The organism is Microtetraspora fusca (genome assembly GCF_001570365.1).
In the GTDB taxonomy this organism is placed as follows: domain Bacteria; phylum Actinomycetota; class Actinomycetes; order Streptosporangiales; family Streptosporangiaceae; genus Microtetraspora; species Microtetraspora fusca.
In genome coordinates, this window is sequence record NZ_BBYK01000042.1 from 297066 (window position 1) to 411585 (window position 114520).

Genomic DNA, 114520 nt, shown 5'->3' on the forward strand with positions numbered 1-114520 from the left:
TGCTGATCGGCGTGCCGCTGATGGCCGTCGCCGTCGGCCCACTGCTGCGGCCGCTGCACCGCCGCCAGCACCTGCAGCGCGATCTTCAGGGTGAGCTGGCCACGAGGGCCTCCGACATCGTCGCGGGCCTGCGGGTGCTCCGCGGCATCGGCGGCGAGCAGGTGTTCGCGGCCCGATACCGCGAGGAGTCGCAGCGGGTGCGGCAGGCCGGCGTCCGGGTGGCCTCGGTCGACTCGATGCTCGAAGGCGCCCAGATCCTGCTGCCGGGACTGCTCATCGCCTGCGTGACCTGGATCGGCGCGCGGTTCGCCCTGTCCGGCGAGATCAGCCCGGGTCGGCTGCTCGCCTTCTACGGCTACGCGGTCTTCCTGATCGCGCCGCTCCGGACGCTCACCGAGGCGGCAGACAAGATCACAAAGGGGCATGTCGCGGCGGGCAGGGTCTGCCGGATCCTGTCGCTGACCCCGGAACGGACCGGAGGCGACGCGCCCATGCCGGTCGGCGGCGACCTGCACGACGAGGAGTCCGGGCTGACCCTCCGGCGGGGTCGGCTCACCGCGCTGGCGGCCACGACGCCCGAGGACGCGATCGCCGTGGCGGATCGGCTCGGCGGGTACGCGCCGGGGAACGTGACGCTGGACGGCAGCCCGCTCGACGAGCTGCCGCTGGAACGGGTCCGGCGGCACATCCTCGTCGCGGACAACGCGGCCAAGCTCTTCACCGGCCGGTTGCGCGACGAACTGGACGTCACCGGGACCGCCTCCGACGAGTCGGTACGGCGCGCCCTGGCGGCCGCATGCGCGGAGGACATCGTGGAGGCGCTCCCCGACGGCCTGGACGCCCACGTGGCCGAGTCCGGCCGGGAGTTCTCCGGTGGGCAGCAGCAGCGGCTCCGGCTGGTCAGGGCGCTGGTCGCCGACCCCGAGATCCTGATCCTCATCGAGCCGACCAGCGCGGTGGACGCGCACACCGAGGCGCGGGTGGCCGGGCGGCTGGGCCCGGCCCGAGCCGGTCGCACGACCCTGGTCTGCACCACCAGCCCGCTCGTCCTCGACCACGCCGACACCGTCCTCTTCCTGGAGGACGGCAAGGTGCGGGCCGAGGGCTCCCACCGGGAACTGCTCGCCACCGAACCCGCATACCGGTCCACTGTCACCCGAGGGGAGGACTAGGCGATGGCACGTGAGATCCTGCCGGTCGCCGATGAGGCGCAGGTACGCGCCTACGCGCGGCGGCTCACGCTGAAGTACCCGCGCGAGCTCGGGCTCGCCCTGGGGTTGCACGCGCTGGCCGCGGCGTCGGGCCTGGCCGCTCCACGGCTGCTCGGCGAGCTGGTCCAGGCCGTCGCCGACCGCGACTCCGGTATCAACGTGGACACGCTGGCCCTGGCCATCGCCGGGTTCGTGGTCGTGCAGGCCGTCCTGGTCAGGTTCGCCGTCTACACCTCGTCCCGGCTGGGTGAGAAGGTGCTCGCCGAGCTGCGGGAGGAGTTCGTCGACAAGATCCTCGCCCTGCCGCTGTCCACTGTCGAGCGAGCCGGCTCCGGCGACCTCCTCACCCGTACCTCCCGGGACGTGGACGCCCTTTCGCGCAGCGTGCGGCACGCGGTGCCCGAGACGCTGATCGCGATCGTCACCGGCTTCTTCGTGGTGGGCGCGGTCCTCGTGCTCGACCCCATCCTGGCGGTGCCCTCGCTGCTGGCCGTTCCGGTGCTGTGGATCGCCACCCGGTGGTACCTCAAGCGCGCCAGAGACGGCTACCTCCGGGAGAACGCCGCGTACGCGGAGATGACCGAAGGTCTCGCCGAGACCGTGGACGGAGCGCGGACGGTGGAGGCCCTGGGCCTGCGCGAGCGCCGCCACCGCAGGACCGACGGCGACATCGCCCGGTCCTGGAAGGCCGAGCGCTACACCCTCGGCCTGCGCATGGTGTGGTTCCCGGCGGTCGAGTTCGGCTACGTCATCCCGGTCGTGGCCACCCTGCTCATCGGCGGGCTGTTCGCCACCAAGGGGTGGGTCTCGCTGGCCCACGTCACCGCGGCGACCCTCTACGTCCAGCAGCTCATCGACCCGCTGGACCGGCTGCTGTCCTGGGTGGACGAGCTCCAGGTCGGCGGCGCGTCGCTGGCGCGGCTGCTCGGCGTGGCGGCCGTCAAGGAGGATCGCGTGGTCGGCTCCGCGCGTCCTCAGGGAGAGGAGCTCCGGGCGTCCGACGTGCGCTACTCCTACCGCGACGGTCGCGACGTGCTGCACGGCATCGACCTGGAAGTCCGGCCTGGCGAACGGCTCGCCATGGTCGGTCCCTCCGGCGCGGGCAAGTCCACCCTGGGCCGGTTGCTCGCGGGCATTCACGGCCCGCGCACCGGTTCCGTCGCCGTGGGTGGCGTGCCGCTGGTGGAGCTTCCGCTGGACGACCTGCGCGGTCACGTGGCCCTGGTCACCCAGGAGCATCACGTCTTCCGAGGCACGCTGCGCGACAACGTGCTCATCGCGCGTCCCGACGCCTCGGACGACGACGTCCGGCGCGCCCTCGCGGCGGTGGACGCCTGGGAGTGGGTCGAGCAGCTCGACCAGGGGCTGGACACCGCGGTCGGCTCCGGTCGCACCGCGATCTCCCCGGCGCAGGCGCAGCAGCTCGCGCTCGCCCGTCTCGTGCTGGCCGATCCGCACACGCTGGTGCTCGACGAGGCCACCTCGCTGATCGACCCGCGCGCCGCCCGCGACCTGGAGCGCTCGCTCGCGGCCGTCCTGGAGGGGCGGACCGTGATCGCGATCGCGCACCGGCTCTACACGGCGCACGACGCCGACCGGGTGGCCGTCGTCGAGGATGGCCGGATCAGCGAGCTGGGTTCGCACGACGAGCTGGTCGCGGCGGGCGGTGCCTACGCCGCGCTGTGGCGGAGCTGGCACGGCGGTCCCGGGCACGCGGACGCGGAAAGGTCGGGCGACGGCGGCCTGACTGAGGAGACGCTGGAGCTTCTCGACCCGGAGGACCCGGATCCGGAGAGTCCCGACGCACAGGGCGTCCCGCTTGGGGCGTGACCGTCAGGCGGCCGTCGTCGGCACCCTTAGGTGAGCGTCTCGCTTGGGACGTGAGGCGTCGTGTGGCGGCCGCACCGGGCGTGCCTTGGCAGTTCGACTTCGGCTGTGACCGTCAGGTGGCCGTTACGCGGGTCACCCCTTTGGAGCTGGGTTGTCGTGCGGCTGCGGTGTAGGGGGCGCCAGGGCGTGAGGGGGCCGGGCGGCTGTCGGGCGGGGCAGCCGGTTGCTGGCGCACGTGCAGGGCGGCCCTCCGCACAGAGCTGTGGGCGTACCGCTTCCGTCACGGCCGCCGAGAGGACCCGGTGCCCCTACAGACGCGCGGCAGCGGGTCGCGTGAACGTCGGCGACCGGCCGGGGTTCACGAGCCGGCGGGCGACGCGGGGGATCATTCGGCGGAGCAGATCCCGTTCTCCCAGGCCCAGGCGGCGACCTCCACACGGTTGCGTACCGCGAGCTTGCGCTGCACGTTCGCCAGGTGGGTCTTGATCGTGGCCACCGTGACGTACAGCTCCGCGGCTAGCTCCTCGTTCGTGCGGCCGCGGGCCACAAGGCGGACGACGTCGAGTTCGCGCTGGGTGAGCGGATCGATGAGCCCGCCTGGGGTACCGCCGGAGCGACCACTGGTGCGGGTCGGCTGGAGGGCCATGTGCGCGAGCAGGCGAACGGTCACCGAGGGGGAGATCAGCGAGTTTCCCGCCGCCGCGGCGCGTACCGCCTCGACCAGCAGGGCGGGTGATCCATCCTTGAGGAGGAAGCCGCAGGCACCGTTGCGCAGCGCGGTGTAGACGTACTCGTCGAGATCGAAGGTGGTCGCGATGAGGACGTTCAACGGGTCGGAGATGTCGGGCCCGGCGAGCAGCCGGGTGGCTTCCAAACCGTCCAGTTCGGGCATCCGGATGTCGAGGACGCAGACGTCGGGACGGAGCGCGCGGGCCGCTTCGACGGCGGCGGCACCGTCGGCCGCCTCGGCGACGACCCGCATGTCCGGCTGCGAGTCGAGGATCATCCGGAAAGCCGATCGCACCATCTGCTGATCGTCTGCGAGGAGCAGCCGGATCGTCATGCCGTCATGATTCCAGGCCCGCCCTCCGGCCGTTCTCGGAGGGGTGGCCGGTCAGGGGAAGCTCGGCCAGCACCAGCCAGCCGATGCCCTCCTGCGGGCCCGCCGTGATCCGTCCGCCGGCCTTCTCGACCCGTTCGGCCAGCCCCACCAGGCCGAACCCTCCACCGGTCGCCCTGTCAGAGGAGGCGGATCGCCGGCCGGGCTCTGTGAGCCACGCCCTGGTTCCGGGCCATCGCGTACGGGACCGTCGGCCGGGCCAGGTGAAACGGTCATGAAGTCGCGCGTCGCGACACTCAGGGCCGCGCTCCTCAAGGTCCGGGCCGTCAAGGTCGCGTTTCACCGGGCACGGGTCGGGTGGGCCCACGTCAGGGTCCATGCGCCCGGTCCCGTCGCCAGAGCCGTCCGTACGGCAGGCCGGCCCGGCGGGGGCCGCGCCGTCGTCGCTTACCGACACCTCCAGCCAGCCGGGGACGCCGGGGAGCGGGCGGGCATGGATGGTGACGCGGGTCGCCGTCGGGGCGTGCTTGCGGACGTTCGTCAGGGACTCCTGGACGACGCGGTGCGCCAGATCGACGATCACCGGCGGGACGTACCGGACGGACAGGGCCGGGTCCACGGTGGTGGTGGCGGGCGGTCCCGCGGTTGAGAAGGCGGCGGCGGTCTCGGAGAGCATCGCCGGAAGGCTCCGAGCCGGGCGGACGGGGGCGGGTGTGCCGTCGCGCAGGACTGAGACGACGCCGCGCATCGAGTCGAGGGCCTGCTCACCCGCGGACTCGATGCCCGCCAGCATCCGGTCCAGCTTCTCCGGATCCCCGATCAGATCGGCGCCGACGAACCGCACGGCCTTGGTCTGGGTGACGATCGCGGAGACGTGATGGGCGACGAAATCGTGCAGGTCCCGGGCGTACTCCAGACGCTGCTCCTGGCGGATCGCCGCGTGCTCCCTCGCGCGCAGCAGGTCACGCAGCCGCAGGAGCAGACCGAGCATGATCATCAGCGGCAGGCAGCAGAGGAGCACGGACTCGATCAGCGTCAGGTGAATGTATTCCGAGGGTCGGATCCGTAGGGGAAGCGCCATGACAGCGAGGGACGACCCGGCCGTCAGGGCCGCGGCCTGGAGTGGGGGTGACCGCCGGGCAGCGCGTGCGACGAGCAGCAACAGCGCGAAAAGCTCCGTCATGCCCGGCGTGTGTTCCGGCCGTCGCGTCGCCCACGTACTCGCCAGCGAAAACAGGAAGGACGCGGTGACGGCGACGGCGGTGAGGGAGGGGGACCGGGTCGGAGGCGCGGCCAACGCGGCTACGCACAGCGCCCCGCAGATGACCACGCCCGCCGTCGTCGGTGCGAAACCCGTGTCGAGCCCCTCGGCGAGCAACAGCGCGGCCACCCCGGCGGTGAGCACCGCACCGAGTGCCTGCACCGCGCGAGAACGGGCTCGAAAAACGCGAATCACAGCAGGTCACGCTATATCAGGGGAAAACGCGGCCACCTCCGCCATTCGGCTGAGTGGGCGTCGCCGACGACTCGGTCATCCGGTGGATCCGCCGCCCGGCCTCGGCGTCAGATGATCGACCCACCCCCGGAAAGTCGCGCCCCCTGACAGGCACGCCCATAACACGTCCGGCCCCTGATGTACGTCCGTTCACAGATCCGTCTGACAGATGCCACGACGCGCGCCGCGCAGCCGCGCATCGTCAAGGCGGACGCGCGGTGAACTCGCACCGGTCCGCGCTGTGCACCCCGTGCCGGCCGGGCCGGCCGTCTGCGGTTCGTGCTGTGTGCGGCCCGGCCTGCCGTCGTCCCGACGCCGACGTGCCGGGCCTGCGAGCCGGCTGACGGGTGGGGGAGCCGTGTGACCGGAACGATGAGAGTGAGCCCTCCGATGCCCCAGACGCACCACAGAACGAACGCCGCGCCGCCCTGTTCGGTCGTCGCCATGGCCGAGGACCTGACCAAGGTCTACGGAGAGGGCGAGAGCCGCGTCGTCGCGTTGGCGGGGGTGTCCGCCCGCTTCCTTGAGGGGGAGTTCACCGCGATCATGGGGCCGTCGGGCTCGGGGAAGTCCACATTCATGCACTGCCTGGCCGGACTGGACACCCCGACCTCCGGCACGGCGCGTATCGCTGACACGGACCTCGGCCCGCTCGACGACGCCCGACTGACCCGGCTGCGGCGCGAGCGCGTGGGGTTCGTCTTCCAAGCCTTCAACCTGCTGCCCACGCTCACGGCTTTGGAGAACATCACCCTGCCGTCCGCGCTCGCGGGACGATCCCCCGACCCCGAATGGCTGCGGCACCTGGTCGAGACGATGGGGATCGCGGATCGCCTCGACCACCGTCCCGCCCAGTTGTCGGGAGGCCAGCAGCAGCGGGTCGCGTGCGCCCGGGCCCTGGCCTCCCGCCCTGCGGTCGTCTTCGCCGACGAGCCCACCGGCAACCTCGACTCGCGTTCGGGGGCGGAGGTCCTGTCCCTGCTGCGGTCCTCCGCCCGAGACCTCGGCCAGACGATCGTTATGGTCACCCACGACCCGGTCGCCGCGGCATACGCCGACCGCGCCCTGTTCCTGGCCGACGGCCGCATCGTCCATGAGATGCCGGAGCCGACGGCGGCGGGCGTGCTCGACCTGATGAAGCGGTTCGACGGCCGGACACCGACGCCCTGACGAGCCTCCGACCGCCGCCGCGCTGTCGGCCCTCGCCTGCTCGCCGACAGGTCACCCGGTCGTCAGCGTTCCCGGCCGTCTTCGCGCCCCGAGCCCGCCGCGGTCCGCCGTACCGGCTGTCCTCGCCTCCCAAGCTCGGCGTCCTGCGCGTCCGCGTCCTCGATCGGCGGCCCGGCAAGGATCCCGTGCCGCCGTCCGCATTCTCCGTCACCGCCCCCCCGCGGACCGCCCATGTCCGCCCCGGCTCCGTACTGAAAGACGCCGATGTTTCGCACCGCTGTCCGTACGCTGCGCTCGCATGCGCTCCATTTCGCGATGTCCGGCCTCGCCGTCCTGCTCGGCGTGGCGTTCGTCGTCGGCTCGCTGATCTACACCCAGTCGCTCGAAGCGGCCATGGCCGAGGCGCGGGCCGCGTCCCGGCCGGACCTTTCCGTGGAGGTCCGGCACGACTTCTCCCCGTCGTCGGACTCAGCCCGCCTCGACGAGGCCCTCCTGCGGCGGCTCGCCGCGCTGCCCGAGGTCGCGGCGGCGCGGGGCGCGGCGGAGGGCCGGTCCTTCCTCGTCGGCTCGGACGGCACGCTGGTCGGCTCCCTCGTAGACGCCGCCGGCGTCAACTACGTCCCGGGCAAGGGAGGCACGGACCCGCGCTACCCGCTCACGGCCGGACGCCGACCTCGCGGCGACGGCGAGATCGCGGTCGACGCGCACTCCGCGGAACGCGCCGGATACCGGGTCGGAGAGCGGGTGCGGATCGTCGTCAACGGCACCGCCCGCGCCGTCCGGCTGGTCGGCGTCTTCGACGCGCGCGACGAGCGACTGGCCGCCGACGGCACCCTCACCGCGTTCGACACCGCCACCGCGCAGCGGCAGTTCGCGAACGCCCCGGGCACGTACACGTCGATCAGCCTGACCGCGGCTCCCGGAACCTCGGAGACCCGCCTCGCCCAGCGGGCCCAGGCGCTGCTGCCGCCCGGCCTGGAGGCCGTCACCCGGGCGCGCCTGGACGCCGAGGCCGTTCCCGGTGAAAAGAAGCTGACGATGCTGCTGCTGAGCTTCGCCGGGGTCGCGCTCTTCGTGTCCACCTTCCTGATCGCGAACACCTTCACCATGCTGAGCGCGGCCCGCGCCCGCGAGCACGCCATCCTGCGCGCGATCGGCGCCACCAGGTCGTACGTCACGCGCCTCGTCCTGGCCGAGGCGGTGCTCGTGGGGGTGCTCGCGTCGGCCGCCGGCTACGCGCTGGGCGTCGGCGTCGCCGCCGTCTTGAACGCCCTGTTCGGCGCGACCGGAGACGTCCCCACGCCGCTGCGTCCCTTCACGGCCGGCCCGCCGCTCGCCGCGCTCGCCGTCGGCGTGGGCGTGACCGCGCTGTCGGCCTACATCCCGGCCAGGCGGGGGGCGGCCGTACCGCCTGTGGCGGCCCTGCGCGCGGAGCGGCCCGCCGCCGTCCACGCGTCCCACCGGCGCACGGTCGCCGGTCTGGTCGTCACCGGGCTCGGGGCGGCGCTGACCCTCGTCGCCATGGACGCCGAGGACCTCTTCTTCGCCGCCGTTCCGGTCCTCCTGGTCGGTCTCATCATGGTGACCTCCTGGCTGGCCGAGAGGACCGCCAGGCTGCTGCGTTCGCCCCTGACGCGGCTGGCCGGCGTCCGCGGCACGCTCGCCGTCGAGAACGCCCGCCGCAACCCGAGGCGTACTGCGGCGACCGCCACCGCGCTCATGATCGGCCTGGCGCTGGTCTGCGTCGTGACCGTGATCGCCTCCTCGCTGAGCAGGACGGCCGAGCGGGACGCCGAAAGCTCGATGCTGACCGATCTGCGCGTCGTCCCGGTCGACTTCGCCGAGATCGGCGACGACGCCGCCGGGCGCGTCGCGGCGCTCCCCGGGGCGGCGGCGGTGACCCCGCTCGTCGACACCTCCATCCGGCTTACCGACGACGGCTTCGTCTCGGCGGTCGCGGTCGATCCGGGCGCGATGGCGCGCCTCGCCCTTCTCGACGTACGGCAGGGCTCCCTGGACGGACTGGCCCATGGGATCGCGGTCAGCGAGCAGGCGGCCGCCGCTCACGGCTGGAGCGTCGGCTCGCGCGTCACGGGCACGTTCGTCCAGGCGGACAGGAAGGTGGACCTGCCGGTCGTCGCGGTCTACTCCGGCCCGGAGGCGCTCACCCCTGCCCTGATCTCCACGGCCTCCCTTCCCGAAGCCAGTGGGGCCGTAGGTCGTCCGTCCGTCGGCTCGATCCTGATCAAGGCCGAGCCCGGCCGTACGGCACGGCTCCAGCAGGACATCCGGCGCACACTGGCCAATCCAGCGCTCCTCGTCCAGAACCGGGACGACGTGGTGAAGGAGGCGGTCCGCCCGTTTGCCCCGTTTCTGGCCATCATGTACGCCCTGCTCAGCGTCACGGTCCTGATCGGCGCCCTGGGCGTGATCAACACGATGAGCATGGCCGTCTTCGAGCGGGTCAGGGAGATCGGCGTCCTGCGCGCCGTCGGCCTGGACCGGCGGGGAGTCAGGGCCGTCCTGCGGTGGGAAGCGGCGGTGATCTCGCTGCTGGGTGCCGTGCTCGGCCTCGTCGCCGGCACCCTCGTCGGAGCGGCCGTGGTCGCCGGGCACGACGGCGCGCTGCTCGTCATGCCGTGGGACCGGCTGGCCCTGCTCTTCGCCGCGACCCTCGCGATCGGCGTGCTCGCCTCGACGCCGCCAGGGCGCAGGGCCGCCCGGATCCCGGTGCTGCGCGCACTCCGGTCGGACATCGAGTGATATGTCCCGGGGTGCCTCCCGGTGAAATCGGGGAGGCACCCCGGGATGCGTCTTAACCCAGAGCCCGCTTGAGGAAGTCGAGCTGGAGGAGCAGCAGGTTCTCCGCGACGACCTCCTGCGGTGTCATGTGCGTCACCCCGGACAGCGGCAGCACCATGTGCGGGCGTCCGGCGGCGAGCAGCGCCGAGGACAGCCGCAGTGTGTGCGCGGCCACGACGTTGTCGTCCGCGAGGCCGTGGACGAGCAGCAGCGGCCGCTCCAGCTTCTCCGCGTCGGCGAGCAGCGACGACCCGTCGTAGTGCCCCTCGTCCGGGTGGCCGAGGTACCGCTCGGTGTAGCACGTGTCGTACAGCCGCCACTCCGTCACCGGAGCGCCCGCGACCGCCGCGTGGAACACGTCAGGACGCCGGAGCACGGCCAGCGCGGCGAGATAGCCGCCGAACGACCAGCCGCGGATGCCCACCCGTGACAGGTCGAGGTCGTACTGCTGCGCCGCGCCGTGCAGCGCCTCGACCTGGTCGTCGAGCGTGATGGTGAAGTCGTGCAGCAGCTCGCGCTCGAAGGCCGGGCCGCGGCCGGGAGTGCCCCTGCCGTCGGCGACGATCACCGCGAAGCCCTGCTCGGCCCACCACTGGGACTCCAGGAACATCCGGCCGGAGGCGAGTACCCGCTGCGCGCCGGGCCCGCCGTACGGGTCCATGAGGACGGGCAGCTTGCCGCCGCCCGGCTCGTACCAGGAGGGGAGCAGCACGGCCGTGGCCAGGTTGCGCTTGCCGGTCGGGACGAACGTGACGCGCAGGTCGAGTCCGGGCCGGGCGGCGTGGGAGTCGATGTGGCCGCGCAGCCGTCCCTCACGGAAGACCCGGGTGACGGAGGTCTGGCCCTCCAGGGTGGAGCCGATGACCAGCGTCGTCCCGCCGGCCGCCGTGCCGCTGTAGACGCCCGGCTCCTCGGGGCTCACGTGCGCGAGGACGCCGCCGGTGCAGGTCCAGACCTGCACCTCGGTGGGGTCGGCGCTCGCCTGGAACAGGATGGTGTCGCCGTCCACGGCCAGCACCGAGCGCACCTGCAGGGTCGGGGGCGTGACCGGCCGGTCGCCGACGATGAGGCGCCGCCCGCCCTCGGAGTCGGCCACCCACACCAGGGTGCCGTCGGAGAGCCGGGCCGGGACGCCGGCGACGACCTCCACCCAGGCCGGGTCCATGTCCTCGCGCACCAGCGCGGGCGCGGACGCCGGGTCCTCCGTCGTGAAGAGCCGCATGGCCTTCTGGTCGCGCGGCATCGTGACGATCGCCAGGCCGTGGTCGTCCCACACCGCCGTGACCAGGTACTCGTCCTCGTACGGCACCGGGGTGCGTGAGCCGTCCAAGCCGAAGACGTACAGCTCCGTGCCGGCGTTGGGCGTGCCCGCCGCCGGATAGGCCACGGTCACCGGATCGGACGCCGGGTTCGCCGGGTCGGCGATGTGCCAGCGCATGACCGGGGACTCGTCCACCCGCTCGACCAGCAGCGCGTCGCCCGACGGCGACCACCAGTAGCCGCGCATCCGGTCCATCTCCTCGGACGCGATGAACTCGGCCAGGCCGTACGTGACGCCCTCCTCGGCGGCGACCGCGACGTCCTCGTCCGTCTCCAGGTCGCGCACCCGCAGCACGCCCCCGGTCACGTACGCGACACGGGTGCCCTGCGGGTTCAGCCGCGGGTCGATGATCGGCCCCGGCGTCTCCAGACGGCGTACGTCGCCGGAGGCGAGATCGACGAGGTGAAGCGCGCCGGAGAGGGCGAAGACGGCCTTCTCGACCGCGGAGTCGGTGGCATAGGCCACCACGCCGCCCGCCGCCTCCCGGGCCCGCTCGCGGCGGGCGCGCTCCTCCGGCGGCAGGTCCTCGTCGGCGGCGCCGAGGCCCATGGGGTCCACGACGAGCCGCTCCGCGCCGGACGCGACGTCGAACTCCCACAGACACGTCACCGGATCGGTGCCGGACCTCGACCGGAGGAAGATCACCCGGCCGCCGTCGGGAGAGATCGTGAAGCCGCGCGGGACACCCAGGGTGAAGCGCCTGGTCCGGGCAAACAGCCGGGGAAAGCTCTCAGTCATAGCTCCCCATCCTGCCAGCTAGGCTCGAAGCATGACTGATCGGCGATTGCTGCTCGTACACGCTCATCCCGACGACGAGTCGATCGGCACGGGGGCCACCATGGCGAAGTACGCGGCCGAGGGCGCCCATGTCACGCTGGTGACCTGCACGCTGGGCGAGGAGGGCGAGGTCATCCCGCCGGATCTCGCGCACCTGGCCGCCGATCGGTCCGACACCCTCGGACAGCACCGCATCGGCGAGTTGGAGTCGGCCTGCCGGGCGCTCGGCGTCGCCGATCATCGCTTCCTCGGCGGCCCCGGCCGCTGGCGCGACTCGGGCATGATGGGCGCCCCCACCAACGAGCGCCCCGACTGCTTCTGGCGGGCCGATCTCGACGAGGCGGCGGGTGAGCTGGTCGCCGTGATCCGCGAGGTCAGGCCACAGGTGCTCGTCACCTACGATGAGAACGGCTTCTACGGCCACCCCGACCACATCCAGGCGCACCGCGTGGCCATGCGTGCGGTCGAGCTTGCCGCCGATCCGGGTCATCCGGGCGGCGAGCCGTGGCGGGTCGCCAAGTTCTACTACACCGCCATGCCCAGGTCGGTCATGAAGCGCGCCGCCGACGCGCTGCGCGAGGCCGACGTGACGTTCTTCGAGGAGGACGTGGACGCCCTGCCCTTCGGCTGCACGGACGAGGAGGTGACCACGGAGATCGACGCCCGCGCCCATGTCACCGCCAAGCTCGACGCGATGCGCGCGCACGCGACGCAGATCGCGGTCGACGCCCCGTGGTTCGCGCTGTCCAACAACATCGGCCAGGCGGCGCTCGGCGTCGAGCACTTCATCCTCCACTCCGGCACTCCTGGCCGGCCCGGCGTCGGCGCGCCGTACGAGGCCGGGGGCATCGGCGAGCCGTACAACCGCGAGGACGATCTCTTTGCAGGCATCGACTAGTCACCCGGAGACCGGCAGGGAGCCGGTCGAGTCCCCGGTCGTCACCGGCGCGGCCTACGGCATGCTCTTCGTGCTCGGGGTCGTCCTCGGCGTGGTCGGCGGCTTCGAGCACGCCTGGTACGTCGGAGACGTGCCGGTCGCGGCGATCGCGTGGCTGGCCGTCCTGTTCGCCGTCCCGTTCGCGATGGGGCGGCTTCTCGGCGGCAAGCTGGGGGCCGTGCTGCCCGCGGCCGGCTGGATGCTCGTCTCCTTCTTCCTGGCGGAGAAGCAGGCCGCGGGAGACCTGGTCATCGCGGGGAACTCCGCCGGATACTGGTATCTCTACGGCGGCGTGGCGGCCTTCGTGGTCGCGATCCTGATCGCGCCGTCACGGGGGTCGTGGCTCCTCAGGCGCTGACCAGCTCGTACGGATGGCGGTGAGCGGGACGGCATGAGATGGCACCGGGTCCGGCAGGTCGTCAACGTCGTCAACCTCTCCACCCCGGCCGGCCTGCTGATCGCGCGGATCGGCGGCGCCACCCCGCGTAAGGGGGAGAACGGCCTGATCTTCGCGCACGGCTACCGCATCCCGTTCCCTGTCGCCGGGGCGTTCACGGTCGGCAACGTGATCCTCACCAAGAACGCGGACGGCTACCTCGTCGGCGAGCTGCTCGACCACGAGTCCCGGCACGCCACGCAGTACGTGCTCTGCGCCGGGCTGCCGATGCTGCCGCTCTATCTGCTCGCGGCCGCGGTGTCGCTGCTGATCTGCGGCGACCCCGCCTCGTACAACGTGTTCGAACGGCTGGCGGTCCTGGAGGACGGCGGCTACGCCCGGCGGCGCCCCTGGTGGCGCCGAGCCCGTGACACCTAGATCAGAGCCCGCTCCAGCGCGTCGAAGGAGCGATTGAGCAGGACGATGTGGTCGTCGCGGATCTTCTCCGGACGATCGCCGTCGAGCAGCCGCCGGAAGCTGATCGCGTACGTCGAGCGGACGGCGGCGACGACGAGCGCCGCGGACACCCGTGACCAGGGGCCCTTGGCCTCGACCTCCTCGAACAGCTTCGCGAGCAGGTCCTCGACCTCGTCGCCGAACTCCCTGACCCGTGCCCGCAGGGCGGGAGAGTCCACCACGACGCGCAAGAAATGCTCGTATCCCTCGCCGATCCCTCCCAAGGGGTGGCCCTCGCGCACGAGGCGCACGGCGGTTCGGCGCAGTGCGGTCAGCGGCTCCATGCCCGCCGGACGCTCCCGGACCGTCCGGGCGATCAGGTCGGTGGCCTGCGGGATCCGATCGAGGAAGAGGTCCTCCTTCCGCGGAAAGTAGTTGAAGACCGTCTTCGTGGACACCCCGGCGGCCTCGGCGACCTCGGCGACGGTGACCGCGTCGAACCCGCGCTGCATGAAGAGCCAGGACGCCGTGTCCGAGATGTGCTGCCGCGTCTCCTGCTTTTTCCGCTCCCGCAAACCGCTCATGCGCAAAAGTATAGTTGAAGAAAACTTTTAGCGAGAGTATGTTTCTAGCGACGGCAACGATCGAGGAGGAGCACATGCGGTACGACGCGGACGTCGTGGTGGCCGGGGGCGGGCCGGTGGGGCTGATGCTGGCATGTGAGCTGCGGCTCGCTGGAGCGTCGGTCACCGTGCTCGAACGGCTGACCGCGATCGACCCCACCATCAAGGCCGGATCGCTCACGGTCCCCACTGTGGCGGCGCTCCACCGGCGGGGTCTGCTGTCGCAGTTGGAGGAGGCACAGCGGCACAACCTGCAGGGGTTCGCGCCGCGTGCGAAGGCGGGGCCGAAGTTCATCGGGCACTTCGGCGGAATCATGCTCACCTCCGAGCATCTCGACCCGTCGCGTGACGCCGGGGAGCACGGCCCGGCGGCCGGCATCACCGTCGTCGCCCAGCAGCAGGTGGAGGCGATCCTCGCCGAACGGGCCGCGGAGATCGGGGTGGACGTACGCCGCGGTGTCGAGGTGACCGGCATCGCCCCCGACGACGACGGCGTCACGGTGACCACCGATCAGGGGCCGGTCCGCGGCCGGTGGCTGGTCGGCTGCGACGGGGGGAGAAGCACCGTAAGGAAGCTCGCCGGGTTCGACTTCCCGGGCACCGAGCCGGAGATCACGGCCTACCAGGCCATGGCCGAGATGGAAGGCACCGAGGCCCTGGCGATGGGCTGGCACGCCACCTCGACCGGCGTTTACGCGTACGGCCCGCACCCGCGCCGCATCCTCGTCGCGGAGTTCGGCGGCACGCCCGCCGACCGCGACGCACCCGTGACCGCCGCGGAGCTGGAAGCGTCGATCAGGCGCGTCACCGGAGTGGACGTCGTGGTCACCGCGGTCGACAGCGTGACCCGGTTCACCGACAACACACGCCAGGCGAGCACGTACCGGCGCGGGCGGGTGCTGCTGGCCGGGGACGCCGCCCACGTCCACCCGCCCTTCGGCGGGCAGGGGCTCAACCTGGGCATGGGGGACGCGGTCAACCTGGGGTGGAAGCTCGCCGCGGTGATCCGGGGCCATGCTCCGGACGGCCTGCTGGACACCTACACCACCGAGCGGCACCGCGTCGGCGCCTGGGTGCTCGACTGGACCCGCGCCCAGATCGCCATCATGCGGCCCGACCCGCACGCCAGGGCGCTCCGGCAGGTCATGACCGATCTGGCCGGTACGACCGACGGCACGACGTACCTCGCCGGCAGGCTTTCCGGAGTCTGGCAGCGCCTCGACATCCCGGGTGACCATCCGCTGGTGGGCACGAACGCGCCCGACCTCGAACTGGCCGACGGCTCCCGGCTTGCCGACCACATGCACGACGGCCGGGCCCTGCTGCTCGACCCGTCCGGCGAGTTGAGCGTCGCCGCCCATGGATACGACGACCGGCTGAAGGTGGTCGACGGGCCGCTCGGCCTGCTCGTCCGGCCCGACGGGATCGTCGCCTGGGCGGGCGACGCCGGTGCCGAGCCGTACGGGCTGGACAAGGCCCTGTCGACCTGGCTCGGCGCCCCCCGCTCATCGGCTGCCGCGTAGGCCCGCCCGGCCGGAGCCGTACGGCGGGTCAGACCTTCCCGATGTCCGAGGACAGGTCGAGCCCCAGGACGTGGTCGAGATGCAGGAACGTCTCGAAGCGCGCCCCCGGAGCCACCGAGTCGTCGGTCTCCAGCTCGCGCACCAGCCGCAGCGCGCGCGGCGTGTCGAGGTCGTCGTCGAGCGCCTCACGGACCGCGGCGGCCCGGTCGGCGGCGATCGGCGCGCTCGGCGACTCCGCCCAGCGGGCGACCCGCCCCCGCCAGCGCCGCACCGTCCGGTCGGCCGAGCGCAGCAGCTCCCAGGTCAGGTTCACCGGTTCGCGGTAGTGGTGCTCCAGGAGCGCGAGTCGTACGGCCAGCGGGTCGAGCCCGGACGCCTCCACCTCGGCGAGCAGCGAGCCCGCCGCCTCGCCTCCCTCGAACAGCAGCGGCCCGCCCACCACCCGGTGCCGGCCGTCCGGGCCGCCGTCGCCGAACACCAGATCCACCGGCTCCCCGGCGTACGGCAGCGGTGAGAACGGATGGACGTTGAGCGCGAGCGGCGCGGCGAGCTCGCGCGCGGCGCCGAGGGCGAGCACCCGCAGGCCCTGCCGCTCGGCCAGCCGCCGCACCAGGTCGGGCAGCAGGTACGCCAAGGGGTCCGGTGACGCGGGGACGTGTATCCGCAGCGCCCGCGCCCCGGCCGGGACGACCTGTTCGACGCTGTTCCGCAGGGTGTCGTGGAGCCGCAACATGCTCCGAGCCTAGGCCGTGTCCGGCACGCCGTGCCCTGCCGCGCGGCCCGGATGGCGTCGCCCACCCGCGATCAGCGGGGGCGAACATGATCGGTCGCTCGCCGCGATCGTGCTCGATGCTCCGGGGCCTCAGGAGTCGAGAAAACCGAGGATGTCCCGGTCGCCACGCTCCCGCAGCCGGGCCATGACCTCGTCGCGGGCCGCGCCTTCCGGCAGGCCGATGCGCGCCCCGATGAGCCGCAGGCCCTCGGCCTCGGAGGCCACCGGAGCGGTGTAGCCGATCAGGTGCAGCGCCCGGTTGAGCGGGGCCAGGCCGGGTGCGACGGCCGGAAGGAAGCGGGTCAGCAACTCGCCGCCGTCGGAGACCGTCAGGAAGACGTGGTCGCCCTCCGACGCGTTGTATCCCGCGAGCACCGGCCGGATGGACCCCATCGTCGGCTGGTTGTGCCAGCTGATCACCACGTCCCCGGACGGGGTGGATGCGGTGAGCTGGCCGCCGGGGGCCATCCCGAGGTGCGCGGCGAACCCGGTCGGCAGCGGCGACCCCGAGCCGCGCAGGTGCTCGGGGTTGACGTCCACCCGGTGCCACCAGCGGCCGTCCCTGCTGCGGAAGCAGCGGCGGGTCATCGACACGTCCCGGCGCGGCTGGTACGGCTCGGCCTGCTCCTGGCCCGCCACCCGGATCCAGCCCCGCTGCGTGCGCTCGAACCCCGGTCCTCCCGCGTACGCGCGGACGGAGCTCTCGCTCACCTCGTACCGGGAGGTGAGGTTGTTGACGATTGTGCTGACCGACGCCTCGCCACCCGCCCGCTCGATCTCGCGGGTGATCATCTCGCGGATGCCGAGGTACTCCTCGCCGCCCCAGCGGCGCAGGCCGTACTTGTTGCGGTCGAGGCGCAGGAACCGGTCGTCCGCGGTGAGCTGGTTGCGGATGCCGACCAGGCTGTAGTCCTCGCCGATCCGAGCCTGGATCTCCTCCGGCGACAGCGCGGTGCCGGCGACGGCCAGCACGGCCTCGGCCTTGTCGTTGACGCTGCGCGGCCACGGGACCACGTGCCCCTCCAGCACGCGCAGGTGCGGCACGGCGGCGAGCCAGCGCTCGGCGACGTCCTCGCGTACGCCGAGCTGGGCGGTGAGGGACACCGCCTCGGCGACCGGGCGCGGGCCGTCGGCGAAGAGCTGCCGCGTCTTCTCCCGTAGCTCGTCGGCGCCTCCGGCGACCAGCCAGCCGTCCACCTGGTCGTAGCCGCTGAGCAGCGTGCGCAGGAACCGCCAGGCGGGGATCCCCAGCGTGGCCAGTTCGGCGCGGTGCCACGGCACCGCCGCCGCCAGATCGTCGGCCGGTACGGCGGAGCCGAGACGGCCGCGGAGCCAGTTCAGGTGCGCGGTCAACGGGGCGGCGTCGGGCGAGGCGAGCCACGACTCGACGTGGTCGCGCAGGTCGCGCTCTATCTGCCGGATGCGCTCGCGGGTCACCGAGAACCGCTGGGCCAGCTCGTCCAGCGTCACCCGCTGCTCGGCGTAGAGCCGGTCCCTTGCGATCGCGCGCTGCCGGTCGTCGAGCTTGGCGAAGACCTCGTCGATGATCTCGGGAATGGGGCGCTCGGGCAGCGCGGGCGCGACCGGGGCGCCGGGCTCCTCCTCGATCGGCTCGGTCTCCAGGAGCTTGCCGATGACGTCGGCGAAAAGGTTCTGTACCGCGTCGCGCGGGCCGGGTGTCTGCAGGCTCTCCTGCGGGTTGGTGAACCTCAGCAGCGGCAGGATGTCCCCGAGCGCCAGGTGCCCCCAGCACGCCGTGGTGAGATCGACCAGCCGGGAGACGACCCGTTCGATCCCCACCGCCGCACACGCCCGATCGAGGGGAATCGCCTGCCACCACGCGTCTGGGAGACCGGGGTCGCTCGCGATCGGCTCGACCTGACTGGGGGCGGTCCAGCGCAGAGGAGGCACGATGTCGCTCAGGCTAAGGTTCATGCAGGTCCAACCGGCAAGGGGAATATATCCGCAGTTCAGACTAGGGGATCAGGCGGGTAGGAAGGGACTTGCACGTCCGGTGTGGGACACATAGAGCATCTCGCTGGCCCGTGTGCACGCCACGTAGAGGAGCCCCCGTTCGCGTTGCAGATCGTGAGCCCGAGCCGTCGGATCCTCGCCGGCCGGGGTCAGTGCCTCGGGTGCCGGCACGATTCCGTCAGCCACGCCTATCACGGCCACCCGACGGAATTCCAGCCCCTTCATGCCGTGCAGCATCGTCACCTTGACGCTGATCCCGGCCTGCTGCAGCGCCGCGCGCGCGGCCCTGACCAGGTCGGTGCTCCGGGCCGCCACGGCGATCTCGCTCTCGGGCACGCCGTCCGCCAGCCACGACGAAAGGTGGGACACCAACCCGGCGAGCTCCGCCTCCTGGGAGACGTATCCGAGGACCGTCGGGCGCGGCCCGTGCTGCAGCGCGCGATAACCGTGCAGCTCCGCGATGCCCTCGACGAGGCCGTCCGCGGGACCGCCGCCGCGCAGCCGGATGCCGAACGAAAGGATCTCGTGCGGCAGCCGGTAGGAGATCTTGAGGTGGAACCTCCGGACCGGGATGCCGAGCCCGGCCAGCGCCACGCGGGTGTCGAACATCCGCTGGTGCGGGTCCCCGACGATGAACATGTCGTTCGGGGCGAGCGGCACCGCCGCCCGCAGCAACCGCCACTGCGCCGGGTGCAGGTCCTGCGCCTCGTCCACCACGATGTGCCGGTACGGCTCCCGCCCCGGAGCCTCGTCACCCAGCATGTCGCCGGTGGACCGGCCCAGCAGCTCCGCCGCCTCGGAGGCGAGCTGGAGCAGCGTGCGGCGGCCCGACTCCCGCAGCCGCTCCTCGACGTGCTGCACGGCCCGCCAGACGGTGGTGCGGATCTCCGGGGACAGCTCGACCGTGCGGCCGGAGCGCGGGGCGGCGAGGTACTCGTCGAGGGTGCGCAGGTTCTGCGAGAGGATCACCTGTTCCCACTCGCGCAGCAGGAACGCGGCGCCGAACCGGCTGCCCGCCGCCTCCTTCCACAGGGCGGCCAGGTCGCCGGTGCCGACGAGGGTCGGCGGACGGCCCTCCGCCTCGGACACGATCCGGTGCGCGAGGCGGTCCACGTTGCGTACCTCGATGCGCTCGCGCACCGCCTCGTCGTCGATGATCAGGTCGAGCCGCGCGGCCAGCTCCGATGCCAGCGCCTGGGAGAAGGAGACCAGCAGGACGGGTCCGCCCCCGGCCCTGGCGAGATAGGCGGCCCGGTGCAGGGCGATGACGGTCTTTCCGGTGCCCGCGCCTCCGGTCACCAGCGTGGGCTGGTCGTAGCGCTCCCAGTTGGCGTAGGTGTGCTGCGGCGGATAGAGGAACGTGGCCCAGTGAGGGGCGTTGAGTATCCGCTCCAGCTCCTGCTGGCTGGTGGCGAAGGCCGCCTGCCCCGGGCTGCGCCGCAACGCCGCCACCAGGTCGTCGGGGTCGATCTCGCCGGGCTCCATACAGCGGCAGCCGTCCAGCTCCGACCAGGCGGCGGCCAGCGAGCCGCCCTTGGCCAGCGCCATCAGCGGCGCGAGCTGGCTCTCCGGCAGGAACGGCTCGATCCCGGTGAGGTGCGCCTCCGACGCCATCAGCCGCAGCAGCGGGAGCAGGGTCGGGTCGATGCCGATGTCGAGCAGGTCGTTGTCGCAGAACGTCTCGAACAGGCGGTCCTCGCTACGTTGCGAGGCCCGGTGCAGCGCGGCCTCCGACTCGTCGATCGCCACGGCGTCCCACACCTCGACGACGCCGATGGCCGAGTTGACGCCGACGCGGTGCCGCTGCGCGTACGACCACGCCTCGTCGTCCGGCAGCACGGTCAGCAGCCAGTAGGTGTCCTCCTGCCGTACGACGACGCCGCGGTGGCCCGCGGACAGGCGCAGGGTGGCCACGCGGGGGTCCCGGCCGTTGCGCACCCGCTCCGGATGCGGCGCGGCGAGGGAGTTGTGCAGGAACCGGCGCAGCGCGACGGCGGCGTCCCGCCGGGTCTGGTCGTCCAGCGCGGCGAGCTTCCTGACGAAGTCCGGTGAGAAGGCGAGGCTCGGCATCTCCGGCTAACCCAACAGGGAGAGGATGTCGCGGTCCCCTCGCTCTCGAAGGCGGGTGAGGAGTTCGGTCTCGCCGGCGGGACCGGGCAGGCCGATCCTGGTGGCGATGACCCGGCACGCCTGCTCGCGGGTGCCCCCGGGCGCCGTGTAGCCCACCAACCGGAGCGCCCGCGCGGTCGCGTCCCCGCCGCTCGCCGCCGGCAGGTGCCGTACCCGCAGCATCCCCTCGTCCGAGAGCGTCAGGAAGATGTGGCTTCCCTCCTTGGCCGCCATCTCCGTGAGGATCGGCTGGAGCGATCCGAGGGCCGGATGGGCCTGCCACGAGAGCGTGACGTCCCCGGCGGCGCTTCGCACGGTACGGCTGCCGCCGGGCGAGAGCCCGAGATAGGCGGCGAACCCGCTGGGCAAGGAGATCTCCGCTCCTTCCAGATGCTGCGCGGTCACGTCGACCCGCAGCCACCAGCGCCCGTCGGGCTGGCGGAAGCAGCGCCGGGTGAGCGCGACGTCCTTCAACTGGCCTTGCTGCATCGCCGGCGCCGCCGGCGGGACACCGGGCGCGGCGCCCGGCGCGAAGCCCGGATCGAGCCCCGGAGCCGGCCCGGGCGCGCCCTGCGGCGCTCCCAGAGACATGTGCGGGGCCGGCGCTCCCGGCGGCGGGCCGGGGACCGGAGCGGGAGCGGGCACCGGTGGCTGCGCGGGTGCGGGCGCGGGAGCCGGACGGGACGCGTTGCCGCTCTGCATACGGAGCTGCGGCACGTGCTCCAGCCACTCCTTGGCGACCTCGGGGTGGATGCCCAGCGAGGCGACCAGCTCCAGCGCGCGGGCGACGGTCGGCGGCCGCTCGGCGCCCAGGATGAGGGCGCGCGTCTTCTCGTGCAGCTCGCCCAGTTCACCGATCACGAGCCAGTTTACCGAGACGCGGTGCTCCGGCAGCGTGGTCAGGACGAACTGCCACGCGGGCACGTCGAGCGAGGGCAGGTCGGCGCGATGCCAGGGGGCGGCGTCGATCAGCCGGGACTTCGGCGCGGCCACGCCCAGCGTCTCCGCGACCCGCTTCACGTGCTCGCCGTACGGCACCGCCTCGGGCCCGGCGAGCCACTCCGCCAGCCGCGCGCGCAGCGACTCCTCGATCTCGCCGATGGCCGCGACGGGGATGGCGAGCAGCTTGGCCAGCGCCTCGGCCGCCGTGGGGACCTCGGCGAAGACCCGGTTCTGCGCGACCATCCATGACTGGTCGTCCAGGCCGGCGAACACGGAGTCGAGCAGGGCGGGGAAGTCGGGTTCCTCGACGGGGCCGCTCTCGGACGCGGCGGCCGCGCCTCCGTCCGTCTCCGCGCCGCCGTCGGGGGCGCTTTCAGCGGAGCTCTCGGAGACCGCGGCCGGGTCGTCCCCGCCGTCCGGGACTTCCTCGCTCTCCGGAGCGGATCCTGCGCCGTCGGATCCTGCGCCGTCGGATCCTGTGGTGCTGTCGGGCGCCTCCGGGCCATCCGGGGCCGCCGTCGCGTCGGCGGCGCCGTCAACGCCGTCAACGCCGTCAACGTCGCCTTCGGCGGCGTCGAACGCCTCGGCGCCTTCCGCGTCTTCCGCGCCATCGGTCCCGGCATCGGACTCGGCATCGGACTCGGCCTCGGTGGGGCGCCCCGGTGCGACGGGCGGGCCAGCACCAGGAACAGGCCGGGCTGGGGCGTTCTCGGGGGCGGCCTCGCGAGCGTCCGCGGAGTCGTCCGGCGCCTCGCTCTCGACGGCGTCGGGGGTGGCGTCGACCGCGGCCGGGTTCTCCTCCGGCGGGTCGGCGGGACCCTCCGGCGAAGCCGCAATGTCCTCGGCCGAAGCGGCGACGTCCTCGCCGTCCTCGGCTTCCTTGACGTCCTCGGCGTCCTCGGCGTCCTCGGTGGCGTCGGACTCGCCGGGAGCGGGTACGGCGTCGGCGGACGCGGGCTCCTCCGCCGGGGCGCCCTCCAGGTGAACGGATCCCTCGGACGCCTCGTCGCCGGGACCGGCTACGAGGGCGGGCGCGGCGGGGCCGCTGGGAAGGGCGTCCAGGTGCTCCGGCAGAACCGGCGCGGCGTCCGAGACGCTCTCCGCGAGAGCCGGAGCCATCTCTGAGAGAGCCGGCGCGGAGTCCGGGAGAGCCGGAGCGGCCTCTGCGTGAGCCAAAGCCGAGTCCGGGAGAGCCGGAACGACCTCCGACAGACCCGCCGACGCTTCGGGCAGGCCATCCGAAGCCTCCGGGAGACTCTCCATGAGAGCCGGAGTGATCAGAGCCTCCGAAGCCGTGGACGGACTCTCCGGAGCCGCCTCCGCCGGAGCCGGCAGGGCATCCGGGACGTTCTCCGAAGCCTCCGGGAGGGCCGGCGGGGCATCCGGGACGCTCTTCGAAGCCTCCGCCGGAGCCAGCGCGGAGTCCGGGATGTTCTCCGAAGCCTCCGGGAGGGCCGACGCGGCCTGGGCCGGGCTCTGGGCCGCGGCGGGGAGGCCCTGCTCGGCGGCGCCTACGACAGCGGCGTCTACGACAGCGCCGCCTACGGCAGGCGACCGCCGCGTCCCGGCGAGGCGGGCGAAGACGGCGGTGAACAGCGCGGTCAGGACGGGGCGGGCCTTGATGAACGCCTGGTCGGACAGTTCGCGGGCGGACAGCGAGAGCAGGCCCGGCCAGGACCCGGCGCGATCCAGGGCGATGGCGACCTGCGGGTCGTCCGCGTCGTCCGGGTCGAGCACGTGCAGGGCGGGCAGCACGTCGCCGACGGCCGCCGCGGGCCACTGCTCCAGGGCGAGCTCGGTGACCAGTCCGCCCAGAGCCTCGGGGCCGAGTACGGCGAGCACGCGGGAGACGGGCAGGCTACGCCACCACGCCTCCGGCAACGCCCCCTCGGCGGCGCTCGGCCGGGCGTCCGGCGGGAGGTCGTCCACCGGACGGGAGAGCGCGGTCAGCGTTCCGATGCGGGCGGCGTCACTCCAGCGCAGCGGTGGCACAAGGTCACTCAGGCAGAAGTTCATCGCTTTCCCATCAGTCTGTACAGCCAGACCATAGTCTGACAAATCCCCTAGAACATCGGGAGTTTCGTCAGCGACGAACGGCGGCGAAACGGAGTCGTACGTAGTCGGCCACCCACCCGGACTCCCGCCTCAGCGCCGGGGCCGCGAGCTCGTTCACCCTGCGTAGGAGAGGCTCGACGAGCGCGGGCGGCACCCCGTCGAGGAGCGATCCGGCGAACATCCGCACCCAGTCGGCCGCGCCGCCGGGACACTCGTCCAGCGGGGTCGGGCGGTCGACGTATTCCAGGATCCGTACCGTGAAGCCGCCGTTCTCCAGCCGGACGGCGTACTCGGCCGGGGTGGGGAAGTACCACGGCAGCTCCGGCTCGCGCAGCCCGTGCTCGCGCCAGGCGGTCCGCATCGCGGAGGTCAGCGTGGCGCAGTTGCCCGCGCCGCCCAGTTCGGCGACGAACCTGCCGCCCGGCCGCAGGGCCATCCGCACACACGAGATCACGGCATCGGGGTCGCGGCTCATCCAGTGCAGCGCCGCGTTCGAGAACACCGCGTCGTACGGCTGGGCCACGGTGAAGTCGTCACCGTATCCGACGGTGAAGTCGAGGCCCGGGTACTGGGCGATCGCGGTCTCGATCATGGCGGCGGAGCCGTCGATGCCCAGGACGCTCGCGCCTCGCTTGGCGATCTCCGCGGTGAGCACGCCGGTGCCGCAGCCAAGATCGAGGACACGCTCACCCGGCTGCGGGTCGAGGAGCTCCACCAGTGGTACTCCATGGGCCGACACGTAGCCGAAGGAGGTGTCGTAGGCGCGAGCGTTCCACCGCGTGAGACTGGGGGTTTCGTATCGCAAGATCGGCTCGCATTCTCGTGTGTGCAACACTTTACGGCTTCGCCGAACTCGCGACCGCTATCAGCCGATTTGCCGGGACCAGTACTTCTGCAGGTAGGACTTCGCCTCGTCCTGCTGCGGAATCGTGAGGATCACCGGCGTCCCGACGGCCTTGGGCAGCTTGGCCGCCGTGGCCCGGTCGATCGTTCCGCGCATCTCCATCGCCTCCATCCGGACCGGGCGGGCGTACCCGTTGAGGAAGAGGTTCTGGCCGTCGTCGGACAGCAGGAACTCCTCCCAGAGGCGGGCGGCGGCCGGATGCCGCGCGTTCTTGTTGATCGCCTGCACGTAGTAAGAGGCGAGCACCTCGTCGCGGGGGATCGTCACCAGCCAGGTCGGCTTGCCGTTCTGCGTCGTGGCGGCGGAGCGCGCCATGTTGAGGTAGTCCCAGTCGACCACCGCCGCGGCCTGCTCGGGAGCGGCGAGCGCGCCCGCCTTCTTGAGCCCGGAGAAGAAGGCGAGCCCGCGGGCCGCGTCCACCTTCCCTCTCTTGAGCGAGGTCGCCATGACGCCGCTGAACGCGGAGGCGGTGCGCAGGGGGTCGCCTGGCAATGCCACCGTGACGCCCTTCCTGTTCAGCGCCGCGTACGACGGTGGCACGGGCATCTTGCGCGGGTCGTAGCCGATGGACATGTAACCGCCGTAGGTGGCGGACCAGAGCCCCTTGCCGTCCTTGAGCTCGTCGGGGACGTCCTGCCAGCCGCTCACCTTGTACGGCGAGAACTTCTCGGCGTTGGCCACCGCCACGTCGAGGTTGAGGTCGAAGACATCGGGCGGGTTCTTCCCCGCCGCCGCGTCGATCTGCTGCTGGCTGCTCGCGTCGGGGCGCAGCTCGGTCACCTTGATGCCGTACTCCTCGGAGAACCGCTCGATGAGGTGGCCGTAGTTGACCCAGGTGTGCGGCAGGCCGATGACGGTGAGCTCGCCCTCCTTGCGGGCCGCGGCGACCAGGCCGTCCATGCCGCCGAAGCCGCTCAGGCCATCGGCGTGCACGTTCGCGGGCGGGAGCTGCTTGGGATTCTCTCCTGCCTGGGCCGAGCAGGCGGCGACGGCCGAAAGGAGGAGGATCGCGGCGACGCTGGCACGTTTGGTCACCCACCGAATACTCTACGTGGCGCTTCCGGTGGTCGAGGAGGCACGCGCGGGATTTACCGAGCGATCACGGGCATTTACCTGGCCGGCACCACGCGCGCCGCGACCAGGCTCTCCTCCGCGATCTCCACGAGCGTTCCGTCCCGCTTGCGTACGGCCAGCACGCCGTCACGCCACGACTCCAACACGCCGACGGCGTCGCGGAATCCGCCGGGCACCACACGCCGCGTGGTCACCCGTTTCCCCGCGTCGGCGGGGGTAATCGCGACGACGAGACGAGCTCCTTGGCGAGGGGTCACGCCGATTGTCCCCCTCCCGTTTCAGCTTGTGGGTGGGCACCGCAATACTAGGTCTGAACAACCCGCGGTCGAATCGTGCCAACTCAGAAGGAGCCCGAAGGTGACGTACGTCATCGCGCAGCCTTGCGTGGACGTCCTGGACAAGGCGTGCATCGAGGAGTGCCCCGTCGATTGCATCTACGAGGGCAACCGGATGCTCTACATCCACCCCGACGAGTGCGTGGACTGCGGAGCCTGTGAGCCGGTCTGCCCCGTCGAGGCGATCTTCTACGAGGACGACCTTCCCGAGCAGTGGAAGGACTTCTACAAGGCCAACGTGGAGTTCTTCGAGGAGCTCGGCTCCCCGGGCGGCGCCTCCAAGGTCGGCAAGATCGAGAGGGACCACCCGATCGTCGCCGCGCTCCCGCCGCAGGGCGAGGACCACTGACCAGCGGGAACTCCGCCCATTGAGCATCCAGGCTCGATGGGCGGGTTCATGATGACTAGGGGGGCATCTTGATCTCGTTGCCGGACTTCCCGTGGGATCGGCTCACGACCTACAAGGAGAGGGCGGAGGCGCACCCTGACGGGATCGCCGACCTCTCGGTCGGCACTCCGGTCGATCCGGTGCCCCTGGTCGCGCAGAAGGCGCTCGCCGAGGCCGCCGACAGCCCCGGTTACCCGCTGACGTACGGCACCCCCCGGCTGCGCGAGGCGGCCGCGGGATGGTTGGCACGCAGGCACGGCGTCCGTGTCGACGCGGCGGACATCCTGCCCACGATCGGGACCAAGGAACTGGTGGCCTGGCTGCCCACCCTCCTCGGCGTACGGCCCGGCGAGCGCGTGCTCTTCCCCGAGCTGGCCTACCCCACGTACGACGTCGGGGCGCGGCTGGCCGGGGCCACGCCGTACGCCACGGACGGCCTGCTGGCGGTGGGGCCGGAACGCGTCCCGCTCGTCTGGGTGAACTCCCCGTCGAACCCCACCGGCCGGGTGCTCCCGGCGGAGCACCTGCGCAAGGTCGTGTCCTGGGCGCGCGAGCGCGGGGCCGTGGTCGCCTCCGACGAGTGCTACCTGGAGCTCGGCTGGGAGGAACAGCCGATCTCGATCCTCCATCCCGACGTCTGCGGCGGCTCGCACGAGGGCCTGCTCGCGGTCCACTCGCTGTCGAAGCGCTCCAACCTGGCCGGTTACCGAGCCGGTTTCGTGGCCGGCGACCCGGCGCTGGTGCGGCGGCTGCTGGAGGTGCGCAAGCACGCCGGCATGATCATGCCCGCTCCCGTGCAGGCCGCCATGGCGGCCGTGCTCGACGACGACGCGCACGCCGACGAGCAGCGGGAGAGGTACGCCCGCCGCCGCGCCGTGCTCCGCCCCGCGCTCGAACGCGCCGGATGGCGGGTCGAGCACTCCACGGCCGGGCTCTACCTCTGGGCCACCAACGACACCGGCTGCTGGGAGCAGGTCGAGGCCCTGGCAGCGCGCGGCATCCTGGTCGCGCCCGGCGACTTCTACGGCGAGGCGGGCGCACGCCATGTCCGTATCGCCGTGACCGCCACCGATGAGCGGGTAAATGCGGCTGTGCTCCGCCTCCAGTAGGATCGCCCGGCATGACGGCAGCGGTGGTGCTCGCCTTGAGCGTCGCGACGCTCGTCGTCGTGCTGGGCGCCGTGCTCGCCGCGGTGCGCTCCGGCCGCTCCCGGACGCCGTCCACGGAAGCCGTGAAGCAGGGCGCCGCGAAGCCGGATGCCGGGCCCGAATACTTCGACCCCCGCACGATCAAGGTGGGCGACACGGTCCACTGCGCGGGCGTCCGTTTCCACGCCGTCGGCGTGCTCCATCTGTCCCGCCAGGGCGAGCGGCGCACCGAGTACCTCCTCGAGGACGGCAACCGGCGCTACCAGTGGCTGTCGGTCGAGGAACTGAGGGATCAGGGCGCCGGCGAAGCCGGCCATCTGGAGGTGCTGCTGTGGACCACCGTCCCGACCGAGGGCATGGTCCCGGCCAAGAGCACCCTCACGATGGACGGTGCCGAGTTCTCGCCCGTCAGGCGCGGCACGGTCGCGTTCCGCGCCGAGGGCGCCACCGGCATGCCCGACCGCGGGCTGCTGGACTTCGTCCTCTATCACGGGAACGACGGGCGGCTGCTCGCCTTCCGGCGTCCGCAGGGCGGCGGCTGGGCGGCCTCCTACGCGCATCCTCTGCCGCCGGGCTCGATCCGCGTGGAGCGGCGTTCGTGAGGTTCGCCACGTGACCGGACGTGTCTCACGTACGGCGCTGGCCATCGTGGCCATCGTTGTCGTCATCGGGGCGGGGATCTTCTTCGGGGCGTACTACCTGCTGGAACGCGCCAAGCCGTTCGCGCTGGGCGAGCACTGCAAGATCAAGACGTCCGAGGGCAGCCTCGAGCTGGACATCGAGCAGTCGGAGATCGCGGCCACGATCGCCGCCGTCGCGACGCGCCGCGGGCTGCCCGAGCGCGCCCTGCAGATCGCGTACGTGACCGCGATCCAGGAGTCGAAGCTCACGAACCTGCCCTACGGCGACCGCGACTCGGTGGGCGTCTTCCAGCAGCGGCCCTCGCAGGGCTGGGGCACCTCCGCGCAGCTCCAGGACCCCGTGTACGCGACCAGGAAGTTCTTCGTCGCGCTGGAGAAGGTCAGGGGCTACCTCAAGATGCCGCTGCACGAGGCGGCGCAGGAGGTGCAGCGGTCCGCGGACGGCTCGGCGTACGCGCAGCACGAGATGCAGGCGAGAATCCTGGCCGGCGCGTTCTCCGGTCGCGTCCCGAAGGCCGTCCACTGCTGGTACCCGCCGCCGGACGAGCCGGTCGCGTTCCGCCCGCAGGTGGCGCGCAAGCAGTTGCTCCGCGAGCTGGGCGACGACTCGGCGGCCAAGCGGTCCTGGCAGATCGCCGCGTGGTACGTCACCCACGCGCAGCGGTACGGCCTGCGCGAGGTCCGCTACGACGACGTGATCTGGACGGCGGCGGCCGGCCACGACGGCTGGGTCGCCTCGGAGGAGGCGCCCGTCACCGGAAAGGTGCGCGTGCTCTGAGAGATAGGCTCGCGACCATGCGGTGGGACCTGGACCTGAGCACAGATGTGGGCGCGCTGACGGCGAGACTCGTGGACATCGAGTCGGTCAGCGGCGATGAGAAGGCGATCGTGGACGCGATCGAGGAGGTGCTGCGCCCCCTGCGGCACCTGTCCGTGGACCGGGACGGTGAGGCCCTCGTCGTGCGTACGGCGCTCGGGCGCGCCGAGCGGGTGGTGATCGCCGGGCACGTGGACACGGTGCCGGTGGCGGACAATGTGCCCGCCCGCGTGGAGGGCGACCTGATCTACGGCTGCGGCACCTCGGACATGAAGAGCGCGATCGCGGTCATGCTCAAGCTGTGCCTCATCGAGGCGCCCAACCGCGACCTGACGTTCGTGTTCTACGACTGCGAGGAGATCGAGGCCGAGCGCAGCGGCCTGCTCCGGCTGACCCGCAACCACCCCGACTGGCTGACCGGCGACTTCGCCGTGCTCATGGAGCCCACGCACGGGCTGATCGAGGGCGGCTGCCAGGGCACCCTCCGGGCCGAGATCGTGACCCGCGGCGTGCGCTCGCACAGCGCCCGGTCCTGGCAGGGGGTCAACGCCGTCCACGCCGCCGCGCCGATCCTCGACAGGCTCAACGCGTACGAGCCGAGGCGGCCGGTCGTGGAGGGGCTGGAGTACCGCGAGGGCCTCAACGCGGTCGGCATCCACGGCGGCGTGGCGGGCAACGTGATCCCCGACGAGTGCGTGGTGACGGTCAACTACCGGTTCGCGCCCGACCTCTCGGTCGAGCAGGCGCAGGACCACGTCCGCGAGGTGTTCGACGGCTTCGAGGTGCGGTTCACCGACGCGGCGCCCGCGGCCCGGCCGGGGCTGACCCATCCGGTGGCCGCCCGCTTCGCCGAGGCCGTCGGGGGCGTCCCCAGGGCCAAGTACGGCTGGACCGACGTCGCCCGCTTCTCCGCGCTCGGCATCCCGGCCGTCAACTACGGCCCGGGCGACCCGGAGCTGGCGCACCGGCGGGACGAGTACGCCGAGCTGTCCAAGATCTTCGAATGCGAACGGCGGATGACCGCCTGGCTGACCTGAATCCTGGGCCGAGGGATGATTTCCGCAGGCCCGGGAGGTGGTTCCCGATCTGCTCAGAAATGAAGAAAGTGGCTTTCCTCGCCGGCCATTTGGCGGGGAAAGCCACTTTCATCCCGAGCAGCACCCTCGCCTGTTAGACGTGGGGCGGATGAATCCCGGTTCCGCGATTTTTCAAGATTGTTTTGACGACTGCACTAGCGTGATCGGCATGACTACCATCCGCAGGGAACGCCGTCAGGGCCCCTCAGTCCTCCGCGGCAGCATGGTTCCCGAGTCCACTCATGACCAGCGGCTTCTCGATCGCAGAGGCCCGACCGACTGGCTGCACATGGATCCCTGGAGGGTGCTGCGCATCCAGTCGGAGTTCGTCGAGGGATTCGGCGCGCTCGCCGAGCTGCCGCCCGCCGTGACCGTCTTCGGCTCCTCCCGCACCGACCCTGATTCCAAGGAGTACGAACTGGGCGTGCGGCTCGGGCGGTCGCTCGCCGAAGCCGGTTTCGCCGTCATCACCGGGGGCGGTCCCGGTGTGATGGAGGCGGCCAACAAGGGCGCGCTGGAAAGCGGCGGCGTGTCGGTCGGCCTCGGCATCGAGCTGCCCCACGAGCAGCACATGAACGAGTACGTCGATCTCGGCGTGGAGTTCCGGTACTTCTTCGTCCGCAAGACGATGTTCGTCAAGTACTCCTCGGGCTTCGTCACGCTGCCCGGCGGGTTCGGCACCCTCGACGAGCTCTTCGAGGCGCTGACTCTGGTCCAGACCCGCAAGGTCACCTCGTTCCCCGTGATCCTCATGGGCATCGAGTTCTGGACGCCGCTGATCGACTGGATCCGCACCTCGCTCGTCTCGTCCGGCAAGGTCTCCCCCGAGGACGTGGACCTGATCCAGCTCACCGACGATCCCGACGAGGCCGTGGAGATCATCGCTGGGGCTGACCGGCCACAGGCGGGTACGGCACGCAGAGAGGAGGCCGCCCGCCGCCACACGGTCGCGGACGCCCAGTAACCGAGCTTCTAAGGTTGAGGGATGTTCATCTGCGTGTTCTGTTCCTCCAGCCTGAAGATCGATCCCAAATACGTCGACCTCGCGACCGAGGTCGGCACCGAGATCGGCAAGCGCGGCCACGGCCTGGTCAGCGGGGGAGCGGTCGTCTCCTGCATGGGCGCCGTGGCGCGCGCGACGCGCCGCGCCGGCGGGCACACCGTCGGCGTGATCCCCCAGGTGCTCGTGGACATCGAGATCGCCGACGAGGACTCGGACGAGCTGATCGTCACCGACGACATGCGCCAGCGCAAGGGCCTGATGGACGCCAGGTCGGACGCCTTCCTGGTCCTTCCCGGCGGCATCGGCACGCTGGAGGAGCTCTTCGAGATCTGGACCTCCCGCGTGCTCGGCATGCACGAGAAGCCGCTGGTCATCCTCGACCCCTGGGGCCTCTACGACCCGCTGCGCGACCTGGTGGCGGGCATGTACGACCAGGGGTTCACCCGGCCGGGGGTCTTCGACGCCATCTCCTGGACAGGCGACATCGAGGAGGCGTTCGACCTCCTGGAGAAGCCGGGGCGCGAGCTGCGTCCCAGCCCGGAGGAGCTAGGCGAGGCCACGCCGAGTTAGGGCGGGGGGCCGCCGGCCGGCCAGGGACTCGGTCATCTCCACCGCGAGCCGTACGTCCCGGGCCGTCTCCGGGGCCGCGCGGAACACCCGCGCCCCGGCCCAGGCGAACACGGCGGCCGCGGCGACCGCCTCCGTGGGGTCCTCCGGGAGCGTCACGACGACCGTACGGCCGGCCCGGACGAGGTCGGACACCTCCGCCATGGAGCCGGCCATGGCCCATCTCGGGTCGATCGCGTCATCGGGGCCGAGTACCACCGTCATGCATTGATGCTCCCATGGATGGGAGCTTGTGGCACGATTCGTGTGTGCTGGTCGTACTCGCCCTCGCCGCGATCGCTGTCGTGGCCGTCACAGTGAAGGTCTCCCAGGGGCATGGCGGCGAGATGGCCGTGTTCCCGCCGGACGTGCCGCCGCTCGCTATCCCCCAAGGACGCCTGGAGGCGGCGGACCTGGCCCGGCTGCAGCTCCCGATCGGCCTCGTGGGCTATCAGACGGACGCCGTGGACGCGACGCTGGAGCGGGTCGCGGCCTCGCTCGGCGAGCGGGACCTCCACATCGCCGCCTTGGAGCAGCGCCTGGCCGAACTGGTGACGGCCCGCCTGTACGGCCGCCCGATGGACGACGCGGTGGCGACCCAGGACGAGCCCGCCGCGGACGACGCCTCCGGTGACGGCGCGAGCCCCGACGAGGACCGGAACGCCGACGACGCCACCCCGCCGTCGGTCAGCGAGAGCGCTGACGACGGCCCCCAGACCGAGCAGCCGGAAGAGCAGGAACAGCCGGAGCAGGCCGATCGCCTGGAGGAGCCAGAGCAGGCAGAGCGCCTGGAGGAGCCAGCCGAGCACGAGCAGGCGGAGAGCCGGGATCCGATGGAGGAGCAGCCGGAGGACGGCGCCGAGCCCCGCCGGCAGGCCGTCACAGCCACCCTCACGAGCACGGGTACGCGGGAGGAGAGCGCGTGATGATCAGGTGCGCGTGGGCCACCTCCGCCCCCGACTACATCGCCTACCACGACGAGGAGTGGGGACGGCCGGTCCACGGCGACGACCGCGTCTTCGAACGCGTCACGCTGGAGGCGTTCCAGTCCGGCCTGTCCTGGCTGACCATCCTGCGCAAGCGGGAGAACTTCCGGGCCGCCTTCGCCGGGTTCTCCATCGAGAAGGTCGCCGCGTTCGACGAGTCGGACGTGGAGCGGCTGATGGGCGACACCGGCATCGTCCGCAACCGCGCCAAGATCGAGGCGGCCCTCGCCAACGCGAGGGCCGCGCTGGAGCTTCCCGGCGGCCTGTCGGACCTGGTGTGGAAATATGCCGACCTGTCCGCGTCGGCGCCGCCCACCCCCGCCGACATCCCGGCGCAGACCCCGGCTTCCAAGGCGCTGGCCAAGGAGCTCAAGCGGAGCGGCTTCCGGTTCGTCGGCCCGACCACGGCCTACGCCCTGATGCAGGCCATCGGCCTGGTCAACGACCACGTGGCCGACTGCTGGGTGCGCGAGGAGATCAACGGCCCTCGAACCGCGGCCGCTCCTTGTTGAGGAACGCCTTGGTCGCGGCCGCGTGGTCGGCCGTGGCCGCGCACTCGTCCTGCAGCTCCGCCTCCAGGTCGAGCGCGTCCGACAGCGAGTGCGTGGCGGCGTAGTCCAGCGCCCGCCTGGTCGCGGCGTACGCGCGGGTCGGGCCCTGCGCCAGCCGTACGGCCAGCTCGCGGGCGACGGTGAGCACCTCGTCGGCGGGGACGACCCGGGTCACCAGGCCCAGCTCCAGTGCCCGCCCGGCGTCCACGGCGTCGCCGAGCAGGAGCAGCTCGCGGGCCCGGGCCGGGCCCACCAGGCGCTGCAGCGTCCACGACGCTCCCGAGTCGGGGGCGAGGCCGATGCCGGTGAACGCCATGGCGAACTTCGCCTTGTCGGACGCCACCCGGAAGTCACAGGCGAAGGCGAGCGCCGCGCCCGCGCCCGCCGCCACGCCGTTCACCGCGGCGACGACCGGCTTGTCCATCGTCGTGAGCGTCCGCACGATCGGGTTGTAGTGCCGCCGGACCGTGTCGTCGAGGCCGCGGCCGCTCTCCAGATGCTCGGCGTGCTCGCGCAGGTCCTGACCGGCGCAGAAGCCCCGGCCCCGGCCGGTCAGCAGCACGGCGCGGACGGACGCGTCGTCCCGGGCTCGCTCCACCGCAGCCAGCAGCGCGGACTTCATGGAGGTGGTCAGCGAGTTCATCGCGTCCGGACGGTTCAGGGTGATCGTGGCGACACCGTCGCCGATCTCGTAGTGGACCTCGTCGGCGACGTCGTTGGCGGTCATCGGATCTCCTCAGCGGTGGCCCCACGGGCGCCTGCACCGGGGGAAACGAGGGGGAAACACGGCACGGCACAGCGGGCTCGCCGGCCACCTTCGGCACCGATCGGGACAGGACCCACGGCGGAGCCCAGGGGCGGGACCCGCGCGGGTCGTGATCGTCCCGGCTCAGCCGTACAGAGAGTCGTCAAACGTTCCATCCATGTTCCGATCGACGAACGCGACGGCGGCCGGCAGCAGCCGGGCGGCCTCCTGCTCAAAGTAGAGGCGGGCCTTCTCTCCCGGCCAGCCGGGGGGCAGCAGCTCGGCGGGCAGCCCCGGGTCGCGGAACAGGAAGTTGCGCCACCCGTGCAGCAGCCTGCTGCGCACCGCGAAGACCTGGTCGTCGTCGGCGTCGTCGGGCAGCGAGCCGACGAGGACCTCGGCGTCGGCCAGCCACTGCTCGTACGCCCGCGCGATGGCGCACAGATCCCAGGCCCGGGCCACCAGCTCGCTCGGGTCCCCGGCGAGGGTCGCGTCGAACACGTACGCGTTGATCCGCAGCGCGTCGAGCTCGGGGGAGGGGCGCGGGCCGATCCAGGTCGTCTCGGAGAGCGGCGCGTAGCCGAGGAACGCGAGGTCCGCCCGGAGCCGCTCCCGGCGCTGCCGGTCACGGACAGGTTCGAGGACGAGCATGTGCCAGCGGCCCGACCAGTTCACCGGGCCCACCCGGTAAATGCGCGCCCCCGCCTCATCCAGGCGGTTCACACATTTCGGCGTCACCATATAGCCGGGGCCCTGCGGCAGCCGTACGGGGGCGAGCCAGCCCTGGCGGACCATCCGCGAGATCGCGGTGCGCACGGCCGGAGCGGCGATGCCGAGCGGTGCCAGCAGTCGGACGAGAGCGGCCACGGACGCGCGCCCGCCACGGCTACGGAGATGGTCTCCGTACAGATCGAAAAGCGCGGCGCGGGCGTTCACCCCACCCAGTGTGCTGTGCCGATGCGCCGCCGACAATGCATATCCGACGCCCTTTGATCGACTGTGCGGGGCATGGTCGTTACCTTTTTAAGCTCAGAGGCGGGATAATAGGCCATCACATCAAGACGTGAATATGTCGGCCACCCCCCGGGGCAGCCGGCGACGTGGGAAGGGATGCACGCATGGCGGCGATGAAGCCGCGGACTGGCGACGGTCCGCTGGAAGTCACCAAGGAAGGCCGGGGCATTGTCATGCGGGTCCCCCTCGAGGGTGGCGGCCGGCTCGTCGTCGAGCTCTCGGCTGATGAGGCCGGCGCCCTTGGAGACGCACTGAAGAAGGTGGTCGGCTGACTCCCAGCCGACCTGTTCGCTTTTCGGCCCTGGCGGCGGGGGTGATCCCGGTGCCGGGGCCGCCTTGTTGGAGGTGCCTGTGCCGATAGAGACCACGCCGACCTTCGTCACCGAGCCCGCCGCCGACGCGCAGTTCGTCGCCGTGCCGTTCGGACGCGATCTCGCTCCACCCGCGGATCTGCCGTTGCCGGTCGACGCGCTGCTGGCCCATTACGAGGCCAAGGGGGAACCCGGAGAGGTCGTCGAGGTCCCGGTCGCGCTCGGCTCGGGCATCCGCCGTGTTCTCCTGTACGGCGTCGGCGGGGGTTCGGCGGCCGACCTGCGGAAGGCGGGCGCCTCCGTGGCCAGGAAGGTCAAGGGCGGCGCGCGGGTCTGGATCCGGGTGCCGGAGACCGTCGATGCCGCCGCGCTGGCCGAGGGCGCGCTGCTCGCGTCGTACACCTTCAGGATCGGCGCCGTACGCACGCCTCCCGACATCGTCTTCGTCGGCGGGGACGAGGAGGCGCTGCGGCGCGGCGAGACGGTCGCCCGCGCGACGGCGCTGGCCCGCGACCTCGTCAACACCCCGTCGTCGATCAAGTCCCCGGCCTGGCTGGCGGACCAGGCGCGGCAGGTCGCCGCGAGCGTCGGTCTGGGCTTCCGCGAGGACACCGCGCTCGACGGGTTCGGCGGCATCCGGGCGGTCGGGCAGGGCTCGGCCTACCCGCCCAGGCTCGTCGAGCTCACCTACGCGCCCGAGGGGGCCACCCGGCACGTCGTCCTCGTCGGCAAGGGCATCACGTTCGACACCGGTGGCCTGTCGCTCAAGCCCGAAGAGGGCATGAAGACGATGAAGACCGACATGGCGGGCGGCGCGGCCGTCATCGCCGTGATGGGCGCGCTGGCGACCGCCGGCGTCCCGGTGCGGGTGACCGGGCTCGTGGCCTGCGCGGAGAACGCGTTCTCCGGGTCCGCGCAGCGGCCCGGCGACGTCATCACCCAGTACGGCGGGCGCACCGTCGAGGTCCTGAACACCGACGCCGAGGGCCGGCTGGTGCTGGCGGACGCCCTCGCCTACGCCGACGCCGAGCTCGCTCCTGACGTCCTGATCGACATCGCCACGCTCACCGGCGCGGCCAAGATCGCGCTCGGGCTGCGGCTCGGCGCGCTCTACGCGACCGACGAGCCGCTGGCGGCGGCGTTGCTGGCGGCGGGGGAGGCGACCGGCGACCGGCTGTGGCGGATGCCGCTGATCGACGACTACCGCGCCGACCTCGACTCCGACATCGCCGACCTGGCCAACGTGGACCGGAGGATGTCCGGCTCGGCCGGCTCGGTGGCCGCGGCGCTCTTCCTCAGGGAGTTCACCGGCGGACGGCCGTGGGCGCATCTCGACGTCGCGGGCCCGGCGCGGTCGACCGCGGACGACGGCGAGATCACCAAGGGTGGCACCGGGTTCGGCGTCCGGCTGCTCCTCGGCTACCTCGCGTCACTGAGCTAGTTTGACCGCGGCGAGGAGGCCGTCGCCGAGGGGCAGCATCAGCGGACGGAGCCGGTCGTCGGCGCGGACAAGCTTGCCCAGTTCCCGTACGGCGACGGTGTCCGGGTCGCGCTGTGTGGGATCGGCCACACGGTCGTCGCAGAGGGCGTCGCCGAACGCGACGATCCCGCCGACGCGCAGCAGCCGTACCGACTCGGCCAGGTAGTCGCCGTACTCCTGTTTGGCGGCGTCGCAGAAGACGAGGTCGTACCCCCCGTCGGCCAGGCGGGGGAGCACGTCGAGGGCGCGGCCGCCGATCAGGCGGATCCTGCTGCCGGAGAAGCCGGCCTCCGCGAACGTCTTACGGGCCAGCCGCTGGTGCTCCGGCTCGGCGTCGACGCTGGTCAGCGTGCCGTCGGAACGCATGCCGCGCAGGAGCCAGAGCCCCGACACGCCGCAACCCGTGCCGACCTCGACCACCGACCTGGCGTTGATCGCCGTGGCGAGGAAGCAGAGCGCCGCCCCGCACCCGGGCAGGATCGGGGGCGCTCCCACCTCGATGCTCCGCCGGCGCGCGGATCGCAGGATCTCGTCCTCGGGGACGAACTCCTCCGCGTAGGCCAGGCTGGCCGGGGTCGTCGCCATCGGCCTCTCCTTCCCTCCTGCATTCTGTCGCAGCCTAGGGGAGTCGGGGTCGAACGGGAACTCACGCCACAACGGGGACGTTGCACGCTTTGAACGGTCTTTGTACAGACCGCTCGAACGCGGTGCGCAGGAAGGGGCGAAACCAGGCACTATGGCTGTAGCGACGATCCTGCAGAGAGGACTCCCGGTGGACCATCACGACCACCAGGCGGACGCCCCCGTGTCCGACTGGACGCCTCCCACCTGGGAGGAGGTCGTCAGAACGCATTCCGCCCGGGTCTACCGGCTCGCGTACCGCCTCACCGGCAACGTGCACGACGCCGAGGACCTGACGCAGGAGGTCTTCGTCCGGGTCTTCCGCTCACTGTCCAGTTACACGCCCGGCACCTTCGAGGGCTGGCTGCACCGCATCACCACGAACCTCTTCCTCGACATGGCGCGCCGCAGGCAGCGCATCAGGTTCGAGGGCCTGGCCGACGACGCCGCCGAGCGGCTGCACGGCCGGGAGCCGTCCCCGGCGCAGGCGTACGACGACGCCCACCTGGAGCACGACATCCAGGCGGCGCTCGACGCGCTGGCGCCCGAGTTCCGGGCGGCCGTGGTGCTGTGCGACATCGAGGGGCTGTCCTACGAGGAGATCGCGGCGACGCTCGGCGTGAAGCTGGGCACCGTGCGCAGCAGGATCCACCGCGGGCGTGCCCAGTTGCGTGAGGCGCTGGACCACCGCGCCCCGGGGGCGAACAGGAACGGTGACCAATTCCCCCCTTCGTTCAGCAAGGAGGGTGCATGAGTCATCTTGGCGAGCGCGTTTCCGCGCTCATCGACGGCGAACTCGGTCACAGGGATCGTGAGCGGGCGCTCGCGCACCTGACCTTCTGTGCGGACTGCCGTGCCGAGGTCGACGCCATGCGCGCGCTGAAGAGCCGGCTGCGCTCCATCGAGCCGCCCACCATGCCGGCCGACCTCACCATGTCGCTGCTGCGCATGTCGGAGCCGGGAGGGCCGATCCCGCCGCGCATACGGCCGTTCCCCGACCATCCGGCCTTCGCCGCCACCCGGCTGCCGTCGATGGGCATCGCCCCGGCGGACAACCGGCCCCGGCTGGCGGGCGGCCGTTCCGGGCCGGGACGGTCGAGCCGTACCCGCCGGGCGGGATATGTGGCGGTGGGGTTCGCGTCCGCGGCCGTGGCTCTCGGTACGATGTTCATCGTCGGCGGCACCGGGGGTCAGCAGACGCCCAACCCTCCGGTGCAGTTCGTCAATCCGCAGCAGAGAATCGCTCCACCGCAGACGAGCCCGACGCCCAGCCCGTCGCCGAGCTTGCGCACCCACCTCGCTCGATGACGTTCGAACGCAGGAGGGACCGCGCGCATGACCGACGACACGGGCGGGTTCGATTCCGGCGCGTTCGGCAGGCAGGGGTGGCCTGACTTCCTCCCCGCCCCCGAGCGGGCGGCCGGGCTGGGGCCCGGATGGGGCCCTCCGCCGCCGCTCCCGCCCGCTCCCGTCCGTACGGCTCCGCCGACGCGGTTCTACCTCGCCCTCGCCGTGGTCATCGCGCTCGTCGCGGGCGCCGCGGGGAGCGTCGGCACCTACCTGCTGACGCGGCCGCCGTCCGGCACCGACCCGTCGTATCGGCTCAGTGCGGTGCCCTCCGGCTCCACCACGCGACCGCCCGACTCCGTCGCGGGGGTCGCGGCCCGGGTGCTGCCCAGCGTGGTCTCGCTGGAGGTCAAGGGCAACCAGGAGGCCGGGACGGGCTCCGGTTTCGTCATCAAGGGCGGCTACATCGTGACGAACAACCACGTCGTCGCGGTGGCCGCGCAGAGCGGAGAGATTCGGATCCGGTTCAACGACCGCAGGTCGACCACCGCGAAGATCGTCGGCCGCGACCCGAACTCCGACATCGCCGTGGTCAAGCCGGAGGACACCTTCGGGGCGCCGGAGATCACCCTCGGCAACTCCGACGGCGTGGTCGTGGGCGACCCCGTGATCGCCGTCGGCTCGCCGCTCGGCCTCAGGGGCACCGTCACCACCGGCATCGTCAGCTCGCTCAACCGCCCTGTGGAGGCGGGCGGGGAGACCGGCTCCGACTACGCGCTGATCAACGCGATCCAGACCGACGCCGCGATCAACCCCGGCAACTCCGGCGGCCCGCTCGTCAATGCGTCCGGGCAGGTGATCGGGGTGAACTCGGCCATCGCCACGCTGGGCAGCGGTGCGGCGCTCGGCCAGCAGACCGGCAGCATCGGCCTGGGCTTCGCGATCCCGATCAACCACGTCAGGCGGGTCGCGCAGGAGCTCATCACGACGGGCAGCGCCCGCACCTCGCGGATCGGCATCACCGTCGACACGCAGTACCAGGGCCCGGGCGTACGGATCGCCTCCGGGACGAGCGGCGGCGAGCCCGCGGTCACGCCCGGCGGGCCGGCGGACAAGGCGGGCCTCAAGCCCGGCGACATCATCCTGGAGATCGACGGGCAGCCGGTCGACGACAGCCGCGAGCTCATCGTGACGATCCGCAACAAAGCCCCCGGCGACCAGGTGAAGCTCAAGTTCCGGCACGACGGCGACGAGAAGACGGTGAGCGTCACCGTCACCGCCGCACCAGCACCCACGGCGCACCCGTCGTAATAGCAGTCAGGTGCTATTAGTCTGAAACCAGCTGTTCCTGGAAGAGGAGATCACCTGTGTTCGGACTGGGTTGGCCGGAGATCCTGGCACTCGTGGTGATCGCACTGCTGGTGTTCGGCCCGGAGAAGCTGCCGCAAGCGGCCCAGCAGGCCGGTCGTACGCTCCGGCAACTCCGCCAGATGGCCAACAACGCCAAGGCGGATCTGGAGTCCAACCTCGGCCCGGAGTTCAAGAACTTCGATCCCGCGGACCTCAATCCCAAGACGTTCGTCCGCAAGCACCTGCTGGACGACGTCGAGAACGACTGGAACGCGTCGTCCGCCGCGGGGCCGGTCCCGGCGATGGCCGCGGCCCCGCCGCCCGGCGGCGAGCTCGGCTTCGGCGAGATCCCGCCGTACGACACCGAAGCGACCTAGGTCATCTCTGACAAATCAAGCCCTGCTGCGCGGGCCGGATACGCGTGAGCCCGCTCACGGTGTGAGCGGGCTCAGGAGCGGAGAGGTCAGCGACCGCTGGGCGAGATGTCCAGCTTGAGCCCCTTGAGGCTGGTGGACTTCTTGCTCAGCCCTGCCGCGATCCGGCGCAGCTCGGCGGCGGCCGGAGCGTCCGGGTCGGTCAGCACCAGCGGCTTGCCCTCGTCGCCGCCCTCGCGCAGCCGCATGTCGAGCGGGACCTGGCCGAGCAGCGGCACCCGCGCGCCCAGGGTCCGGGTCAGCGCGTCGGCCACGGTCTGGCCGCCGCCCTCGCCGAACACCGGGATGCGCTCGTCGCAGTGCGGGCAGGGCAGCCACGCCATGTTCTCGATGACACCGGCGATCTGCTGGTGGGTCTGCGCGGCGATGGAACCGGCGCGCTCGGCCACCTCGGCCGCGGCCTGCTGCGGGGTCGTCACGACGAGGATCTCGGCGGACGGCATCCGCTGCGCCACGGAGATGGCGATGTCGCCGGTGCCCGGGGGCAGGTCCAGGAGCAGGACGTCGAGGTCGCCCCAGAAGACGTCGGCGAGGAACTGGTGCAGCGCCCGGTCGAGCATGGGGCCCCGCCACACGACCGGGGTGTTGCCCTCGGGCTTGAACATGCCGACCGAGATGACCTTGATGTCATGCGCCACCGGCGGCATGATCATGTCTTCGACCTTGGTGGGCCGCTGGTCCACGCCGAGCATGCGCGGTACGGAGTGGCCGTAGATGTCGGCGTCCACGACGCCGACCTTGAGCCCGGAGTCGGCCATGGCGGCGGCGAGGTTCACGGTCACGGACGACTTGCCCACGCCGCCCTTGCCGCTCGCGACGGCGAACACGCGCGTCAGCGACCCCGGCTTGGCGAACGGGATCTCCTTCTCCGGGGCCCGGTCGCCGCGCAGCTTGGTCTGCAGGGCCTTGCGCTGCTCGGTGCTCATGACGTCCATGTCCACGTGGACGCGCGTCACGCCGTCGATCTTGGAGACGGCGTTGGTGACGTCACGGGTGATGGTGTCCTTCAGGGGGCAGCCGGCGACGGTGAGGAACACGCCGACGCGCACCACCCCGTCAGGGGAGATATCGATGCTCTTGACCATGTCGAGCTCGGTGATCGGCCGGCGGATCTCCGGGTCGTTGACCGTCGCCAGCGCCGCCGTCACCAATTCTGGGGTCGGTGCCATGGATCCATGCTATGGAGTCGGTCCCTGTCCTCCGAACACAGGGACCGCTCATTGGGCGTGCCGCCGTGCCGTACGTGCCGGGAGGGGGCGGCGGTGTCCCTGCGGCTAGTGGTCGCCGCCGCCCAGCTCCTCCTGGAGGTGCTGGAGCTCCGAGCGGATGTAGTCCCTGGTCGCCATCTCGCCGATGGCGATCCGCAGGCCGGCGATCTCCCGCGTGAGGTACTCGATCTCGGCCTGGGTGCGGTCGGCCGCCACCCGGTCCTGCTCGTACTGCACGCGGTCGCGGTCGCTCTGCCGGTTCTGTGCGAGCAGGATCAGCGGGGCCGCGTACGACGCCTGGAGCGAGAGCATGAGCGTCAGGAAGATGTACGGATAGGGGTCGAACTTGAACGGCGCCAGGACGTTCCACGACACCCAGACGCTCACGAACACCGTCATGTAGACGATGAAGCGGGCGGTGCCGAGAAAGCGGGCGATCTGCTCGGAGAGCCGCCCGAACGCCTCCGGATCGTAGTGGGGGCGCAGCCGCATGGTCACGTCCCGCGGCTGGTCGAGCCGCTCAGTCATTTCTCTCCCGCCAGTCGTGCGGCAGCATGTGGTCCAGGACGTCGTCCACCGTCACCGCTCCGAGCAACCGCCCGTGCTCGTCCACCACGGGGGTCGCGACGAGGTTGTACGTCGCCAGATAGGACGCGACCCCCGGAAGGGGGAGGTCGGGCCTGATCGGATCGACGGTGTTGTCTATCACGCCGCCGAGCATGGTGGACGGAGGCTCTCGCAGGAGCCGCTGGAAATGGGCCACGCCGAGGAACCGGCCGGTCGGCGTCTCGGTCGGCGGGCGGGCGACGTAGACCTGGGCGGCGACCGCCGGGGTCTGCTCCTGCTGCCGGATGTGCGCGAGCGCCTCGGCCACCGTGGCGTTGGGCGGGAGGATCACCGCCTCGGTCGTCATCATGCCGCCGGCGGTGTCCTCGTCGTACGTCAGCAGCCGCCGTACGGGCGCGGCCTCCTCGGGGATCATCAGGCGCAGCAGGGCCTCGGCCTCGCCCGCGGGCAGTTCCTGGAGCAGGTCGGCCGCGTCGTCCGGGCTCATCGCCTCCAGCACGTCGGCGGCGCGCTCGGCGTTGAGCTGGCTCAGCACGGCGACCTGGTCCCGTTCGGGCAGCTCTTCGAGGACATCGGCGAGGCGGTCGTCGTCGAGGGCGGCGGCGACCTGGGCCATCCGCTTGCGCGGCAGCTCGTGGAGCACGTTGGCGAGGTCGGCCGAGCGCATCGCGTCGAAGGCGGCGAGCAGATAGGCCGCGCCCTGGTCCTTCTGGACCACGTCGAAGCCGGTGACCTCGTCCCAGTCCACGATCAGGGTCTCGCCCCTGCGCTTGGTGCCGCGCCGTACGGCGACCTTGCTGAGCACCCACTCGGTCGGGCGGGCCCGCTCCATCGCGAGGTCGAGCACGGTGGCCTGCTCGCTCTGGTGGCGCACCTTCAGGTCGAGCATCTCGCCGATGGCCAGCGTCTCGGACTCGCGCTGCTCGAACCTGCGCATGTTGATCTTGCCGGTGAAGACGACGGCGCGCGGCTCGACGCTGGTGACGCGGGTGATCGGCAGGAAGACCCGGCGGCGCGGCTGGATCTCGACGACGAAGCCGTGGACGCGCGGCGGGAGCGGGCCGCGCATCGCGACCACGACGTCCCGGATCCGGCCGATCTGGTCGCCGGCCGGGTCGAACACCGCGAGCCCGGCCAGCCGGGCCACGAAGATGCGGTCCACCTGGTCAGATTACGCCGGGATGCGCGGGACGGCCTGGTATGACAGGATCAAAAGGGGCTAATGGTAGTTACATGAGGTGGTGGCCATGAGGGCGGCGAGCCTGGCGATCGCGGTGGCGTCCGCGTGCTGTTTCGGATTCTCCGGGCCCATGGCGCGGTACCTGGGAGCCGCCGGGTTGTCCCCGCTCGAAGCGGTCTGGGTACGCATGGGCGGGGCGGGGCTGCTGCTGATCGTCGCTCTCGCGATCGTACGGCCGAGGGCCCTGCGCGTCCCGCGTGACCGGCTGCTGTTCGTCGGCGCGTACGCGCTGGTCGCGGTGGCCGCCGTCCAGGGGTTGTACTTCTTCATGATCACCCGGCTGCCGGTCGGGATCGCGCTGCTCCTGGAGTACCTCTCGCCGGTGCTGGTCGTGGTCTGGGCGCGGTTCGTCCGCCGGCTGCGGCTCGCCCGATCGGCCTACGTGGGCGCCGTGATCGCGGTGGCCGGGCTGGCCGTGGTCGTGGAGGTGTGGGACGGTATCCGGCTCGACACGCTCGGGCTGGCGGTGGGGCTCGTGGCCGCCGCCTGCTCCGCCGGATATTTCCTGATGAATGATGCTTTCTCGGATGACGACCTGGACCCGCTCGGGTTGATCGCCTGGGGTATGGCCGGGGCGGCCGTGGTGCTCCTGCCGCTCGCCCGCCCCTGGAACATCGACTGGACCGCGTTCGGCCGTACCGCCACCGTGGGCGGCCACACCCTGCCCGTGCTGGGCGCCGCCCTCTGGCTGGTGCTGGTGGCCACGATCACCGCGTACGTGACGGGCGTGATCGCGGTGCGCCGCCTCTCGGCCGTGGTCGGCGCCACCGTGGCCACCCTGGAGGTCATCGCGGGTGCCGTCGTCGCCTGGTTCCTCCTCGGCGAGCGGCTCGGCGGAGCCCAGATCATCGGTGGCGTCGTCGTCCTCGCGGGCGCTCTGCTCGCCCAGTCGGCCGCCGCCCGCCCCGGGACCGGCCCCGCCGTACAGCTCACGCCCGAGGCGTCAGTCGCAGGATGACCGACCCGGCGGCCCACCGGGCCGGGAGCGTGGCCGCGTCGGGAGCGTTCAGCCGCTCCTTGGCGAGCGTGGCCACCACGTCGGGGGAGGCCGCCTGGTCCACCGCCTCGACCGAGGCAGTGAACCGGACCAGCTCGGCGCCGTTGTCCTTGCTGCGGAGGGTCACCTCCACCTCGGACGCCTCCGCCAGGCCGGGCAGCTCCTGCTCGCCGCCGCCGGTCACGACGTAGATCGCCCCGGAGTGCCACACGTGCCAGGCCAGGCGCGGTCCGGCGGGCAGGGTCACCCACAGCACGCCGGATTTCTTCGCGCCCTCCTCGATCAGAGGAGCACTCATCGGCCGGAACGCCGGGTGAGACGCCAGGCGGCGGGCAGCAGACCGGCCGCGACGGCGATCTTCAGGGCGTCGCCGACCAGGAACGGCACCACGCCGGCGGCGAGGGCCGCGCCCACGCCCATGCCGGTGACCGCCATCAGCACCGGCACTCCGAAGGCGTAGATCACCAGGTTGCCGACGACCATCGTGCCCGCCGTACGCGCCGGGGTGCGGTCGCCGCCGCGCTCGGCCAGCCTGCCGACGAGGGCCGCGGCGACCATGAACCCGATCAGGTAGCCGAAGGTCGCCCCACCCGGGCCGTGGGCGCCGCCGGCGAACCACGGCACGCCCGCGATGCCCGCCAGGACGTACACGAGCATGCTGAGCGCGGCCCGGTTGAAGCCGAGCGCGGCGCCGACGAGCACGACCGCGAGGGTCTGGCCGGTGACCGGGACGGGAGAGCCCGGGATCGGGACCGCGACCTGGGCGGCCAGGCCGGTCAGCGCCGCGCCGCCGAGGACGAGGGCGGCGTCGCGGACCCGGGCACCGGGGATGAGATCGGACAGGACGGCGGGGCGCACCCCGGGGGCGATTTCGGACATCACGTACTCCCTCAACGCTCGTAGATGCCGCCATTCTTCGCGAAAGACACGCCCATGGCCGTACGACGCCCGCGCCAAGAACGCGGCACCTCCTTTGTAGCGATCGGACAGGGCCCCGCTAGCGTTTGGGCATGCGTGCTCGACGTTCGTGCCTGGCCGTGCCCGGCAGCAACCCCCGTTTCATCGAGAAGGCCCAGGGGCTGGCCGCCGACGAGGTCTTCCTCGACCTGGAGGACGCGGTGGCACCGGCGGCCAAGGAACAGGCGCGCGAAAACGTCGTCGCCGCGCTCCGCGACGGCGACTGGTCCGGGAAGACGATCGTCGTCCGGATCAACGACGTGACCACGCAGTGGGCCTACCGCGACGTGGTCGACGTCGTCGAGGGCGCGGGCGACCACCTCGACTGCCTCCTGCTGCCCAAGGTCGAGGACGCCTCGCACGTCGTGTGGCTCGACATGCTGCTCACCCAGATCGAGAAGGCGCTCGGGCTGACCCGGAGGATCGGTATCGAGGCGCAGATCGAGAGCGCGCGCGGCCTCGTCAACGTGGACGCCATCGCCGCCTCGTCCGACCGCCTGGAGACCCTGGTGTTCGGGCCCGCCGACTTCATGGCGTCCATCGGCATGAAGACGCTGGTCGTCGGCGAGCAGCCGCCCGGGTACGGCGAGGGCGACGCCTACCACTACATCCTGATGCGGATCCTGATGGCGGCCAGGGCCAACGACCTGCAGGCCATCGACGGGCCGTACCTGGCGATCAAGGACGTGGACGGCTTCCGCCGCGTGGCCCGCCGGGCGGCGGCGCTCGGCTTCGACGGCAAGTGGGTGCTGCATCCCTCGCAGGTGGAGGCGGGCAACGAGGTGTTCTCGCCGTCCCAGGAGGACTACGAGCACGCCGAGCTGATCCTCGACGCGTACGAGTACTACACGACGGTGGAGCGGCGCGGCGCGGCCATGCTGGGCGACGAGATGATCGACGAGGCGTCGCGCAAGATGGCGCTCGTGGTGGCCGCCAAGGGCCGCGCGGCGGGGCTGACGAGGGAACGGAGCTTCGAGCGGCCGACAATGGGTTGATGACCGAGCCGCAGTGGAACCCGGCCGCAGGGGGCGACCCGCCCGGAGGCCCGCACGGGACACCGCCCCCGCACGGGACACCGCCCCCGCCCTGGAACCCGGCCGAGGGAGAGAACCCGCCTGGAGGGCAGGGCGGGGAGGGGTACCCGCCGCACGGGAACCCGCCTGGAGGGGAGGGGTACCCGCCGCAGGACACCCCGCCTCAGCCGCACCAGCCCGGGCCCCCTCCTGAGGGCCGGCAGTGGCCCCCTCCGGGGGGACCGGGGTGGCCGCCTCCCGGCGGCCCGTACCAGTGGCAGCCTCCGCCTCCCCCGCGACCGTGGACCGTGCCGCCGCCTTCGGGCACCCGGTACGACCGGCTGGCCCGTACGGCCCTGCACAGATGGTGGCGCCCGATCGTCGGCACGCTCGCCATCGTCGCCGCGTATCTCGTCGTGTCGTTCGCGGTCGGGCTCGCCGCGGTGCTGATCTCGCTTCTCTCCGGCGTGCCGATGGTGATGAGCGGCACCCAGATCTTCGCCGACCCCCTGATGACGCTCGGGCTCAACCTCGTGCTGCTCGCCCTGGCGATCCCGCTGGTGCTCGGGGCGGCCTGGGTGGTGCAGCGGCGGCGGCCGGGCACGGTCTCCTCGGTCGCCGGACGGCTGCGCTGGGGATGGCTGCTCCTGTGCGTGCCGATCGCGCTGGTCGCGGTGATCCTCGGCGAGGTCGCGCAGCAGCTCACGTTCCTGGCGACGGGCGTGTCCAGCGGGTTCACCTGGGTGGGCTGGGACCGCTTCCTCGCCCCGCTGATCGTCATCGTGGTGCTCGTGCCGTTCCAGGCGGCGGCCGAGGAGTACGTGTTCCGCGGGTGGATCCTCCAGGCGTTCGGGGCGTACCTGCGCAATCCGGTGCCGGGCATCGTCGTCGGCGCGGCCGCCTTCGCGTCGCTGCACGGCTACACCGACTGGGGCATCGCGTACGTCTTCGGGTTCGGCCTGCTCATGGGATGGGTCGCCATCCGCACCGGCGGCCTGGAGGCGCCGATCGCGCTGCACGCGGTCAACAACGTGTTCGCGTTCGGGATGACCGCGGCCGCGGGCGGGCTGCGGAACGCGCTGGAACAGGGCTCCGTGCCCTGGCAGACCATCGTCGGGACGATCGTCCAGTTCGCCGTATTCACCGTCTCAGTGCTGATAATCGCCCGAAAGCGGGCAATTCAGACGCTCTCTCGATAAATCTCACTAGAGAGGTATTTTCAGCACGGCGTCGGCGTGTTGGTCTGTAGAGGTGATCGCCAGCCGGAGACCGGGTATCAACATGCTCGCGTCCGCTTCGCCGTTCTAGTGGAGGCACGGAGCGTGGACTCGGACCCCCCTTCACGCGATGAGGAATACCCGGCGCCGCCCCCGGCGATCCCGTCCGCCCGAGAAGATCCGGCAGGCGATCCCTCCCGGGGATCGTCGCCGTGGCAGCTTCCCCCCTTCGCCGCCCCGGTACCCGACGAGCCGCCGCCTCAGCGCCGCGCCGGCCGTCGCCCGTACGCCGACGAGCCCGCGGCTCCGGGCCCTCGGCGGCTGGTCAACCGCCCGGACAAGCTCGTCGCCTCCGGCCGCCCCCAGCCGGCGGAGCCGGTACGCGACCAGGCTGCCCCGCCAGCACAGCCCGACCAACCGGAGCACCCTGAGTTCGCACCTTCGGGTCCCCGGCGGCTGGTCAACCGCCCCGACAAGCTCGTCGCCTCCGGCCACCCCGCCCACCCCCAGCCGGTACGCGACCAGCCGGTACAGCCCGCGCAACCGGAGCAGACGGATCAACCGGAGCAGACGGATCAACCGGAGCAGACGGATCAACCGGAGCAGACGGATCAACCGGAGCACCCTGACCAGGCTGAGCAGCCCGGGATCGAGGAGCCGGAGCCGCTGCGCCGGATCGGCGCCCCACCGGGAGGGCACCCGGCCCGCCCCGACGCGCTCGTGGCGTCCGGCCCGCGCGGCGGCCGCCATCACCATCACCGGAGGCGGAGCGAGCCCAAACGCCCCTTCCGCGTCCGCAGATACCTCGCCCCGGTGCTGGCGCTCGCCGTGCTGCTCGCGGCCGCGTTCGGGGTCGCCCGCTGGGTGTCGGACGATTCCACGTCCGGGCTGCTCCTCGCGTCGGGGGACGGCCGGTCGGGCGACGACGCGTTCCCCGCGCCCGGGCTGCCGGGCAACGGCTCCAGCCAGGTGCTCAACGCGGTCACGTCGGCGGGCTCGACGGTGGTGGCCGTGGGCAGCGACATCAGCGGTCCCGTGCCGAGGCCGCTCTTCCTCGTCTCCACGGACGGCGGGGAGAAGTGGCAGCTGGGCCGGGTCGCCGGGCCGTCCGGCTACGGCACCGTCGGCGGAGCCGTGGGGCGAGTCGTGGGCGGCGGCGGGCGCTGGCTCGCCGCGGGCACCGACGCGCCCGGGGCCGCCGGTCCGGGGGCGCGCGGCATGTGGGTCTCCTCCGACGGTGTGACCTGGACGGCGGTGGACCCCATCCGGCTGACCGCCTTCTGGAGCCAGGACAGGATCACCGACCTGGCCAGGACCGCGAGCGGATTCGTGGCCGTGGGCACCGCCACCCTCCCGGACGGCACCGCCGGACCGGTCGTCTGGGTGTCGCCCGACGGGCAGGGGTGGACCCGGGTGGACAGCGGCCAGATCGGCACCCCCGACAAGGTGCGGGGCATGCGCGCCGTGGCCGCGCGGGGCGACCAGGTCGTCGCCCTGGCCGATCCGGGCGAGGGCTCCGCGTCGGTCGTCCTGCGCTCGGCCGACGGCGGCAGGTCCTGGCTCCGTACGGCCGTCGCCCTGGCGGACGTACGGCCGGAGCCGGGCGCACTGGCCGCGACGGACAAGGGGTTCGTGCTGGTCCCGACGCGGCAGCGCTCCGCGGCCGGCGAGGTGCCGGTCTTCTGCTCCCCGGACGGCGCGAAATGGGATCGGTGCGGCACCATCGGGAAGCTCGGCCCCGAGGGAGCGGGCGTACGTGGCCTCGCCTCCTCCGCGGCGGGGATCGCGGCGGTGACCGAGCAGGCCTGGGAGCGGTACGCCCTCTACACGAGCGCGGACGGGCACGAGTGGACCAAGAGCGCCGATCTCGGCGAGATCCCGGGAACGCTGCGCGGGCTCGCCATCACCGACGCGGGCGTGCTCGTCGCGGGCGGCGACAAGCGCGGCCCCGGCGACGTGGAGAACCTGCCCGTGCTGATGACGGCGCGCGAGGGCAAGAAGGCGAAGGCCGTTCCCCCTGAACAGATCGCCGGGCTGACCAGGCAGGCCAGGGAGACGACGGGCCTGGCAGCGGCGGGCGGCCTGTTCGTCGCCGTGGGCTCCGGGGGCGGCGACGCCGGCATCTGGACCAGCGGCGACGGCGGCGCGGGCTGGAAGAGTATCGGCGACGCCGGCGTGCTCGGCGGCCCGGGGCGCCAGGCGTTGAGCGCGGTCGCGCACGGCCGGAAGGGATGGCTGGCGGTCGGCACCACGACCTCCGACCCGGCGGTCACCCGGCCCCTCCTGGTCACCTCGGCGGACGGCAGGACGTGGAAGCCCGGCCCGGACGTCGAGGTGCCCTCCGGGCACTTCCTCCTGGCCCCGAACGCGGTCGCCGCCGGGCCGAAGGGCTACGTGGTCGCGGGAGAGGACCGGGGCGCGACAGGCGTGCTGCCCGCGCTGTGGTTCAGTCCCGACCTCAAGCGGTTCACCCGCGCGCCGCAGGGCGCGATGCCGACCGGGGGCGCGGGGGTGCGCATCGCCGACGTCACCGCCACACCGTCCGGGTTCATGGCCGTGGGCGGCTCGGGGACCGCGGACAGGGAGACCGGCGTCGTGTGGGTGTCATCGGACGGGATCAACTGGACCGCCAAGGGCCGGGTGCTTCCCGGCGACAGCCACTCCGCGGGCCTGCGCCACGTGGTGGCGCGCGGCGACGAGGTGATCGCGGTCGGTCTCGCGGACGGCGGCCGCCCCTTCGCCGCGGTGTCGTCCGACGACGGCTCCCACTGGGAGTACGCGTGGCTGCCGGCGGAGGAGCCGGCCGCGGTGCTCGACCTCGCCGCGGCGAAGCAGGGCGTGGTCGCGGTCGGCGCGCACGGCCGGGCGGGCGAGGAGGACAGCACGGTCTGGACCTCCGGCGACGGCCTCGACTGGAGCCGCCACACGCTCACCGCGGACGGCCTCGGCGGCGACGGCGCGCAGTGGCTCGGCTCGGTCGCGGTCTCCGGGGACGACGTCGTGGCCGCCGGCCGTTCGGTCACCTACTCGCAGGACCACCTCACGGTCTGGCGAAGCAGGCTCACCTCGGCGGATCGATGACCTTCCACGAGACGAGGGCGTCCACCAGGCCGTCGGTCAGCGGCAGCCGTACCAGCTCCGCCGGGGAGCACCACCGGGCGTCGGCGGCGTCGTCACCCGGGGCGAGGCGGCCGTCGACGGCCGTGACCAGGTAGTCGTGGATCTCGTACGTCACGCCCGCCGGTCCCGCGCGCAGCACGGTCCCGGCCAGGGAGCCCACCGCGCCGTCCAGGCCGGTCTCCTCGCGGAGCTCGCGCCGTACCGCCTCGGCATCGCTCTCGCCGGGCTCGACCCGGCCGCCGGGAAGCGACCACAGTCCCTCGCCGGGCGGATGTCCACGCCGGACCAGCAACAGACGTCCGACCGGATCACGGACGATGGCACCCACGCATCTCACCACATACAGAACATTACGACCGGATAACCGGGAGGTTCTTGACGCCCGTGGTTTGCCGGAAGCAGCGTGGATAATTGTGAGAACCGCGCCTTCCTGTCCGCGGTGTTTCGGGCCGCTGCACCCGCCGAGCGTCTGGAACAGCTCCTGGCGCTGCGACGCGCACGGGGATGTCCTCCCCTACCAACCACCGCACCGCCCCTCCCAGGCGGTCCTCGACGCCCTGAGGCAGGCGGCCGTGGTCCCCATCTGGCTGCCGTGGCCGCTGCCCGCCGGCTGGCTGGTGACCGGCTTCGCCGAGGTGGGCGACGAGCGCACCGGAGCCCGAGCCACCGTCGTCGCCGTCTCCGGACCGTCGCTCACGTACGGTCCGGCCGACCTGCTGATCGTCGCCGAGGAGCCCGGTGTCGGCCTCGGCGCCGCGTACGCCGGTCTGGACGGCCCCGACCCGGGATCGGAGTTCGACACCGGCCCCGCGAACGCCAAGATCGAGATACGCGGGCATCCGGGCGCGCTCTGGTGCCTCAAGGGCATCCCGCCGGATCGCGCCGTGTACGTGGGAGAGGCGCTCGGCAACTGGCTGTGGTTGATCGCCTGGCCGGCAGAGGCCGGCTGCCTGATCCCGCTCGCCCAGCTTTCCCTGCGCGACCTCCGGGACACCGACCAGGAGCTCGACCTCCCGTTCGGCGCGTTCTCCCCACGCCTCGACGACGAGCCACGCGAGGTCTGAACTAGTAGGGTCTGAGATGTGACAGCGCGTATCGAACGAGTGGTGACCTCCGGCGTGGTCGAGATCGACGACGTCGAGCACAAGGTTGAGAACAACACGTGGATCGTGGGTGACGACGAGGAGGTCATCGTCGTCGACCCGGCTCGCGACGCCGACAAGATCCTGGAGAAGGTGGGCGACCGCGAGGTGCTCGCCGTCATCTGCACCCACGGGCTGCCCGACCACGTGGGCGGCGCCATCGAGGTGGCCGCCAGGGACGAGGCCGTCGTCGCCCTGCACCCCAAGGACAAGCGCCTGTGGCGCCAGACCTGGGAGGAGACCTGGCCCGACATCGACATGGAGGACGAGGGGCTGTTCTCCGTCGCGGGCGTCGAGCTGGAGGTCCTCGCCACACCCGGCATCACCCAGGGCGGCGTCTCGCTGTACTGCGAGTCGCTCGGTGCGGTGTTCACCGGCAAGTCGCTCCAAGCCGACGGCCCGGGCCGGCTCGGCGGGGAGTACCCCGCGCTGGCCGACCAGCTCACCGCCATCGGCGAGCGGCTGTTCACGCTCCCGCACGCGACCCGCGTGCTGCCTGCCCACGGTGAGGAGTCCCGGATCGGCGACCTGGAGCCGCAGTTCGACGGCTGGCTGTCCGGCTCCCTGACCGGAGGCGACGAGAAGCACGAGTCGCCCCTCGTGGACGGCACCGGCGCCGCGGGCATCAGGCTGACGCTCGACGACGAGTAGGTCGCCTCCGCATGGAGCAGCTCGGATTCGAGGGCATGCCGCGCCGGCTGTACGCGTGCACGCCCTCACGGCTGAACTCGTGGCTCGACTGCCGCCGCCGCTATCGCTTCACCTACCTCGACCGGCCGGCGCCGCAGAAGGGGCCGCCCTGGGCGCACAACAGCGTCGGGGCCTCGGTCCACAACGCGCTGGCCGGGTGGTGGCGGCAGCCGTACGAGCGGCGGACGCCGATGACGGCGGCCACCCTCCTCACCAGCGGCTGGATCGGCGAGGGGTTCCGCGACCAGGAGCAGTCCCTGGCCTGGCGTGACCGGGCCCGTGAGATGGTGTTCGGATATGTCGCGACACTCGATCCGGCGGACGAGCCGGTCGGCGTCGAGCGCACCGTGGCCACCCGGACCTCCGTGATCGCGGTCTCCGGGCGCATCGACCGGCTCGACCGGCGCGGCGACGAGCTCGTGGTCGTCGACTACAAGACGGGCCGCCGGGCGCCGGAAACCGACGACGCGCGTTCCTCGCTGGCCCTGGCCGTGTACGCCGTCGCCGCGTCGCGCGTGATGCACCGCACCTGCCGCAAGGTGGAGCTGCACCACCTGCCCACCGGATCGGTGGCCGAGTGGGAGCACGACGACGAGTCCCTCCGGCGGCATATGGGCCGGGCCGAGGAGATCGCGCTGGAGGCGTCCGAGGCCGACGAGGCCTACCGCGCCTGGGCCGCGTCCCGGCCGGGTGGGTCACGGCCCGCCGCTTCGCGAGCGGGTGGGCGGTCTGTCGCACCGGGACCGGGGACCTCCGGGCCGGACGCGGGCGGCGCACTCTCCGTGCCTCCGGAGATCGACGCGCTGTTCCCGCCCAATCCCGGGCCGATCTGCTCGTGGTGTGACTTCCGCCGGCACTGTCCACAGGGGCAGCGGATCGCACCGGACCGGAACTCGTGGGACGGCCTGGCCTCGACGCACTGAACCCGCCGTGGGAAATCACGTCGGTGGCCGAGTCGGCGAGGGAGAACATTGGCCGCAGGTTGTGTTGCTCCCGCGCGCTCTCGACGGGGACGAGGCGTCGGCCGCCGGAAGCGCCTCCCGCCGCTCGAGGTCCCTCGACGGCGAGCGGCCCGCTCAGGCGCCCTGTCCTGGACGGTTCCTTCCCAGGACAGGGGTTCGGCGCGTCGGCCGGCTCAGGAGTGGTGCAGGATCTGGCTCTCCGCCGCGTTCCAGAAGCGGGTGAGCGCCGCCGCCGTGGTCTCCGGGGCTTCGACGGCGGGGGAGTGGGCGGCGCCGGGCACGACCACGCACTCCGCGTCGAGCCGATCGGCCATCTCCGCCTGCAGCGACGGCGGCCATCCGTCGTCGTGCTCGCCGTACAGGACGAGGATGGCGAGGCCGGACTGGGCGAGCTCGTCCACGCGGTCGGGGGCGTTCAGGACCTCCCGAGCCATGGCCATCAGCCCGGCGGGTGAGTGCGCGAGCAGGCGCTTGCGCAGGAAGGCCACGATCTCGTCGGGGACGCCGGCCTTGATCGCGTCGGGCTCCATCCGGTTGGTCCAGAGATATTCGACGCCGTATTCGGGCAGCTCGGCCAGCATGATCCGGCCGACCCTCTCACGCGGCCCGATGATGCCCGCGGGTCCCGAACTCATCAGCGTGTACGACGCGAGCTTGGCCGTGCCGTCCAGCGTGGTCTCGCGGGTGATCAGGCCGCCGAAGGAGTGACCGAGCAGGTGGACCGGCTCACCCTGCCCGACGGCGTGGGCGACGAGGTCGATGTCGGCGCCCAGGGCCGCGCACGTGTACGCGGCCGGGTCCTCGGGGCCCGGCGTCTCGTACTGGCCGCGGACGTCCACGGCGACGACCCTGCGCCCCGCCTGGGCGAGGGTCTGGAGGACGGAGATGAAGTCCTCCTTGCTGCCGGTGAACCCCGGGACGAGGAGGGCGGGCCAGCGCTCGGGGACGCCGCTGACGGGCTCCGCCGAGAGGACCGTGAACGTGCCCGCCGGCGTCTCGATCTGCTCGGTGGTGACACCCGGGGGCAGCGTCAGGAATCGCGGCGTACTCACGTGGCACCACGATACCCAGCGAGGCTGTCGGCGACACCGCCAACAACGCTTTGCCGGTTGTGACCCATAACTTCATGCCTCCTACAGAGGGTCTACCCACTGCCGGATGGCGGTTTCCCGTCCCCGGCCGGCGGGCCGGGGACCGGTGTGTCTCCCGTGTTATCCGCCTCGTCGCGACCGCGATGGGCGGCGGCGCTGGGCCGCGCGCTCCGTCGCCGCGGAAGGCGCGGGAATGTCGTCGTCGGTCGCGAGATCCGGTGAACGGAACACCACGACGAACGGGTTCGGCGGGATGATCCGCTCCGGTTCGGGCTTGGGCCGGGGAGCCGGCGTCGGTTCGGGCGCCAGATCGTCCGCGGGAACGAACCGGGTCTCCTCGACGACCGCCGTGCTCACGGTGACCGCCTCGTCGCGCTCGCGGACCTTCTCGCTCTCCTGGACCTTCACGACCTCGGGAGTCTCCTGCGGCTCGAGGACGTCGGCGGATGCCTCTGCCTCGACGCTGCGTCCGCCGCGGGTGCGACGGCGCTCCCTCGGCGTACGCGCCGGGCGCTCGCGGCGCTCGTCCCGGCCGGAACGGTCGGAACGGTCGGAACGGTCGGACCTAGTGCGCGAGCGCACCCGCCCGGTCTCGCCGAGGTCCTCGATCGCCTCGGCGTCCAGACCCGCCCGGGAGCGGTTCGCACGCGGCAGCACGCCCTTGGTGCCCTCGGGGATGCCGAGGTCGGTGTAGACGTGCGGAGAGCTGGAGTAGGTCTCGACCGGCTCGACGAAGTCGAGGCCGAGCGCGTTGTTGATCACCTTCCAGCGGGTGAGCTCGGTCCACTCCACGAACGTCACGGCGACGCCGGTGCGCCCGGCGCGGCCGGTCCGGCCGATGCGGTGGACGTAGGTCTTCTCGTCCTGCGGGCAGTCGTAGTTGACCACGTGGGTGACGTCGTCGATGTCGATGCCGCGGGCCGCCACGTCGGTGGCGACCAGGACGTTGATCTTGCCGTTGCGGAACGCCCGCAGCGCCTGCTCGCGCTGGCCCTGGCCGAGGTCGCCATGGACGGCGGCGACGGCGAAGCCCTTGTCGTGGAGTTGCTCGGCCACCATGTCGCAGGCGCGCTTGGTCTCGCAGAAGATCATGGTGAGACCGCTCGTGCTGCTCTGCAGCAGCCGCGCCACGATCTCGATCTTGTCCATGCGGTGCGTGCGGTACACGAACTGCGTGGTCTGCGGGGTCGCCTCGGCCTCGGCGTCGTTGTGCTCGGCGCGGACGTGGATCGGGCGGTTCAGGTACCGCCGCGACAGCGCCACGATCTCGCCCGGCATCGTCGCGGAGAACAGCATGGTCTGCCGCTTCTCGGGGACCAGCTTAATGATCCGCTCGATGTCGGGGAGGAAGCCCAGGTCGAGCATCCGGTCGGCCTCGTCCATCACCAGCATGGTGATCTGGCTGAGGTCGAGGTGCTTCTGCTTGACCAGGTCGAGGAGTCGGCCGGGGGTGCCCACGATGACGTCGACGCCGCTCTTGAGGGCCTCGATCTGCGGCTCGTAGGCGCGGCCGCCGTACACGGTGAGGATTCGGGAACCGAGCTTGCCTGCGGCGAGGACCAGGTCCTCGCTGACCTGCAGGGCGAGCTCTCGGGTGGGGACGAGGACCAGGCCGCGCGGCTTCTTGCGGTTCTTCCGCGGCTTGCCCACGAGTTGCAGCATCGCGACGCCGAACGCGTAGGTCTTGCCGGTGCCGGTGCGTGCCTGGCCGATGACGTCCTGGCCGGCGATGGCCAGCGGGAGCGCCATTTCTTGGATCGGGAACGGTGAAAGGATGCCCTCTGTCTCCAGGGCATCGGCGATCTCTGGGATGACTCCCAGGTCTCGGAACGTCGTCAGCGTGACCTGCCTCAGTCGTCGGCGAAGGCGGCCCTCCGGAACCTGCGCGGCCGTAAGATCTCCCAGGCCGTGTCCTCACGGATGTGGCGCCTTCGGCGTCATCAGCGACCGCGGCATCCAGTTACTGGGGGTCTTGGGCCGGACGGCCCAGAACAAAACAGTGCGGTCGCACCTTCGCGAACCAGTCTACTCGATACCACAACACGGAACCGTTTTCTCCGTGTTCCCGAAGTTCGGTCAAGCTTTCTGGTCGATGAATCCGGTCGTGAGAGGCGGGAAGGGGCCGTAGCGGTCAGCGGCGGCAGGACAAAAGCGGCCCGCGTACGCTGCACCCATGAACGAAACTCCTCCCGGTGTCGTGGATCTGCTCGGTGTGCTGGCGTACGCGGAACTGACCGCGTTCCTGCGCCTGGCCGAGGACGCGGCGCTGCTCGCGCCCACGCTGACCGACCGGGCCGCCCTCGGCGACATCGCCGCGGCCGAGTACGGGCACTTCCGCCTGCTGCGCGACCGGCTCAGCTCGCTCGGCGTGGATCCGGAGGAGGCGATGGCTCCCTTCGTGACCGCCATCGACGCCTGGCACGAGCAGACCAAGCCGCGCGACTGGTACGAGGCTCTGGTCAAGGCGTACGTCGGCACGGGGATCGCGGGCGACTTCTACCGGGAGGCCGCGCGGCACGCCGATCCCTCCATCACCGAGCTGGTGGACGAGGTGCTGACGGACGAGGCGCGCTCGGAGTTCACGGTGGAACGGGTGCGTGCGGCGATAGAGGAGGACCCGCGGCTGAGCAGCCGGCTGGCGCTGTGGGCGCGCCGGATGGTGGGCGAGGCGCTGAGCCAGGGGCAGCGGCTGGCGGCGGTCCGCCCGGATCTGGCGGCCCTGCTGGTGGAGCCGGGCAGCGAGGACCTCGCCGAGATCGGACGCCTCTTCGCTCGGCTGACCGAGGCGCACGGGAAGCGCATGTCGGCCCTGGGCCTCACCCCGGGACCCTGACCCACCGAATGCCCTGCGCGGACGCGTGTGGAGAGAGGGACGGCGGCCGCGATCACCTCGCAGTCGCGAGCGAGACACGCGTCCGCCGCCATCCCGGATCCGCCACGCCGGTCAGAGCAGGAACACGGGCCTGGGTATGGCCCGCGTGGAGCAGCCCCGCGCGGTCCTAAAGCGTGCCGCCGAACCCGACCCTGCGCTGCTCGTCCTCGCCGACCTCGACGAAACCGAGCGAGGACACGGGGACGACCACCCGTCGGCCGCTCTTGTCCGTGAGCGAGAAGACGCCCTTGTCCGCGGCGAGGGCCTGGCGGAGCTCCTCCTCGATCTGCTCGGCCGACATGTCGGTCTCCACGACGAGCTCGCGGTGCACCGACCGAACAGCGATCTTGACTTCCATCGGGCTCCCCTTTCCGGAGGGCTGCGTCAGACAGCGCCTCAACCCCATCGTCGCCGTCCGCCGACGCGGTGAGCCCTTTGATCGCGTCAAGCGAACAGGAAATGCGGTACCGGTCAGCCGGTGCGCGGGAAGCCGCTGATGCCCCGCCAGGCGAGGCGCGCCATCAGCTGGGTGGCGGCCTCCTTGGGGATGGAACCGTGGCTGCTGAGCCAGTACCTCGCGCTCACCTCGGCCATGCCGACCAGGCCGACGCCGAGCAGGTGCGCCTCGTCGCTCGAACAGCCGGTGTCCTCCTGGATGACCTGGCTGATCGCCTCGGCGCTCTCGCGGAGGGATCGCTCCATCCGCTGGCGTACGGGCGCCACGTTGCGCAGGTCGGATTCGAAGACCAACCGGAACGCCTCGCCCTGGCTGGACACGAAGTCGAAGAACGCCCCGATCGCCGCCTGCACCCGCTGCTTGTTGTCGGTCGTGGAGGCGAGGGCCTCGTGGCACCTCGTGACCATGTCGTCGACGTGCAGGTCGAGGAGGGCGAGGTAGAGCTCGAGCTTGCCGGGGAAGTGCTGGTAGAGCACCGGCTTGCTGACGCCGGCCCGCTCCGCGATCTCGTCCATGGCCGCAGCGTGGTAGCCGTTCTCCACGAACACTTCCTGCGCCGCGCTCAGGAGCTGGCGGCGGCGGGCCATGCGGGGCAGGCGGGTGCCCCGCGGCTTGGCGTCCGGCGTAGCGGTCACGGCACTCTCGTCTCCTTGTAGCGGGAACTCGCCCATCCTACGTGTGGGTAACCAGGTCAGCGGTAGTCCTCTTCGTCGTGCTCGACCACGCGCTCCTGTTCGGTGGCGTCGGCGGGGTCGGCCTCCATCGGCACCTGATCGGGCCAGCGGGTCCGGTCGGACGGCTTCATCCGCTGGTGTTGTTCGACCGCGTCCGCCTCCGGCGTCTCGATCGAGAGCTCCTCGGCCGTCTCGCCGAGGGAGTCCATCTCAGACATGTGGCGTCCCTCCGTTTCCGGCCCTGAGCGATGCGCGACAGGACCAACACTACGACCACGGGCCGTACCGATTACGCGGTGGAGGCCCGGAACAGGTCTCCATGCTTCCGGACCCGTTCCAGCACGTCCTGTGCCGCGAAGACGAACTGCCCCGGGTCCCTCCAGGCATCCACCTCTTCCCACGAAAGGGGGGTCGACACGGTGGGAAGCTCGGCCGCCCGCAGCGAGTACGGAGCGACCGTGGTCTTGGCAGGGTTGTTCTGGCTCCAGTCGATGAACACCTTGCCGGGCCGTTCCCGCTTGGACATCACGCTGGTGATGAACGCGTGCTCGCGCTCCAGCCGCCGGGCGAGGGCCCGCGCGTACGCGGAGGTGTCCTCGTCGCCGTCCCACGGCACGTAGACCTGCATCCCCTTCTTTCCGCTGGTCTTGGGTACCCCCTCGTGCCCGTCGTCCTCAAGGGCTTCGCGGAGCAGGAGGGCCACCTCGCAGCACTCCACGATCGTGGCGGGGGCGCCGGGGTCGAGGTCGAAGACCAGGGTGTCCGGCGGCAGCGGCTCCCCGCGTTCCGAGACCCGCCACATGGGCACGTGGATCTCCAGCGCGGCGAGATTGGCGTAGTAGACGAGCGTCGCGAGGTCGTCCACCACGGCGAAGTCGATCGTCTCGCGGCCCTTGGAGCTGCCGGGCGCGGGCAGGGTGACCGTGCGGACCCAGCCGGGGGTGTGGCCGGGCACGTTCTTCTCGAAGAAGAACTGGCCGTCCACGCCGTCGGGGTAGCGCTTGACGGTCAGCGGCCGTCCGCGCAGGTGGGGGAGCAGGACCGGGGCGATGCGGGTGTAGTAGTCGATGACCTCGGCCTTGGTGAACGAGGCCTCGGGGTACATCAGCTTGTCCAGATTGGTGAGCGTCAGGTGCCTGCCCTCGACCTCGACCCGTACCTTCCTGGTCACACCGCACCTCCGAGGCGGGTGCCGATACGGCACCGCCATAGTGGGTACCTGCCCAACTGGTAAGTCCTTTGAATCCCTAGATGGTGTAGTTCGAACAAAGAGACGAGTATGTGGCTATGCGCAGCATTTGGAAGGGCGCCATATCGTTCGGGCTGGTCACCATCCCCGTGAAGCTCTACTCCGCCACGGAGCAGAAGGACGTCTCCTTCCACCAGGTGCACCGGGAGGACGGCGGGCGGATCAAGTACAAGCGGGTGTGCACGCTCGACGGCCAGGAGGTGTCGTACTCCGACATCGCCAAGGGCTACGAACTGCCGAGCGGCGACATGGTCGTGCTGACGGACGAGGACTTCGCCGACCTCCCGCTGACCACCTCCCGCCGGATCGACGTGCTGCAGTTCTCCCCCTCCGAGCAGATCGACCCGATCTACTTCGCCAAGTCGTACTACCTGGAGCCGGAGGCCCAGGGAGCGAAGCCGTACGTGCTGCTGAGGGACGCGTTGGAGCGCTCGGGGCAGGTGGCGATCGTGAAGGTGGCGCTGCGCCAGCGCGAGTCGCTGGCGACCTTGCGCGTACGGGACGGCATCTTCGTGCTGGAGACGATGTTGTGGCCGGACGAGGTGCGCGAGGCGGACTTCCCCTTCCTGGACGAGGACATCGACGTGCGTCCGCAGGAGCTCCAAATGGCCGAGTCCCTGATCGAGACGATGGTCGCGGACTTCGATGCGGAGGGGTACAAGGACACCTACCGCGAGGCGCTGCAGGCCGTCATCGAGGCCAAGGTCGCCGGCAAGGAGGTGGTCACCCCCGAGGCGCCCGCCGAGGAGAAGCCCGCCGTCGATCTGATGGCCGCGTTGCGCGCCAGCGTGGAGGCCGCCAAGAGGGAGCGCGAGGGGCGCGAGCCGGCGAGGAAGAAGGAGGCCGCGGCGTCGGGCGCGAAGAGCGCGGCGAAATCCGGGACGAAGGCCGGAGGGAAGGCCGCGGCGAAGAAGGCGGCCTCCGAGGACGAGGAGAAGGCGCCGCGCAAGCGCGGAGCGCGCCGCTCCGCCTGACCCCACGGCTCTTGTGCGTGTCCCGAAAACGTGTGGCGTGATGTGGACAGGAGAGCCGCCGGGCAGGTCGGCGTGCGGCTGGACCGGTCCGATCCCCGGCAGTGCGGGAACGGCTGACGAGGCCCGGCGTGGCGGGACATGTGGGGAAGCCTGGCGCGGCGCGGGTGGGGAAATGGAACGGCCATCCGGCCGGGATTCCTCCCGGCCGGATGGCCCTGTAGTAGGGAAGGCGGGGAGCCGACGGCTCTCGTCCGTGGCGTCCGCCTGTATGCGCTGAAACGATGGATCTCATCGTGTGGGCGAGGAGACGTATGCGTCTCCCCCCTGTGTGAGCGCCTCTCCGTGGATCTTCCGCTCAGGTCGAGCGCCGATCACGGCGAGGTCGTCCGGTGTGGATCCGCTCAGCCGACGGGCGCGAGCGGGGCGCCGGTGACCTCCGGCTCCGGCTGCTGCTCCGGCCGCCTCAGGAAGTCCAGGAACTGCCTGGGAAGGCGGATCGTGATGTTGTTGATCACCTGCTGCCGCTGGTGCTGCCGCTGGCGCTGGTGCCCGCGCTGGTTCTGGTGGTCGCGGTTGTGGTTGCGGTTCCAGTTACGGTTCCGCTGGCCACGGCCTCCCCAGCCACCCCCGCCCCAGCTGGCGAAGCCGCCCGCCTGGACGACGGCGGCGTTCGCCGTGGTCGCGGTGGTCGTGGCGCCGAGCGCCACCGCCCCACCCGTCAGTGCGGTGCTGATCGCCAGCCCCGCGATGACACTCCTGAACTTGGGCATTGCACTTCTCCTTTTGAAAGGAATTGATTTTCTCTTACCTTTCGACGCTCTCCGCGTCGAGTCACGGAGAACGATTGAGATCACCCGGAGTGGATCATCTCGATATCGTCTTGATTGCCGAGTTTGCGGAGTGGCAAACGGTTACGTGCGGATCTTGGGTGCCGCATGTGATTTATTGACGATGCTCCGCGGAGTGCGATTGTTTACCGGAGAAATGGGTGGCCCGCCGGTGAGCCGTACAGCCGACCGGGAAAGGCCGGCGATGGCATTCACGGCGAGCGTCGCATGCCCGGCGAGGCGTTCCGCGTGAAACGCGGAGAAGGCGTTACCGGGCCGTACGCATGAAGAAGCCCATCCGGTCGGCGGTGCCGACCGGATGGGCCCGGTGTTTCCAGAAGGTGAGACCGCTCGGGCGTCGCGACGGACGTCATCGCGCCGCCGAGCTGCTCGGCCGTACCGGTGTCACCGAGGTTTCTCACCGGTGTGGACGAGATGGCCCGACCGCCCGCTGGTCGTTCACGGCCTCACGGCGGTGAATGCGCTTACCGCTGGTTCTGGTTGGCGGTGCCTGCCGCGTTGCCGTTGCCGCCGTTGCCGCCGTTGGCGTTGTTGTTGTTGCCGTCGGCGATGGCGCCGCCGTTGCCGCCGTTACCGCCGCGGGCCAGGACGAGCTGGGCGAGGATGTCCTCGGCCCGCAGACCGCGCTGCTCCTCGCGGGGCCGCTCGCGCTCGCGCTCCCTGGGCACCTGTACACGGATGTTGTTGATCACGTTCTGGCGCTGGCGCTGCTCCTCGCGCTGGTGCTCGCGCTGGTGCTGACGGTTGTGGTTCCGGTTGTGGTTGCGGTTGTGGTTGCGGTTGCCGCGGCCACCCCAGCCGCCGCCCCAGCCACCGCCGCCGCAGCCGCCGCCGCAGCCGACCTGGACGACGCCGGCGTTCGCCGCGGTGGCCGTGGTGGCGCCGAGCGCGACGGCTCCGCCGGTCAGCGCGGTGCTGATGGCCAGCAGCCCGACGAGGTTCTTGAACTTGGGCATTGTGTTTCCCCCTGAAGGAATCAAATTCCTCTTGACGCTTCGACACTTTCGGGGAGTCCCCCGAAGAATGCCCCGGACGCCCTTGATGTGGCATTTCCGTATTGTCTTGATTTCCGATGGAGGAGATGACAAACGCCGCAATTCCCTCTTTAGCCAGCTCTTTTCACTTCGTTGGGCGCGTTGCACACGACATGCTTGTGTTGACGGCACAGTCCCTCGTGAGGCGATTCGGTCGCGTAAGTCGGCGGGTGGCTTGTGGGCACGTGTCCTTCACCAGAAAAGGGTCGCTCACGAAAAAACCCTGCCCGGCCCGCACGAAGCGAGGCCGGACAGGGTGGTTTTCGGCGAGGTACGCGTTATGCGAGTGCGTCCTCGCCGTCGGTGTCGTAGCGGGTCCCACGTCCGGAGCCTTTCGGCCCCCTTCCGGCCTGCTCGCGTTTCTGGTGAACGTCGGTCAGGAGAAACCGCGTCCCGGGTGGAATGCGGAGAGTCGTGGGAGCGGCCTTCGGACACCGGCGGCGGGTTGCCGCCGGTGTCCTCGTCAGGTGAGCCCGCGCGTGTAGCTCGGCGGTCCCACAGCCGGAGAGTGCGCTACTTAGGGAACGCGCGGCTGGGCGACGTTGGCAATCTGGTTGGCGGCGCCTGCGGCGTTGCCGTTGCCGCCGTTGCCGCCGCGGGCGTCGTTGTTGTTGCCGCCGGCGATGGCGCCGCCGTTGCCGCCGTTGCCGCCGCGGGCCAGGACGAGCTGGGCGAGGATGTCCTCGGCCCGCAGGCCGCGCTGCTCCTCGCGGGGCCGCTCGCGCTCGCGCTCCCTGGGCACCTGCAGGCGGATGTTGTTGATCACGTTCTGGCGCTGGCGCTGGTGCTGGCGCTGGTGCCCGCGCTGGTCCTGGTGGTCGCGGTTGTGGTTGCGGTTCCAGTTGCGGTTGTGGGTGCGACCACCCCAGCCGCCGCCGCCGCAGCCGCCCCCGCAGCCGCCGCCCCAGGTCTGGACGACGGAGGCGCTCGCCGTGGTGGCGGTGGTGGCGGCGCCGAGCGCGACGGCTCCGCCGGTCAGCGCGGTGCTGAGGGCGAGAAGCCCGACGAGGTTCTTGAACTTGGGCATTGCGTTTCCCCCTGAAGGAATCAGATTCCTCTTGACGCTTCGACACTTTCGGGGAGTGCCCCGAAGAATGCCCCGGACGCCCTTGATGTGGCATTTCCGTATTATCTTGGTTTCCGTCGTGGTAAGACGACAAACGCCGCGGTTCCGTTCTTAGTCAGCTCTTTTCATTTCATTGGGCGCGTCGGCGCAGAGCATCGTTATGTGGATGGTGCGGAGCCGTTCACGAAGGGATTCCGTCGCGTACGGCGGTGCGTGCGCCCGCGAAGTTGTGACTATGTGGTCTTCAGGGCGTGCGAAAAACCCTGCCCGGCCCGCACGAAGCGAGGCCGGACAGGGTGGTGTTTTCCGCGAGGGATGCGTTATATGTGAGCGCCCTCGGTGTCGGTGTCGTAGCCATCCCACGGCGGGGGCCTTTCGGCCCCTTTCCGGCCTGCTCGCGTTTCTGGTGAACGCCGGTCAGGAGGAACCGCGTTCCAGGTGGAATGCGGAGAGTCGTGGGAGCGGCTTTCGGACACCGGCGGCGGGTTGCCGCCGGTGTCCTCATCAGGTGAGCCCGCGCGTGTAGCTCGGCGGTCCCACAGCCGGAGAGTGCGCTACTTAGGGAACGCGCGGCTGGGCGACGTTGGCAGCCTGGTTGGCGGCGCCTGCGGCGTCGGCGTTGCCGCCGTTGCCACCATTGGCGTTGTTGTCGTTGCCGCCGGCGATGGCGCCGCCGTTGCCGCCGTTGCCGCCGCGGGCCAGAACGAGCTGGGCGAGGATGTCCTCGGCCCGCAGACCGCGCTGCTCCTCGCGGGGCCGCTCGCGCTCGCGCTCCCTGGGCACCTGCACGCGGACGTTGTTGATCACGTTCTGGCGCTGGCGCTGGTCCTCGCGCTGCTGATCGCGCTGCTGCTGGTGGAGGCGGTTGTGGTTGCGGTTGTGGTTACGGTTCCGCTGGCCGCGGCCACCCCAGCCACCCCCGCCCCAGCTGGCGAAGCCGCCCGCCTGGACGACGGACGCGCTCGCCGTGGTGGCGGTGGTGGCGCCGAGCGCGACGGCTCCGCCGGTCAGTGCGGTGCCGATGGCCAGCAGCCCGACGAGGTTCTTGAACTTGGGCATTGTGTTTCCCCCTGAAGGAATCAGATTCCTCTTGACGCTTCGGCATCTTCGTGAAGCCAGTCGAAGAATGCCCCGGACGCCCTTGACGCGGCATTTCCGTATTATCTTGGTTTCCGGATCGGTGAGACGACAAACGCCGTCGTTCCGTTCTTAGTCGGCTCTTTTCATTTCAGTGGACGCGTCGCACGTGGTGCGTCTCCTTGAGCGGCAGAACGTCGCTCACAACGGGATTTCATCGCACACCGCGGTGGGGGCATCCACGCGGTTCACGTATTTCTGAGAAAAAGGACGTGACGTCAAAAAGGCCTGCCCGGCATCGCATGAGCGCGGGCCGGGCAGGGTGCTGCTTTTCGGCGAGGGATGAGCTGGTCGAGAGCGTCCTCGCTGTTCGCGCCGCGGCCGGTTCCGACGGCCGGGACCTTTCGTCCCTTTCCGGCCTGCTCGCGTTCTTCATGAACGTCGGTCAGGAAGAACCGCGTACCTGCATAGGTACGCGGATACCGTGGAAACGGCTTTCAGGCGCGACGGCGGCACATGCCGCCGGCTTTCTGGAAGGTGAGACCGTCCGCCGCTGTTCGACCGGCGGTCTCACGGCCGGAGAATGCGCTACCTAACCGAAGCGGGCACGCGGATAGAGTTGGCCTGGTCGGCGGCGCCTGCGGCGTCGGCGTTGCCGCCGTTGCCGCCGTTGGCGTTGTTGCGGTCGCCGCCGGCGATGGCGCCCCCGTTGCCGCCGTTGCCGCCGCGCGCGGCGATGAGCTGGGCGAGGATGTTCTCGGCCAGGATGTCGCGGAGGTCGCGGCGGTTGTCCTCACGGACCTGCTCCTGCTCGCGCTCCCGCGGGACCTGCAGCCGGACGTTGTTGATCACGTTCTGGCGCTGGTGCTCCTGCTGCCGCTGGTGCTCGCGCTGGTGCTGACGGTTGCGGTTGTGGTTGCGGTTCCAGTTGCGGTTGTGGGTGCGGCCACCCCAGCCGCCGCCCCAGCCACCGCCGCAACCGCCGCAGCCGCCCGTCTGGACGACGGAGGCGCTCGCCGCGGTGGCCGTGGTGGCGGCGCCCAGGGCGACGGCTCCGCCGGTCAGCGCGGTGCTGACGGCCAGCAGCCCCACGAGGTTCTTGAACTTGGGCATTGCGATTCTCCCTTGGAAGGAATTGATTTGCCCCGACACTCTGGCATTCCGAGAATTTTCTCGGAAGCGTGCCCGGATGACCCTTGCCGGATCATCTCTACGGTGTCTCTGATTTCCTTCCGCGTCGGGCGGCAAACGGTGATTGGCGGCTCTTAGTCTTTGCTTGTCGCTCTATTAATGAAGTGGGTCGGTTGAAGTTGATTTGCTACCGATACCCCTTATGTCGGAATTCAGGGGGCGTATTCGGTGTGGATCGCCCCTCGCGCCGAGGCGCTGCACCCTCCGGGGCCATGCCGTACGAGCAGGGAGAATGGGCCGATGGAAAAAGAAATCCGGCCGGCGAGACGCCGGCCGGATGAATGTGATTTCCATGTGGATGGGATGACGGCTCGCGGGCGGGAGGCCTGCCGTCGTCTTCACGAGAATCGTCGAAAGCGAGCGTGCTTTCTGGACAGGAAACGGAAATCACCGCCCCGCCCGCGTCACACGCCCTGGTCCCGCGCATGCGGTGCGGGGCCGCCGGTGTGTCCGCGCTCCCGCCTCGGTGAGTACGGCGGCTCAGTCGAGGACTCGGAATTCGCGGACGAAGTCCCTGCCGTTCGAACTCGACGTGGTGGTGGCGGTCGGCGGCAGGTTGCGGTCGGCCGGGACCACGACGTCGTTGATCAGGAACTGGGTCTGCTCCTGGTGCTGGCTCTGCTGGTCGTGCTGGCTCTGGTGCTTGTTGTTCGAGTTGCGGTTCCAGCCGTTCCCGCAGCCACCGCCGCCGCAGCCGCCGTCATCGCACCCGCCGTCGCCGCAGCCGTCGGTACGGACCATGCCGGCACTCGCGGCGGTGGTCGTGGTCGCCGCGCCGACCGCGACGGCGCCGGCGGCCACCGCGGCGCCGAGCGCGAGAAGCCCGGCGAGCCTTGTGAACTTGGGCATTGCGTTTCTCCTTCGAAAGAAATGCGTTCGCCCTCGCGGTCCGACTTTTCGGAGATTTTCCGGGATAGCCTACGGATCGCCGCGGAGGACGGCGGAGCGACCTCGGTGATCACTCCCGCGGGTCTGTGATTTCCTTCCGTATCGAACGGCAAACGGTGGTTGGCGGCTCTTAGGCGCTGCTTGTCGCTCTATTACTAATGTTGCGATGATAAACGCAGATTTGCGGGAAGTTGCGCGATATGTCCGAGTTGGGGAGCACGCAAAAAACCGGCCGGCGAGAGGCCGACCGGATGGGACGCTGTTCCCGGCGGTGCCGCGGATGGCCGCCCTCCTCGGCGCCCCGCCACCTGTCGGGCCGGGTTCCGCCTCTCCTCCGCTATTCGGGATGTCAACTCGTCAGGCGTGCCCGCGCCCACCGCGGCCTTCCGCCTCCTGCTTCGAGGCGTACGGCCCCGGTGGAACGCGGGCACGTGGGATCACTTCTCGTCGCCGCCGGCAGGCGGCTTTTTAGATGCCGTCGTCGTCGCCGTCGCCGTCGCCGTCGAGCACGGCGGCGTTGCTCAGGATCTCCGGCAGGTCGTCGCCGAAGTCCTCGCCGTCGCGGCCCACGCGGATGTTGTTGATCACGTGCTGGCGCTGGCGCTGGTGCTCGGTCTGGTGCTCGCGCTGGTGCTGACGGTTGTGGTTCCGGTTGTGGTTGCGGTTGTGGTTGCGGTTGCCGCGGCCACCCCAGCCGCCGCCCCAGCCGCCGCCGCCGCAGCCGCCGCCGCAGCCGACCTGGACGACGCCGGCGTTCGCCGCGGTGGTGGTGGCGGCGGCGCCGAGCGCGACGGCTCCGCCGGTCAGCGCGGTGCTGAGGGCGAGAAGCCCGACGACGTTCTTGAACTTGGGCATAGCGATTCTCCCTTGAAAGGAATTGATTTGCCCGACACTCTGACGTTCTCCGAATTCGGAGAATTGGCGGATGACCCTTACGTGGATCATCTTCGCGTCGTCTAGATTTCCTTCGGCGTCGAGCGATAAACGGTGATCGGAGGCTTTTGCCGTCCGCTTGTCGCTTTATTGGAGACGTTGCGCGATTAGGCCATTTATGCGGTGATGTGCGGTATATGTCGCAATTGCGCCGTACGGCGAACGCCCGGGGAGCGGGAGGGGAACGCAAAAGACCACCCGGCCGGCGGTATCCGCCGACCGGGTGGTCCGGTCTCGCTGTGGTGAGGGCTCCCGTGAGCCTTCGCTCGCGGGAGCCCTCGGGTCATCGCGGTGGAGAATCACCCTTCACCAGGCCGGTGAGGTGTTCTCGGTGGCCACCTGTTGCGTCGTGCCCGCGCTCCCCGTGAACTCGCGTCCGGCCGGAACCGCTGCTCCGGTGGAGCGTGGGCACATCACGAATCTCTCGTCGCCTCCGTCTTTAGAAGTCGTCGTCGAAGCGGTCGAAGCCCCGGTCACGCTCACGGCCGACGCGGATGTTGTTGATCACGAACTGGCGCTGGTTCTGGTTCTGGCGGTTGGTCTGGTGCTGACGGTTGTTGTTCCGGTTGAAGTTGCGGTTGTGGTTGCGGTTGCGACCGCGGCCACCCCAGCCCCAACCGCCGCCGCCGCAGCCGCCGCCGCAGCCGCCGCCCCAGGTCGGGACGACGCCGGCGCTCGCCGGAGTGGTGGTGGTCGCCGCGCCGAGCGCGACGGCTCCGCCGGTCAGTGCCGTGCTGATGGCGAGCCCCGCGATGACACTCTTGAACTTGGGCATTGCGTTTCCCCCTTGAAAGGATGGTCGCCCCGTTTTCCGGCGTTTCCCAAAATGATTTGGAAAACGCCGTGGATGCTGGTGAACGCTGCATCCTGGTTGTCTTGATTTCCGCGCCGAGTGTCCGACAAACGGCAATCGTGCGCTTTTACTCCTCGATTGTCGCTTTATTGACGATGTTGAACTCTTATTGCTAGCTATGCAGCGAAATGTCCCATAATGTCCGATTTGCGCCGTGGGGGCGCGAGGAAGCGGGATATCGTCGGAACGGCAGGCGAACAGGGGAGGACGCGTGGATGTCGAGCCGATTCCGTACTGGCCGGGAGAGCTGATCGGGCTGGGGGAGACGCGGATCCACGTACGGTCCACACCGCGCGGACCGGAGGAGAAGGCGGTGTACGTCCACGGGCTCGCCGGCTCCGCCACCAACTGGACCGATCTGATGGGCGCGCTGGCGGACGAGGTCGCCGGATGGGCCCTCGACCTGCCCGGCGCGGGCTTCTCCCCGGCGCCCCCCGACGGCGACTACTCCGTGGACGGCCACGCCCGCGCCGTCGTCGCGCTGATCGAGCACCTCGGCGCCCCGGTCCACCTGTTCGGCAACTCGCTCGGCGGAGCGGTCTCCGTACGCGTCGCGGCCACCCGTCCCGATCTGATCAGATCGCTCGTCCTCGTGTCGCCGGCGCTGCCCGACCTGCTCCCCAGGTACGGCCCGGCCCGCGTGGCCGTGTCCGCCGCCCCGCGCATCGGGGAGTGGGCGATCCGGCGGATGAGCGCGGTCCCCGCCGAGCGGAGGGTCCGGGCGACGCTCGGCATGTGCTACGCCGACCTCGACCGTGTCCACCCCGACCGCGTACGGCTCGCCGTGGAGGAGGTACGGCGGCGGGACGCGCTGGAACACGCCGGACCGGCGCTGGTCCGCTCCGCCAGGGGCATCGTGAGCGAGTACTTCCGCACCGGGCCGGACAACCTGTGGCGGCAGGCCGCCCGGGTGGCCGCGCCCACGCTCGTGATCCACGGGCGGCGGGACCGGATCGTCGACGCCCGGATGGCGCAGCGCGCCGGGCGCACCTTCCCGGATGTGCGCCTCGTCACCATCCCGAACGCGGGGCACGTCGCGCAGATGGAGTTTCCCGAGATCGTGGCGCGCGAGGCGGCCCGGTTGATCGCCGAGACACGCGTCCACGCACGCTGACCTCCCGATTGGGGAATGCCGCGGCCCCCCGGTTAGGTTGTCACTAGATGCTTGTGATGACCCCCTGAACGGGAGTGGGACTGTGTCGTTGCCACCGCTGGTAGAGCCGGCAGCAGAGCTGACCGTCGACGAGGTGCGCCGCTACTCGCGTCACCTGATCATCCCCGATGTGGGGATGGCGGGGCAGAAGCGGCTCAAGAACGCCAAGGTGCTCTGTGTGGGCGCCGGCGGCCTGGGCTCGCCCGCGCTGCTGTACCTCGCCGCGGCGGGCGTCGGCACGCTCGGCATCATCGACTTCGACGTCGTGGACGAGTCCAACCTGCAGCGCCAGGTCATCCACGGCCAGTCCGACGTCGGCCGTCTCAAGGCCGAGTCCGCGGCGGCCAGCGTGCGCGAGATCAACCCGCTGGTCAACGTGGTGATCCACAACGTGGCCCTCACCACCGACAACGTCATGGACATCTTCTCCGGCTACGACCTGATCGTGGACGGCACCGACAACTTCGCCACGCGCTACATGGTCAACGACGCGGCGGTGCTGCTCGGCAAGCCGTACGTCTGGGGATCCATCTACCGCTTCGACGGCCAGGCGAGCGTCTTCTGGGCCGAGCACGGGCCGTGCTACCGCTGCCTCTACCCCGAGCCGCCGCCGCCGGGCATGGTGCCGTCCTGCGCCGAGGGCGGCGTCCTCGGCGTGCTGTGCGCGTCGGTCGGCTCCATCCAGGTCAACGAGGCCATCAAGCTCATCACCGGCGTCGGCGAGCCGCTGGTCGGCCGCCTGATGATCTACGACGCGCTGGAGATGAAGTACCGCGACGTCAAGGTCCGCAAGGACCCCGAGTGCCCGCTCTGCGGCAAGAACCCCACGATCACCGAGCTGATCGACTACGAGGCGTTCTGCGGCACCCTGTCGGACGAGGCGCAGGAGGCCGCCGCGGGCTCGACGATCACGGCGCTCGAGCTCAAGGACATGCAGGAGCGCGGCGACGACATCTACGTGATCGACGTCCGCGAGCCGAACGAGTACGAGATCGTCAACATCCCCGGCGCCGTGCTGATCCCCAAGGGCGAGTTCATCAACGGCTCCGCCCTGGAGGGCCTGCCGCAGGACAAGAAGATCGTCCTGCACTGCAAGTCCGGCGCCCGGTCGGCCGAGGTCCTCGCGATCCTCAAGAACGCCGGCTTCGCCGACGCCGTCCACGTCGGCGGTGGCGTGCTGAGCTGGGTCAAGGCCGTCGACCCCTCGCTTCCCACCTACTGACGCCCGCCGCCGCGGCCGCCATCCCCTATCGGGACAGCGGCCGCGGCGTGGTCTTTCGGCATTTCGATGGATTTGCGCCCAGGTGGGGTTAAGGTCGCTGACGTGAGTGGGACACGGACGTGGCCGGCGCTGATGGTGGCGTCCGCACTCACCGTCATCTGCGCCGTCATCGCCGGAGTGGCGGCGAGCGCCGCGGCCGGCGAGCTCACCCGGGGCCCGAGCGCCGGCGAGCTGCGGCAGGCGTCCGCCGCCGAGATCGCCCGCCGCTGGGAGCTGTGGCCCGCGGGCCGGGTCTTCCCCGCGACCCTCGGCTACACCGGCGAGCAGGGCGGCCGGGAGAAGGCCAGGAGGGTCGGCATCTCCTCGCGCACCGACTGCGCCGCCTCCGTCGACGCCCCGCTGCGCGCCCCCGTACGCGCCGCCGGGTGCCGCGCCATCCTGCGGGCCACCTACATCGACGCGCTCCAGGGCATCGTCGTCACCGTCGGCGTCGCCGCCTTCCCCGACTCCGTCTCCGCGTCGGCCGCCGAGGCCGCCTTCCCCAAAGCGGGGAAACCCACGCCCGGGCTGCGCGCCCTGTCCTTCCCCGGCACCGTGACCGACCGGTTCAACGCCGCCAGCCGCCAGGAGAGCACCGCCCGGCAGGCCGGGCCGTACGTGGTGCTGACCACGGTCGGACAGGTGGACGGACGGCCGGCCCGCTGGGTCGGCAAGCAGCGTCCCACCATCTTCACCTTCGCCGGCGACCTGGCCGGGCAGATCGCGGCGGCGCTCACCGCGCCCGCCGCGCCCGACTGCGAGGCCAAGGAGTGGCGGTGCTGAGGCCGCGCGTCCTCACCGCGCTCGCGGCGGTCACGGTGGCGCTCCTCCCCGGCTTTCTCCCGGGCGCGGCCCGCGCCGACGACGTACGGGCCAGCCAGGACGTGGTGCTGCGCACCCTCGACCTGACTGAGGCGTGGCGGCTCACCAAGGGCGAGGGCATCACGGTGGCGGTCCTCGACTCCGGCGTGGATCCGCGCCACCGCGACCTCGCCGGCTCGGTGATCACCGGAAAGGACTTCACGGCGGGGGCGAACCCGAAGGGCGTGGCCCCGACCCGCCTGCACGGCACGTACATGGCCTCGCTGATCGCCGGGCACGGGCACGGCCCCGCGCGCGAGGACGGCGTGATGGGCGTCGCGCCGGAGGCCAAGGTGCTCTCGGTGCGGGTGATCCTCGAAGACGAGGAGCCCGGCTTCCGCGCGTTCAACTCCGACGCCCGCTACGAGGGCGTGGTCGCCGGCGGCATCAGGTACGCCGTGGACAACGGCGCCGACGTGATCAACCTGTCGATCTCGAAGGACCTGCCGACGGAAGAGGAACGGGATGCCATCCGGTACGCCATCTCCAAAGGTGTGGTCCTGGTCGCCGCGGCGGGCAACGACGGCGCGGGCAAGCGCGACGCCCCCTACTCCTATCCGGCGGCCATCCCCGGCGTCATCTCGGTCGCCGCGGTCACGCCCGCCCTGCGCCGCGCGTCGTTCTCCAACCGCAACTCCTCGGTCATGGTGGCCGCGCCCGGCGTCGACATCCTCGGCGCCGGCCCCGGAGACGAGTACTGGGTCGGCCGCGGCACCTCGCAGGCGACCGCCCTCGTGTCCGGAGTCGCCGCGCTGATCAAGGCGCGGTACCCCCGGATGTCCCCGGCCCTGATCGCGCAGGCCCTCACCTCGTCCTCCTCCACCAAGGACCGGTACAACACCGGCACCGGCTTCGGCGTGGTCAACGCGTACCGGGCGCTGAACACGGCGGCGGCGCTCGCCCGGCACCGCGCCACCGCGTCCGGGCCCGGCGTGCAGGACCCCGCGCGCACGGTCGGGAAGCGGGACCGCGACCCCGAGCCCGTGGCGGTGGTGCGCCGCGACCAACGGGCCATCGTGGTCTACGGCGCCGTCGCCGTCGGCGGCCTCGTCGGCATGGGCACCGGCCTGGCCGTCCTGGTCCTTCTCGTACGGCGGGCCAGGCGCGACGAGGACGACACCCCGGTCCCGCCTGCTCCTTGGCGTACGGAGACGCAGACGTAGCATCGGTGTATGTCGCCCGACCAGCCGGGGAGCCGGCGCCGCGCGCATCAGGGGAGCGCGTCCGCGCGGCGGGCGGAGGCGGCCCGGGTGGCGGCCGAGCGGGCCGCGCTGGCGCGCGGTGTGCGGCTCCATTCGATCTTCCTCGCCCTCATGGGCCTCGTCCTCGCGGCCGCCGCCGTGAACGTCCTGCTCGGTGCGGTCGGCGTGCTCCGCGAGACGCGATCGCGCCCGCTCACGGAGGCCGAGCGCGCCAAGTACGTCCAGGAGGACGTGGCGCGCCGATGGCGGGCCTGGCCGGTCGGCATGGTCTTCCCCGAACAGCTCGAATACGCCGGGCTCGGCCGCGCGCAGCAGTACGCCCGACGGGTGGGCGTGGCCCCCGAGACCTCCTGCTCCGCCGCGGTCGACGCGCCCGTGGCGTCCGTGCTGCGCAAATACCGGTGCGTCACCATGCTCCGGGCGACGTACGTGGACCAGACGGCGACGTTCGCCGTCACCGTGGGGGTCGCGGTGCTCCCCGACGAGCAGACCCGGGTGGACACCGTCGCCAAGCTGCCGCAGGACGACCGCGTCGGCGTGCGACCGGTCGCCTTCCCCAACACGGTGACGGACCTCTTCGGCGCCGGGCAGCGGCAGCGGACGGGCTTCGTCGGGGCCGGGCCGTACATCGTCTTCTCCTCCGTGGGGTACACCGACGGTCGGACCCGTGACTCGGTGCCCGCGGAGGAGCAGTTGAACAGCGAGATGTGGCCCGTGGCGCAGTCGATCGCCGCGCGCATCGCGCGTTCGCTGGCCCAGCCGCCCGACGTCCCACGCTGCACCCAGGGGAACGTGTGCTGAGGCGCGCGGCGCTGTGCGCCGCCGCCATCGCCCTGGCGACGCCGCCCGCCGCGCCCGCCCTCGCGGCCCCCAGTGGCGACCGCGCGGTGCTCGACGCCGTCAACGCCGAGAAGGCGTGGAAGGTGACCAGGGGCGACGGCGTCCTCGTCGCCGTCCTCGACGGCCGGGTGGACGACGCCGCCTCCGAGCTCAAGGGCCGGGTCGAGGAGGGCCCCGACATGACCGGCACCGTCTTCGGCCGGGCGACGTCGCCACCGGGGGAGGCCACCCCCGCGGCCTCGCTGATCGCCGGCGACGGCAGCGGGGGCGGGGCCTGGGGCGTCGCGCCGCGGGCGCGCATCCTGTCCATCCCCGTGATCGCCGAGCGGCCGACCGCCGACTTCGTCGATCCGCAGGCCGAGCCGGGGGCCGCGATCGACAGCCCGCTCGCCCGGGCCATCCGGCACGCCGCCAACAACCGCGCGAGCGTCATCGCCATCCCCTCGGGGACGTACACGGTGGGCCGGATGGACCGCGACGCGATCTCGTACGCGCTCTCGCGGGGGGTGGTGATCGTGTCGGGTGTGGGCGACGGCGGGGACTACTGGCGGTTCCCGGCCGGATATCCCGGCGTCGTGGGCGTGGCCGCGGCCGGCAAGGACGCTCCTTCCAGCGCGAACCTGTCCGTCCTCGTCGCCGCGCCGGGCGTGGACCTGCCCGTCGCCCTCCCCGGAGGCCGGCACGGGAGCAGGAGCGGCAGCGGCCCGGCGAGCGCGGTGGTCGCCGGCGTCGCCGCCCTGATCAAGGCGCGCTACCCGGACCTCAAGCCCGAGCTGGTGGTTCGCGCCCTCACCTCCACGTCCCGGCGCGCGGGCACCGGATACGACAAGAAGACCGGCTTCGGCGTGGTGGACGCGGCGGCGGCGCTCGCCCAGGCCGGCCGGCTCGCCGGGTACGGCCGCGCGGTGCCGGTGGAGGAGGATCTGCACTTCGGCGACGGCCGGCTCGCCCCGGCGCCGGAACGTCCGGGACCCGATCCCGTTAGGCTCTGGATCTACGGCATCGGCGTCTTCCTCGGCGTCTGCGCCTTCGCCGCGGCGGTCGCGGCGCTCACTCGCCGGTGATCACATGTTGATGGCCGTTCGGCTGCGGTTCGGCTGCGGTGTGGTCGATCTCGGCACTTTCGGGCACAGGCGGGGGCAAAGGTTCGCTAGGGTCCCGGCTCATGGGGTACGAGCTGCGCGTCGAGCGTGAATCACCGCTCGCCTACGCCGAACTCGCGAGCGTGCTTTCGGCGCAGGCCGGATTCGAGCTGCGCGGGTCGCAGGAGGCCGGCGAGGTTCTCGCGCGGCACGGCGACGCCGTGCATCGGGTGGCGACCTGGTCGGGGCGGCTGGCCGGACAGCCGGGGTCGGACTGGCATGTGGCCCAGCTGGCCATGCTCTCCGACATCATCGGAGCCCGTCTCGTCGGCGAGGACGGCGAGGCGTACGGCATCAGGAACGGTATCGTCGAGCAGATCAACGGGATGTCGAACTACGAGTTCGGCAAGCTGGAAGAGATAATCGCGGCCGGACCGGCCGAATGGAGCGCCTGAACGACTACGCCGAGCGGGTCCTCGAGATCGTCGAGCTGATACCGCCCGGCAAGGTCATGCCGTACGGGGACATCGCGGAATACCTGGGGGAGGGTGGACCGCGACAGGTGGGACGCGTCCTGTCCCTCTGGGGCGGCGGCGTCCCGTGGTGGCGCGTGCCGAGGGCGGACGGCTCTCCGCCGGTGGGGCACGAGGTCGAATGCCTCGCCCGATGGCGCGAGGAGGGCACGCCGCTCCGGGGAGACCGGGCGGACATGCGGCTCGCTCGATGGGACGGCCGCACCCGCTGACCGCTTACCATTTCTAGAACACCGGTCTCCGAAGGGTGGTGCCTCCCCTATGACACCCGCGCCCACGAGCGACACCGTCGCCGACCGTCTGCGGGCTGTTCAGGAGCTTTACGACCGGGGTGAGTCCATATCGTCGCTGGTCGCGCTGGTGCGCGAGCCCGGCCTGGGGCCGGCCGAGCGACGCGAGGTCGACCGTGAGGCGCTGGCCGGGCCGCTCGGGCTGCGGCTGGACGCGGCCGCCAAGCGGGGCGCGGGCCGCCGTCGCGACGCGATCACGGCCCTGCGACCCTACCTCGCCGAGGTGGACCCCCGCGTCAAGAGAGACCTCCCGGTCGGCCGCCGCGCCGGATACCACCTGATCGAGACCCGCGACCCCGAGGAGCTGGCCGAGAGCGACGCGCTGGCCAAGCTGGCCGCCGCCGCGGCCGAGCCGTCCCGGCGGGTGCGCAAGGGCTTCCGGTGGTACGCCGACCTGCCGGTCGAGGTGGACGGCAAGCTGCTGCGGCTGCGCAAGGCCGACCTCGTGCCGGTGACGCAGATCGACGACATCTCCTGGGTCGGCGGGCGGCTGCGGATCACCGGCCACGCCTACCTTGCCGGACTGTCCGTGCGCAGCCGCCGGTTCAACCGCGCCACCGTCGTGCTGAAGGGGCCGCGCTGGCTGCCGCGGGTGAGGCTCAGGACCCGGCGGATCCACTATCCCGAGGCCACCCACGCGGCCAAGGAGCCGGGCTGCAACTACGACTGGTCGGGGTTCACCGCCGAGCTGCACCCGTTCTCGCTCCGCTGGCGCGCGGGGCTGCGCGCCGTGGTCCGCGGCGGCAAGCGGCTGCTCAAGCGCCGCCACACCGTGCAGGACACCACCACCTGGCGGGCCGAGATCGCGATCTGGAGCCGCATGGCGCGGGCGACCGGCCCGCTGCGCGGTCCCGCGATCGGCCGCACCGAGCGCCCGGACGGGCTGCGGGTCAAGCCGCGCTGGTGGGTGCGTCCCGTGTGGACCTCCGACAAGGCGCTCCAGGTCGTGCTGCAGCCGACGCGGGCCGAGCTGACCGGCGTCCGGCGCGAGGGCGACAACGTCGTGCTCACCGGCTTCGTCCCCGGCCACCCCGTCGCGCGCGGCAAGGCCAGGGTCGGCGGCCACCGGATGGCGGCGGAGTTCGCCCCGGTCGAGGGCGGCAGCGAGTTCTCGCTGGCGCTGGGCGTCCAGACGCTGCTCAAGGACCGCGACGCGCGCCGGCTCTGGGTCGAACCCAAGGGCGAACCTGCGGCGGCCGTGATGCTGGAGGGCGGCGCAGAGACCCGGATCATCGTCGGCGACCGCGAGATCACCGTGCAGGGCGACCGGCGCGACCGGGTGGTCGTCTCCGGGCACAAGATCCTTCCGGTGATCACCTCCGCCGACTGGCGGGACGACACGCTCACGCTCACCGGCCGGTACCCCGACCCCGACCCGGGGCCGCGCGACCTGCTGCTGCGCCACCGCGGCGGTCTGATCATCCGCGTTCCGCTCCAGCGGGACGGCGAGGAGTTCTCGGTGCGGCTCGCGCCCGGCGCGATGCCGCGGTTCGGGGGGACCGTCCCGCTCTCCGAGGGCATCTGGAGCATCTCGGTCGCGCCGCCCGGCAAGCACGGCCCCGCCGTCGCCCCGGCCCGCTTCGACCATGCCGGGCTCGACGCCCTGGACGAGGAACGGCGCACCATCGACGGCCGCGTCTACCGCTTCGTCGCGACGCGGTACGACGTCCCCGTGCTCGTGGCGGCGGAGGACCGGCCGGGCGACGAGCGCAGCGCCGCCGGAGTCTGGGCCCTGAGCCGCAACTTCTACCCCTCGGAGCGGTCCCAGCCGCTGCGCGAGGCCGCGGTCTACGTCTCCTCCGACGGCAGGTCCTACTCCGACAGCCCCCGGGCGATCTACGAGGAGCGGCTGCGCCGGGGCGACGAGAGCGAGCACATCTGGGTGGTCAGGGACGGCGCGTTCGTCCCTCCGGGCTCGGCCGAGCTGGGCCTTCCCGGCGACATCGTCCCCACGGTGGTCAGGGAGGGCAGCCGGGAGCACTACGAGGCGCTGGCCCGCTCCCGCTACGTCGTCTCCAACGGCTTCCTGCCGCCATGGTTCCGCACCCGCGACGACCAGATCTGCGTCCAGACCTGGCACGGCACGCCGGTCAAGCACATCGGCCGCGACCTGCCGCACATGCGCCGCGAGCCGAGGCCGCCGGTCTGGCACCGTCAGGCGGTCGAGGTCCGCGGCTGGGACGTGCTGGTCTCGCAGAGCCCCTGGGCGTCCTCGGTGCTGCGCAAGGCGTTCGGCTACGAGGGCGAGATCCTGGAGTGCGGATACCCGCGCAACGACGTCCTCGTCGGGGACCGCGAGCCCGCCGCGAGCGTGATCAGGCGGCGCGTCGGCGTCCCCGAGGGCAAGCGGGTGATCCTTTACGCGCCGACCTTTCGCGATTACGACCGCAGGAACGCCTCGGTGAAGCTCGACCTCGTGGACGCCCGGCGGGCGCTCGGCGCGGACCACGTGGTGCTCGTGCGCGGCCACGCGATGCAGGCGTTCCCCCACGTGCCGTCCCTGGACGGGTTCGCCATCGACGTCACCACATATCCCGACATAGCGGACCTGCTGCTGATCGCGGACGTGCTGGTCACCGACTACTCCTCGTCGATGTTCGACTTCGTCGCGAGCGGCCGGCCGGTCGTGCTGTTCACGCCGGACCTGGACCGCTACCGGGCGGCCCGCGAGCTCTACCTCGACCTGGAGTCGCAGCGTCCCGGGCCGCGTCTGGCCACCTCGCCCGAGGTCGTCGAGGTCCTGCGCTCGATCGACTCGGTGCAGGCCAAGCTCGCCGACCGGTACGCCTCGTTCGTCCGTACGTACGCGCCGCACGAGAACGGCAAGTCCGCCGCCCGCCTGGTCGATCACGTGTTCTCATCCTGACCGCGGGCCCAAGCGGGCACGATCAGCTCCCGTGGTCTGGTGGAATGGCGTGTTATGAGTTATCGGCTGGTGCGGCGCGGAGCGCTGGGGCGGCACGCGGCTCCCGTTCTCGACGAGCACCAGCGGGCCGTCGTCGAGCACGGGTCGGGGCCGCTCCTCGTGCTCGCCGGCCCGGGCACCGGCAAGACCACCACCATCGTGGAAAGCGTGGTCGACCGGATCGAGCGGCGCGGCGTCGACCCCGAGCGCGTCCTCGTTCTCACGTTCAGCCGCAAGGCCGCCGGTGAGCTGCGCGAGCGCATCACCGGCCGGCTGCGCCGGACGACCAGGACGCCGCTCGCGCTGACCTTCCACAGTTACGCGTACGCGCTGCTGCGCCGGGAGGCGGTGCTGGCGGGCGAGCCGCCGCCCCGGCTGCTGACCGGCCCGGAGCAGCTCCTGGAGGTCCGCCGGCTGCTGCACGGCGAGCTGGAGGACGGCGCGCGGCACTGGCCGCCCCGGATGCGCGAGATGCTCGGCACCCGCGGGTTCGCCGAGGAACTGCGCGACTTCCTGTCCCGCGCCGCCGAACGCGGCCTGGACGGCGACGCCCTGGTACGGCTCGGCCTCGCGCACGGCAGGGAGGACTGGCAGGCCGCCGGGCTGTTCTCCTACCGCTACCAGGACCGGTTCGACCTCGACCCGGTGCCCTCGCTCGACTACGCCGAGCTGATCCGTGCGGCCGCCGGCCTGCTCGCCGAGGGCGACGTGCGGCGGCGCGAGCGGGCGGCCTACGACGTCGTCTTCGTGGACGAGTACCAGGACACCGACCCCGCCCAGGAGCTCGTCCTGCGGCAGCTCGCCGGGGACGGCCGCGACCTGATCGTGGTGGGCGACCCCGACCAGGCCATCTACGGCTTCCGCGGCGCCGACGTGCGGGCGATCCTCCGGTTCCCGGAGCGCTTCCGCACGCTGGACGACCAGGACGCGCCGGTCGTGGCGCTGCGGGTCTGCCGCCGCAGCGGCCCCGCGCTGCTGGAGGCGTCCCGGCGGGTCGCCACGCGGCTGCCCGCCACCTTCGCCGCGCATCGCGACCTGCTCTCGGTGCCCGGCGCCGAGCCCGGCGGCGTACGCGTGCTGATCGCCGACAGCGCCGGCCAGGAGTCGGCCGTCGTCGCCGACACCCTGCGCCGGGCGCACCTGCTCGACGGCGTCCCCTGGTCGCGGATGGCCGTGCTCGTACGCAGCGCGGCCCGCCAGATCCCCGCGCTGCGCCGCGCGCTCGTCACGGCCGGAGTGCCGGTCGTCGTCGGCGGGGACGAGGTGCCGCTGATCCAGGAGCCCGGTGTCCGGCCCCTCATCACGTTGCTCAAGATCGCGGTCCGGCCGTCCACGCTCGACGCGGCGACCGCGGAGGAGCTGCTCACCGGGCCGCTCGGCGGCACCGACATGATCGGCGTCCGCAGGCTGCGGCGCGCGCTGCGCGTGGCGGAGCAGGAGCGGGCCGCCGACGAGGACGGGACGCTGCCGTTCACGCCCCGGTCCTCGGACGAGCTGCTCGTGGCCGCCATCCGCGACGCCCGCGAGCTGATCCCGATCGAGCCGCACGTGGCCGCCCCCGCCGAGCGGGTCGCCGAGCTCCTCAAGATCGCGCGCTCCGCCGTACGGGACGGGCCGGAGGCCGTGCTGTGGGAGGTCTGGCAGGCCAGCGGGCTGGCCGAGCGGTGGACCGAGATCAGCCTCTCCGGCGGCTCCAGGGGCGCGCAGGCCGACCGCGACCTCGACGGCGTCGTGGCGCTGTTCGACTACGCCGCCCGGTTCGTCGACCGGCTGCCCAAGGCGGGCGCGGAGGTCTTCCTCGACGACCTGATCGCGCAGGAGATCCCCGGCGACTCGCTCGCCGAGCAGGCGCCGGACGGCGAGGCCGTACGCATTCTGACCGCCCACCGGTCGAAGGGCCTCGAATGGGACGTCGTGGTGGTGCCCGGTGTCCAGGAAGGCGTCTGGCCGGACCTGCGGCTGCGTGGATCGGTCCTCGGCATCGAGTCGCTGGTCGAGCTGGCCGGAGGGGGCACGCCCGACACGACGGCGCTGGACACCGGCGCGGCGGCGGCCGCGCTCGCCTCCAAGCTGCTCGCCGAGGAACGGCGGCTGTTCTACGTCGCCGCCACCCGGGCGCGCCACCGGCTGGTCGTCACCGCGGTCGGCGGCGAGGACACCGACGAGCGTCCCTCCCGCTTCCTGACCGAGCTGCTGCCCGGCGGCGTCGAGCCGGTGACCATGGACGACCGGGCCCGCTGGCTCAGCATGCCCGCGCTCGTCGCGGACCTGCGCGCGGCGGTCTGCGACCCGGGCAAGCCCGAGGCGATGCGCCGCGCCGCCGCCACGCACCTGGCCCGGCTGGCCCGGGCGGGCGTGCCCGGCGCGAGCCCGCGCGACTGGTACGCGCTGACCCCGCTCTCCGACGACCGCCCGCTCGGCTGGCCGGACGACATCGTCCGCGTCTCGCCGTCCGCCGTGGAGAACTTCACCAAGTGCGGGCTGCGGTGGGTCCTGGAGACGGCCGTGGGCGCGGGGAGCGTCGGCGTCACGCAGAGCCTCGGCACGGTCATCCACGCGATAGCCGTACTCGCGACCGGCGACGACCCGGACCTGGCGAAGCGGCTGGACGAGGTCTGGGACCGCTTCGACTTCGGCGGCGTGTGGTTCAACCGCAAGCAGCGCAAGGTGGCCGAGCAGATGGTCGAGCGGTTCCTGGCCTGGCACCGGGAGAACCCCCGCCGGCTCGTCGCGCTCGAGGAGCCGTTCACCGCGGTGCTGTCCGAGGGCGTGCACATCAAGGGCAGGGTGGACCGCGTCGAGCGGGACGAGGACGGCCGGGCCGTCATCATCGACATCAAGACCGGCGGCACCAAGCCCAAGGACGGCGAGATCGACCGCCACCCGCAGCTCGGGGTCTACCAGCTCGCCACGCTGCTGGGCGCGTTCAAACGGCACGGCCTGGTCGAGCCGGGAGGCGCCGCGCTCGTACAGGTGGGCAAGGCCGCGGGCACCACCGGCAATGCCAAGGAACAGGCGCAGCGCGCGCTCGGCGAGGACGCGGACCCCGACTGGGCGGAGCGGCTGGTCGAGACCGTCGCGACCGGCATGTCCGAGCGGGTGTTCGTCGCCAAGATCAACGATGGTTGCCGCACCTGCGCCGCGAAGATCTGCTGCCCCGTCAACGACAGCGGAGGTCAGGTGTGCTGAGCGCGGCCGACGGATCCGAAGAGCCGGAGGGCGGCCACGCCGAGCCCGAGTGGCGGCCGGCCAGGCTGAGCCCGGCCGAGCTCGCCGGGAAGCTCGGCATCCTTCCCCCGACGCCCGAGCAGGCGGCCGTCATCGAGTCGAGCCTGGAGCCGATGGTCGTCGTGGCCGGCGCCGGGTCGGGCAAGAGCGAGACCATGGCCGGCCGCGTCGTCTGGCTGGTCGCGTCGGGCCTGGTCCGCCCGGAGCAGATCCTCGGGCTCACCTTCACCCGCAAGGCCGCCGCCGAGCTGGCCGAGCGGGTGCGCAGGCGGCTCGCCGGGCTCGCCTCGGCCGGCCTGGTCCCGGCCGAGCTGCTCGACGCCGAGCCCACCGTATCGACCTACCACGCGTACGCCGCCCGGCTGGTGACCGACCACGCGCTGCGTGAGGGCCTGGAGCCGACGATGCGGCTGATGAGCCCGGCCGTCGCCTGGCAGATGGCCGCCCGGATCGTCGGACAGTACGACGGCCCGATGGACCTGGTCGACCTCGGCCCGCCGAGCGTCACCGCCGCCGTCCTCGAACTCGCGGGCGACATGGCCGAGCACCTGCGCGGCGCCGACGATGTGCGCGAGGTCGGCGGGTGGCTCCGGGAACGCCTCGCCGAGCTGCGGGGGAAGACCACGGTGGCCCAGCAGCGGCCGGTGCGCACCCAGGCGATCCGCGAGCAGCTCCTGCCCCTGGCCGAGGCGTACGCGCGGGTGAAGCGCGCCAGGGAGGTCATCGACTACGGCGACCAGATGGCGCTGGCGGCGCGCATCGCGGCGAAGCACCCCGAGGTGGGCGCGACGGAGCGGTCGCGCTTCTCCGTCGTCCTGCTCGACGAGTACCAGGACACCAGCCACGCCCAGCTCGTGCTGCTCCGCTCCCTCTTCGGCGGAGGCCACCCGGTCACCGCGGTGGGCGACCCCTGCCAGTCGATCTACGGCTGGCGCGGCGCGTCGGCCGGCAACCTGTCCCGCTTCCCGGAGGACTTCCCGACGGCGTCGGGCGACCCCGCGCCGGTGCGGCAGCTCTCCGTCAGCTTCCGCAACGGCGAGCGGGTGCTCGACGTGGCGGCGAAGATCCAGATCCCGCTGCGGGACGGACGGCGCGGCAGCGTGCCGGTGCTCGTGCCCGGCCCCAACCGGGTGGACCGCGGCCGGGTCGTGTGCGCCTTCCACGCCACCGCCGAGGACGAGGCCGCCTGGATCGCGGACGGCATCGCCAGGACGATCGGCTCCGAGACCGCGCCCGACGGCCTGCCCTGGGGCGAGGGCGAGCCGGGCCGTCCCCTGCAGGCCAGGGACGTCGCCGTCCTCGCCCGCAAGCGGTCGCAGTTCCCCACCCTGCGCCGCGCGCTCGAGGCTCGCGGCATCCCGGTCGAGGTGGTCGGGCTGGGCGGCCTGCTGACCGTCCCCGAGGTGGCCGACATCGTGGCCACGCTGCGCGTCCTCTACGACCCGACCGCCGGAGACGCGCTCGTACGGCTGCTGGCCGGGCCGCGCTGGCGGATCGGCCCGGCGGACCTGAAGGTCCTCGGCGACCTCGCCCGCGCGCTGAGCCAGGAGGGCAGGCGGGCCGAGGACCCCCTGGAACAGGTGATGGCCGACCTGGAGAACGAGCGCGGCAGCCTGATCGACGCGCTCGACGAACTGCCCGACCGGCCCGAATGGCTGGAGCCGTTCTCGCCGCCGGCCCGGGTGCGCCTGCCCGCGCTGGCGAGCGAGCTCAGGTCGTTGCGCGCCCGCGCGGGTCAGCCGCTGCCCGACCTGATCACCGAGATCGAGCGGCGGCTCGGCCTCGACATCGAGGTGGCCGCGCGCGGCGGGAGCGCGCTGGCGGCGCGGGCCGACCTCGACGCGTTCCTCGACGCCGCGGCCAGGTTCGCCGGCGACGCCGAGGACCCCACGCTGGGCGCGTTCCTCGCCTACCTCAAGGCGGCGGAGAGCGAGGAGTTCGGTCTGGAGGCCGGGCGGGTCGGCGAGACCGACAGCGTCAAGCTCATGACCGTCCACGCGTCCAAGGGGCTGGAGTGGCCGGTGGTCGTCGTCCCCGGCCTGTCCCAGCTCACCACCCAGAAGGGCGGGCTGGGCCGGGGGAGCGTCTTCCCCGCCACGCCGGTCACCAATTCGCGCTGGACCGAGAACTTCCGCAAGCTGCCGTACCCGCTGCGCGGCGACGCGTCGGACCTGCCGGTGCTGGCCGGGCTCGACAAGGACGCGCTCGCCGACTTCGACGAGCGCTGCCGCGACCGGGACCTGCTGGAGGAGCGCCGCCTCGCGTACGTCGCGGTGACCCGGGCGCACTACCTGCTGATCGCGTCGGGATATCGCTGGGGCGGCTCGTCCAAGCCGCTCGAACCGTCCGACTTCCTCAGCGAGATCCGTGACGCCGGGGCGACCGTGGCGTGCTGGGACGAGAGCGAAGCGGCGGAGAACCCGCTGCTCGCCGAGCCCTCCGAGGCGGTCTGGCCGTCCGTGTCCGTACGCGACGCCGTGCTGGAGGGCGCCCGCATGGTCGAGGAGGCCATGGAGGACGCGCTCGACGGCCGGGAGGACCCGGGCCTCGCCCGAGGGGAGCGGATGCGCGCCTGGGCCCGTGACACCGAGCTGCTCCTCGCGGAGCGCGAACGGCGCGGCGAGGCGGCGGTCGTGGACCTGCCCGCGCGGTTGTCCGTGTCGTCGCTCGTCACCCTGGCCGGCGACCCGTCCGCGCTGGCCCGGCAGGTGCGCCGCCCGCTGCCGAGGAAGCCCGCGCCGCTGGCCCGGCGGGGCACCGCGTTCCACGCCTGGCTGGAGTCGCGCTGGGGCCAGCAGCGGCTGATCGACGACTTCGAGCTGCCGGGCGCCTCCGACGACATGTCCGACGCCGACGTCCAGCTCGCCGAGCTGCAGGAACGCTTCGAGCAGAGCGTGTGGGCGGCGCGGGAGCCGCTCGACCTGGAGGTGCCGTTCGAGACGATGATCGGCGACCGGCTGGTCCGCGGCCGGATGGACGCCGTGTTCACCGACGGCGACGGCTACGTCGTGGTGGACTGGAAGACCGGCGAACGCCCGCGCGGCAGGGCCGCCCGCACCGCGGCCGTCCAGCTCGCCGCCTACCGCATCGCCTGGGCGTCGCTCGCCGGGGTGCCGCTGGAGAAGGTCGGCGCGGCCTTCCACTACGTACGGTTGAACGAGACGGTGCGCCCGGTGGACCTGCTCGACGCGGAGGGCCTGGCCGACCTCATCCGCCGCGTCCCCCAAGTGGGCCCGTGAGGGTCAGCCGAAGACCGCCGAGGTGTCCAGCTTGACGCCGAACGGCTCAGGCAGCTCAAGCGGCTGACCCGCCTCGACCATCACGATCTCCCGGTACGGCTGCCGCTCGTCGTCCACGGCGAGATCGGCGACCGGGGCGCTCATCAGCGTCATCGTCGGTGGATCGGTCACCGGATCGACGATGAGATAGAGCGGCACGCCGGCCCGCGCGTAGTCCAGCGGCTTCTCGTGCCAGTCCACCATCCGGGTGCCGGGCGAGCACACCTCCATGACCAGCAGGGTGCCGTGCCCATGAACGCGCATGTCGTCGTACCGGTCGGGACTGCGCGAAGTGACCATCAGGTCGGGGATCCGATGATCGAGAAGCGGTGGGATGTGGACGGCCACGTTCTGGTGGAACCGCCATCCGTTGGCGAGCTTGAGGGGGTAAAGCAGGTCGGCGAGGGAGTCGACCATGTCGGCACCGGGGATGTTCGTCCAGGGGCTCACGACGACGTGCCCCCAAGAGATCTCGGCGGTGTAGCCGGCGTCATTGAGTTCCCGGCAGAGCTGCTGGATCTCGGCCTCGGCGTCCAACGGCTCCTCCGGGGGCTCGGGCGGCGGTACGGGGGAGGGGGCGGGATGCGTGACGCGTCGTCGGTGCTCGACGAGAGGCATGTGGGTCCCATCCTTTCGGACTCCTTGCGCTGTCTCATGGTACGTGGAGTTGCTAATTCGCGACGGAACGTAACAGCGGGACGGGGTCGCGGTGACAGCCCGGAGAGGTGCGGGAGAAGCCTTTCCACCTCGGGGCGAGAGATGCCCCTCGGGATGGGGGTGGATCAGCCCCGGGGCTTGAGCTGGCGGAGGGTGTAGCCGTGGCCGGCCGGGTCCAGGGGCTTGGTGGCCCGCTTGAAGAGGTACTCGGCCCGCTCGTACGACAGGCGGCCGCGGCCGGTCTCGGGGCAGAGGTCCGCCGGCGTCGGCGCGCGGGCCGGTCCGGGTCGCCGGTCGGCGAGGAAGAGGGGGCCGCGGGTGCGCCCGGCCAGCAACCGGGGGAGGAGGCGGGCGGTCCCGGAACGCCAGCTCACCCAGCCGCCTCCCGCCCGGGCCCGGCGGTCGTCCAGGTCCAGGTCCTCGACGTTCAGGGACAGCACGGTCGTCACCCCGGCCGTCGACTCGTGCAGGAGCCGCCACAGGGTCAGCTCCCGCAGGGGCACGCCGGGGAGGTTCCACAGCGCGTCGAGCCGGGCGGCGTCGATCGTCTCCGTACGGTTCGGGGTCGCGGCCCGGCGGTCGAGGCCCGCCGCGAGGTCCTCCAGGGACGCCCACGCGCAGAACGACCGCACCGCGGACCGGTGCCGGTTCCAGGTCGCGGCCGCCGCCTCGCCCCAGGCCGTACGGAAAACCCGCGCCACCTGGTCGGCGGTCAGCGAGTCCAGCGGCAGCTCCTCGCCCAGGGACAGGCGTAGCCTGCGCAGCGTCTGCCCGTACGAGCGGACGGTTCCGCCGTCGAGGTCGTCGCGGGCCAGGAAGTCGCGGGCGGCCCGCCCGAGAGTGAGCGTCGGCGCCTCGGGAGCGGGGATCTCGTCCGCGCGGCGGTGCAGGAAGGCGCGTTCGGCGTCGTTCCCGGTGAGGGACGCGGCCCGCAGGAACTCCCGCCGCGCCTCCTCGCGCCGTCCGAGCCGGAGCAGGAGGTCGCCCCGGACGCTCGGGAGCAGGTGGTAATCGCGCAACGTGGGGTCGTCGGTCAGCAGGTCCGCCACGGCCAGCCCCGCCTCCGGCCCGTACGCCATGCCGAGCGCGACGGCGTGGTTGAGCCGCACGACCGGGGTCGGGAGCAGCCGGGCCAGCACCTCGTACAGGCTCGCGATCCGGCGCCAGTCGGTGTCGGCGGCCGTCGCCGCCTGGGCGTGGCAGACGGCGATCGCCGCCTGCAGCATGTACGGCCCCGGCGGGCCGCCCGCCTCCCGCGCGCGCAGCATCGCGGTGAAACCGCGGCGGATGAGCAATCGGTCCCAGCGGCCCCGGTTCTGCTCGTGGAGCTGGACCGGCTCCCCCGAGGGGCCGGTGCGGGCGGCGGAGCGCGACGCCTGGAGCTCCATGAGCGCGACCAGGCCGTGGACCTCGGCCTCGTGCGGCGCCAGCTCGGCCAGCAGGCGGCCGAGCCGCAGCGCCTCCAGGCAGAGCTCCGGCCGCATCAGGTCGTCGCCTGAGGTCGCCGAGTATCCCTCGTTGAAGATCAGGTAGATGACGTCGAGCACGGACGACAGGCGCTCGGCCAGCTCGCCGCCGTCCGGCAGCTCGAACGGCACCCCCTCGTCGGCCAGCGTCCGCTTGGCCGAGGCGATCCGCTGGACGATCACCGGCTCGCCGGCCAGGAACGCCCGCGCGATCTCGGCGGCCGTCAGACCGCCGAGCAGCCGGAGCGTCAACGCGACCCGCTCCTCCGTGGGCAGCACGGGGTGGCAGGACAAGAACATCAGCCGCAGCACGTCGTCCGGCTCGCCGTCCGGCTGCCGCTGTTCCAGCTCGTACGCGATCTGCTCGTGCTTGCGCTCCAGCCGGGCGGACCGGCGGATGTGGTCGACGGCCCGCCGCTTGGCGATGGCCGTCAGCCAGGCTCCCGGGTTGTCCGGGACGCCGGACTCGGGCCACTGCTCGAGCGCGGCGACCAGCGCGTCCTGGGCCAGCTCTTCGGCGAGGCCGACGTCGCGGACCATGCGGGTGAGCCCGGCGACGATCTTTGCCGACTCCATCTTCCAGACCGCGTCGATCGTCCGCCGTACGCCTTCCAGGGGGAGGGAAGCGCCGATCATGGCCTGCCGATGCCTTTCGCCGGTTCGGTGTGGTCCGGTCTCCGGGCCGCGCCTACTCACGGGAGAGGTGCGGATCCGGAGCCCACATGGTTTGTGGCCAGGAGCGGCCACACAGGGGTCAGGGGCCGAAGACCTGCTGGATGACGCTCTCGCCGTCCCCGACGATCTTGCGGAAGCGCCGGGTCAGCTCGATCGCCTCCTCCTTGCTGCGGACCTCGACGAGCGCGAAACCGGCCACCGCCTCCTTGGCCTCGGTGAACGGCCCGTCGGTCACCGTGATGGTGTCGCCCGAGGACGTGATGCGGACGCCGCCGGGCTCCAGGCCGCCGGTGGCCAGCAGGACCCCGGCCGCGGTCAGCTCCTCGACGAACTTGGCCATCTCGGCGTACAGCGTCTCGTCGGCGGCGTCGGTGGCCTTGGTCGTCATCAGGTAGCGCATCGGGTTTCTCCCTTTTCGGTTCGGTGTCTCGCTCAAGCGTCGAACACCCTATGTGACAGGGAACGGTGGCATTCCCTGTCACATCACCGGATCGACGTGTCAGCGAGAACCGACGAACACCAGAAAGGCATCGGCCATGACCGCCATCCAGATCCCCACCGCCACCGCTCCCGCCACCCCGGCGACCACTCGCGCACTGCTCACCTGCGCGGCGGTCGCGGCGCCCCTGTGGTCGATCGTCTCTCTGTCCCAGGCCGCCACCCGGGAGGGCTTCGACCTGACCCGCCACCCGCTGAGCGCGCTGAGCAACGGCTCCCTCGGCTGGCTGCAGATCGCCAACTTCCTGGTCGCCGGTCTCCTGACCGTCGCCGGGGCGACCGGCCTGCGCCGCGCCATGCGCGGCACTCCCGGAGGCACCTGGACGCCACGGCTGGTCCTCGTCAACGGTCTCGGGATGATGGCCGCGGGAGTCTTCGTCATGGACGCGGCCGACGGTTTCCCCGCCGGCACGCCGGACGGGATGCCCGCGACGCTCACCTGGCACAGCTACGGCCACATGGCCGCCGGATCGATCGCCTTCATCGCGCTGATCGCCGCCTGCTACGTCCTGGGCCGGCACTTCGCCCGCGCCGGGAACCGGGGCCTCGCCGTCGCCTCCCGCGTCGCCGGCACCGCGCTGCTGGTCGGCGACGGCTGGTCGATGAGCGGCGGCGCGGCCGGGTCCCTCACCCTGGCCGTCGGCGCCATCACCGCGATGCTCTGGGTCTCCTGGGTCGCCGCCCGCTACCGCCGCGGCTTCTGAGCCACCACACCCCGAATCCTGAACGAAGAAAGGACATCGACATGACCAAGCTCGCCAGCGTGCACGAGTACATCGCCTCCCTCCCCGAGTCGCAGCGCGAGATCGGCGAGAAGCTCCTGCCGCTCATCGAGGAGACGCTGCCCGGCGTCGGCGCGGTCTGGCACGGGCACCCGGTGTGGAGCCTGGGCCCGGCCCCGGGCAAGCAGCCGGTCGCCTTCGTCAAGGCGTACGCGAACTACGTGACCTTCGGCCTCTGGCGCGGCCAGGAGATCGACGACCGCTCCGGCCGCCTCGAACCCGCCTCCCGGGCGATGGCCGCGGTCAAGCTCCGCTCGGTGGACGCGATCGACGCCGAGCTGTTCGCGGACTGGCTGCGCCAGGCCCGCGACCTGGAGGCGTGACGGCGCCGTGGGCGTCAGGCGAGCGGGTTGGCGATCGGGACGTATCCGGCCGCACGGTCCGCGTCGCGCGCCCAGCGGACCCCGAGGTTGGCCTTCGCGGGGAGCGGCGCCCCCGCGAGCAGCTCGGCCAGCGGGGGCGGCGTGCCGTGTCCCTCCGCGTACGCCGCGAGGACGTCACGGGCGGCCGACCACAGTTCGGGCAGGATGTCCCGCCCGGCGTGCTCGGCCACCGAGGCGGCGACCTCGGCGAGATGGTTGACCATCAGGCAGTAGACGACGCGGTTCCAGCCGCGCTCCGCGTCGTACGTCAGCGCCGTGGCCACCTCCGGGGGAAGGTCGGACAGATCATGCCGATCCCGGACGAGCTTCGTTCCCTCCATATCCCGAAATATGGCTTCAACAGGGAGATCGCGGTCGTCGGTCCCGACCAGCACGTTCTGCAGGTGGGGCTCCAGGACCACGCCATGCGTGAAATACGCGTCGAGCACCGGCGGCGCGACCCGCTCCACGTAGCACCGCCACCACACGAGGGGATCGGCCGTGCCGTACGGCCCCGGGCCGCTCGGGGAGGCGAGGGCTCCGGCGAGGACCGGGGTGACGCCGGGAGCGCACGCCGTCCACGGACCGGGCCGGAGGATCACGCCCAGCCCTTCGAGCAGCCGGACGCCGAGGTCCGCGGACCGGTAACCGGGCTCGGGCAGCCACCGCGTGCCGGGGAACTCGGCGGCCAGCCGTGCGAATACGGGGCCGAGCCGCCCGGTGAGCTCCACCGCGCCGATCAGCTCGTACCAGGCGTTCTTACGCACGCAGTTCGTGATCCGCACGTCGAGGCTGAACTTCAGGCACATCCCGGTCTTCGCGTCGTACACCGTGCGGACCGACGAGGTGGGGGCCACCGGCCGGGACGTCTCACCCAGATCGACCAGCCGCCCGTCGGCCAGGGGATCGCGCAGCTCGGCGGCGAGCAGGTCGAACTGCCACGGATGCGCCGGCAGCGGCACGTACCCCGAGGGCGCTTCGCCGAACAGGTCGAGCGCGGTGGCGTCGCCCCGCTCCGCGACCAGGTCGGCGCGCACGCCGAGCAGCCGGAGCGGGAACTCCGCGTGCGCCTCGGGCGCGTAGCGCAGCCAGCCGGACCCCTCCCGCGCCTTGGGCGAGGGGTGGAACGGGTGCCCCGCGACCAGCGCCTGCTCCGACGCGATCCACGGATCGCCGGGGGAGGCCGCCCGCTCGCGCGCCCGCAGCAGTGCGGCGATCGCCTCGCGGCTGCGCGCCACCTGCCCGGCGAACTCGTCGTTGCCTCCGGCGAGCTCCCGCTCCACCAGGGTGACCAGCATCTTCGAGGTGAGCGGCTGCCACGCGCCGCCCGAGAGCCACTCGGCCGGACCGTCGAAACGCAGCGCGATCCCGCCGTGGACCCGGGCCCGCAGCAGCGTCCCGGCCACCCGCAGCAGCAGGTACGGCTCGGCCGGCCAGACCTGCCCGCGCGGCCAGGCCACCTCGCGGACGCAGCAGCGCAGCAGCGCGCCCAGCGTCACCGCCTCCGCGACCGCGTGGCGGGCGTCCCCGGAACCCGGCGCGGAGCCGTCTTCCTGGGCGATCTCGTGCGTACGGCCCACCGCCGTGGATGCGGCGCTCATCCAATCTCCTTCGGCCTGGAGGACTCCCGTCCGCGATCCGGGGGAGGAGGTCAACGCGGGAAGCGGAGGTAGTTCGGCCCGCTGGTGCCGTAAAACTTGTTGACGTCCCTGGCGCCCGTCCGTTGCTTGTCGACCAGGGTCGCGGCGGTGACCATGGACTTGCCGACCAGCCGGGCCGCGTCCAGCGTCCTGGCCCGCAGCAGGCGGGCCATCGGGTGCTCGCCGTACTCCGCGAGCGCGCCGTCGAGCGCCTCGCGTACCAGCCCGGCCGCGTCCTCGACCGCCCCGAACGCGACGGCCGCGGCGGACAGATGCAGGGTGATCGTCACGAACACGTCGGCGAGGGAGTGCGGGTCGTCGGTCAGCATGCGTTCGTCGGCGAAGTCCGGTACGGCCAGCCCGGCCGCGGCCAGCCGGTCCGGCGCGGCGAGGAGGCCGTCGTTGTCCTTCACCATCAGCCGCGTCGTGCCGTCCGCGAAGACCAGCGAGAGGTTCTGCTGGTGCGCCTCCAAGGCGATGCCGTACCGGACGAAGAGCCGGACGTTCCACGCGAAGAGCAGGGTCAGGTACTCGCGGAGCAGCGCCCTGACGTCGCCTCCCCGGAACCGCGCGGCCAGCTCGGGCAGCACGCCGGGCGCCGCCAGCGCCGCCACGGGCACGATCTCGCCGGGAGGCAGCCGCCGGACCATCCAGCCGAGGTACTCGTGCCCGGCGTGACCGTGGACCTGCTCGTCGGCGAGGAGCACCGGCAGGTCCGGCTCGGCGCCGAGCACCTCGCGCAGCAGCCGTTCGGCGAGCGCGCCGTCCCGCAGCGTGGCGGGCTTGATCGACCGCCGGTTGCGCAGCCCGAGCGTGCTCGTCGGGATCGGCAGCTTGAGGTGCAGCCGTTCGCCGGCCACCACGGTGCGCATCGACAGCGTCGGCCGCACCCGCAGGTACGGCACGCCCGCCACGATGACGCCGGGGATCCCGGTGACCACCGGCAGCGCGAGCGGATGCACCGGGAAGAGCACGTGCGTGTCCGCCAGCCGGTCGGGCAACCCCACGTCGGCGGGCCGCGGGAAGAGCGCGGGAGCGTGATCCGGGACCACCGCCGGGGACACGCGGGAAACCGGCCCCGAGACCACCTCCTGCGCCGCGCGGGAGACGGTCTCCGAAAGCGCGCCCCGGCGGACGCCCGGGAAGGTCTGCGCCTCGGCCGAGAGCGTGACGCGCTCCCGGGGCACCGCGGCCCAGCGCAGCTCGAACGCGGGCGCGAACTCGGGGGCGTACGCGAGCAGACCCTCGGCGGGGACGCCGAGGCGGCAGCGCGCCGTCGGGTACACGGGGTGGTCCACGGCCGCCGCGAGCGCCTCGTATCGGATCGGGCCAGGCACCCGCTCCAGCGCCCGCGCCCCGTGCCGGTCGTGGAGTTCGAGCGCGGCGAGCGTCTCGTGGCACTCGGTGGCGAAGGCGGCGACCCCTGCGGTGTCGGCCGGCGTCGCCACCGCCTCCAGCGTCTCCAGGACCTCCGCGAGGGTGAGCGTCTCCTCCGGGGCGATCGAGAAGTCCTGGAACAGGCCGCCGGGCGCGAGCCGCACCCTCCGGCCGGACGCGAGCACGAGGGCGACCCCCTCCCTGTCACGTTTCAACCGCGACGCGATGCCCGCGAAGTCCTCGCGGAGCAGCGCGTTCAGCACCCGGGCGGCCAGGTACGGCTCCCGCCCCACCGGCCGCACCCCGGCCACCGCGCTCATCCGATCACCCACGGCCGCTCGGCGCGGAACGCCGCCACGGCGGCGTCGACCCGGGCGCGGTCCGGCCCGACGGCACGGAGGAGGCCCAGATAGTCGCGGTTGGTGTGGGTCAGCTCGACCCGGTCGCCCACCCGGCGCAGCGGCCGGTGCCACAGGCGGACCCCGTCGCGCTCTCGCGGCCCCTCGCCCGGAGGCGGGGCCGCGGTCACCAGGCCGGAGCGGTCCGCGACGAGGCTGACCACCGCGCCGTGCCCGGCCGCGGCCGCCTCCTGGGGGCGCGGCAGCGGCTCGCCCGCGTGCACGCGCAATATCCACTCGAAGAGCGGCGCCCCGATCATGTCGGCGAGCAGGAGGTCGCAGTTGTCGCCGATGACGCGGTAGTTCACCTCGACGATCCGGGGCCCGTCCGGCGTCACGACGTACTCGGTGTGGCACGCGCCGAAGCCCACGCCGAGCGCGGCCAGCGCGGCCAGCGCGTGGTCACGCGCGCCCGGGGGTGGCTCCGGATCCCAGTCGAGCCGTTCCTCGACGAAGTGCGGCAGCGGGCCGAGCGTGGTGCGGAAGCCCCCCAGAACGGCCACCGTGCGGCCGTCCCCGAGGGTCTCCAGGGTGTGGAGGGGGCCGTCGAGATACTCCTCGGCCACCAGCGTCTCCCCGGGCCGCCGCGTCCTGATCTCGGCGACCGCCTCGGCCAGCTCGCCGGCGTCCCGGGCCAGCGTCACGTCCTCGCTCGCCACCCCCATGGCGGGCTTCACCACCACCGGGTACGGCAGGGCCTCCGGCAGGCCCGCCCCCGGCGTGAGCCGTACGGACCGGACGGACTCGACGGGGGCGAGCCGTTCGCGGGTGAGGGCCTTGTTCTTCGCGGTGACGCAGGCGCGCCAGTCCTTGCCCGGCAGGCCGAAATACTCGGCGACCAGGGCGGTTTCCGCCTGGATGTGGTCGGAGTTGGTGAAGACGACGCCCGGCGGGTGGTGCCGGGCGATGGTGTCGACGACGGCCCGGACGTCCCGCACGTCGGTCTCGATGGTCTCGATGGTCTCGATGGTCTCGAACCCGGGATACCCGGCGGGATGGTCGGTCAGGATCGTCACGTCCCACCCCAGAGCCTCGGCGGCGGGCAGGAAGCCGGCGGTGACCGAGTCGGTGGGATTCAGCGAGGTGAGGTACAGCCGCACGCAGGGACCCCCGAAGGTAAGGCTAACCTAACTCGCTCATCCTAGCCTTCGAGAGATCATTTTGGTGGCGAATGGAAAGATAGGCGAGTGGAAACGACTGACGGGCTCATGGGGCCGTTGCTGCTGTCGCGCGGAGTCGTCGACCGTTCGGCCGCGCTGCGCAACGACGAGGACTGGTTGCGGCGCGTCTGGGCCGAGGAGACGACCCGCGTCCTGCTCGTGCACGAGGGCAGGACCCTGGTCCGAAGTCGCGGCACGGAGACGACCCTGACCCTGATGTCGCCCGCCGAGGCCCCGGAAGGGCCGCGCTACCTGCTCGGCGTCGACGCCGCGGGCGTGCCGTACTTCGCGGTCAAGACGCCGCTGCCGGACGAGATCACCGACGGACCCGCGCCGGAGGACGGCCCGTACGGCGCTCCGATGGGGCTGCGCCGGGCCGGAGCCCTGCTCGACGACCGGGACGCCGGTCTCTTCGTCTACGCGGTGGCGCTGGAGGCGTGGCACGCCGGGCACGGGCACTGCCCGCGCTGCGGAAGCCGCACCGACGTCGCGGCGTCGGGCCACGTGCGCGTCTGTCCCGACGACGGCAGCCAGCACTTCCCCCGGGTGGACCCCGCCGTGATCATGCTGGTGCGTGACGAGAACGACCGGGCGCTGCTGGCCAGGGGTCCGCAGTGGCCGGAGGGCCGGATGTCGGTGCTCGCCGGGTTCGTCGAGCCGGGCGAGTCGCTGGAACAGGCCGTCGTGCGCGAGGTCCTCGAAGAGGTCGGCGTCGTCGCGACCGACGCCCGATACATGGGCAGCCAGCCGTGGCCGTTCCCGCGCAGCCTGATGGTCGGGTTCTTCGCCCGCGCGCTGACCACGGAGCTCCGGCCGGACGCGGAGGAGATCGCCGAGGCTCGCTGGTGGACCAGGGAGGAGCTGGGCGCGGCCGTGCGCTCCGGAGAGCTGGGCCTGCCGTCCCAGCTCTCGATCGCCCGCAGGCTCATCGAGACCTGGTACGGCGCGCGCATCGACGGCGACTGAGCCCGGGGGCGCCGGCCGGAACGGCGGCGCCCCCACAGGTCGAACAGGTCCGGGAGAGGGTCAGCAGGCGCCGGTGAGGTGCCGCTTGACCTCGGCCACCGACGGGTTCGTCATCGTGTGGCAGTCGGCGACCACGGTCGGCACCACCTGGTTGCCGTTGTTCACGCTCATCACGAATTCCGCGGCGTCCGGATGCCGCTCGATGTCGATCTCCTCGAAGGCGATGCCCTCGCGGGTGAGCTGGCCCTTCAGCCGCTTGCAGGGGCCGCACCAACTGGTCGTGTAGACGGTGAGCGCCATCTTCGTCCCTTCGTGTGTCATGAGCAGTCATTGACAACACAACGGACTGCCGCCCGTGTTCCCGGGAGTTCGCGGAGCGACGGCTACTTGGCCAGGCGGGACGCGATCCAGGACTGCACGCCCTCGGCCACGCCCGGCTCGCGGTAGAGCAACGAGCTGTGCTGCACGCCGGGCACCGTCCGGATGGTCATCTTCACGCCCACCTCGTCGAGCGTCTGCTTGAGCAGCTCGCTCTGGTACGGCGGCACGAACTCGTTGTCCGAGTGGACCGTGAGCATCGGGGCGTCGCCCGCGCTCGCGTGGAACGCCACCTCCATGCTCGACCAGACCTTGGGGCACTGGGTCGGCACGCAGCCGCCCGCCAGCGCCACCGTCGCCTTGCGGAGCTTGCGCTGGTAGGCGTCCCCGTCGGCGTCGCCGTCGCTGTACGCCGTCAGCGGCGAGACCACCGGGGAGATGCCGGCGACGCCGCGCAGGCCGGGGAGGCCGTCGCCGTACGTGCCGACGGCGGTGGCGATGTGCCCGCCCGCGGAGAAGCCGAGCACGACGTAGCGGTCCGGGTCCATGTTGAACGTCTCGGCGTGCCTGCGCATGGTGGCGATGGCGTTGAGCGCGTCACTCCGCTGCGCGGGCCACGGGGCGTCGCCCGAGAGCCGGTAGTTGATCGAGATGACGGTGTAGCCGAGCTGGGCGTAGCTCTGGCTGATCGAGGCCGTGGACTTCTTGTCGCCGCCCGACCACCATCCGCCGTGGATGATGAACACCGCCGGGTGCCGCTCTCCGGTGTTGTGCCACCACACGTCGATGCGCTGCCGCGGGTGCGCGCCGTACGAGAAGGTGCGGACGTTGGTGTCGGAAGGGAGCGGAACGGCGGATACCGTGGCGGAGGTCGTGGGACTGGGCGACGGCGTCGGGTCGCCCGCCGCGGCGGCGGCGCCCGTCGACGGGAGCAGAACGGCAGCGAGGGCTAAGGATCCGACACCTACCGCTGTCCTTCGCACTGCTCGGTCCTCCTTCGGAGCCGGGGTCCCTGTGGGTAAACCACGCCGCCTCTGTTAGTTGCTGGAAGGATGATGCCAGTTCATCCGTCCGCACCGCATGTTGGGAGCGTTACGTGGACGTCCTCGCCGGGCTGGATCCAGAGCAGCGTGACGTCGCCGAGTCCGTACGCGGTCCGGTGTGCGTGCTGGCAGGAGCAGGCACGGGCAAGACCCGGGCCATCACCCATCGCATCGCGTACGCGGTGCAGTCCGGGGTGGTCGAGCCGCAGTGCGTCCTCGCTGTGACCTTCACCACACGGGCGGCCGGAGAGCTCAGGCAGCGGTTGCGCCGGCTGGGCGCTGCGGGGGTGCAGGCCCGCACCTTCCACGCGGCGGCGCTGCGCCAGCTCAGCTACTTCTGGCCGCGCGTGATCGGCGGTGACACGCCCCAGGTCGTGGAGTCCAAGCTGCCGCTGCTCGTCGAGGCGTGCCGCATGCTCAGGAGGAACCCCGACCGCGGCGAGCTGCGCGACGTCGCGAGCGAGATCGAGTGGGCCAAGGTCACCCAGACCGGCCCCGAGGACTACCCGGCCGCCGCGCTCAAGGCCCGGCGCACGCCGCCGATCGCCTCCGAGGAGGTGGCCCGCCTCTACGAGGCGTACGAGGAGCTGCGCCGCCGTCGCAACCTGATCGACTTCGAGACCATCCTCGAGCTGACCGCCGCGGTGATCACCGAGCACCGGGAGGTCGCCGCGCAGGTCCGCCAGCAGTACCGCTACTTCGTGGTGGACGAGTTCCAGGACGTCAACCCGCTGCAGAAGCTGCTGCTCGACACCTGGCTCGGCGGGCGCGACGACCTGTGCGTGGTCGGCGATCCCAACCAGACCATCTACTCCTTCACCGGCGCGACCCCGCTCTACCTGACGAACTTCGCCGTCGAGCACCCTTCGGCCACGGTGATCCGGCTGGTCCGCGACTACCGTTCCACCCCGCAGGTGGTCGGGCTCGCCAACCGCGTCATGGCGCGCTCGCCGCACCGGCTGGAGCTGGTCGCGCAGCGCCCGGAGGGCCCCGAACCTGTCTTCACCGAGTACGACGACGAGCCGTCCGAGGCGATGGGCGTCGCGCTGACCGTGAAGAAGCTCATGGCCGACGGCGTGCCCCCCCGGGAGATCGCCGTGCTCTTCCGCGTCAACGCGCAGTCCGAGGCGTACGAGCAGGCGTTCGCCGAGGCCCGCGTGCCGTACGTGCTGCGCGGCGCGGAGCGGTTCTTCGAGCGCCCGGAGGTGCGGCAGGCCGTGGTCCTGCTGCGCGGCGCCGCCCGCTCGGCGAACGACGAGGAGCCGCTCGCGCCGGCCGTCCACGCGATCCTCTCGGGGATCGGCCTCACCCCGGAGCCGCCCGGTGGCGGCAGCGCCCGGGAGAAGTGGGAGTCGCTCAAGGCGCTGGCCGACCTCGCCGAGGACATGGCGGCCGAGGGCGGGGACCTGCCCGCCTTCGTCGCCGAGCTGGAGCGCCGGGCCATGGAGCAGCACGCGCCGCCGGTCGAGGGCGTGACGCTCGCCTCGCTGCACGCCGCCAAGGGCCTGGAGTGGGACGCCGTCTTCCTCGTCGGACTCACCGACGGCATGGTCCCGATCGTGTACGCCGAGACCCCCGAGCAGATCGAGGAGGAGCGGCGCCTCCTCTACGTGGGCGTGACCCGCGCCCGCGAGCACCTCCACATGTCCTGGGCGCTGGCCCGCTCCCCGGGCGGCCGCCGGTCGCGCCGGCCGTCCCGGTTCCTCGACGGCCTCTCCCCGCTGACCGCGAGCGCGCCGCCGAAAGCGGAGCGCCGGACGCCGTCCAGGAAGGTGGCGCAACCCGTCCAGTGCCGCATCTGCGGCAGGTCCCTCGCGACGGCCGCCGAGCAGAAGCTGGGCCGCTGCGCCGGCTGCCCGGCGGACTATGACGAGGAACTGCTGGAGAAGCTCAAGGCCTGGCGCTCCTCCGTCGCCAAGGAGAACAAGGTCCCGGCGTACGTCGTCTTCACCGACGTGACGCTCCAGGCGATCGCCGAGCGGGTGCCCGTCTCGGAGGACGACCTTCTGCAGATCGCGGGGATAGGACGGGTCAAATTGGACCGGTATGGTGACGCTGTGCTCGACCTGTGCCGTTCCGCCGCCGGAGTCTCCGGTGAGTAATGGAGGTTCTCGGTGAACTCCGCCCTCAAGGAGCTCCTCGACCTTCTCGATCTGGAGCAGATCGAGCTGGACATCTTCCGGGGGCGCAGCCCCGAGGAGCGCATCCAGCGTGTCTTCGGCGGCCAGGTCGCCGCCCAGGCCCTGGTGGCGGCGGGCCGTACGGTGCCGGCCGACCGCATGGTCCACTCGCTGCACGCCTACTTCATCCGCCCCGGTGACCCGGCGGTCCCGATCGTCTACAACGTCGAGCGGGTGCGCGACGGCCGTTCCTTCACCACGCGCCGGGTCGTCGCGATCCAGCATGGCAAGGCGATCTTCACCATGTCGGCCTCGTTCCACATCGACGAGCCCGGCGTCGCGCACCAGGCGCGGCCGATGCCCGACGTGCCCGGGCCGGAGAGCCTGCCCACGTTCCAGCAGCGGATGTTCGACACCTTCGGCGACGACGCGGCGTGGCGTGAGTGGACGGCCAAGCCGCGTCCGGTCGACTTCCGCTACGTCAGCGCGCTCCCGTGGGAGGCGCAGCGCGACCCGAGCCTGATCAGCACCGAGAACAACGCGTGGTTCCGGTACGACGCCGAGCTGCCCGACGACCCGCTGCTGCACGTGGTGCTCGCCGCGTACGCCTCCGACTTCACCCTGGTCGACACCGTCCTGCTCGCCCACGGGCTCGCCTGGGGATCGGCGAACATCAGCGGAGCCTCCCTCGACCACGCCATGTGGTTCCACCGCCCGTTCCGCGCCGACGAATGGATGCTGTACGCCCAGGAGTCGCCCTGGTCGGGCGGGGCGCGCGGGCTCGCGCGCGGCGAGATGTACACCGCGTCCGGGCAGCTCGCGGTGTCGGTCGTCCAGGAGTGCCTGATCCGGGTGAGCTGATCGCGAAGCCCCGAGCGGCGCGGCCGGTCGGCCGTGTCCCGGAGCGGGCGTGCGCGCGCGGGGCGCGCGAGTGCTAGCGTGGCGGTTCTGACCCCACGGTTAGTGTCGCGAAACCGTGAAAATCGCAGGTAGAAAATAGGTTGCCGGGTTCCCGGTCACGCATTTAGGGTCATGGAAGTCGGTCGGACGGCCCTGTCCGACCATCGCATTCGAGCGGAGGTGAGTCTCGTGATGAACACGATCATGTTCAACGGCCCGTGGCTCGCTTCCGCATGCCCGGTCGCCGAAGTGGCGTCCGTCATGCCGATGCGCGGCAAGGCCGTCCGTGTCGAGGCTCAGCTCGGCTCGGCCGTCTTCGGCGTCTTCGCTGACGCGCGCCAGGGCACCCCCGTCTACCGTCCGGCCTTCGTGGCCCGACCGGCAGGCGACGAGCAGCTGACCAGCCACATCACCAATGGTGGAGTGCGCGGTTCGCGTTACGCCTGGAGAGAACCAGTCACAACCTGACCGGTCTCATCTTCAGGCCGCGGATCCGCACACCGGATCCGCGGCCTTCTTGTTTTACCCGCCACGTTCCGCCCACCCAAGAGGACAACCAGCCCAGAAACCAATCAAAGAGGTGACGCAGATGGCGGCCCCGGTCATGGACCTGATCGAAGCCGAAATCCCCTGCCGTACCGAACCCGACCTGTGGTTCGCCGAGTCTCCGGAGGACGTGGAGTTCGCCAAGGCGCTCTGCGGAGGCTGCCCGATCCAGAAGGCCTGCCTGGCCCGCGCGCTGGAGCGTGAGGAGCCGTGGGGCGTCTGGGGTGGCGAACTCATCCTGAGGGGGGCCATCGTCCCCCGTAAGCGGCCGCGCGGGCGCCCCCGCAAGACTCCGGTCGCTGCCTGACCACCGCATCACTCGACGAACGTGTGAAAGAGGAGAAGATTCCCATGACCATGACCCCCAACGTCGCCATGTATATGCATCAAGAACTGGTCGCTGAGCGAATACGCGGCCTCCACGAGGAGGCCGCCGAGCAGCGACTGGTCAGTCGGATCCAGGACGTACAGAGGGCGCGCCGCAAGGCCGAGCGTGCCTCGCGGCGTCTGCTCGCGGCGCTCGCGCGCACCTGACGCTTCCACCTCGGGGAGCGTGCGTCACCCGGGCGGCCTCGGCCGCCCGGCGCGTGGCGGAACATGGCAGGAAGGCCCGGGCCGTTCGTACGGCCCGGGCCTTCGCCGTTCGTACGGCCCTCGTACGAGGGCGGCGCGCTCAGCCGGTGAGGGCGCTGCCTTCCGCGTCATCGTCGTCGGCGAAGCCGGGAACCCAGCGGATCACCTCGTCGCGGAACCGCGCGGTCGTGCCGAGCTGGCACAGGACCCCCACGCCGGCCGCGTGCACACGGTGGATCAGCACGTACGACGGGGGAAGGTTGAGCTGGCGCACCACGTTGGAGGGCCGCAGGTCGGCCACGGCCGCCGCCTGGCGCTGGAGCCACTCCCTGCTGAAGCTGAACTCCTCCACCTGGGTCGGCTCGACATAGGGGGCGAGGAACGCCCGCAGCGCGTCCACGTCGACCTCGATGTGCGGCCGGATGAACCCCTCGGCACGCAGCCCCTCGACGACCGCCTCCATGTCGCCCTGGTTGAAGATGCGGGTCAGCCTGCCGAACATCAGGGGGTAGCCGTCCGGCAGCCGGTTGACCGCGCCGAAGTCGAGCACCCCGAGACGGCCGTCCTCCATCATCCGGAAGTTGCCGGGGTGGGGATCCGCGTGCAGCATGCCGACCCGGGCCGGAGAGGAGAAGAGGAAGCGGACCAGCAGCAGCCCCGCACGGTCGCGGTCCTCGATCGTGCCGTCGGTGATGATCCGGGACAGCGCCGTGCCGGACATCCACTCGGTGACCAGGATCTGCTCGTTGGCGGCGATCACGTCCGGCACGAAGAAGTCGGGGTCGTCCCGGAACTCCTGCGCGAACGCGTGCTGCGCCTCCGCCTCGCCGAGGTAGTCGAGCTCCTCGACCACCCGTTCCCTGAGCTCGCTCAGCACGGCCCTGACGTCGAGGCCGGGCAGCAGCGCGCCGAAGAGCTTGCCGACCCGGGCGAGCTGGTTGAAGTCGGAGAGCAGCGCCTTGCCCGCGCCCGGGTACTGGATCTTCACGGCGACCGCCCGGCCGTCGTGCCAGACCGCCTTGTGGACCTGCCCGATCGAGGCCGCCGCGCTCGGCGCGTCGTCGAACTCGAGGAAGTTCTCCCTCCAGTCGTCGCCGAGCTGCTCGGTCAGGACCTTGTGCACGACCGGGGCGGGCAGCGGTGGAGCGGCGTCCTGCAGCTTGGTCAGGGTCGCGCGGTACGGCCCGGAGATCTCCGGAGGCAGCGCCGCCTCGAAGATGGACAGCGCCTGGCCGAACTTCATCGCGCCACCCTTGAGCTCGCCGAGCACCTTGAAGATCTGCTCCGCGGTGCGCTGCTGGATCTCCTGGGCGACGATCTCGGCGGACTTGCCGCCGATGCGTTTGCCGATGCCGAGTGCGGTGCGGCCGGCGAAGCCCAAGGGGAGGGCGGCCAGCTTCGCCGAGCGCGTCACAGCACGTCGCGGGAGGTCACTCACGCGACCATTGTTAGCGAATGTCGGTGGTTTCGACCACAGTCACACAACGGATGTGGGCGGCAGGAGCGCCGATTCCAGTGCCAGTCGGGGGATATCTCCAGTGTGCCGTTGCTCACAGCGGCGCCTTCGAGCCAGGCCAGCGCCTGTCCCGCCGCCTGCGCGGCGACCAGCGCGGACAGTGCCGCGTCGCAGGCGATCTCGCCCGCGGGGAAGCCGCCGAGCCGGGCCTGGACCGACGGCCAGGCCGGGTCGCGGTCCCGCCGGAAAAGATCGAGGCAACGCAGGCACGGCGTGCTCCCGGCCAGCACCAGCGGCCCCACGCACCCCCACCCCTCGGCCGCGGTGACGAGCAGGTGCGGGATCCCCGCCGCGCGCAGCTCGTGTGCCAGCAGGGCGTCCAGCGGCTCAACGGGAGCGAGAATCGCGAGGTCGGGGCGGCGCGCCCCGTCGGCGGGCCGCGAGGCCGTACGGCCGGGCCAGGCGTTGACTCCCGGAGCGAGCCGCCGGGCGATCGCGACCGCGCCCTCCTCCCGGCTCGCCCCCACCTCGGTGGCGCCCAGCCCACCCGGTGCCAGGTCCTGGACCCGGGCGGTGCCCGGGTCCACGACGCAGAGGTGGCCGACGCCGGAGGCGGCCAGCAGCGACACGATCCGGGCGCCCACCCGGCCCGCGCCGTACACCCGGATGTGCGCCGACCTCCTGCGCCGCAACGCGGCGAGCCCGCCGTCGGCGGCGGCGAGGGAGAGCCGGTCCAGCTCGGGACGGAGCAGCTCGCGCTCCTCGCGGGACAGTGCCGCGAGCTCGCCCGGCGGAGCGGACGCGTCCTCGATCAGGCCGTGCCGTACGAGCAGGGCGATCACCTCGTGCGCGGCCTCCGCGCCGAGGCCGCTCGCCGCGACGGCCTGCTCCAGCGTGCGGGTGCCGTCGAGGCTCTCGACGAGCCGCCGGACGGCGGGCTCCAGGTCGGTCAGGACGATCGCGCGCGACGGATGGACGCCGAACTGGAGCGTGCGGGCGTCCCTTTCGACCCGCCGCAGGGCGGGCTTCAGACAAGGTCTCATAGCAGCGTGAGATTAGTCACACCAGGTGAGGGTGCGTGCGGGGGCTGTGGATAACTCCGTGACGGATGAGGGGGAAGCGGTCCGGGTTTTCCGTAAAGTCGGCCGGCGTTCGCCTGATTGACCAGCGAGAACGTCATTGACCCCCTGTGGAAACAGGCGGTTGTCGGCTACCTTGCATATGTGCCCCCCGAGACAGTCGAGGTTCGTCGGAGCACACGACGGCGGCGAACCGTTTCCGCGTACCGCGATGGCGACAAGACCATCGTGCTGCTCCCGGCCGGTCTGAGCACGATCGACGAGGAGCAGTGGGTGAGCCGCATGCTCGACCGGCTCGCCGCGAAGGAGCAGCGAAGACGCTTCAGCGACGATGATCTGCTCGACCGGGCGAGGGAGCTGTCCACCCGCTATCTGGACGGCAGAGCCGTGCCCCGCAGCGTGCGCTGGGTCGATAACCAGCAGCACAGATGGGGCTCCTGCACCCCGGATCACGCGACGATCAGACTATCGGCTCGACTCCGGGGGATGCCCGCCTGGGTCGTAGACTACGTGATCATGCACGAGCTGGTCCACTTGCTGGTCCCCAGCCACGGTCCCCGCTTCTGGGCCCTGGTCGAGCGCTTTCCCAAGGCGGAGCGCGCCCGGGGCTTCCTCGAAGGGTTCTCCATGGCGGCCAACGGCTCCCCGGAGGAGTGTTGACCCGCGTCGCGGCCGTTCTCGTCACCGCCGGCATGGCGGACGCGGCCCCTCCCGGAATAGACCCGCACGAGTTCCTCATGGCCGTCGCCGAGGACACCTATGAGATCGTCGCCGGACTCGAGTTCGTCGAGCCGGTCATCCTGTCCGCCGGGGTCCCGGGGCTGGACGAGATCGCCTGGCCGGGCACGCCGGTCATCTCCGTCGACTCGCCTGCCGAGGCGTTCGCCGCGCTGCCGTACGCCGTGGGGGAGGACGGGGGCGCCGAGGGTGTGGTGGTCAGCGCCGACGCCCCTGACCTGCCACCCTTGCTGATCGGCAAGCTGTTTCGCGCGTTGGGCCGGGCCGAGGTCGCCATCTGCCCCGCAGAGGGCGGGGGAGCGGTCGCCGTCGCCGCACGGCTGCCCCTTCCCGACTGGGCCGACCCCGACTTCGACGACCCCGACCTCGTCGTACGGCTCCGCCGTCAGGCCCCGGGGCGGCGCATGGTCGCCACCGGCCCCGGCTGGCACCGGCTCAGGAAGCCGGTCGACGTGGCGCGGCTCGATCCCGGCCTGGAGGGCTGGGAGAACACCCGGGTCCTGCTCAGTTAGGGCGCCGACAGACCAGGTGGTGCGACGGGGGCCGTGCAAGCCGCCGACCGCGGGTGCGACACGGGACGCCGCTCAGCGGGCGGGCAGCCGCAGCTCGGCGAAGAGGGCGCGATGGTCGGTGTCCGGCACGTCGTGGACGCTGACGTCCACCGCCGAGGCCCGCCGGTCCACCAGCACGTGGTCGATCGTGATGAGCGGGGGCAGCCGCCGGTTCGCCGGCCAGGTCGTGCGCAGCCCGGCGCCGGTCGCGTCCGCCGCGTCGAGGTATCCGCGGTCGAGGACGTCGCGCAGGCTCGCGTGGTCAAGGCTGGCGTTGAAGTCGCCGGCGAGGACGCGGATCGTCCCCGGCACGGCGGGCGGCAGCGAGCGCAGCGCCTCCCGCCAGGTGGCGACGTCCGGGCCGAGCGGCGCCATGGTGTGGACGTCGACCAGCTCGACCGCCTGCCCGTCCGGCAGGGAAAACCGGACATGCGGCATGTGGTGCCCGTCGGACGGGCCGAGATCCGGCAGCTTCGTCAGCGGATAGCGCGAGTAGACGCCGCTCCCCGACGCGCTGTACTCCGGCTCCAGGTGGCCGTACGGCATGAGCCGCCCCAGCCCGGCCGCGTCGAGGGCCTCGACCGCCCGCGGGTCCAGCTCCTGAGTGTTGAGGATGTCCGGACGCAGGCGGCGCACCAGCTCGACCACCGTGTGGGCGTCTCCCCGCCCGAAGAACAGGTTCACCGTGAGGATCCGCAGGGACGGGCCGGTCGCCGTCGGCGTGTCGCCGAACGCCCGGGGCAGCACCATGAACGCCATGAGGACGCTCGTCGCCGCCCCCACGGCGATCACGGGCCGGCGCCGCGTGCCGAGCGCCAGCAGCAGCGCGACCAGCGAGAACAGCGCCACGTACGGCGTGCCCGTGATCAGCTCGGTGATGACGGGGCCCTCCACGCCGGCCAGCCGGACCAGCGCCCAGACCGCGCACGGCGCCACCGCGATCCAGGCCAGCGGCCCGGGAACCCGCCGCCGGCGCCGCGGGGTCGTGACGACGCCGCCCACGTCCACCTGAGTCATGGGGCCGACCCTAACGATCGGAACCGCAAGCCCGCGTAAGTCAGATGTGCGGATTCAGTGCAGTTTTGGCCCGGGCGGCGAGCCGACGGGTGGCCTCGTCGCTCGGCTCGGGGATCTCCTCGACGGGGAACCAGCGCAGGTCGAGCGACTCGTCGCTGATCACCGCCTCGGCCCCGGGCGGCGCGACCGCGCCGTACTCGACGTCGAGGTGCCAGCTGTGCGGCGGGTGGCACCAGACCTGGTGCCGGTCGAGCGCCAGCGGGCCGGGCAGCAGCCGCAGGCCGGCGATGCCGGACTCCTCGGTCGCCTCCCTGAGCGCGACCTCGGCCAGTGAGCCGTCGGAGACCTCACAGTGGCCACCCATCGGGAGCCACATCCCGGCCTTCGGGTGCAGCGTGAGCAGTACACGGGAGCCGTCGTGCGAGATCACCGCCGTGGTGGCGGTCAGGTGGCCCGGCGCGCACTCGCGCCACATGGCGTTCTCGTACGCGTCGAGGTGGGCGAGGAAGTCCTTCCTGAGGAGCTCCTCGCCCGGCGTCGGCGCCGCCCACCCGCTGAGCACGTCATACGCGTCCCGGTGGAGGCTCACTCGTCGTCGTCCTTGGGCTCCTCCAAGGCGGACAGGTCGAACCGCGCCTCGCCCCTGACGAAGGACTCGGGATCGTCCAGGTCGTCGGCGGTGGGCATCAGGTCGGGGTGGTTCCACACGGCGTCCCGGCCGTCGATGCCGCGTTCGGCGGTCAGCGCCTTCCACAGGGCCGCCGCCTCGCGCAGCCGCCTGGGGCGCAGCTCCAGGCCGACCAGCGTGGCGAAGGTCCGCTCGGCCGGTCCGCCCGTCGCCCGGCGGCGCCGTACCGTCTCGGCGAGCGCCGTCGCGGAGGGGAGCTTGCCCTCTGCGGCCTCGTCCACGACCGTGGCCACCCAGCCCTCGACCAGCGCGAGCGCGGTCTCCAACCGGGACAGGGCGGCCTTCTGCCGTTCGGTCTCCTCGGGCTTGAGCAGTTCGCCGCCGCCGAGGATCTCCTGGAGCTGCTCGGGGTTGTTCAGGTCGATGCTCTGGAGCTTGCCCTCCAGGGCGGAGACGTCCACGGTGATGCCCCTGGCGTACTCCTCCACCGCGCCGAGCAGGTGCGCCCGCAGCCACGGCACGTGCTGGAACAGCCGGTGGTGGGCCGCCTCGCGCAGCGCGAGGTAGATCCTGATCTCCTCGGCGGGTGTCTCCAGGCCCTCGCTGAAGGCCGCGACGCCGCCGGGCAGCAGCGCGGCGGTGTCCGAGAGCGGCAGGCCGATGTCGGAGGAGCCGACGACCTCGCGGGCGAGCGTGCCCAGCGCCTGGCCGAGCTGCTGGCCGACCATCATGCCGCCCATCTGCTTGAGCATGCCGAGCAGCGGCCCGGCCATCGCCTGGGCCTCGGCGGGCAGGCCGGCGGCGCCCAGCGTGCCGCCCATCGTCTCGACCATGCGGGCGGCGATGGGCTCGCAGAGCTGCTTCCAGACCGGGACGGTCTTCTCGATCCACTCCGACCGGCTCCACGCCTGCGGGTTCGCCACGCCGCTGGGCAGCGCGGTCGCCTCGTTCAGCCAGAGATCGGCGAGATTGAGGGCGTCGACGATCTGTCGCCGCTCACCCTCCATGACACTCGGGTCCCCTTCGGCGACCACGGCGTGTCGTGCGATGTTCTTGGCCATGTCCCAGTTGACAGGCCCGGCGCTCTGCGGGGCGGACAGCATGTCCGCGAACTGCCGCATCGCCGCCGCGATCTGCTCCGGGCTGCCGAACATGGCGAACGGGTTTTCGTTGGGGTCATTTTCACGACCTGGCAGGTCAGTCACCGCGCCACCTCGTGCAGGATGGAGGAGTCCACATCCGCCACGTTATCCGCCGTGGGGCGGATCAGTGCAAAGTGAGGACCTCGTGCCAACCTCGAAACGCCTTCGTCCGCCCGTCGTCGCCGTCACGGGCGCCGCCTCCGGTCTCGGCAGGGCGTTCCTCGCGAAAGTCGCCTCGTCTGCGGATTTCCGCAGGGTCGTGGCCATCGACGACCAGCGCGGCGACGTGCCGGACGTCACATGGCGGGTGCTCGACATCAGGGATCCGCTCTTGGCGAACCGGATCTCCGATGTGGACGTCCTGGTCCACCTGGGCGGTGACTACTCCCTCGACTCCGACCCAGAGGAGCGCCGGGCGTACAACCTGCGGGCCGCCCAGACCGTGCTCACCGCGTCCGCGGCGGCCCGGGTCCGTCGTGTGGTGCTGGTCACCAGCGCGATGGTCTACGGCGCGGCCGACGACAACCCCGTGCCGCTGGCGGAGGACTCGCCGGTCGCGGCCGAGCCCGACACCGGCGTCGTCGGCGACCACCTGGAGATCGAGGCCCTGGTACGGCGCTCCCTCCGCTCGCACCCCGGCCTCGGTGTCACGGTGCTTCGGCCGGCCGCGCTGGTCGGCCCCGGCATCGACACGGTCGTCACCCGGCACTTCGAGGCTCCGCGCCTGCTCGTGGTCAAGGGTTCGCTGCCGCGCTGGCAGTTCTGCCACATCGACGATCTGGTGTCGGCTCTGGAGATGGCCGCGCTCGGCCACGTCGGCGGTGTGGTCGCGGTCGGCTCCGACGGATGGCTGGAGATGGAGCAGGTCGAGGAGATCTCCGGCCTGCGCCGCTTCGAGCTGCCCGCGGGACTGACCTTCGGCACGGCCCAGCGGCTGCACCGGCTCGGGATCACCCCCGCCCCGGCGACCGACCTGCACTACGTCGTCTATCCCTGGGTGGTGGACTGCGCCACACTCCGCGCCGCGGGCTGGAAGCCCGCGTGGACCAACGAGGCCGCCCTGCAGGAACTGCTCGAGCTGAGCCAGGGCAAGCACGCCGTGGTCGGCCGCCGCCTCTCCGGCAAGGACGCGACGCTCACCGCCGCCGGCGCCACGGTCGCGGTCATCGGCACCGCCGCCATCGTCCGGGTCGCCCGGCGCAAGCGGCGCGTTTGACCTGCCCGTACGCCCGCCGGGCACCCCGCCCGGCGGCTCGTCGGGAGCGGTACCGCGTGCCCGGAGGATCGGCGCCGTACTAACCTCGGGTCCGTGGACGTCATCCGTTTGCTCGGGATTCGCGACACCCCGTTGTCGGTGGACGAGGTGCTGCGCGCGGTCGGAGACCACGCGGCCGGCGGCACCGCGATCTTCGTGGGGACCGTACGCGAAGAGGACCAGGGCAAGGCGGTGACGCTCCTGTCCTACTCGGCGCACCCGACGGCCGAGCAGGAGTTGCGGAGGGTGGCCGAGAAGGTCGCCGCCGACCACGCGGTGACCGCCCTCGCCGCCGTCCACCGTGTCGGCGACCTCGAACTGGGCGACATCGCGGTCGTCGTGGCCGTGGCCTGCCCCCATCGCGGCGAGGCGTTCGCCGCGTGCCGTCGACTGATCGACGATCTCAAGCACGAGGTGCCGATCTGGAAGCATCAGGTCTTCGCCGACGGGGCCTCCGAGTGGGTCGGCGCCTGCTGACGGCCGGGTGGGTGTCCGAGCCCGCCGCCCGCAGCGCATAGAGTGCGACCATGTCCCGACGCGCTCTCACCTTGCTGGTGGCGGGTTTCCTGACAGTGATACTCGCCGTCGTCGCGGCGTGGCTGCCCGTGCCGTACGTCGTGCTGAGCCCGGGGCCGACGGAGAACACGATCGGCGAGGTCGAAGGCAAGCCGGTGATCTCGATCTCGGGGCACTCCACTTATCCCACCGACGGCAAACTCAGCATGGTGACCGTCGCCTACCAGGGCGGGCCGAACAACAACATCGACCTGCTGACCGCGCTGCGCGGCTGGCTCGATCCCACCATCGCGGTCGTCCCCGAGGAAATGATCTTCCCGAAGTCGTCGTCTCCGAAGCAGGTCGAGCAGCAGAACACGCGGGAGATGACGACCTCGCAGGAGGACGCCACGATCGCGGCGCTGCGCGAGCTGAAGATCGCGGTCCCCGAGGTCGTGACGGTGATGGCCGTGGAGAAGGGGCTGCCCGCGGACGGCAAGCTGCAGGTGGGCGACGAGATCACGGCTGTGAACGGGGACGCCGTCTCCGACCAGAACGCCGTGGCCACGGCGGTGCGCAAGGCGACGCCGGGCGACCAGGTGCGGCTCACGGTGAAGCGCAAGGACACCTCCTCCGAGGTCACGCTCGGCACCGTGAAGGGCGAGGACGGCAAGGCCAGGGTCGGCGTCACGATGGGGATGCGCTACCAGCCCCCCTTCAAGGTCGACATCAGCGTCGGCGACATCGGCGGCCCGAGCGCGGGCCTGATGTTCTCGCTGGGCATCTACGACAAGCTCACCCCCGGCTCCCTGACCGGCGGCAAGTCCATCGCGGGCACGGGCACCATCTCGCTGGACGGCGCGGTCGGCCCCATCGGCGGCATCGAGCAGAAGATGGTGGGCGCCAGGAAGGCGGGCGCCACGATCTTCCTCACCCCCGCGCGCAACTGCGCCCAAGCCGTACGGGCGGTGCCCGACGGGCTGCGCCTCGTCAAGGTCGAGACCCTCGATGGCGCGATCAAAGCGCTCGACGCGCTGCGCACCGGCACGGGCGATGTCCCAGCATGCACAGGAAACTGAAATCACGGCCGTGCGTTTCGCGGTGTAGGTTGCCAGGCACGGACCGTTGCTCTGAGACAAGGGGTTGGCGTTGAGCTTCCGGAGCCCCGGAGCCGGTCGGGCGATGCGCTTGCCCCGCCGGCCGCGACTGCTCATTCCCGTTGTGATCGCCCTCGCGGCGATCGTTGTTTTGTTCCTCGTTTTTACCGCGATTTATACCGACTTCCTCTGGTACGACTCGGTGGACTTCTCGTCGGTGTTCTCGACCATGCTGGTGACGCAGATCCTGCTGTTCGTGGTGGGTGCGGCGCTCATGGTCGTGATCGTGGGCGGCAACGTCGCCCTCGCGCACCGGGTGCGCCCGATGTTCGGCCCCGGCATGTTCGGCTCCCCACAGGGGGCCGACCGCTACCGCCTCGCGGTCGACCCACACCGCAAGGTCTTCTTCCTCATCGGCCTCGCCGTCCTGGCGCTGTTCACCGGCTCCTCCACGGCCGGCCAGTGGAAGACGTGGCTGCTGTTCGTCAACTCCAGCAGCTTCGGCACGAAGGACCCGCTGTTCGGGCGGGACGTGTCGTTCTTCATGTTCATCGTCCCCTTCCTTCGGATGACGCTGAACTTCCTCTTCACCGCGGTCATCCTGTCGATCGTCATCGCGGCGATCGTGCACTACCTCTACGGCGGGTTCCGGATCGCCTCTCCGGGCGGGGTGCACGCCTCCCGCGCCGCGCGGGTTCACCTTTCGGTGCTGCTCGGCGTCTTCGTCCTGCTCAAGGCCGTCGCGTACTTCCTCGACCGCTATGACCTGGTGTACTCCACCCGCGGCATCGTGGACGGCGCGTCTTACACCGACGTCAACGCGGTGCTTCCGGCGAAGGGCATCCTGGCGGTCATCGCGCTGATCTGCGCGCTGATCTTCTTCGCCGGGGTGGTCCGTCCGGGCGGCATGTGGCCCGGGGCCGCCTTCGGGCTCATGGTCCTGTCGGCCATCCTCATCGGCAGCGTCTACCCCGTCCTGGTCGAGCAGTTCCAGGTGCGGCCCAACCAGCAGGGCAAGGAGCAGCTGGCGATCTCGCGGAACATCGCCGCCACCCGTGAGGCGTACGGCGTGGCCGGCGCCAAGGTCGAGACGTACGACGCGCAGGCGACCCCGAAGCAGGGGATGTCGGCCGACGAGACCGTCTCCGGTGTGCGACTCCTCGACCCCACACTGGTCTCGAAGACGTTCCAGCAGAAGCAGCGCATCCGCGGCTTCTACGACTTCCCCGAGCAGCTGGACGTCGACCGGTACAAGGACGCCGACGGTGTCGTGCGCGACCACCTGGTCGCGGTCCGCGAGATGATCGGCCCGCCGAGCGATCGCAACAACTGGATCAACCGTCACCTCGTCTACACCCACGGGTACGGCTTCGTCGGGGCCCCGGGCAGCGAGGTGGACAGCGAAGGCCTGCCGAACTTCGACGCCAAGGACATGCCGGTCTCCGGCTCGCTCGTCGCGACCGCCGGGCTCAAGGAGCCGCGCATCTACTTCGGCGAGAAGACGCACGACTACGCCATCGTCGGCGGCAAGAAGGGGCTGGAGCTCGACTACCCCGTCGACGGCAAGGCCGGCCAGGAGAACACCTCGTACCAGGAGAACACCTCCTACGCCGGCAAGGGAGGCGTCCCGGTCGGCTCGTTCTTCAACCGGCTGCTCTACGCCGCGAAGTACGGCGAGATCAACATGCTGCTGTCGGGTGACATCGACGACCGGTCCCGCATCCTCTACGACCGGACGCCGACCGAGCGCGTCGCCAAGGTGGCGCCCTTCCTCAACCTCGACTCCGACCCGTACCCCGCGATCGTCAACGGCCGGGTGGTCTGGATCGTGGACGCGTACACGACCGCGAACGAGTACCCGTTCTCCCAGAGCAAGAGCTTCCAGGACATGATCCGGGACACCTCGACCAACCCGGGGCTCGGGGCGCCGCAGCCGCGTGACCAGATCAACTACATCCGGAACTCGGTCAAGGCCGTCGTCGACGCGTACGACGGTACGGTGACGCTCTACGAGTGGGACGCCAAGGACCCCATCCTCAAGTCCTGGGAGAAGGCCTTCCCCGGGATCATCAAGCCCAAGAGCGCGATCGACCCCGACCTACAGCAGCACCTGCGCTACCCCGAGGACATGTTCAAGGTCCAGCGCGACGTGCTGTCCCGCTACCACATCACCGACGCGCAGTCGTTCTACGGCGGGCAGGACTTCTGGAACGTCCCCGACGACCCGTCCTCCGGTGAGAAGAACGTCAAGCAGCCGCCGTACTACCTGTCGGTCAAGATGCCCGGCGCGGAGAAGTCCGCGTTCTCACTGACCACGACGTTCGTGCCGCGACAGAACCCGAACCTCGCCGCGTTCATGGCCGTGGACGCCACCGCCGGGGACGACCCGGGCGCGCTGCGCATCCTCCGGATGCCGGCGAACACCACGATCATGGGCCCCGGGCAGGTGCAGAACGTCTTCACCAACAAGTTCTCGGGAGAGCTCAACATCCTGGGGCTGGGCAAGGCGCAGATCATCTACGGCAACCTGCTCACCCTGCCGTTCGGCGGCGGTCTCGTCTACATCGAGCCCGTGTACGTCCAGACCGCGGCGGGGGCGGGCCAGGAGCCGTACCCGATCCTGCGACGGGTGCTGGTGATGTTCGGCAACCGGGTGGGCTCCGCCGACACCCTCCAGGAAGCCCTCGACCAGGTGTTCGGCACCTCCACGTCCCAGCCGGCCAAGCCCGAGAACAAACCCGGGACCAAGCCGGAGGACAAGCCCGCGGGCGACCCCGGCCTGACCGGAGTGATCGAGAAGGCCCAGGCCGCCTACGACGAGGCGCAGAAGGCGCTGTCCGCGAACCCGCCCGACTGGGGCAAGTACGGCGAGGCGCAGAAGCGACTGAGCGACGCCTTGAACGAGCTGGCCGAGCTGCAGCGGAACAAACCCGCCGCCACGCCGTCACCCACGCCGTCCGGGGCCGCGCCGTCCCCGTCGGCCTCCGCGATGGCCGATTCGGGAAGCTCGTAACAGCGTGCCGATTTGCCTCCGCCTCGCGTCGCGGGTAATGTTCCCAGTGCCGACGCGGGGTGGAGCAGTTCGGTAGCTCGCTGGGCTCATAACCCAGAGGTCGCAGGTTCAAATCCTGTCCCCGCTACTGATCGAAGGCCCTGGTCACCGGGAAACCGGTGACCAGGGCCTTCTGTCGTTCCTGACCCTTCTCCTCAAGGGATCGGGCCGTCCTCCTCAAGGGGAAGGGCCGTCCTCCTCAAGGGGAAGGGCCGTCCTCCTCAAGGGGAAGGGCCGTCCTCCTCAAGGGGAAGGGCCGTCCTCCTCAAGGGGAAGGGCCGCTCTCCTGAAGGGAGGGGCCGCCCGGGTTCTGTCCGGAAATATGCGCATTCACGGGCGCGGATGGGTGCAGCCGGAGCGGCGATCGCCGTTGAGGAGAGGCGAACGAGGCAATTGGTTTGCCCTCGCCTTCGTGTACCAGTACTGTGTAGTTACACACCGACGCGGGGTGGAGCAGTTCGGTAGCTCGCTGGGCTCATAACCCAGAGGTCGCAGGTTCAAATCCTGTCCCCGCTACTGATCGAAGGCCCTGGTCACCGGGAAACCGGCGACCAGGGCCTTCGCTTTGCTTGACTTCGTCTCTTCGCTCCGCCCCCAGGCTCACCGCGGGAGCGTACGGCTCACGCCGACGCAGCTCCTGGCCCGGCTGCCCGACTTGGGGCGCCGCGCCGGCGGCTCGTCCTCGATGCGGGGGACCAATGCCTGCGCGGCCTTGGCGTCGGAGAGGATGCGCAGCGCTTCGGTGTCGTCGGCCGGCAGCTGACCGTGCCGGGCGAGCTCGTGCACGAGGAAGGTCATCGGCGCGGGATCGCCGGCGTTCGACGCGGCCACTGTCGCGCGCGCGGCCGTCAGCAGGCTGAGGTAGTAGGAGCGCATGGTCGCCTCGCGTACCCGGGCCTGCTCCAGGTCGTCGAGCAGCTCGTTCGCGATCTCCAGCAGGTCAGCCGCGTGCCGGGCCTCGGCGGTGATGTGTGCCCGGATGTCGTCGAACTCGGACCGCGTCATTATGGCTACCTCCACCGGCGAGAGCCCGGGCGACCGGGATGGCGCCAAACAAGGGCTCCCACTCTGCTTTCTTAAGGCGCGGCGATTGCGGACGGCTTGATGGCAGGTTGCGTTGCGGACCTCATGCTGATGCCGCGCTCCCCGTCCCCACCCCGTGCCGGCCTCGTCGCCGTAGTGCTACTTAGATGCTTGAGACCCGGTTCTGGTTGTCCGCGCTGACCTCGACGTTCTCTGTGAACCGCGACTCGCCGCCCGTTGGCTGCCTCTGTGGCGAGGCGCGAGGCGTTGTGAGGGCTCGCGCCACTCCCGAAAACCGAGAGTGACGGAATGCGTCTCGATCACTCCGGTGGGACTGCTAGTCTTCTCA

107 protein-coding genes and 2 tRNA genes (1 of these 109 running past the window's edge) are annotated in these 114520 nt (G+C 71.6%); 59 read left to right on the plus strand and 50 right to left on the minus strand.

The genetic code is table 11. The features are described from left to right. On the plus strand, positions 1–1172 hold the 3' portion of the coding sequence (locus tag AWQ68_RS10550) for an ABC transporter ATP-binding protein (protein WP_066938734.1). It extends 520 nt beyond the left edge of the window; only the last 1172 of its 1692 coding nucleotides appear in the window; its start codon lies beyond the left edge, outside the window; the stop codon is at positions 1170–1172. A gap of 3 nt (positions 1173–1175) precedes the next feature. Beyond that, positions 1176–3041: an ABC transporter ATP-binding protein gene (locus tag AWQ68_RS10555; protein ID WP_157545097.1), complete on the plus strand. Its 1866-nt coding sequence runs from the start codon at positions 1176–1178 to the stop codon at positions 3039–3041. Between the two features lie 385 nt (positions 3042–3426). Here AWQ68_RS10555 and AWQ68_RS10560 read toward each other — a convergent pair whose 3' ends face one another. Both AWQ68_RS10560 and AWQ68_RS10565 read right to left on the minus strand, forming a co-directional pair. Next, complete coding sequence (locus tag AWQ68_RS10560; protein ID WP_066938398.1) at positions 3427–4104, minus strand: response regulator; 678 nt, start codon at positions 4102–4104, stop codon at positions 3427–3429. A gap of 4 nt (positions 4105–4108) precedes the next feature. Further along, on the minus strand, positions 4109–5524 hold the full coding sequence (locus AWQ68_RS10565; protein WP_066938401.1) for a sensor histidine kinase: 1416 nt from the start codon (positions 5522–5524) through the stop codon (positions 4109–4111). Between the two features lie 462 nt (positions 5525–5986). Here AWQ68_RS10565 and AWQ68_RS10570 point away from each other — a divergent pair, with 462 nt between their 5' ends. Then, complete coding sequence (locus AWQ68_RS10570; RefSeq protein WP_218006830.1) at positions 5987–6766, plus strand: ABC transporter ATP-binding protein; 780 nt, start codon at positions 5987–5989, stop codon at positions 6764–6766. Positions 6767–7081: 315 nt separating this feature from the next. Next, positions 7082–9529: an ABC transporter permease gene (locus AWQ68_RS10575; protein WP_218006831.1), complete on the plus strand. Its 2448-nt coding sequence runs from the start codon at positions 7082–7084 to the stop codon at positions 9527–9529. Between the two features lie 52 nt (positions 9530–9581). Here the strand turns inward: AWQ68_RS10575 and AWQ68_RS10580 are convergent, their stop codons facing one another. After that, positions 9582–11627, minus strand: a complete 2046-nt coding sequence (locus AWQ68_RS10580; protein WP_066938407.1) for a S9 family peptidase — start codon at positions 11625–11627, stop codon at positions 9582–9584. A 31-nt stretch (positions 11628–11658) separates the two neighbouring features. On the opposite strand from AWQ68_RS10580, the gene mshB reads away from it, so the two are divergent. The 3 genes from mshB to AWQ68_RS10595 are packed head-to-tail and all read left to right on the plus strand — an operon-like array spanning position 11659 to position 13417. Further along, complete coding sequence (mshB, locus tag AWQ68_RS10585; RefSeq protein ID WP_066938409.1) at positions 11659–12564, plus strand: N-acetyl-1-D-myo-inositol-2-amino-2-deoxy-alpha-D-glucopyranoside deacetylase; 906 nt, start codon at positions 11659–11661, stop codon at positions 12562–12564. Further along, on the plus strand, positions 12548–12961 hold the full coding sequence (locus tag AWQ68_RS10590; RefSeq protein WP_066938412.1) for a DUF6113 family protein: 414 nt from the start codon (positions 12548–12550) through the stop codon (positions 12959–12961). The genes mshB and AWQ68_RS10590 overlap by 17 nt, the downstream gene beginning before the upstream one ends. A gap of 33 nt (positions 12962–12994) precedes the next feature. Next, positions 12995–13417 (plus strand): hypothetical protein, encoded by a 423-nt coding sequence (locus tag AWQ68_RS10595; RefSeq protein ID WP_066938415.1) that lies wholly within the window; start codon positions 12995–12997, stop codon positions 13415–13417. Here AWQ68_RS10595 and AWQ68_RS10600 read toward each other — a convergent pair. After that, entirely contained in the window at positions 13414–14019 is a 606-nt protein-coding gene (locus tag AWQ68_RS10600) for a TetR/AcrR family transcriptional regulator (protein WP_066938419.1), read from the minus strand. The two genes, AWQ68_RS10595 and AWQ68_RS10600, sit on opposite strands and share 4 nt — an antisense overlap. Positions 14020–14093: 74 nt before the next feature. On the opposite strand from AWQ68_RS10600, the gene AWQ68_RS10605 reads away from it, so the two are divergent. Next, positions 14094–15581 (plus strand): FAD-dependent monooxygenase, encoded by a 1488-nt coding sequence (locus tag AWQ68_RS10605; protein ID WP_066938421.1) that lies wholly within the window; start codon positions 14094–14096, stop codon positions 15579–15581. A 28-nt stretch (positions 15582–15609) separates the two neighbouring features. On the opposite strand, the gene AWQ68_RS10610 is transcribed toward AWQ68_RS10605, so the two are convergent. The 7 genes from AWQ68_RS10610 to AWQ68_RS10640 form a co-directional block, all read right to left on the minus strand. Next, positions 15610–16314, minus strand: a complete 705-nt coding sequence (locus AWQ68_RS10610; RefSeq protein WP_066938424.1) for a cysteine--tRNA ligase — start codon at positions 16312–16314, stop codon at positions 15610–15612. Positions 16315–16443: 129 nt separating this feature from the next. Then, positions 16444–18288, minus strand: a complete 1845-nt coding sequence (locus AWQ68_RS10615) for a sigma factor-like helix-turn-helix DNA-binding protein (RefSeq protein ID WP_066938427.1) — start codon at positions 18286–18288, stop codon at positions 16444–16446. 48 nt (positions 18289–18336) lie between these two features. Next, complete coding sequence (locus tag AWQ68_RS10620) at positions 18337–20397, minus strand: UvrD-helicase domain-containing protein (RefSeq protein WP_066938429.1); 2061 nt, start codon at positions 20395–20397, stop codon at positions 18337–18339. 6 nt (positions 20398–20403) lie between these two features. Further along, a complete protein-coding gene (locus AWQ68_RS44070) occupies positions 20404–23394 on the minus strand; it encodes a hypothetical protein (protein ID WP_066938432.1) in 2991 nt (996 codons plus the stop codon). Between the two features lie 67 nt (positions 23395–23461). Further along, a complete protein-coding gene (locus AWQ68_RS10630; protein WP_245655845.1) occupies positions 23462–24148 on the minus strand; it encodes a class I SAM-dependent methyltransferase in 687 nt (228 codons plus the stop codon). A gap of 150 nt (positions 24149–24298) precedes the next feature. Continuing rightward, positions 24299–25372 (minus strand): ABC transporter substrate-binding protein, encoded by a 1074-nt coding sequence (locus tag AWQ68_RS10635; protein WP_066938437.1) that lies wholly within the window; start codon positions 25370–25372, stop codon positions 24299–24301. Positions 25373–25446: 74 nt separating this feature from the next. Further along, a complete protein-coding gene (locus AWQ68_RS10640) occupies positions 25447–25668 on the minus strand; it encodes a putative acetyltransferase (RefSeq protein WP_066938440.1) in 222 nt (73 codons plus the stop codon). A 100-nt stretch (positions 25669–25768) separates the two neighbouring features. Between AWQ68_RS10640 and fdxA the strand changes: the two genes are divergently transcribed. The 7 genes from fdxA to AWQ68_RS10675 all read left to right on the plus strand — a co-directional run bounded on the left by fdxA (position 25769) and on the right by AWQ68_RS10675 (position 31389). Beyond that, positions 25769–26095: a ferredoxin gene (gene fdxA / locus AWQ68_RS10645; protein ID WP_066938441.1), complete on the plus strand. Its 327-nt coding sequence runs from the start codon at positions 25769–25771 to the stop codon at positions 26093–26095. Positions 26096–26163: 68 nt separating this feature from the next. Further along, entirely contained in the window at positions 26164–27243 is a 1080-nt protein-coding gene (gene dapC, locus AWQ68_RS10650; protein ID WP_066938444.1) for a succinyldiaminopimelate transaminase, read from the plus strand. Between the two features lie 11 nt (positions 27244–27254). Further along, positions 27255–27884: a DUF4178 domain-containing protein gene (locus AWQ68_RS10655; RefSeq protein ID WP_066938447.1), complete on the plus strand. Its 630-nt coding sequence runs from the start codon at positions 27255–27257 to the stop codon at positions 27882–27884. 10 nt (positions 27885–27894) lie between these two features. After that, positions 27895–28701, plus strand: a complete 807-nt coding sequence (locus AWQ68_RS10660; RefSeq protein WP_245655846.1) for a hypothetical protein — start codon at positions 27895–27897, stop codon at positions 28699–28701. A 17-nt stretch (positions 28702–28718) separates the two neighbouring features. Next, positions 28719–29777 carry a succinyl-diaminopimelate desuccinylase gene (dapE, locus tag AWQ68_RS10665; protein ID WP_066938449.1) on the plus strand — a complete coding sequence of 353 codons (1059 nt, stop codon included), beginning with the start codon at positions 28719–28721 and terminating at the stop codon, positions 29775–29777. A gap of 208 nt (positions 29778–29985) precedes the next feature. Next, positions 29986–30780: an LOG family protein gene (locus AWQ68_RS10670; protein ID WP_066938742.1), complete on the plus strand. Its 795-nt coding sequence runs from the start codon at positions 29986–29988 to the stop codon at positions 30778–30780. 21 nt (positions 30781–30801) lie between these two features. Further along, positions 30802–31389 (plus strand): LOG family protein, encoded by a 588-nt coding sequence (locus AWQ68_RS10675; RefSeq protein ID WP_066938452.1) that lies wholly within the window; start codon positions 30802–30804, stop codon positions 31387–31389. On the opposite strand, the gene AWQ68_RS10680 is transcribed toward AWQ68_RS10675, so the two are convergent. Next, positions 31366–31650: a hypothetical protein gene (locus AWQ68_RS10680; protein WP_084463846.1), complete on the minus strand. Its 285-nt coding sequence runs from the start codon at positions 31648–31650 to the stop codon at positions 31366–31368. The genes AWQ68_RS10675 and AWQ68_RS10680 overlap by 24 nt on opposite strands. A 44-nt stretch (positions 31651–31694) precedes the next feature. On the opposite strand from AWQ68_RS10680, the gene AWQ68_RS10685 reads away from it, so the two are divergent. Together AWQ68_RS10685 and AWQ68_RS10690 are read left to right on the plus strand one after the other, a co-directional pair. Continuing rightward, entirely contained in the window at positions 31695–32351 is a 657-nt protein-coding gene (locus AWQ68_RS10685) for a hypothetical protein (RefSeq protein ID WP_157545099.1), read from the plus strand. After that, complete coding sequence (locus AWQ68_RS10690; RefSeq protein ID WP_066938747.1) at positions 32351–32923, plus strand: DNA-3-methyladenine glycosylase I; 573 nt, start codon at positions 32351–32353, stop codon at positions 32921–32923. The genes AWQ68_RS10685 and AWQ68_RS10690 overlap by 1 nt, the downstream gene beginning before the upstream one ends. On the opposite strand, the gene AWQ68_RS10695 is transcribed toward AWQ68_RS10690, so the two are convergent. Both AWQ68_RS10695 and AWQ68_RS10700 read right to left on the minus strand, forming a co-directional pair. Beyond that, positions 32889–33689, minus strand: a complete 801-nt coding sequence (locus tag AWQ68_RS10695) for an enoyl-CoA hydratase-related protein (RefSeq protein ID WP_066938458.1) — start codon at positions 33687–33689, stop codon at positions 32889–32891. The two genes, AWQ68_RS10690 and AWQ68_RS10695, sit on opposite strands and share 35 nt — an antisense overlap. A gap of 162 nt (positions 33690–33851) precedes the next feature. Then, a complete protein-coding gene (locus tag AWQ68_RS10700) occupies positions 33852–34643 on the minus strand; it encodes a PaaX family transcriptional regulator (RefSeq protein ID WP_066938460.1) in 792 nt (263 codons plus the stop codon). Between the two features lie 182 nt (positions 34644–34825). Between AWQ68_RS10700 and AWQ68_RS40670 the strand changes: the two genes are divergently transcribed. Then, positions 34826–34993 carry a DUF3117 domain-containing protein gene (locus tag AWQ68_RS40670; protein ID WP_082777371.1) on the plus strand — a complete coding sequence of 56 codons (168 nt, stop codon included), beginning with the start codon at positions 34826–34828 and terminating at the stop codon, positions 34991–34993. Positions 34994–35072: 79 nt separating this feature from the next. Further along, the gene (locus tag AWQ68_RS10705) at positions 35073–36473 is read left to right on the plus strand and encodes a leucyl aminopeptidase (RefSeq protein ID WP_066938462.1); all 1401 of its coding nucleotides are present in this window, start codon (positions 35073–35075) and stop codon (positions 36471–36473) included. Here AWQ68_RS10705 and AWQ68_RS10710 read toward each other — a convergent pair. Further along, positions 36462–37097 (minus strand): O-methyltransferase, encoded by a 636-nt coding sequence (locus AWQ68_RS10710; protein WP_066938465.1) that lies wholly within the window; start codon positions 37095–37097, stop codon positions 36462–36464. The two genes, AWQ68_RS10705 and AWQ68_RS10710, sit on opposite strands and share 12 nt — an antisense overlap. A gap of 151 nt (positions 37098–37248) precedes the next feature. Here AWQ68_RS10710 and sigE point away from each other — a divergent pair, with 151 nt between their 5' ends. The 4 genes from sigE to AWQ68_RS10730 are packed head-to-tail and all read left to right on the plus strand — an operon-like array spanning position 37249 to position 40147. Further along, on the plus strand, positions 37249–37887 hold the full coding sequence (sigE, locus tag AWQ68_RS10715) for an RNA polymerase sigma factor SigE (RefSeq protein WP_066938467.1): 639 nt from the start codon (positions 37249–37251) through the stop codon (positions 37885–37887). Then, positions 37884–38441 carry an anti-sigma factor family protein gene (locus AWQ68_RS10720; protein ID WP_066938469.1) on the plus strand — a complete coding sequence of 186 codons (558 nt, stop codon included), beginning with the start codon at positions 37884–37886 and terminating at the stop codon, positions 38439–38441. The genes sigE and AWQ68_RS10720 overlap by 4 nt, the downstream gene beginning before the upstream one ends. A gap of 27 nt (positions 38442–38468) precedes the next feature. Beyond that, on the plus strand, positions 38469–39731 hold the full coding sequence (locus AWQ68_RS10725; protein ID WP_084463848.1) for a S1C family serine protease: 1263 nt from the start codon (positions 38469–38471) through the stop codon (positions 39729–39731). A 56-nt stretch (positions 39732–39787) separates the two neighbouring features. Then, the gene (locus AWQ68_RS10730) at positions 39788–40147 is read left to right on the plus strand and encodes a sec-independent translocase (protein ID WP_066938472.1); all 360 of its coding nucleotides are present in this window, start codon (positions 39788–39790) and stop codon (positions 40145–40147) included. A gap of 86 nt (positions 40148–40233) precedes the next feature. Here the strand turns inward: AWQ68_RS10730 and AWQ68_RS10735 are convergent, their stop codons facing one another. The 3 genes from AWQ68_RS10735 to AWQ68_RS10745 form a co-directional block, all read right to left on the minus strand. Next, a complete protein-coding gene (locus AWQ68_RS10735) occupies positions 40234–41373 on the minus strand; it encodes an Mrp/NBP35 family ATP-binding protein (RefSeq protein WP_066938474.1) in 1140 nt (379 codons plus the stop codon). Between the two features lie 105 nt (positions 41374–41478). Next, positions 41479–41940: a DUF1003 domain-containing protein gene (locus AWQ68_RS10740; protein WP_066938477.1), complete on the minus strand. Its 462-nt coding sequence runs from the start codon at positions 41938–41940 to the stop codon at positions 41479–41481. After that, on the minus strand, positions 41933–43141 hold the full coding sequence (locus AWQ68_RS10745; protein WP_066938480.1) for a magnesium transporter MgtE N-terminal domain-containing protein: 1209 nt from the start codon (positions 43139–43141) through the stop codon (positions 41933–41935). The genes AWQ68_RS10740 and AWQ68_RS10745 overlap by 8 nt, the downstream gene beginning before the upstream one ends. An 85-nt stretch (positions 43142–43226) precedes the next feature. Between AWQ68_RS10745 and AWQ68_RS10750 the strand changes: the two genes are divergently transcribed. After that, positions 43227–44177, plus strand: a complete 951-nt coding sequence (locus AWQ68_RS10750) for an EamA family transporter (RefSeq protein ID WP_066938483.1) — start codon at positions 43227–43229, stop codon at positions 44175–44177. Here the strand turns inward: AWQ68_RS10750 and AWQ68_RS10755 are convergent. Next, the gene (locus tag AWQ68_RS10755; protein ID WP_066938484.1) at positions 44149–44514 is read right to left on the minus strand and encodes a hypothetical protein; all 366 of its coding nucleotides are present in this window, start codon (positions 44512–44514) and stop codon (positions 44149–44151) included. The two genes, AWQ68_RS10750 and AWQ68_RS10755, sit on opposite strands and share 29 nt — an antisense overlap. Further along, positions 44511–45095, minus strand: a complete 585-nt coding sequence (locus AWQ68_RS10760) for a biotin transporter BioY (RefSeq protein ID WP_066938487.1) — start codon at positions 45093–45095, stop codon at positions 44511–44513. The genes AWQ68_RS10755 and AWQ68_RS10760 overlap by 4 nt, the downstream gene beginning before the upstream one ends. A 131-nt stretch (positions 45096–45226) precedes the next feature. On the opposite strand from AWQ68_RS10760, the gene AWQ68_RS10765 reads away from it, so the two are divergent. Beyond that, the gene (locus AWQ68_RS10765) at positions 45227–46168 is read left to right on the plus strand and encodes an HpcH/HpaI aldolase/citrate lyase family protein (protein WP_066938490.1); all 942 of its coding nucleotides are present in this window, start codon (positions 45227–45229) and stop codon (positions 46166–46168) included. A 326-nt stretch (positions 46169–46494) separates the two neighbouring features. After that, positions 46495–47385, plus strand: a complete 891-nt coding sequence (locus tag AWQ68_RS10770) for a CPBP family intramembrane glutamic endopeptidase (protein WP_066938493.1) — start codon at positions 46495–46497, stop codon at positions 47383–47385. A 141-nt stretch (positions 47386–47526) separates the two neighbouring features. On the opposite strand, the gene AWQ68_RS10775 is transcribed toward AWQ68_RS10770, so the two are convergent. Continuing rightward, the gene (locus tag AWQ68_RS10775; protein WP_157545103.1) at positions 47527–48153 is read right to left on the minus strand and encodes a hypothetical protein; all 627 of its coding nucleotides are present in this window, start codon (positions 48151–48153) and stop codon (positions 47527–47529) included. A gap of 63 nt (positions 48154–48216) precedes the next feature. On the opposite strand from AWQ68_RS10775, the gene AWQ68_RS10780 reads away from it, so the two are divergent. After that, positions 48217–50484 (plus strand): hypothetical protein, encoded by a 2268-nt coding sequence (locus tag AWQ68_RS10780; RefSeq protein ID WP_066938498.1) that lies wholly within the window; start codon positions 48217–48219, stop codon positions 50482–50484. Here AWQ68_RS10780 and AWQ68_RS10785 read toward each other — a convergent pair. Continuing rightward, positions 50465–50851, minus strand: coding sequence for an NUDIX hydrolase (locus AWQ68_RS10785; protein ID WP_084463849.1), 387 nt, complete (start codon positions 50849–50851; stop codon positions 50465–50467). The genes AWQ68_RS10780 and AWQ68_RS10785 overlap by 20 nt on opposite strands. 85 nt (positions 50852–50936) lie before the next feature. On the opposite strand from AWQ68_RS10785, the gene AWQ68_RS10790 reads away from it, so the two are divergent. From AWQ68_RS10790 to AWQ68_RS10800, 3 genes are read left to right on the plus strand one after another with little or no spacing between them, the layout of a single operon-like run. Continuing rightward, positions 50937–51587 carry a DUF6758 family protein gene (locus AWQ68_RS10790; protein WP_066938503.1) on the plus strand — a complete coding sequence of 217 codons (651 nt, stop codon included), beginning with the start codon at positions 50937–50939 and terminating at the stop codon, positions 51585–51587. A gap of 18 nt (positions 51588–51605) precedes the next feature. Beyond that, positions 51606–52316, plus strand: a complete 711-nt coding sequence (locus tag AWQ68_RS10795) for an MBL fold metallo-hydrolase (protein ID WP_066938506.1) — start codon at positions 51606–51608, stop codon at positions 52314–52316. A gap of 11 nt (positions 52317–52327) precedes the next feature. Then, positions 52328–53278 carry a RecB family exonuclease gene (locus AWQ68_RS10800; protein ID WP_066938508.1) on the plus strand — a complete coding sequence of 317 codons (951 nt, stop codon included), beginning with the start codon at positions 52328–52330 and terminating at the stop codon, positions 53276–53278. 212 nt (positions 53279–53490) lie between these two features. On the opposite strand, the gene AWQ68_RS10805 is transcribed toward AWQ68_RS10800, so the two are convergent. After that, the gene (locus AWQ68_RS10805) at positions 53491–54369 is read right to left on the minus strand and encodes an alpha/beta fold hydrolase (RefSeq protein WP_066938510.1); all 879 of its coding nucleotides are present in this window, start codon (positions 54367–54369) and stop codon (positions 53491–53493) included. Between the two features lie 159 nt (positions 54370–54528). Beyond that, positions 54529–56157 carry a DEAD/DEAH box helicase gene (locus tag AWQ68_RS10810; protein ID WP_245655847.1) on the minus strand — a complete coding sequence of 543 codons (1629 nt, stop codon included), beginning with the start codon at positions 56155–56157 and terminating at the stop codon, positions 54529–54531. A gap of 424 nt (positions 56158–56581) precedes the next feature. On the opposite strand from AWQ68_RS10810, the gene AWQ68_RS10815 reads away from it, so the two are divergent. Beyond that, entirely contained in the window at positions 56582–57241 is a 660-nt protein-coding gene (locus tag AWQ68_RS10815) for a ferritin-like fold-containing protein (protein ID WP_066938516.1), read from the plus strand. Between the two features lie 166 nt (positions 57242–57407). Here AWQ68_RS10815 and AWQ68_RS10820 read toward each other — a convergent pair whose 3' ends face one another. The 4 genes from AWQ68_RS10820 to ligD all read right to left on the minus strand — a co-directional run bounded on the left by AWQ68_RS10820 (position 57408) and on the right by ligD (position 59582). Continuing rightward, positions 57408–57638, minus strand: a complete 231-nt coding sequence (locus tag AWQ68_RS10820; RefSeq protein ID WP_066938518.1) for a DUF3107 domain-containing protein — start codon at positions 57636–57638, stop codon at positions 57408–57410. Positions 57639–57751: 113 nt separating this feature from the next. Next, on the minus strand, positions 57752–58372 hold the full coding sequence (locus tag AWQ68_RS10825) for a TetR/AcrR family transcriptional regulator (protein WP_084463850.1): 621 nt from the start codon (positions 58370–58372) through the stop codon (positions 57752–57754). 56 nt (positions 58373–58428) lie between these two features. Next, the gene (locus AWQ68_RS10830) at positions 58429–58629 is read right to left on the minus strand and encodes a hypothetical protein (protein WP_066938523.1); all 201 of its coding nucleotides are present in this window, start codon (positions 58627–58629) and stop codon (positions 58429–58431) included. Between the two features lie 71 nt (positions 58630–58700). Then, complete coding sequence (ligD, locus tag AWQ68_RS10835) at positions 58701–59582, minus strand: non-homologous end-joining DNA ligase (protein WP_066938526.1); 882 nt, start codon at positions 59580–59582, stop codon at positions 58701–58703. Positions 59583–59698: 116 nt separating this feature from the next. Between ligD and ku the strand changes: the two genes are divergently transcribed. After that, the gene (ku, locus tag AWQ68_RS10840; RefSeq protein WP_066938529.1) at positions 59699–60634 is read left to right on the plus strand and encodes a non-homologous end joining protein Ku; all 936 of its coding nucleotides are present in this window, start codon (positions 59699–59701) and stop codon (positions 60632–60634) included. A 401-nt stretch (positions 60635–61035) separates the two neighbouring features. Here the strand turns inward: ku and AWQ68_RS10845 are convergent, their stop codons facing one another. From AWQ68_RS10845 to AWQ68_RS10880, 8 genes are all read right to left on the minus strand, one after another. Further along, positions 61036–61404 (minus strand): hypothetical protein, encoded by a 369-nt coding sequence (locus AWQ68_RS10845; RefSeq protein WP_066938531.1) that lies wholly within the window; start codon positions 61402–61404, stop codon positions 61036–61038. A gap of 542 nt (positions 61405–61946) precedes the next feature. Beyond that, positions 61947–62438: a hypothetical protein gene (locus AWQ68_RS10850; RefSeq protein ID WP_066938534.1), complete on the minus strand. Its 492-nt coding sequence runs from the start codon at positions 62436–62438 to the stop codon at positions 61947–61949. Positions 62439–63033: 595 nt separating this feature from the next. After that, positions 63034–63543 (minus strand): hypothetical protein, encoded by a 510-nt coding sequence (locus AWQ68_RS10855; RefSeq protein ID WP_066938537.1) that lies wholly within the window; start codon positions 63541–63543, stop codon positions 63034–63036. A 597-nt stretch (positions 63544–64140) separates the two neighbouring features. After that, entirely contained in the window at positions 64141–64641 is a 501-nt protein-coding gene (locus tag AWQ68_RS10860) for a hypothetical protein (protein WP_066938539.1), read from the minus strand. 606 nt (positions 64642–65247) lie between these two features. Next, positions 65248–65772, minus strand: coding sequence for a hypothetical protein (locus tag AWQ68_RS10865; protein WP_066938542.1), 525 nt, complete (start codon positions 65770–65772; stop codon positions 65248–65250). 558 nt (positions 65773–66330) lie between these two features. Continuing rightward, complete coding sequence (locus AWQ68_RS10870) at positions 66331–66699, minus strand: hypothetical protein (RefSeq protein WP_066938544.1); 369 nt, start codon at positions 66697–66699, stop codon at positions 66331–66333. A gap of 507 nt (positions 66700–67206) precedes the next feature. Further along, entirely contained in the window at positions 67207–67593 is a 387-nt protein-coding gene (locus AWQ68_RS10875) for a hypothetical protein (protein WP_066938546.1), read from the minus strand. 517 nt (positions 67594–68110) lie between these two features. Then, positions 68111–68446 carry a hypothetical protein gene (locus AWQ68_RS10880; RefSeq protein WP_066938548.1) on the minus strand — a complete coding sequence of 112 codons (336 nt, stop codon included), beginning with the start codon at positions 68444–68446 and terminating at the stop codon, positions 68111–68113. A gap of 289 nt (positions 68447–68735) precedes the next feature. Between AWQ68_RS10880 and AWQ68_RS10885 the strand changes: the two genes are divergently transcribed. From AWQ68_RS10885 to AWQ68_RS10935, 11 genes are all read left to right on the plus strand, one after another. Next, a complete protein-coding gene (locus tag AWQ68_RS10885; protein ID WP_066938551.1) occupies positions 68736–69638 on the plus strand; it encodes an alpha/beta fold hydrolase in 903 nt (300 codons plus the stop codon). Positions 69639–69720: 82 nt separating this feature from the next. Continuing rightward, complete coding sequence (gene moeZ, locus AWQ68_RS10890) at positions 69721–70899, plus strand: adenylyltransferase/sulfurtransferase MoeZ (RefSeq protein WP_066938554.1); 1179 nt, start codon at positions 69721–69723, stop codon at positions 70897–70899. Positions 70900–71001: 102 nt separating this feature from the next. Continuing rightward, positions 71002–71721, plus strand: a complete 720-nt coding sequence (locus AWQ68_RS10895; protein WP_245655848.1) for a hypothetical protein — start codon at positions 71002–71004, stop codon at positions 71719–71721. After that, a complete protein-coding gene (locus AWQ68_RS10900) occupies positions 71715–72962 on the plus strand; it encodes a S8 family serine peptidase (protein WP_245655849.1) in 1248 nt (415 codons plus the stop codon). Before AWQ68_RS10895 ends, AWQ68_RS10900 begins: the two co-directional genes overlap by 7 nt. Positions 72963–72971: 9 nt before the next feature. Further along, the gene (locus AWQ68_RS10905) at positions 72972–73802 is read left to right on the plus strand and encodes a hypothetical protein (protein ID WP_066938559.1); all 831 of its coding nucleotides are present in this window, start codon (positions 72972–72974) and stop codon (positions 73800–73802) included. Continuing rightward, on the plus strand, positions 73796–74905 hold the full coding sequence (locus AWQ68_RS10910; RefSeq protein WP_169808893.1) for a S8 family serine peptidase: 1110 nt from the start codon (positions 73796–73798) through the stop codon (positions 74903–74905). Before AWQ68_RS10905 ends, AWQ68_RS10910 begins: the two co-directional genes overlap by 7 nt. A gap of 101 nt (positions 74906–75006) precedes the next feature. Continuing rightward, a complete protein-coding gene (locus AWQ68_RS10915) occupies positions 75007–75378 on the plus strand; it encodes a hypothetical protein (protein ID WP_066938562.1) in 372 nt (123 codons plus the stop codon). After that, positions 75366–75668 carry an MGMT family protein gene (locus AWQ68_RS10920; protein WP_066938564.1) on the plus strand — a complete coding sequence of 101 codons (303 nt, stop codon included), beginning with the start codon at positions 75366–75368 and terminating at the stop codon, positions 75666–75668. Before AWQ68_RS10915 ends, AWQ68_RS10920 begins: the two co-directional genes overlap by 13 nt. A gap of 49 nt (positions 75669–75717) precedes the next feature. Then, entirely contained in the window at positions 75718–78612 is a 2895-nt protein-coding gene (locus AWQ68_RS10925; RefSeq protein WP_066938567.1) for a CDP-glycerol glycerophosphotransferase family protein, read from the plus strand. A gap of 54 nt (positions 78613–78666) precedes the next feature. After that, positions 78667–81840 carry an ATP-dependent helicase gene (locus AWQ68_RS10930; RefSeq protein WP_066938570.1) on the plus strand — a complete coding sequence of 1058 codons (3174 nt, stop codon included), beginning with the start codon at positions 78667–78669 and terminating at the stop codon, positions 81838–81840. Positions 81841–81905: 65 nt separating this feature from the next. Next, positions 81906–85118: an ATP-dependent helicase gene (locus tag AWQ68_RS10935; protein WP_066938759.1), complete on the plus strand. Its 3213-nt coding sequence runs from the start codon at positions 81906–81908 to the stop codon at positions 85116–85118. Positions 85119–85121: 3 nt separating this feature from the next. Here the strand turns inward: AWQ68_RS10935 and AWQ68_RS10940 are convergent, their stop codons facing one another. The 3 genes from AWQ68_RS10940 to AWQ68_RS10950 form a co-directional block, all read right to left on the minus strand. After that, positions 85122–85775, minus strand: coding sequence for a Uma2 family endonuclease (locus AWQ68_RS10940; RefSeq protein WP_066938573.1), 654 nt, complete (start codon positions 85773–85775; stop codon positions 85122–85124). 164 nt (positions 85776–85939) lie between these two features. Continuing rightward, complete coding sequence (locus tag AWQ68_RS10945; RefSeq protein WP_066938577.1) at positions 85940–87916, minus strand: DUF6596 domain-containing protein; 1977 nt, start codon at positions 87914–87916, stop codon at positions 85940–85942. Between the two features lie 118 nt (positions 87917–88034). Beyond that, the gene (locus tag AWQ68_RS10950; protein WP_066938580.1) at positions 88035–88355 is read right to left on the minus strand and encodes a YciI family protein; all 321 of its coding nucleotides are present in this window, start codon (positions 88353–88355) and stop codon (positions 88035–88037) included. 136 nt (positions 88356–88491) lie between these two features. Between AWQ68_RS10950 and AWQ68_RS10955 the strand changes: the two genes are divergently transcribed. Continuing rightward, positions 88492–89157: a DUF998 domain-containing protein gene (locus tag AWQ68_RS10955; protein ID WP_066938582.1), complete on the plus strand. Its 666-nt coding sequence runs from the start codon at positions 88492–88494 to the stop codon at positions 89155–89157. 41 nt (positions 89158–89198) lie between these two features. Beyond that, positions 89199–89558, plus strand: a complete 360-nt coding sequence (locus AWQ68_RS10960; protein WP_066938585.1) for a DUF1801 domain-containing protein — start codon at positions 89199–89201, stop codon at positions 89556–89558. A 14-nt stretch (positions 89559–89572) separates the two neighbouring features. Here the strand turns inward: AWQ68_RS10960 and AWQ68_RS10965 are convergent, their stop codons facing one another. From AWQ68_RS10965 to AWQ68_RS10975, 3 genes are read right to left on the minus strand one after another with little or no spacing between them, the layout of a single operon-like run. Further along, positions 89573–91198: an IucA/IucC family protein gene (locus AWQ68_RS10965; RefSeq protein ID WP_066938587.1), complete on the minus strand. Its 1626-nt coding sequence runs from the start codon at positions 91196–91198 to the stop codon at positions 89573–89575. Positions 91199–91248: 50 nt separating this feature from the next. Continuing rightward, a complete protein-coding gene (locus tag AWQ68_RS10970) occupies positions 91249–92934 on the minus strand; it encodes an IucA/IucC family protein (protein WP_066938591.1) in 1686 nt (561 codons plus the stop codon). After that, positions 92931–94112, minus strand: coding sequence for an ATP-grasp domain-containing protein (locus AWQ68_RS10975; RefSeq protein ID WP_066938593.1), 1182 nt, complete (start codon positions 94110–94112; stop codon positions 92931–92933). The genes AWQ68_RS10970 and AWQ68_RS10975 overlap by 4 nt, the downstream gene beginning before the upstream one ends. 87 nt (positions 94113–94199) lie before the next feature. Here AWQ68_RS10975 and nudC point away from each other — a divergent pair, with 87 nt between their 5' ends. Further along, the gene (gene nudC, locus AWQ68_RS10980) at positions 94200–95138 is read left to right on the plus strand and encodes an NAD(+) diphosphatase (protein WP_245655850.1); all 939 of its coding nucleotides are present in this window, start codon (positions 94200–94202) and stop codon (positions 95136–95138) included. A 60-nt stretch (positions 95139–95198) separates the two neighbouring features. On the opposite strand, the gene AWQ68_RS10985 is transcribed toward nudC, so the two are convergent. Both AWQ68_RS10985 and AWQ68_RS10990 read right to left on the minus strand, forming a co-directional pair. Beyond that, entirely contained in the window at positions 95199–95459 is a 261-nt protein-coding gene (locus AWQ68_RS10985; protein ID WP_066938598.1) for a mycoredoxin, read from the minus strand. A gap of 62 nt (positions 95460–95521) precedes the next feature. Further along, positions 95522–96439 (minus strand): alpha/beta hydrolase, encoded by a 918-nt coding sequence (locus AWQ68_RS10990; RefSeq protein WP_066938601.1) that lies wholly within the window; start codon positions 96437–96439, stop codon positions 95522–95524. A gap of 113 nt (positions 96440–96552) precedes the next feature. Between AWQ68_RS10990 and AWQ68_RS10995 the strand changes: the two genes are divergently transcribed. The 5 genes from AWQ68_RS10995 (at position 96553) to AWQ68_RS11015 (ending at position 100599) form a co-directional block, all read left to right on the plus strand. Beyond that, positions 96553–98601 carry an ATP-dependent DNA helicase UvrD2 gene (locus AWQ68_RS10995; RefSeq protein ID WP_066938604.1) on the plus strand — a complete coding sequence of 683 codons (2049 nt, stop codon included), beginning with the start codon at positions 96553–96555 and terminating at the stop codon, positions 98599–98601. 12 nt (positions 98602–98613) lie between these two features. Next, positions 98614–99480 carry an acyl-CoA thioesterase gene (locus AWQ68_RS11000; protein WP_066938608.1) on the plus strand — a complete coding sequence of 289 codons (867 nt, stop codon included), beginning with the start codon at positions 98614–98616 and terminating at the stop codon, positions 99478–99480. 228 nt (positions 99481–99708) lie between these two features. Continuing rightward, positions 99709–99987, plus strand: a complete 279-nt coding sequence (locus tag AWQ68_RS11005; protein WP_157545109.1) for a hypothetical protein — start codon at positions 99709–99711, stop codon at positions 99985–99987. Positions 99988–100108: 121 nt separating this feature from the next. After that, positions 100109–100372, plus strand: a complete 264-nt coding sequence (locus AWQ68_RS11010) for a WhiB family transcriptional regulator (RefSeq protein ID WP_061259399.1) — start codon at positions 100109–100111, stop codon at positions 100370–100372. A gap of 44 nt (positions 100373–100416) precedes the next feature. Further along, positions 100417–100599 carry a hypothetical protein gene (locus AWQ68_RS11015; RefSeq protein ID WP_066938613.1) on the plus strand — a complete coding sequence of 61 codons (183 nt, stop codon included), beginning with the start codon at positions 100417–100419 and terminating at the stop codon, positions 100597–100599. Between the two features lie 139 nt (positions 100600–100738). Here the strand turns inward: AWQ68_RS11015 and AWQ68_RS11020 are convergent, their stop codons facing one another. After that, positions 100739–102076 (minus strand): ABC1 kinase family protein, encoded by a 1338-nt coding sequence (locus tag AWQ68_RS11020; RefSeq protein WP_066938614.1) that lies wholly within the window; start codon positions 102074–102076, stop codon positions 100739–100741. Beyond that, entirely contained in the window at positions 102073–103137 is a 1065-nt protein-coding gene (locus AWQ68_RS11025; protein ID WP_066938618.1) for a ThiF family adenylyltransferase, read from the minus strand. The genes AWQ68_RS11020 and AWQ68_RS11025 overlap by 4 nt, the downstream gene beginning before the upstream one ends. A 180-nt stretch (positions 103138–103317) precedes the next feature. Between AWQ68_RS11025 and AWQ68_RS11030 the strand changes: the two genes are divergently transcribed. Both AWQ68_RS11030 and AWQ68_RS11035 read left to right on the plus strand, forming a co-directional pair. Next, positions 103318–103833, plus strand: coding sequence for a M48 metallopeptidase family protein (locus tag AWQ68_RS11030; protein WP_066938620.1), 516 nt, complete (start codon positions 103318–103320; stop codon positions 103831–103833). Then, positions 103830–104423: a glycosyltransferase family protein gene (locus tag AWQ68_RS11035; RefSeq protein ID WP_084463852.1), complete on the plus strand. Its 594-nt coding sequence runs from the start codon at positions 103830–103832 to the stop codon at positions 104421–104423. Before AWQ68_RS11030 ends, AWQ68_RS11035 begins: the two co-directional genes overlap by 4 nt. Positions 104424–104495: 72 nt before the next feature. Here the strand turns inward: AWQ68_RS11035 and AWQ68_RS11040 are convergent, their stop codons facing one another. Genes AWQ68_RS11040 through AWQ68_RS11050 form a run of 3 tightly spaced genes read right to left on the minus strand, consistent with a single transcriptional unit; the run spans position 104496 to position 107312 of the window. Next, positions 104496–105479, minus strand: coding sequence for an endonuclease/exonuclease/phosphatase family protein (locus tag AWQ68_RS11040; RefSeq protein WP_066938623.1), 984 nt, complete (start codon positions 105477–105479; stop codon positions 104496–104498). Between the two features lie 40 nt (positions 105480–105519). After that, a complete protein-coding gene (locus AWQ68_RS11045) occupies positions 105520–106068 on the minus strand; it encodes an NUDIX hydrolase (RefSeq protein WP_066938626.1) in 549 nt (182 codons plus the stop codon). Then, on the minus strand, positions 106065–107312 hold the full coding sequence (locus AWQ68_RS11050) for a zinc-dependent metalloprotease (protein ID WP_373281515.1): 1248 nt from the start codon (positions 107310–107312) through the stop codon (positions 106065–106067). The genes AWQ68_RS11045 and AWQ68_RS11050 overlap by 4 nt, the downstream gene beginning before the upstream one ends. Before the next feature lie 82 nt (positions 107313–107394). Here AWQ68_RS11050 and AWQ68_RS11055 point away from each other — a divergent pair, with 82 nt between their 5' ends. From AWQ68_RS11055 to AWQ68_RS11080, 6 genes are all read left to right on the plus strand, one after another. After that, positions 107395–108465, plus strand: a complete 1071-nt coding sequence (locus tag AWQ68_RS11055) for an NAD-dependent epimerase/dehydratase family protein (protein ID WP_245655851.1) — start codon at positions 107395–107397, stop codon at positions 108463–108465. Positions 108466–108558: 93 nt separating this feature from the next. Then, positions 108559–108981 carry a molybdenum cofactor biosynthesis protein MoaE gene (locus AWQ68_RS11060; RefSeq protein ID WP_066938634.1) on the plus strand — a complete coding sequence of 141 codons (423 nt, stop codon included), beginning with the start codon at positions 108559–108561 and terminating at the stop codon, positions 108979–108981. Positions 108982–109031: 50 nt separating this feature from the next. Then, positions 109032–110078, plus strand: a complete 1047-nt coding sequence (locus AWQ68_RS11065; protein WP_066938636.1) for a YlbL family protein — start codon at positions 109032–109034, stop codon at positions 110076–110078. 103 nt (positions 110079–110181) lie between these two features. Next, complete coding sequence (locus AWQ68_RS11070) at positions 110182–113109, plus strand: UPF0182 family membrane protein (protein ID WP_084463853.1); 2928 nt, start codon at positions 110182–110184, stop codon at positions 113107–113109. Between the two features lie 53 nt (positions 113110–113162). Further along, positions 113163–113236 (plus strand) — tRNA-Met (locus AWQ68_RS11075). Positions 113237–113590: 354 nt separating this feature from the next. Then, positions 113591–113664 (plus strand) — tRNA-Met (locus tag AWQ68_RS11080). An 84-nt stretch (positions 113665–113748) separates the two neighbouring features. On the opposite strand, the gene AWQ68_RS11085 is transcribed toward AWQ68_RS11080, so the two are convergent. Continuing rightward, positions 113749–114153, minus strand: a complete 405-nt coding sequence (locus tag AWQ68_RS11085; protein WP_066938643.1) for a hypothetical protein — start codon at positions 114151–114153, stop codon at positions 113749–113751. Positions 114154–114520: the final 367 nt, after the last annotated feature.

Coding starts and splice junctions, on each gene's coding strand:
- AWQ68_RS10555 (WP_157545097.1), top strand. CDS start 1,176: ATGGCACGTGAGATCCTGCCGGTCGCCGATGAGGCGCAGGTACGCGCC.
- AWQ68_RS10560 (WP_066938398.1), bottom strand. CDS start 4,104: ATGACGATCCGGCTGCTCCTCGCAGACGATCAGCAGATGGTGCGATCG.
- AWQ68_RS10570 (WP_218006830.1), top strand. CDS start 5,987: ATGCCCCAGACGCACCACAGAACGAACGCCGCGCCGCCCTGTTCGGTC.
- AWQ68_RS10575 (WP_218006831.1), top strand. CDS start 7,082: ATGTCCGGCCTCGCCGTCCTGCTCGGCGTGGCGTTCGTCGTCGGCTCG.
- AWQ68_RS10580 (WP_066938407.1), bottom strand. CDS start 11,627: ATGACTGAGAGCTTTCCCCGGCTGTTTGCCCGGACCAGGCGCTTCACC.
- mshB (WP_066938409.1), top strand. CDS start 11,659: ATGACTGATCGGCGATTGCTGCTCGTACACGCTCATCCCGACGACGAG.
- AWQ68_RS10595 (WP_066938415.1), top strand. CDS start 12,995: ATGAGATGGCACCGGGTCCGGCAGGTCGTCAACGTCGTCAACCTCTCC.
- AWQ68_RS10600 (WP_066938419.1), bottom strand. CDS start 14,019: ATGAGCGGTTTGCGGGAGCGGAAAAAGCAGGAGACGCGGCAGCACATC.
- AWQ68_RS10605 (WP_066938421.1), top strand. CDS start 14,094: ATGCGGTACGACGCGGACGTCGTGGTGGCCGGGGGCGGGCCGGTGGGG.
- AWQ68_RS10610 (WP_066938424.1), bottom strand. CDS start 16,314: ATGTTGCGGCTCCACGACACCCTGCGGAACAGCGTCGAACAGGTCGTC.
- AWQ68_RS10615 (WP_066938427.1), bottom strand. CDS start 18,288: ATGAACCTTAGCCTGAGCGACATCGTGCCTCCTCTGCGCTGGACCGCC.
- AWQ68_RS10620 (WP_066938429.1), bottom strand. CDS start 20,397: ATGCCGAGCCTCGCCTTCTCACCGGACTTCGTCAGGAAGCTCGCCGCG.
- AWQ68_RS44070 (WP_066938432.1), bottom strand. CDS start 23,394: ATGAACTTCTGCCTGAGTGACCTTGTGCCACCGCTGCGCTGGAGTGAC.
- AWQ68_RS10655 (WP_066938447.1), top strand. CDS start 27,255: ATGACGGCAGCGGTGGTGCTCGCCTTGAGCGTCGCGACGCTCGTCGTC.
- dapE (WP_066938449.1), top strand. CDS start 28,719: ATGCGGTGGGACCTGGACCTGAGCACAGATGTGGGCGCGCTGACGGCG.
- AWQ68_RS10670 (WP_066938742.1), top strand. CDS start 29,986: ATGACTACCATCCGCAGGGAACGCCGTCAGGGCCCCTCAGTCCTCCGC.
- AWQ68_RS10675 (WP_066938452.1), top strand. CDS start 30,802: ATGTTCATCTGCGTGTTCTGTTCCTCCAGCCTGAAGATCGATCCCAAA.
- AWQ68_RS10680 (WP_084463846.1), bottom strand. CDS start 31,650: ATGACGGTGGTACTCGGCCCCGATGACGCGATCGACCCGAGATGGGCC.
- AWQ68_RS10690 (WP_066938747.1), top strand. CDS start 32,351: ATGATCAGGTGCGCGTGGGCCACCTCCGCCCCCGACTACATCGCCTAC.
- AWQ68_RS10695 (WP_066938458.1), bottom strand. CDS start 33,689: ATGACCGCCAACGACGTCGCCGACGAGGTCCACTACGAGATCGGCGAC.
- AWQ68_RS40670 (WP_082777371.1), top strand. CDS start 34,826: ATGGCGGCGATGAAGCCGCGGACTGGCGACGGTCCGCTGGAAGTCACC.
- AWQ68_RS10710 (WP_066938465.1), bottom strand. CDS start 37,097: ATGGCGACGACCCCGGCCAGCCTGGCCTACGCGGAGGAGTTCGTCCCC.
- sigE (WP_066938467.1), top strand. CDS start 37,249: ATGGCTGTAGCGACGATCCTGCAGAGAGGACTCCCGGTGGACCATCAC.
- AWQ68_RS10720 (WP_066938469.1), top strand. CDS start 37,884: ATGAGTCATCTTGGCGAGCGCGTTTCCGCGCTCATCGACGGCGAACTC.
- AWQ68_RS10725 (WP_084463848.1), top strand. CDS start 38,469: ATGACCGACGACACGGGCGGGTTCGATTCCGGCGCGTTCGGCAGGCAG.
- AWQ68_RS10735 (WP_066938474.1), bottom strand. CDS start 41,373: ATGGCACCGACCCCAGAATTGGTGACGGCGGCGCTGGCGACGGTCAAC.
- AWQ68_RS10740 (WP_066938477.1), bottom strand. CDS start 41,940: ATGACTGAGCGGCTCGACCAGCCGCGGGACGTGACCATGCGGCTGCGC.
- AWQ68_RS10750 (WP_066938483.1), top strand. CDS start 43,227: ATGAGGGCGGCGAGCCTGGCGATCGCGGTGGCGTCCGCGTGCTGTTTC.
- AWQ68_RS10755 (WP_066938484.1), bottom strand. CDS start 44,514: ATGAGTGCTCCTCTGATCGAGGAGGGCGCGAAGAAATCCGGCGTGCTG.
- AWQ68_RS10760 (WP_066938487.1), bottom strand. CDS start 45,095: ATGTCCGAAATCGCCCCCGGGGTGCGCCCCGCCGTCCTGTCCGATCTC.
- AWQ68_RS10765 (WP_066938490.1), top strand. CDS start 45,227: ATGCGTGCTCGACGTTCGTGCCTGGCCGTGCCCGGCAGCAACCCCCGT.
- AWQ68_RS10775 (WP_157545103.1), bottom strand. CDS start 48,153: ATGGCGGCCGCCGCGCGGGCCGGACGCCACGAGCGCGTCGGGGCGGGC.
- AWQ68_RS10800 (WP_066938508.1), top strand. CDS start 52,328: ATGGAGCAGCTCGGATTCGAGGGCATGCCGCGCCGGCTGTACGCGTGC.
- AWQ68_RS10810 (WP_245655847.1), bottom strand. CDS start 56,157: ATGGCGCTCCCGCTGGCCATCGCCGGCCAGGACGTCATCGGCCAGGCA.
- AWQ68_RS10815 (WP_066938516.1), top strand. CDS start 56,582: ATGAACGAAACTCCTCCCGGTGTCGTGGATCTGCTCGGTGTGCTGGCG.
- AWQ68_RS10820 (WP_066938518.1), bottom strand. CDS start 57,638: ATGGAAGTCAAGATCGCTGTTCGGTCGGTGCACCGCGAGCTCGTCGTG.
- AWQ68_RS10830 (WP_066938523.1), bottom strand. CDS start 58,629: ATGTCTGAGATGGACTCCCTCGGCGAGACGGCCGAGGAGCTCTCGATC.
- ku (WP_066938529.1), top strand. CDS start 59,699: ATGCGCAGCATTTGGAAGGGCGCCATATCGTTCGGGCTGGTCACCATC.
- AWQ68_RS10845 (WP_066938531.1), bottom strand. CDS start 61,404: ATGCCCAAGTTCAGGAGTGTCATCGCGGGGCTGGCGATCAGCACCGCA.
- AWQ68_RS10850 (WP_066938534.1), bottom strand. CDS start 62,438: ATGCCCAAGTTCAAGAACCTCGTCGGGCTGCTGGCCATCAGCACCGCG.
- AWQ68_RS10855 (WP_066938537.1), bottom strand. CDS start 63,543: ATGCCCAAGTTCAAGAACCTCGTCGGGCTTCTCGCCCTCAGCACCGCG.
- AWQ68_RS10860 (WP_066938539.1), bottom strand. CDS start 64,641: ATGCCCAAGTTCAAGAACCTCGTCGGGCTGCTGGCCATCGGCACCGCA.
- AWQ68_RS10865 (WP_066938542.1), bottom strand. CDS start 65,772: ATGCCCAAGTTCAAGAACCTCGTGGGGCTGCTGGCCGTCAGCACCGCG.
- AWQ68_RS10870 (WP_066938544.1), bottom strand. CDS start 66,699: ATGCCCAAGTTCACAAGGCTCGCCGGGCTTCTCGCGCTCGGCGCCGCG.
- AWQ68_RS10875 (WP_066938546.1), bottom strand. CDS start 67,593: ATGCCCAAGTTCAAGAACGTCGTCGGGCTTCTCGCCCTCAGCACCGCG.
- AWQ68_RS10880 (WP_066938548.1), bottom strand. CDS start 68,446: ATGCCCAAGTTCAAGAGTGTCATCGCGGGGCTCGCCATCAGCACGGCA.
- AWQ68_RS10905 (WP_066938559.1), top strand. CDS start 72,972: ATGTCGCCCGACCAGCCGGGGAGCCGGCGCCGCGCGCATCAGGGGAGC.
- AWQ68_RS10915 (WP_066938562.1), top strand. CDS start 75,007: ATGGGGTACGAGCTGCGCGTCGAGCGTGAATCACCGCTCGCCTACGCC.
- AWQ68_RS10920 (WP_066938564.1), top strand. CDS start 75,366: ATGGAGCGCCTGAACGACTACGCCGAGCGGGTCCTCGAGATCGTCGAG.
- AWQ68_RS10925 (WP_066938567.1), top strand. CDS start 75,718: ATGACACCCGCGCCCACGAGCGACACCGTCGCCGACCGTCTGCGGGCT.
- AWQ68_RS10930 (WP_066938570.1), top strand. CDS start 78,667: ATGAGTTATCGGCTGGTGCGGCGCGGAGCGCTGGGGCGGCACGCGGCT.
- AWQ68_RS10940 (WP_066938573.1), bottom strand. CDS start 85,775: ATGCCTCTCGTCGAGCACCGACGACGCGTCACGCATCCCGCCCCCTCC.
- AWQ68_RS10945 (WP_066938577.1), bottom strand. CDS start 87,916: ATGATCGGCGCTTCCCTCCCCCTGGAAGGCGTACGGCGGACGATCGAC.
- AWQ68_RS10950 (WP_066938580.1), bottom strand. CDS start 88,355: ATGCGCTACCTGATGACGACCAAGGCCACCGACGCCGCCGACGAGACG.
- AWQ68_RS10955 (WP_066938582.1), top strand. CDS start 88,492: ATGACCGCCATCCAGATCCCCACCGCCACCGCTCCCGCCACCCCGGCG.
- AWQ68_RS10960 (WP_066938585.1), top strand. CDS start 89,199: ATGACCAAGCTCGCCAGCGTGCACGAGTACATCGCCTCCCTCCCCGAG.
- AWQ68_RS10965 (WP_066938587.1), bottom strand. CDS start 91,198: ATGAGCGCCGCATCCACGGCGGTGGGCCGTACGCACGAGATCGCCCAG.
- AWQ68_RS10970 (WP_066938591.1), bottom strand. CDS start 92,934: ATGAGCGCGGTGGCCGGGGTGCGGCCGGTGGGGCGGGAGCCGTACCTG.
- AWQ68_RS10985 (WP_066938598.1), bottom strand. CDS start 95,459: ATGACACACGAAGGGACGAAGATGGCGCTCACCGTCTACACGACCAGT.
- AWQ68_RS11010 (WP_061259399.1), top strand. CDS start 100,109: ATGGCGGCCCCGGTCATGGACCTGATCGAAGCCGAAATCCCCTGCCGT.
- AWQ68_RS11015 (WP_066938613.1), top strand. CDS start 100,417: ATGACCATGACCCCCAACGTCGCCATGTATATGCATCAAGAACTGGTC.
- AWQ68_RS11025 (WP_066938618.1), bottom strand. CDS start 103,137: ATGAGACCTTGTCTGAAGCCCGCCCTGCGGCGGGTCGAAAGGGACGCC.
- AWQ68_RS11040 (WP_066938623.1), bottom strand. CDS start 105,479: ATGACTCAGGTGGACGTGGGCGGCGTCGTCACGACCCCGCGGCGCCGG.
- AWQ68_RS11065 (WP_066938636.1), top strand. CDS start 109,032: ATGTCCCGACGCGCTCTCACCTTGCTGGTGGCGGGTTTCCTGACAGTG.
- AWQ68_RS11070 (WP_084463853.1), top strand. CDS start 110,182: ATGCGCTTGCCCCGCCGGCCGCGACTGCTCATTCCCGTTGTGATCGCC.
- AWQ68_RS11085 (WP_066938643.1), bottom strand. CDS start 114,153: ATGACGCGGTCCGAGTTCGACGACATCCGGGCACACATCACCGCCGAG.